Origin of the sequence: Streptomyces sp. NPDC101160, assembly GCF_044768205.1 — a bacterium.
In the GTDB taxonomy this organism is placed as follows: Bacteria; Actinomycetota; Actinomycetes; order Streptomycetales; family Streptomycetaceae; genus Streptomyces.
This window is the reverse complement of record NZ_JBIWPJ010000013.1, coordinates 114956-195980: the sequence shown is the minus strand read 5'-3', so window position 1 is coordinate 195980 and position 81025 is coordinate 114956. Positions and strand designations below refer to the sequence as shown.

General features: G+C 71.4%; 69 protein-coding genes, 4 tRNA genes, 1 pseudogene and 1 riboswitch (1 of these 75 only partly in view). Of the genes and pseudogenes, 27 read left to right on the top strand and 47 right to left on the bottom strand.

From position 1 onward, the window contains the following. Positions 1-364: 364 nt before the first annotated feature. From ACIRSU_RS34700 to ACIRSU_RS34690, 3 genes are all read left to right on the top strand, one after another. On the top strand, positions 365-721 hold the full coding sequence (locus ACIRSU_RS34700; RefSeq protein ID WP_403801009.1) for a hypothetical protein: 357 nt from the start codon (positions 365-367) through the stop codon (positions 719-721). 223 nt (positions 722-944) lie between these two features. Then, a complete protein-coding gene (locus ACIRSU_RS34695; protein WP_403801006.1) occupies positions 945-1559 on the top strand; it encodes a bifunctional DNA primase/polymerase in 615 nt (204 codons plus the stop codon). Then, positions 1550-1623, top strand: a tRNA-Lys gene (locus ACIRSU_RS34690). The genes ACIRSU_RS34695 and ACIRSU_RS34690 overlap by 10 nt, the downstream gene beginning before the upstream one ends. A gap of 68 nt (positions 1624-1691) precedes the next feature. On the opposite strand, the gene ACIRSU_RS34685 is transcribed toward ACIRSU_RS34690, so the two are convergent. Next, the gene (locus ACIRSU_RS34685) at positions 1692-2957 is read right to left on the bottom strand and encodes a M6 family metalloprotease domain-containing protein (protein ID WP_403801040.1); all 1266 of its coding nucleotides are present in this window, start codon (positions 2955-2957) and stop codon (positions 1692-1694) included. 367 nt (positions 2958-3324) lie between these two features. Here ACIRSU_RS34685 and ACIRSU_RS34680 point away from each other — a divergent pair, with 367 nt between their 5' ends. Further along, positions 3325-5277: a putative bifunctional diguanylate cyclase/phosphodiesterase gene (locus ACIRSU_RS34680; RefSeq protein ID WP_403801003.1), complete on the top strand. Its 1953-nt coding sequence runs from the start codon at positions 3325-3327 to the stop codon at positions 5275-5277. Positions 5278-5381: 104 nt separating this feature from the next. Here the strand turns inward: ACIRSU_RS34680 and ACIRSU_RS34675 are convergent, their stop codons facing one another. Then, positions 5382-7094 (bottom strand): glycosyl hydrolase family 18 protein, encoded by a 1713-nt coding sequence (locus tag ACIRSU_RS34675; RefSeq protein ID WP_403801000.1) that lies wholly within the window; start codon positions 7092-7094, stop codon positions 5382-5384. 241 nt (positions 7095-7335) lie between these two features. Continuing rightward, entirely contained in the window at positions 7336-8433 is a 1098-nt protein-coding gene (locus ACIRSU_RS34670) for an LLM class flavin-dependent oxidoreductase (RefSeq protein WP_403801037.1), read from the bottom strand. A 364-nt stretch (positions 8434-8797) separates the two neighbouring features. Between ACIRSU_RS34670 and ACIRSU_RS34665 the strand changes: the two genes are divergently transcribed. Together ACIRSU_RS34665 and ACIRSU_RS34660 are read left to right on the top strand one after the other, a co-directional pair. Beyond that, the gene (locus ACIRSU_RS34665; RefSeq protein WP_403800997.1) at positions 8798-9556 is read left to right on the top strand and encodes an IclR family transcriptional regulator; all 759 of its coding nucleotides are present in this window, start codon (positions 8798-8800) and stop codon (positions 9554-9556) included. Between the two features lie 116 nt (positions 9557-9672). Continuing rightward, a tRNA-Lys gene (locus ACIRSU_RS34660) sits at positions 9673-9746 on the top strand. A gap of 68 nt (positions 9747-9814) precedes the next feature. Here ACIRSU_RS34660 and ACIRSU_RS34655 read toward each other — a convergent pair. The 4 genes from ACIRSU_RS34655 to ACIRSU_RS34640 all read right to left on the bottom strand — a co-directional run bounded on the left by ACIRSU_RS34655 (position 9815) and on the right by ACIRSU_RS34640 (position 17443). Further along, positions 9815-11470: an AMP-binding protein gene (locus ACIRSU_RS34655; RefSeq protein WP_403800995.1), complete on the bottom strand. Its 1656-nt coding sequence runs from the start codon at positions 11468-11470 to the stop codon at positions 9815-9817. A gap of 112 nt (positions 11471-11582) precedes the next feature. Continuing rightward, positions 11583-12173, bottom strand: a complete 591-nt coding sequence (locus ACIRSU_RS34650) for a lytic polysaccharide monooxygenase (RefSeq protein WP_403800992.1) — start codon at positions 12171-12173, stop codon at positions 11583-11585. A 168-nt stretch (positions 12174-12341) separates the two neighbouring features. Further along, positions 12342-14063 (bottom strand): SPFH domain-containing protein, encoded by a 1722-nt coding sequence (locus ACIRSU_RS34645; RefSeq protein ID WP_403800990.1) that lies wholly within the window; start codon positions 14061-14063, stop codon positions 12342-12344. A gap of 1928 nt (positions 14064-15991) precedes the next feature. Next, positions 15992-17443, bottom strand: a complete 1452-nt coding sequence (locus ACIRSU_RS34640) for a peptidoglycan-binding protein (RefSeq protein WP_403800988.1) — start codon at positions 17441-17443, stop codon at positions 15992-15994. A 183-nt stretch (positions 17444-17626) separates the two neighbouring features. Here ACIRSU_RS34640 and ACIRSU_RS34635 point away from each other — a divergent pair. Continuing rightward, positions 17627-17700 (top strand) — tRNA-Lys (locus ACIRSU_RS34635). A 289-nt stretch (positions 17701-17989) separates the two neighbouring features. Here ACIRSU_RS34635 and ACIRSU_RS34630 read toward each other — a convergent pair. From ACIRSU_RS34630 to ACIRSU_RS34570, 13 genes and pseudogenes are all read right to left on the bottom strand, one after another. After that, a pseudogene (locus ACIRSU_RS34630) lies at positions 17990-18229 on the bottom strand (class F sortase); the annotation flags it as partial. Positions 18230-18330: 101 nt separating this feature from the next. Continuing rightward, a complete protein-coding gene (locus ACIRSU_RS34625; RefSeq protein ID WP_403800985.1) occupies positions 18331-19086 on the bottom strand; it encodes a hypothetical protein in 756 nt (251 codons plus the stop codon). 83 nt (positions 19087-19169) lie between these two features. Then, positions 19170-19949 carry an HAD-IIA family hydrolase gene (locus ACIRSU_RS34620; protein ID WP_403800982.1) on the bottom strand — a complete coding sequence of 260 codons (780 nt, stop codon included), beginning with the start codon at positions 19947-19949 and terminating at the stop codon, positions 19170-19172. Positions 19950-20029: 80 nt separating this feature from the next. After that, on the bottom strand, positions 20030-21568 hold the full coding sequence (locus tag ACIRSU_RS34615; RefSeq protein WP_403800979.1) for an alkaline phosphatase family protein: 1539 nt from the start codon (positions 21566-21568) through the stop codon (positions 20030-20032). Between the two features lie 217 nt (positions 21569-21785). Then, positions 21786-22847 (bottom strand): 2-aminoethylphosphonate ABC transporter substrate-binding protein, encoded by a 1062-nt coding sequence (locus tag ACIRSU_RS34610; protein ID WP_403800976.1) that lies wholly within the window; start codon positions 22845-22847, stop codon positions 21786-21788. A gap of 33 nt (positions 22848-22880) precedes the next feature. Then, positions 22881-23678 (bottom strand): ABC transporter permease, encoded by a 798-nt coding sequence (locus ACIRSU_RS34605; RefSeq protein WP_403800974.1) that lies wholly within the window; start codon positions 23676-23678, stop codon positions 22881-22883. Continuing rightward, positions 23665-24528, bottom strand: coding sequence for a 2-aminoethylphosphonate ABC transporter permease subunit (locus ACIRSU_RS34600; protein ID WP_403800971.1), 864 nt, complete (start codon positions 24526-24528; stop codon positions 23665-23667). The genes ACIRSU_RS34605 and ACIRSU_RS34600 overlap by 14 nt, the downstream gene beginning before the upstream one ends. After that, complete coding sequence (locus ACIRSU_RS34595) at positions 24521-25585, bottom strand: ABC transporter ATP-binding protein (protein WP_403800968.1); 1065 nt, start codon at positions 25583-25585, stop codon at positions 24521-24523. Before ACIRSU_RS34595 ends, ACIRSU_RS34600 begins: the two co-directional genes overlap by 8 nt. Then, positions 25582-26274, bottom strand: a complete 693-nt coding sequence (locus ACIRSU_RS34590) for a phosphonatase-like hydrolase (protein WP_403800966.1) — start codon at positions 26272-26274, stop codon at positions 25582-25584. The genes ACIRSU_RS34595 and ACIRSU_RS34590 overlap by 4 nt, the downstream gene beginning before the upstream one ends. Next, positions 26271-27392 carry a TIGR03364 family FAD-dependent oxidoreductase gene (locus tag ACIRSU_RS34585; RefSeq protein WP_403800963.1) on the bottom strand — a complete coding sequence of 374 codons (1122 nt, stop codon included), beginning with the start codon at positions 27390-27392 and terminating at the stop codon, positions 26271-26273. The genes ACIRSU_RS34590 and ACIRSU_RS34585 overlap by 4 nt, the downstream gene beginning before the upstream one ends. Positions 27393-27527: 135 nt before the next feature. Next, entirely contained in the window at positions 27528-28307 is a 780-nt protein-coding gene (locus ACIRSU_RS34580) for a GntR family transcriptional regulator (protein ID WP_403800961.1), read from the bottom strand. Between the two features lie 19 nt (positions 28308-28326). Continuing rightward, on the bottom strand, positions 28327-29268 hold the full coding sequence (locus ACIRSU_RS34575; protein ID WP_403800959.1) for a hypothetical protein: 942 nt from the start codon (positions 29266-29268) through the stop codon (positions 28327-28329). Between the two features lie 568 nt (positions 29269-29836). After that, a complete protein-coding gene (locus ACIRSU_RS34570; protein WP_403800956.1) occupies positions 29837-30952 on the bottom strand; it encodes an ROK family protein in 1116 nt (371 codons plus the stop codon). 56 nt (positions 30953-31008) lie between these two features. Here ACIRSU_RS34570 and ACIRSU_RS34565 point away from each other — a divergent pair, with 56 nt between their 5' ends. Further along, positions 31009-32079 (top strand): Gfo/Idh/MocA family oxidoreductase, encoded by a 1071-nt coding sequence (locus tag ACIRSU_RS34565; protein ID WP_403800953.1) that lies wholly within the window; start codon positions 31009-31011, stop codon positions 32077-32079. Continuing rightward, complete coding sequence (locus ACIRSU_RS34560) at positions 32076-32546, top strand: heme-degrading domain-containing protein (RefSeq protein WP_403800951.1); 471 nt, start codon at positions 32076-32078, stop codon at positions 32544-32546. Before ACIRSU_RS34565 ends, ACIRSU_RS34560 begins: the two co-directional genes overlap by 4 nt. A gap of 4 nt (positions 32547-32550) precedes the next feature. Here ACIRSU_RS34560 and ACIRSU_RS34555 read toward each other — a convergent pair whose 3' ends face one another. The 5 genes from ACIRSU_RS34555 to ACIRSU_RS34535 all read right to left on the bottom strand — a co-directional run bounded on the left by ACIRSU_RS34555 (position 32551) and on the right by ACIRSU_RS34535 (position 36839). After that, the gene (locus tag ACIRSU_RS34555) at positions 32551-33909 is read right to left on the bottom strand and encodes a choice-of-anchor A family protein (protein WP_403800948.1); all 1359 of its coding nucleotides are present in this window, start codon (positions 33907-33909) and stop codon (positions 32551-32553) included. A 158-nt stretch (positions 33910-34067) separates the two neighbouring features. Beyond that, entirely contained in the window at positions 34068-34925 is an 858-nt protein-coding gene (locus ACIRSU_RS34550; RefSeq protein ID WP_403800946.1) for a fumarylacetoacetate hydrolase family protein, read from the bottom strand. A gap of 157 nt (positions 34926-35082) precedes the next feature. After that, on the bottom strand, positions 35083-35826 hold the full coding sequence (locus ACIRSU_RS34545) for a YidC/Oxa1 family membrane protein insertase (protein ID WP_403800943.1): 744 nt from the start codon (positions 35824-35826) through the stop codon (positions 35083-35085). Between the two features lie 97 nt (positions 35827-35923). After that, positions 35924-36244 carry a DUF6412 domain-containing protein gene (locus ACIRSU_RS34540; protein ID WP_403800941.1) on the bottom strand — a complete coding sequence of 107 codons (321 nt, stop codon included), beginning with the start codon at positions 36242-36244 and terminating at the stop codon, positions 35924-35926. 40 nt (positions 36245-36284) lie between these two features. Next, positions 36285-36839, bottom strand: a complete 555-nt coding sequence (locus ACIRSU_RS34535) for a winged helix-turn-helix transcriptional regulator (RefSeq protein ID WP_403800938.1) — start codon at positions 36837-36839, stop codon at positions 36285-36287. 115 nt (positions 36840-36954) lie between these two features. Here ACIRSU_RS34535 and ACIRSU_RS34530 point away from each other — a divergent pair, with 115 nt between their 5' ends. Next, the gene (locus ACIRSU_RS34530) at positions 36955-38361 is read left to right on the top strand and encodes an MFS transporter (RefSeq protein WP_403800937.1); all 1407 of its coding nucleotides are present in this window, start codon (positions 36955-36957) and stop codon (positions 38359-38361) included. Here ACIRSU_RS34530 and ACIRSU_RS34525 read toward each other — a convergent pair. Beyond that, the gene (locus ACIRSU_RS34525) at positions 38306-39124 is read right to left on the bottom strand and encodes a class E sortase (RefSeq protein WP_403800935.1); all 819 of its coding nucleotides are present in this window, start codon (positions 39122-39124) and stop codon (positions 38306-38308) included. The genes ACIRSU_RS34530 and ACIRSU_RS34525 overlap by 56 nt on opposite strands. A gap of 63 nt (positions 39125-39187) precedes the next feature. Here ACIRSU_RS34525 and ACIRSU_RS34520 point away from each other — a divergent pair, with 63 nt between their 5' ends. The 4 genes from ACIRSU_RS34520 (at position 39188) to ACIRSU_RS34505 (ending at position 42931) form a co-directional block, all read left to right on the top strand. Next, positions 39188-40192 (top strand): SEC-C metal-binding domain-containing protein, encoded by a 1005-nt coding sequence (locus ACIRSU_RS34520; RefSeq protein ID WP_403800932.1) that lies wholly within the window; start codon positions 39188-39190, stop codon positions 40190-40192. A 70-nt stretch (positions 40193-40262) separates the two neighbouring features. Beyond that, entirely contained in the window at positions 40263-40673 is a 411-nt protein-coding gene (locus ACIRSU_RS34515) for a very short patch repair endonuclease (RefSeq protein ID WP_403801035.1), read from the top strand. After that, on the top strand, positions 40661-41632 hold the full coding sequence (locus ACIRSU_RS34510; protein WP_403801033.1) for a DNA cytosine methyltransferase: 972 nt from the start codon (positions 40661-40663) through the stop codon (positions 41630-41632). Before ACIRSU_RS34515 ends, ACIRSU_RS34510 begins: the two co-directional genes overlap by 13 nt. Positions 41633-41698: 66 nt before the next feature. Next, positions 41699-42931: a DNA cytosine methyltransferase gene (locus tag ACIRSU_RS34505; RefSeq protein WP_403800930.1), complete on the top strand. Its 1233-nt coding sequence runs from the start codon at positions 41699-41701 to the stop codon at positions 42929-42931. Between the two features lie 8 nt (positions 42932-42939). On the opposite strand, the gene ACIRSU_RS34500 is transcribed toward ACIRSU_RS34505, so the two are convergent. Genes ACIRSU_RS34500 through ACIRSU_RS34490 form a run of 3 tightly spaced genes read right to left on the bottom strand, consistent with a single transcriptional unit; the run spans position 42940 to position 46924 of the window. Next, the gene (locus ACIRSU_RS34500) at positions 42940-43815 is read right to left on the bottom strand and encodes a DUF6339 family protein (protein WP_403800928.1); all 876 of its coding nucleotides are present in this window, start codon (positions 43813-43815) and stop codon (positions 42940-42942) included. Continuing rightward, a complete protein-coding gene (locus ACIRSU_RS34495; RefSeq protein ID WP_403800926.1) occupies positions 43812-44804 on the bottom strand; it encodes a hypothetical protein in 993 nt (330 codons plus the stop codon). The genes ACIRSU_RS34500 and ACIRSU_RS34495 overlap by 4 nt, the downstream gene beginning before the upstream one ends. Beyond that, on the bottom strand, positions 44801-46924 hold the full coding sequence (locus ACIRSU_RS34490) for a helix-turn-helix transcriptional regulator (RefSeq protein ID WP_403801031.1): 2124 nt from the start codon (positions 46922-46924) through the stop codon (positions 44801-44803). Before ACIRSU_RS34490 ends, ACIRSU_RS34495 begins: the two co-directional genes overlap by 4 nt. A 532-nt stretch (positions 46925-47456) precedes the next feature. Between ACIRSU_RS34490 and ACIRSU_RS34485 the strand changes: the two genes are divergently transcribed. The 5 genes from ACIRSU_RS34485 to ACIRSU_RS34465 all read left to right on the top strand — a co-directional run bounded on the left by ACIRSU_RS34485 (position 47457) and on the right by ACIRSU_RS34465 (position 59678). Then, positions 47457-52211 carry a DEAD/DEAH box helicase gene (locus tag ACIRSU_RS34485; protein WP_403800923.1) on the top strand — a complete coding sequence of 1585 codons (4755 nt, stop codon included), beginning with the start codon at positions 47457-47459 and terminating at the stop codon, positions 52209-52211. Then, complete coding sequence (locus tag ACIRSU_RS34480; protein ID WP_403800922.1) at positions 52208-54115, top strand: UvrD-helicase domain-containing protein; 1908 nt, start codon at positions 52208-52210, stop codon at positions 54113-54115. Before ACIRSU_RS34485 ends, ACIRSU_RS34480 begins: the two co-directional genes overlap by 4 nt. Continuing rightward, positions 54112-57360, top strand: a complete 3249-nt coding sequence (locus ACIRSU_RS34475) for a helicase-related protein (protein WP_403800920.1) — start codon at positions 54112-54114, stop codon at positions 57358-57360. The genes ACIRSU_RS34480 and ACIRSU_RS34475 overlap by 4 nt, the downstream gene beginning before the upstream one ends. Beyond that, positions 57357-59210, top strand: a complete 1854-nt coding sequence (drmB, locus tag ACIRSU_RS34470; protein ID WP_403800918.1) for a DrmB family protein — start codon at positions 57357-57359, stop codon at positions 59208-59210. The genes ACIRSU_RS34475 and drmB overlap by 4 nt, the downstream gene beginning before the upstream one ends. A 159-nt stretch (positions 59211-59369) precedes the next feature. Then, positions 59370-59678, top strand: coding sequence for a hypothetical protein (locus ACIRSU_RS34465; protein ID WP_403800915.1), 309 nt, complete (start codon positions 59370-59372; stop codon positions 59676-59678). A 38-nt stretch (positions 59679-59716) separates the two neighbouring features. Here the strand turns inward: ACIRSU_RS34465 and ACIRSU_RS34460 are convergent, their stop codons facing one another. Next, positions 59717-60985 carry a DUF445 domain-containing protein gene (locus ACIRSU_RS34460; RefSeq protein WP_403800912.1) on the bottom strand — a complete coding sequence of 423 codons (1269 nt, stop codon included), beginning with the start codon at positions 60983-60985 and terminating at the stop codon, positions 59717-59719. Between the two features lie 138 nt (positions 60986-61123). Here ACIRSU_RS34460 and ACIRSU_RS34455 point away from each other — a divergent pair, with 138 nt between their 5' ends. Continuing rightward, positions 61124-63478: a transglycosylase domain-containing protein gene (locus ACIRSU_RS34455; protein ID WP_403800909.1), complete on the top strand. Its 2355-nt coding sequence runs from the start codon at positions 61124-61126 to the stop codon at positions 63476-63478. Here ACIRSU_RS34455 and ACIRSU_RS34450 read toward each other — a convergent pair. The 3 genes from ACIRSU_RS34450 to ACIRSU_RS34440 all read right to left on the bottom strand — a co-directional run bounded on the left by ACIRSU_RS34450 (position 63456) and on the right by ACIRSU_RS34440 (position 64684). Continuing rightward, positions 63456-63776, bottom strand: a complete 321-nt coding sequence (locus ACIRSU_RS34450; RefSeq protein WP_403800906.1) for a DMT family transporter — start codon at positions 63774-63776, stop codon at positions 63456-63458. The genes ACIRSU_RS34455 and ACIRSU_RS34450 overlap by 23 nt on opposite strands. 50 nt (positions 63777-63826) lie before the next feature. Continuing rightward, a riboswitch (guanidine-III (ykkC-III) riboswitch) is annotated at positions 63827-63897 on the bottom strand. Between the two features lie 94 nt (positions 63898-63991). Next, positions 63992-64330: a GroES family chaperonin gene (locus ACIRSU_RS34445; RefSeq protein WP_403800903.1), complete on the bottom strand. Its 339-nt coding sequence runs from the start codon at positions 64328-64330 to the stop codon at positions 63992-63994. Between the two features lie 36 nt (positions 64331-64366). Beyond that, on the bottom strand, positions 64367-64684 hold the full coding sequence (locus ACIRSU_RS34440) for a DUF3618 domain-containing protein (RefSeq protein ID WP_403800900.1): 318 nt from the start codon (positions 64682-64684) through the stop codon (positions 64367-64369). A 196-nt stretch (positions 64685-64880) separates the two neighbouring features. On the opposite strand from ACIRSU_RS34440, the gene bcp reads away from it, so the two are divergent. Together bcp and ACIRSU_RS34430 are read left to right on the top strand one after the other, a co-directional pair. Next, complete coding sequence (gene bcp, locus ACIRSU_RS34435) at positions 64881-65348, top strand: thioredoxin-dependent thiol peroxidase (RefSeq protein WP_403800898.1); 468 nt, start codon at positions 64881-64883, stop codon at positions 65346-65348. A 51-nt stretch (positions 65349-65399) separates the two neighbouring features. Then, positions 65400-65483: transfer RNA gene (locus ACIRSU_RS34430), tRNA-Leu, on the top strand. A gap of 47 nt (positions 65484-65530) precedes the next feature. Here ACIRSU_RS34430 and rdgB read toward each other — a convergent pair. The 4 genes from rdgB to ACIRSU_RS34410 all read right to left on the bottom strand — a co-directional run bounded on the left by rdgB (position 65531) and on the right by ACIRSU_RS34410 (position 67672). Continuing rightward, the gene (gene rdgB / locus ACIRSU_RS34425) at positions 65531-66133 is read right to left on the bottom strand and encodes an RdgB/HAM1 family non-canonical purine NTP pyrophosphatase (RefSeq protein ID WP_403800895.1); all 603 of its coding nucleotides are present in this window, start codon (positions 66131-66133) and stop codon (positions 65531-65533) included. A 12-nt stretch (positions 66134-66145) separates the two neighbouring features. Further along, a complete protein-coding gene (locus tag ACIRSU_RS34420; RefSeq protein WP_403800892.1) occupies positions 66146-66526 on the bottom strand; it encodes a hypothetical protein in 381 nt (126 codons plus the stop codon). A 79-nt stretch (positions 66527-66605) separates the two neighbouring features. Then, on the bottom strand, positions 66606-67337 hold the full coding sequence (gene rph / locus ACIRSU_RS34415) for a ribonuclease PH (RefSeq protein ID WP_403800889.1): 732 nt from the start codon (positions 67335-67337) through the stop codon (positions 66606-66608). Between the two features lie 101 nt (positions 67338-67438). Continuing rightward, positions 67439-67672: a glucose PTS transporter subunit EIIB gene (locus ACIRSU_RS34410; RefSeq protein ID WP_389206627.1), complete on the bottom strand. Its 234-nt coding sequence runs from the start codon at positions 67670-67672 to the stop codon at positions 67439-67441. A gap of 195 nt (positions 67673-67867) precedes the next feature. Between ACIRSU_RS34410 and ACIRSU_RS34405 the strand changes: the two genes are divergently transcribed. Both ACIRSU_RS34405 and ACIRSU_RS34400 read left to right on the top strand, forming a co-directional pair. Beyond that, complete coding sequence (locus ACIRSU_RS34405; RefSeq protein ID WP_403800886.1) at positions 67868-69172, top strand: PTS transporter subunit EIIC; 1305 nt, start codon at positions 67868-67870, stop codon at positions 69170-69172. Between the two features lie 236 nt (positions 69173-69408). Further along, entirely contained in the window at positions 69409-70674 is a 1266-nt protein-coding gene (locus ACIRSU_RS34400) for a PTS transporter subunit EIIC (protein WP_403800882.1), read from the top strand. A 114-nt stretch (positions 70675-70788) separates the two neighbouring features. Here the strand turns inward: ACIRSU_RS34400 and ACIRSU_RS34395 are convergent, their stop codons facing one another. Beyond that, a complete protein-coding gene (locus tag ACIRSU_RS34395; RefSeq protein ID WP_403800880.1) occupies positions 70789-71541 on the bottom strand; it encodes an MBL fold metallo-hydrolase in 753 nt (250 codons plus the stop codon). A 200-nt stretch (positions 71542-71741) separates the two neighbouring features. On the opposite strand from ACIRSU_RS34395, the gene ACIRSU_RS34390 reads away from it, so the two are divergent. Then, the gene (locus ACIRSU_RS34390) at positions 71742-72245 is read left to right on the top strand and encodes a type II toxin-antitoxin system PemK/MazF family toxin (protein WP_403800877.1); all 504 of its coding nucleotides are present in this window, start codon (positions 71742-71744) and stop codon (positions 72243-72245) included. A gap of 82 nt (positions 72246-72327) precedes the next feature. Here ACIRSU_RS34390 and ACIRSU_RS34385 read toward each other — a convergent pair whose 3' ends face one another. The 7 genes from ACIRSU_RS34385 to clpS all read right to left on the bottom strand — a co-directional run bounded on the left by ACIRSU_RS34385 (position 72328) and on the right by clpS (position 77123). Further along, positions 72328-73278 carry a PLP-dependent cysteine synthase family protein gene (locus ACIRSU_RS34385; RefSeq protein WP_403800876.1) on the bottom strand — a complete coding sequence of 317 codons (951 nt, stop codon included), beginning with the start codon at positions 73276-73278 and terminating at the stop codon, positions 72328-72330. A 14-nt stretch (positions 73279-73292) separates the two neighbouring features. Continuing rightward, on the bottom strand, positions 73293-73571 hold the full coding sequence (locus ACIRSU_RS34380) for a MoaD/ThiS family protein (RefSeq protein WP_403800873.1): 279 nt from the start codon (positions 73569-73571) through the stop codon (positions 73293-73295). 117 nt (positions 73572-73688) lie between these two features. Then, positions 73689-73805, bottom strand: a complete 117-nt coding sequence (locus tag ACIRSU_RS34375) for a putative leader peptide (protein WP_403800870.1) — start codon at positions 73803-73805, stop codon at positions 73689-73691. Positions 73806-73924: 119 nt separating this feature from the next. Continuing rightward, a complete protein-coding gene (locus ACIRSU_RS34370; RefSeq protein ID WP_403800867.1) occupies positions 73925-74350 on the bottom strand; it encodes a Mov34/MPN/PAD-1 family protein in 426 nt (141 codons plus the stop codon). A 76-nt stretch (positions 74351-74426) separates the two neighbouring features. Further along, positions 74427-75863 carry an amino acid permease gene (locus ACIRSU_RS34365; RefSeq protein WP_403800866.1) on the bottom strand — a complete coding sequence of 479 codons (1437 nt, stop codon included), beginning with the start codon at positions 75861-75863 and terminating at the stop codon, positions 74427-74429. A gap of 361 nt (positions 75864-76224) precedes the next feature. Continuing rightward, positions 76225-76818 (bottom strand): DUF2017 domain-containing protein, encoded by a 594-nt coding sequence (locus tag ACIRSU_RS34360; RefSeq protein WP_403800864.1) that lies wholly within the window; start codon positions 76816-76818, stop codon positions 76225-76227. After that, positions 76818-77123 (bottom strand): ATP-dependent Clp protease adapter ClpS, encoded by a 306-nt coding sequence (gene clpS / locus ACIRSU_RS34355; RefSeq protein WP_352080754.1) that lies wholly within the window; start codon positions 77121-77123, stop codon positions 76818-76820. The genes ACIRSU_RS34360 and clpS overlap by 1 nt, the downstream gene beginning before the upstream one ends. Before the next feature lie 110 nt (positions 77124-77233). Here clpS and ACIRSU_RS34350 point away from each other — a divergent pair, with 110 nt between their 5' ends. After that, positions 77234-78562: a nicotinate phosphoribosyltransferase gene (locus tag ACIRSU_RS34350; RefSeq protein ID WP_403800862.1), complete on the top strand. Its 1329-nt coding sequence runs from the start codon at positions 77234-77236 to the stop codon at positions 78560-78562. Between the two features lie 112 nt (positions 78563-78674). Next, a complete protein-coding gene (locus ACIRSU_RS34345; protein ID WP_403800860.1) occupies positions 78675-79271 on the top strand; it encodes an isochorismatase family protein in 597 nt (198 codons plus the stop codon). 76 nt (positions 79272-79347) lie between these two features. On the opposite strand, the gene ACIRSU_RS34340 is transcribed toward ACIRSU_RS34345, so the two are convergent. After that, on the bottom strand, positions 79348-79680 hold the full coding sequence (locus ACIRSU_RS34340; protein WP_403800857.1) for a hypothetical protein: 333 nt from the start codon (positions 79678-79680) through the stop codon (positions 79348-79350). A gap of 144 nt (positions 79681-79824) precedes the next feature. Next, positions 79825-81025: the end of an immune inhibitor A domain-containing protein gene (locus ACIRSU_RS34335; RefSeq protein ID WP_403800854.1), read on the bottom strand. Its footprint extends 1223 nt past the window's final position; only the last 1201 of its 2424 coding nucleotides appear in the window; its start codon lies off the right edge, out of view; its stop codon occupies positions 79825-79827.

The following is an 81025-nucleotide window of genomic DNA, read 5'->3' as shown; positions in this document are numbered from 1 at the left end:
AGCCACGGTGCCGCCGGACGGAGTCCGGCACGCCGCCGGAGGCGGCCGATGAATACAGCCCCGGACGGCTGGGAGGCGAACCACGCGGTGTTGTCACACCTCGCGGAGCACCGGGTGACCTGGACGCCATGAAGCCCTCGCCCCGAGCCGCGATGCCGCCGGACGGAGTCCGGCACGCCGCCGGAGGCGGCCGATGAATACAGCCCAGGACGGCTGGGAGGCGAACCACGCGGTGTTGTCACACCTCGCGGAGCACCGGGTGACCTGGGCCCCTTAGGCAGGCGCCTCCGGCCCTCTTGCCAGGCGCGGGAGAATGGAAGGTGGCCCGGGTGTCCGGGCCGCGTGTGTGAGGAGGAGAGGGATCATGGCGGAATCCGCGGAGCGGAGCGGGCAGCGGCGGGTCAGGCCGGCGCCGCTGATCTTCGAACCGGCCGAGGCTGCCGCCGACCCGGAGCACTTCTTCGACCTGGAGAAGATCGAGGACCCGCGAGAGCTGCTCGCCCGGGCGACCGAGCTGACGCTGGCGTTCCGCACGGCGACGGACCGGGCGATCGAGTACCAGGCGATCGCGGCGGCACAGCTCGCCGACCCGCGCCGGTTCGACCGGCTCACCGCGGCGGACGTGGCCGAGCGGGCGGAGTGGACCGAGGACTACGCCCGCAAGATGATCGAGTTCGGTCAGGACCTGATCCGCACGGGCGGCCGCGACCCGGAGGAGTGAGCCGCGGCCGGCCACCGGCGCCGGGCACCACGGGCAGGCGGCGTCGGCATCGGCATCGGCGTCGAGTGACCGACACCGCGCACCGCCGGCGGCCACCGGCACCGCGCATCCGGTCTGGCCGCGTGGCATATGCCGGGGCGCAAGATACTCCTCCGGCACCCGCCGTGTCCGGATTTCCGGCAACCCGCTGAGACGGCACCGTCACGGCCGGTAGACCTCTGGCATGACGACGTGGCTGAGCGACGAGACGACGGTTCTGTACGACATCTGCCGGCACCAGCCGGCGCGGGTCACCGAGGACGGCGCTGCCTGGCTCGCCTCCGCCACGTCTCGCCCGGGCCCCGCGCTCACGACCTGGGAACAGCACCCCGCCTCCCCCGCCGTACTCCCCTGCGGCACGGTCTTCGACGTGGTGAACGTCGAGCCGACCTTCGGGCGCCGGATGCTGGACCGGCTGTGGGCCGAGGGCCCGGGCTGCGGGCCCGTCGCGATGCACCGGGGCCGGATGCTGCTCTTCGCGGCCCCGGGCACCGCCCAGCGCTTACCGTCCCTGCTCGACTGGGAGGAGTGGGGGCCGGAGGTGCCCCGGCCGCTCTGCCACGGCACCGGCGACGCCGTGACCGTCCCGCCGCTCACCCCGCACGACTCCGCCGGCCCGCGCTGGCTCGTCGCCCCCGACACCCGCAAGCCGTGGCTGCCCGGGCCGGACGTGCTGCTGTGGGCCTGCGTGCGGGCGGTCAGGGCGGTCCGGACGGTTAGGGCGGCCGATCTGCGGGTATCGATTTTTGCTTCGCCGGATCCGGATGCTAATGTCTACGACGTCAGCAGGCGCCGCTAGCTCAGTTGGTTAGAGCAGCTGACTCTTAATCAGCGGGTCCGGGGTTCGAGTCCCTGGCGGCGCACAGACGGAAGAAGCCCCTCGCGGAAGCGAGGGGCTTCTTCGTTGTGGGATCGTGCGGCGGTGGCGCGGTCACCGCACCGGCTGCGGGCCGCTGATCCGTACCGTCCACATGCCCGCCTTCGTCCGCCCGTCCACCTCCACCCGGACGCCCGTGCCCGGCACCGTGTACGACTCGCCCTCGCGCAGCGGCGCGTCCGCGAGCGGCGGGTAGACCGAGCGCTCCCAGCACGCCTCGGTGTGCGGGTGGGTGTCGACGACCTCGACGGGTCCGTCGCCGGAGGCCGCCTGGTTGCGGACCCGGTAGAGCAGCACGCCCTCGGTGCAGGTGTCCTTGTCGTTGCCGGTCGCCGAGCGGGCCTCGATCGCGAGGGCGCTGTCCTCACCCGTACGGACCACGGCGAGCCGGGTGCCGACGGTGCCGCCGGCGACGGGGGCGGCGGCGACCGGCTCCAGGCCGACGACGTGCGTGCCCGGACCGCGTACGCACTTCACCTGGGAGCGGTCGAGCCAGCCCAGCTTCCACTTGTGCCAGGCGAAGAGGTCGGGCGCGAGCCCGAACTGGCTGCCCATGACGTCCCAGTCGCCGACGTAGGTGTCCCAGTCGCCCTTGCCGTCGGTCGGCCGGTGGTAGAGGTCGGGCAGGTCGAAGACGTGGCCGGTCTCGTGGGCGAGCACGTTGCGGTCCGGCGGATGGCGCTCGAAGACCGTGACGACCCGCTTGATCTCGGTGCCGTCGGCCTCCAGGGGGCGTTCGAGATTGACCACCTTGGTGGCGTCGGAGTCCACGCCAGGCGCGTCCGGGTCGGCGACCAGATAGACGATGTCGTAGCGCGAGAAGTCGACCGAGGCGTCGGCGGCCCGGATCGCGTCGCGCAGATAGGCCGCCCGGCGCTCGGCGCTCCAGTCCCGCCGTATCGCGTACGCGGCCGAGTCCTGCGGCATCCGGGTCCAGTTCTGCTGCGGGTGGACGCGCAGGCTGAAGCGGCCGTAGGAGGCTCGCTCGAAGAACTCGGAGGTGCCGGGGAAGTGGTCGGCGGCGAGTTGGGCGGGGGTGGTCATGGGGGCGGAGTCCGGGAAGGACAGGAAGATCATGACCGCGTCGAGGGCGCGGGTCGGGCGCGGGTAGGACCCGTTCCAGGTGTCGAGGCCGAGCGAGTGGTGCGCGGCGGTACGGGGCAGGGCGCAGGGGCCCGCCGAGGGCACGGCGACGGCCGGGCCGGCGACCAGGCCGATCGCGGCGAGCGCGGCGAGGGAGGTGAAGGCGGCCGCGCAGGCCCGCAGGCGCGAGCGGCGTACCGGCCCGTGCACTCGCCCGGGTGGCTGCTGACCCTTCACGTGACCCCTCACGTGGACCTCCCGCTCCGGAATGTGCGACACCTCACCCACCTTGTGGTGGTTTGCCGGGTTTCGCACCTTTCCGCTGCCCCGGTCGGGTGAGCGGGACCCGCCGGGTCGACGCGACACGTGCATGCGTCAGCTCACGGAAAGTCACATTCGGTCAGGCCCTCGCCGACCCGTGTCAGACCCGCGCAGAAACGATCGGGCGGAGGGTCCGGGTGGGCAGCCTCACAGCCTGCCGGAGGCCCGCGACGGGCCTTGGAGCTGGAACGGCGCCCCGGCCAGCCTCTATGATCGGCACACTTTCCTTGGCCGATCATTCCGACCACATCTGTACGGCCCGAACGCACTACGGGAGCGAGCGGTGAGCGGAACCCCCGAAGGACCAGTGCACCCGTCGGCTGAGCCGACGCTCACGGAGAGTCACCCCCCGGCAGCGGAATCCGAACTCCGGGACCCCCGCGACTCCCGACTCCGCGACCCCGACCCCGTCGACCCCGACCGCGACCGCGACCGCGACTCCGAACTCCGGGACTACCGCGCCGCGTTCAACGCCGCCCGGATCGCGATGGCCATGGTCGACCGGGACGGCATCGTCCTCGCCGCCAACGACTCCTTCGGCACCCTGCTCGGCACCGAGGCCGCCGCCCTGCGCGAGCAGGCCGCCGCCGACCTCGTCGACCTCGGCTCCGACGGCCGCACCTGGCACGCCTACCGCGAGGTGCTGAGCGGCCGGCGCTCCCGCTTCCGCTGCACCCGCCGGCTCAAGCACCCCGACGGACGCTCCCTGTGGGCCGAGGTGACCGTGGCGCCCGTGCCCGACAGCGGCCGCGTGCTGCTGTCGGTCGCGGACATCAGCGACCGGCGCGAGCTCCAGGCCCGGCTGCGCCACCTCCAGATGCACGACCCGGTCACCCGGCTGCCCAACCGCACCCTGTTCTTCGAGCGGTTGACCGCGGCCATCGAGAGCGCCGCCGTCGAGAGCGCCACGGCCGGCGGTCCGGAACCGGCTCCGGACCGGTCGTACGAGTCATACCAGTCGTACGGGCATGGCAGAACAGGGCGGATCGGCATCTGCTACCTGGACCTGGACGGCTTCAAGGCGGTCAACGACACCCTCGGCCACCGGGTCGGCGACCGGCTGCTCGCCGCCGTCGCCGGCCGGCTCACCGAGTGCGCGGACGGCTACGGATACACCCGCAACGGCGGCCATCTGGTGGCCCGGCTCGGTGGAGACGAGTTCGCGATCCTGGTCGAGGACTCCACCGGCACCGAGCAGTTGGCCGACCTCGCGCAGTCCGCGCTGACCGCGCTCCAGGAGCCCTTCGACCTGTCCGGGCAGCGGCTCTCGGTCTCCGCCTCCATCGGCGTCGTCGAGCGCCCGGCCCAGGGCTCCTCCGCCACCTGCCTGATGCAGGCCGCGGACACCACGCTCTACTGGGCCAAGGCCGACGGCAAGTCGCGCTGGACCCTCTTCGACCCCGAGCGCAACGCCCACCGGATGACCAGGCAGGCGCTCTCCTCCACCCTCCGACCGGCCATCGAACGCGACGAGTTCGCGCTCGAGTACCAGCCGCTCGTCGACCTCGCCGACGGCTCGGTGCAGGGCGTCGAGGCCCTGGTGCGCTGGCACCACCCGCAGTTCGGGGTGCTGACGCCGAATCGGTTCGTCGGCATCGCCGAGGAGGACGGCTCCATCGTCGAGCTCGGCCGCTGGGTGCTGCGGACCGCCTGCCGGCAGGCCCGGCAGTGGCAGAAGGACCACCCGGGCGACCGGCCGATCTTCGTCAGCGTCAACGTGGCGGTCCGCCAGGTCTGGGACTCCGACCTGGTGGCCGACGTCGCCGGCATCCTCGCCGAGACCGGGCTCGCGCCCCATCTGCTCCAGCTCGAACTCACCGAGTCCGCCGTCATGGGCTCGGCCGGCCGGCCGCTCCAGGCCCTCCAGGCGCTCAGCGACATGGGCGTGCGGATCGCCATCGACGACTTCGGCACCGGCTACTCCAACCTCGCCTACCTCAGCCGCCTCCCGGTCTCCGTCCTCAAGCTCGACGGCTCCTTCGTCCGCGGCTTCCAGGACGAGGCGCACGCCAACCCGGCCGACGAGCTGATCGTCGAGGCGCTCGTCCAGCTCGCCCACCGGCTCGGGCTCACGGTCACCGCCGAGTGCGTGGAGACCTCGGGCCAGGCCGCCCGGCTGCGCCGGATCGGCTGCGACACCGGACAGGGCTGGCTCTACTCGCGGGCGGTGGCCCCGGAGCGCATCGCCGACCTGATCGGCGTCGCGCCCCTGCCCGTGGAGCCGCTCCCGGCGTAGCCCGTACTCGTCCTACCCGTACCCGTACTGCAGGCATGGAACTGCCCCCGGCCGGAGGGACATTCCGGGCGAGGGCAGTGGTTCTCAGGGAGACGGTACGAGGGTCAGCAGGCGCCGAGGTCCTGCCAGACGCCCCACTCGCCGGTCGTGCCCGGCTCCTCGTTCTGCGTCCACCACTTGGCCTTCCAGTTGTGGCCCTTGTGGGAGACGGTCTGACCGCCGGTGTAGACCTGGCCGGCGACGTACGCCGGGGCGGTGCAGCTGCCACCGGTCGGCGTGGGGGTCGGGGTCGGCGTCGTGGTGGTCGGGGACGGCGTCGGCTGCGTGGTGGGCGGCGTCGTCGGCGGGGTCGTCGGGGTGGTCGGCGAGGAGCCGACGGCGTCGACGATCTGGTTGAAGAGCGTGGCGTTGGCGTCGAGGCCGAGCAGCGAGTACATCATCGCGCCGGCGAGGCCGCGCTGGTGGGCGTAGTCGGCGCGGGCCTGGATGGTGCGCTTGTCCAGACCGGTGAAGAACTCGCCGTCCTTGTAGAAGTAGGCGGACTTGGCCTGGTCGTCCCAGAAGGTGGTCGCCGGGTTGTCGACGATGCCGCCGAGCTCCTTGTAGTACGCGATGCCGGCCGCCTGGCTGAGCGGGCGGGCGGCGGAACCGCCGGTGGCGGTCTGGGCGAGGCCGTTGGTGGTGCCGGCCGGGACGCCCTTCCAGCCGCGGTAGTAGAACTCGTAGCCGAGGGTCAGCTTGTTGGCCGGGAAGCCGCCGGTGATGCCGTAGGCGGGCTTGCCGTCGAGCCAGGAGTCGATCGCGTTGTGGATCGAGTACTTCTCGGTGCCCGGCTTGATGACGTCGGTCGGGTCGTTGCTGCCGGAGTACAGCGGGGACTGGTGGTACGTCGGCCCGTCGCCGTCCCAGGCGCCGTGCATGTCGTACGTCATGATGTTCGCGTAGTCGAGGTACGCGCCGATCTTGTCCGTCTCGATGTTCCTGATCTTGTCCTGGCCGGCCGGCAGCGCGGCCGTCAGCAGGTACTTCTTGCCGCCGTGCGCGGCGCCGTACTCGTCGAGCTGCTTGCGGAACTCGGCGAGGAGCAGCGTGAAGTTCTGCTTGTCCTCGGGGGCGTAGTGGTTGCCGAGGTGGCCGTCGGGCGAGCCGGGGTACTCCCAGTCGATGTCGATGCCGTCGAAGATGCCGGCGGCGGTGCCGGGGCCGCCGAAGCCGCCCTCGACCGGCAGGTCGCCCTGGATGTACTGCTTGATGCAGGAGGCGACGAACTTCTTGCGGCTCGCGTCGGTCTTGGCCGCGTCCGAGAAGTACTTGGAGTAGGTCCAGCCGCCGATCGAGATGTTGATCTTCAGCTTGGGATGCTTCGCCTTCAGTTCCTTGAACTGGTTGAAGACGCCCACGATCGGCTGGTCCCACTTGTCGGCCACGCCGTCGACGCTGTCCGCGGCCGAGAAGGACTTCTGGTAGTCGGCGTACGAGTCGCCCGCACCGTCACCGGCGCTGGGGTTGGCGTCGTCACCCGCGGCCTTGTTGGCCTCGAAACAGGTGAGGTCGGTCGGGTGGATGTTCCCGAACGAGTAGTTGATGACGTCCAGCTTGGCCGCGATACCCCGCTCGTCGAGCTGCTTGGGGTAGAAGGCGTTCCCATACACGCTCCACTGGTCGTAGTACGCGATCTTGACGCCGCCGGTGGACGCGGCGGCGGTGGCGGCGGTGTCGGCGGCCTGCGCGGAGCCGAGGCCGGCGGTCGCGGCGAGGGCCCCGGCGGCGAGGGCCGAGCTGAGCAGGGCGGCGAGGAGTGGTTTGCGGGGGTGCACGTGCGGCCTCCGGGAGGGGTGGCGGTACGGAAGTTGGAGCAGTGATATCCGCCGCGTGAACAGCACGTCAATGGTCTGAACCAGATTGAGGACTAGACCAATTGCCGGAAGAAAGCCCTTGTCAGAGACGTGCAGCACAACGAAGAACCGCTCGCCACCGTGCGTGACGAGCGGTTTAAGGCTCCCTTAGGCTTCCCCGGCCCGTCGGTTCGAAGCGGAACCAACGGGCGGGAAATTCCGCTTACCCGAGCTCCGGCAGGCCGTACGCGTCGGCGATCAGCTCGTAGCTCCGCAGCCGCGCGTCCCCGCCGTGCGCGTTCGCCGTGAGCATCAGCTCGTCGGCGCCGGTGCGCTTCTGCAGGGCGTCGAGGCCCTCCCGCACCTCGTCCGCCGTGCCGTGCACGACGTTCCCCAGCCAGTCGCTGACGAACTCGCGCTCCGCGAGGCTGAATTCGTACGCCTCGGCCTCCTCCGGCATCGGAATGAGTCCGGGCCGGCCGGTGCGCAGCCGCAGCATCGACAGGGCGCCGGTGAGCACCTGCCGGCGGGCCTCCGCGGCCTCGTCGGCGGCGAGCGCGGAGACCCCGATCAGCGCGTACGGCGCGTCGAGCACCGCCGAGGGGCGGAAGGACTCCCGGTAGAGGTCGAGGGCCGGGACTGTGTTGCGGGCCGAGAAGTGGTGCGCGAAGGCGAAGGGCAGGCCGAGCAGGCCGGCGAGCCGGGCGCTGAAGCCGGAGGAGCCGAGCAGCCAGACCGGCGGGCGGCCCTTCGGGCCCTGCACCGGACCGGGCACGGCGTGGATCCGGGCGTACGGATGACCGTCCGGGAAGTCGTCGTCGAGGAAACGGGTCAGCTCGGCGAGCTGCTCCGGAAAGTCGTCACCCTCGTGGAGCGTCTGGGTCCGGCGCAGGGCGGCGGCGGTGGCGCCGTCGGTGCCGGGCGCGCGGCCGAGGCCCAGGTCGACCCGGCCCGGGGCGAGGGCCTCCAGGGTGCCGAACTGCTCGGCGATCACCAGCGGGGCGTGGTTCGGCAGCATCACGCCGCCGGAGCCGAGCCGGATGCGGCGGGTGTGGGCGGCGAGGTGGGCCAGGATCACGGCGGGCGAGGAGGAGGCGACGCCGGGCATGGAGTGGTGCTCGGCCACCCAGTGCCGGTGGAAGCCGCGGCGCTCGGCGAGCCGGCTGAGCTCGACGCTGGTGGCGAGCGCCTGGCTCGCGGTCCGTCCCTTGCCGACGGTGACCAGGTCCAGTACGGACAGCGGTACGGGCGCGGTGCCGCGCACCTCGCCTCGGATCGCGTCTCCGGGAATCGCGTCTCCTGGAATCGAGTCTCCGGGAATCGCGTCTCGCGTCGTGTCGTCGCTCACCGTGGGGCCTTTCAGACATCAGTGGACGGGGTGGGATCCAGCGGGGTCCGGTGAAGGGAGTTAACTGGAGGCGGGCTCCGCTTATTCCCTCCGAGCGGCTCCGCCGAAAAAATCTTCACGTCCGGAACAGCATCGAACGGCCATCCGGACGGCCTCCCGCACGGCCCTGACCTCAGCCTCTCCGGCAGGGCTGTGACCATGGCATATGCCAGAGTGGCGCGCCCCAGCCCAGGGCCCCTGAGCGCCGAATCATTCTCGCCAACAGCCGCCCCGTGGCGGGGCCTTGGCGGCTATCGTGGTACGGAAGCTTGCGGTCACAACCTGGTAGGGGGAAACCGTGGCGCTGAAGCCCGAGCCCACCGCGCCGTTCCACTCGGTGCAATACGCCCTGCGCGTGCTTGAGACGGTCTCACGGCACGGTGGCGGGGTGACGGACGTGCAGATCGCGCGGGAGACCGGTCTGCCCGTCGCCCATCTGTCGTCCATGCTCCTGATGCTCCGGCGCGAGGGATACGTGGAGCAGGTCTCCGACGGCGCCTATGTCATCGGCGACTCCCTGGTCCTCCTCGGTTCCGGCGTCACCCGCCGCGAGGCCCTGGAGCGCAAGCTCCAGGAGACGCTCACCGAGCTGCGCGACTCGGTCGGCGCCGCCGTCTACATCAGCCGGTACATCGACGGCGAGGTGAAGATCACCCAGTTCGCCGACGGCCCGCGCACCCCGAAGGTCAACGAGTGGGTGGACTTCCGCTCGGCCGCCCACGCCAGCGCGGTCGGCAAGTGCCTGCTCACCCAGCTCGACCAGAACGGGCGCCGCGACCACCTCGCCCGCCACAAGATCGCCCGGCTGACCTCCCGGACGATCACCAACGAGAAGATCCTCTTCTCCAAGCTGGACAGCCAGCCGCCGACCGTCCCGATGCTCGACCTCCAGGAGTACGCGGTGGGCACGGTCTGCGCGGCGGTGCCGCTGACGGCGGGCTCGACCGTGGGCTGCCTGGCCCTGTCGCTGCCGATCGAGCACGCACACCGGCTGCGCTCGGCGGCGGACACGCTGAACCGGCGGGCGGCGCCGGTGGTGCTGTCGCTGGCAATCTAGAGCGATCCAGGCCACTGCAGGGCGAGTACAGGGCGATCCGCTGGGCGATCCGGGGACTGACAGCGAGGTGGTCACGAGCACCCCTCGGGACCAGGTAGTATTTTCTCTGTCAGCAGGCGCCGCTAGCTCAGTTGGTTAGAGCAGCTGACTCTTAATCAGCGGGTCCGGGGTTCGAGTCCCTGGCGGCGCACAGACAGAGGAAGCCCTCTCGCGAAAGCGAGAGGGCTTCCTTGTTTTTCCGCCCAGTGGTCATGCGGGTCAGCCGGGGAAGGGCCGGCCCTGCTCCTCGTACGCCCGGCGGAGCGTGTCGCGAGCGGTATCGGTGAGGGGCTCGTACGGGGCGGAGGGCGCCGGGCGCCACCAGACCGGGTCGGGGCCGCCGAGCCCGGCGCGGCGCAGGGCGACCCGGTGGATCTTGTTGGTGGCGGTCAGGGGCAGCTCCGGGACGACCCGGACGTAGGTCGGGGGCATCTTGGTGCCCAGGTCGCTCTGGTCGGCCAGGAAGTCGGCGAAGGCGGCCGGGTCGAAGACGGCGCCGGGACGCAGAGCGAGCGCGGCCATGACCCGGTCGCCTGAGACGGGGTCGGGTAGCGCGTAGACGGCGACACCGGCCGCGCGTTCCCAGCGGGCCAGGATGTTCTCGATCATGGCGGCGGCGAGGTTCTCGCTGTCGACGCGCAGCCGGTCGTCGGTGCGGCCGGCGAAGTAGAGGAAGCCCTCGGCGTCCCGGTAGAAGAGGTCGCCGGTCCAGTACCAGCCGTCGCGCAGGCGCGCGGCCTGGGCCTCGGGGTTGCGCCAGTAGCCCTCGAAGGGGCTGCGACCACGGTTGACCAGCTCGCCGACGGCCTCGTCGGCGTTCAGCAGCAGGCCGGTGGCCGAGAACCGGGCCGGCGGGCACTCGCGCCGGGTGGCGGGGTCCACCACGGCCAGGTCGTCGCCGGGCGCGGCCCGCCCGATCGCACCGGCCGGTGTGCCGGGGCTCCGCTGGATCGCGGCCCCGCCCTCGGAGGAGCCGTACCCCTCGACGAGCCGCACCCCGAACCGCGCCTCGAAGCGGGCCGCGTCCACCGCGCCCGCCTCCGTGCCGAAGCCGAGCCGGAGGCGGTGGTCGCGGTCGTGGGCGCTCTCCGGGGTGGCGAGCAGGTACTGGACGGCGCGGCCCACGTAGGTGAAGTAGGTGGCACCGAAGCGGCGCACGTCGGGCAGGAAGCGCGAGGCCGAGAAGCGGGCGCGCAACGCGATCCCGGCGCCGGCGGCGAGCGCGGGCGCCCAGTCGGCGATCACGGCGTTGCCGTGGAACATCGGCATGCAGATGTAGTGGGTGTCCTCCGGCCGGATCGAGAAGTGCGCCACGAGCGAGTCGCCGGCGGCGGCGAGCCGGCCCTGGCTGCACACGGCGGCCTTGGGCGCGCCGGTGGAGCCGGAGGTGAAGGAGAGGAGGAAGCGGCTGTCGGGGCGGGCGGGCCGGAGGAAGCGGTCGTGCGGGGTGGCGGTTCCGTAGGGGGCGAGCAGGGCCTCGTACGCGTCGGTGTCGGTCACCAGGATCCGTACGCCGGGCAGCGGCAGCCCGTCGAGGAGCGGGAGGTGGGCACGCTGGGTGACCACGAGGCGGCAGTCGGTGTGCCGGATGTCCCGGGCCAGCTCGGCGCCGCGCCGGGTGGGGTTGATCCCGGCGACGGCGGCCCCGGCGAGGGCCGCCGCGCCGAGCCAGAGCGGGTACTCCGGAGTGTTGTCGAGCAGCAGACCGAGGTGCGGCTCGCGCCCCGGCCGGTCGGGCATCAGCTCCGTGAGCAGGGCGGCGCGGGCGGCGGCGCCGGCGGCGACCTGGTGGTGGGTGAGGGTGGTGCGCTCGTCCCTCAGTCCGGTCCGGTGGTCGTGCCACTGGCGTCGTACGAGTTCCGCGACGGTCCTCATGGGGCCGGATGCTAGCTGACGTCACGTCAGATGAGGAGGGTTCCCGCGGGCCCCGCGGACCCGGCGGGTTCTGCGGGTTCTGCGGGCCTCGGAACCGACCTCGGAACGGGCCTCAGAACTGGACGTCCGAGCACGCGTAGAAGGCGTTCCCGGTGTCCGCGATCGTCCACACGGCGAGGATCAGGTGGCGGCCGGTCTTGCCCGCCGGGACGGTCCCCGTGTGCGAGAGCGTCGAGGGTGGCTGCTGGCCGCCGTAGGGGACGACCAGGAAGGGCTGGGGGTCCAGGTCGGCCCTGGTCAGGGCCCTGGTGCCGGTCCAGCCGTTCCTGGTGATGTAGTAGCGGAAGTCCGTGGTCGCGTGGCGGGCCGTGAACTGCCAGCGGAAGGTGTAGCTCTGGCCCGCGGTGAGCCTGGTGGTGGGCCAGGCGCCGGCCCGGGCGTCGTCGAGCTGCGCGAAGCGGGAGTTCCCGCCGGCGCAGATCCTCCCGTCGGCGGGCCCGGCGGCCGGGAAGCCCTTGGGCCCCTCGACCGACTGCGGCTCCCACTGGATGTCGCCGCAGTTGGTCACGGTGCCGTTGGCGCAGAGCTTCTGCCGGCTGATCGGCGAGTCGGTGTAGCCGTGGCCGCTCGCGCTGGTGGTGGCGAGGAGGGAGGCGGCGGCGACGCCGAGCGCCACGGCCGCGATCCCTGTCTTCTTTCGCATGCTGTCGCTCCAGGAGAACGTGGGGAGTTCTGTTGGGCTGTGCTGCACGCGTGCGGGTGGGGGTTTCGAGCCGTCGGCTCTAGGTCTAGACCAAGCTCCAAGGTAGGGACGGAAGTTGGCCATGTCCATACCGACGGCGACGGTACGGGAGCGGGACGCGCCGCTGGGTCAGGCGCCCTCCCCGGGGGCGGTACGGCCCGTGTAGAACGCCACGGTCAGGTCCTTCACCAGCGCCTTCTTCTCGTAGTCGTCCAGCTCGACCAGACCACGGGAGGTCAGCCGGTGGACCACGTCGTCCACCGCGTCCACGACCGAGGTCAGCACGCTGTCCCGGTGCTTCGCGTCGAGCGCCGCGATCCGGCTGCGCCGCATCGCCGCGGCGACCTCGGGCGCGTACTCGATGCGCGTCGGCTGCGCCGAGAACACGTCGATCCCGACCGGCGCGCACTCCGCCGACAGCATCCGCGTCAGGGCCTCGCCGACCGCCTCCGAGTCCCGCAGCGTCGGCGCGTCCTCGTGGAACGCGTCCGCCGGCAGCTGCGAGAGGACCCGCGCCATCGCCGCCTCCACCTGCTCCCTCAGGTACTCCTCGTGCCGGTCCACGCCGAGCGCCGCCCGGACGGTGTCCCGGATCCGCCACACGACGAGGACGACGACGTTCAGCGCGGTGCCCTTCGCGTCCACGGCGGGCAGCGGCTCACTGCGCCAGTGCCGCAGCCGTACGTCGACCCGGCGGCGGAGCAGCAGCGGGCTCACCCAGAGCAGCCCCGTGCGGCGCACGGTGCCGCGGTAGTCGCCGAAGAGCGTCAGCACGAGCGCGTAACCGACCCGGCCGCGGCCGAGACCGCCCAGGAAGAACAGCGCCAGGACGACGCCGAGCGCGAGCAGCGCCCACTGTCCGAGCGGGATCCCGCTGTACGGCCGCACCGGCAGCCGCAGCATCCGCGCGAGCTCACCGGGCACGGCCCCGGTCCACCACACGATCGCGGCACACCCGAGCAGCGCGACCGCCCCACCCACCACCCCGACCCACCCGGCCAGCACCGGCCCCGGCCGCTCGACGAGCTTGGGATCGGCGGTGGGCGCGGGACGGTTGCCGGGGGCCGGGGTCGGCCGCGTGGGCGCGGGAATGCCAGGCTTCTTCGCCGCCGCCGTCGCCGCCGTTGTCTTCGGTACGGGCACGGTGGCCGGCCCCCCGTCGTCGCCGCCCCCGTCCGCCTCGTCCCGGAACAGCAGATGCACCGGGATCGAGCCCGTGACCTCAGTACCGATGACGGTACGGCGCCGGGACTGGGACTGGGGCTGGGGCTGGGGCCGTGGCTGGGACTGAGCAGTCGCGCTCGCGCGGGGCGGCACCTCGGTGGTCGCGGCGCCGGGAACACCGGCGATCCACCCGCGGTCGACGGCATCGTCGGCGACGGGGTCGGCGGCGGCCGCGCCTTCCGGGCCTGTGGCGATGGAGGCTGCGGGGTGGCTGGGGTCGGGGGCGGGAGCGTGGGCTGCGGTGACGGGGGCGGCCGAGTGGCCGGGGCCGGTTGCGAAGGCCTGTCCTGGGGTGGCGGACGCCGGGGGGCGGCCGGGGTCGGGGGCGGGAGCCTGGGCAGCGGCTGCGGACGCGGCCGGGCGGCCGGGGGCTGAGGCGGGAGCCTGGCCTGCGGCGGCGGACACCGCCGGGCGAGCCGGGGCAGAGGCGGACGCCTGGCCGGCGGTGACGGACGCCGCGGGGCCGCTGCGGTCGGGTGCGACGGCCTGGCCTGCGGCGACGGACGGCGCCGGGCGGCCGGGGTCGGAGGGGTGTGCGGGCGCGGGACCGGGGTCCTGCGGCGCCGGAGCGGCGGAAGCGGCGCCGGGCGTCGCCGAAGCGCGGGCCGGTGCCGGGTCGGTGGCCATCGGGGTGCGCCCTGGGGCGGCTGCTGTGCCTGCCGGGCGGGGCGCCTCGGGAGAACCGGGTGCGGCTCCATGGTCGCGGCCAGGGGTGACGCCGGTCGGCGAGCCCGCGGCGGACGGCGCACCAGTGGCGCGAGCCGGGGCTGCGGAAGCCGCAGCGGGAGCCGGATCGGTGGACGCCGACGGACGCCCCCCGCTGCCTGCGCCTGGCGGACGACGGTGCGCCTGCGTCGAACCGGAAGCAGCTCCGTGGTCGCGTCCAGGGCCCGAGGCGGTTGCGCCTGCCGGGTGGTGCGCCTGCGGCGAACCAGGAGCGGCTCCATGCTCGCGTGCCGGGCTGATACCGGTCGGCGAGCCCGCAGCGGACGGCGCCTCGGCCGCGCGAGACGGGGAAGCGGGAGCGGCACCGCGGCTCGGCGCCGGATCGGTGGACACCGGCGGACGGCCCGAGGCCGCTGCGCCTGCCGGGCGGTGAACCTGCGGCGAACCAGGAGCGGCTCCATGCTCGCGCGCCGGGCTGACACCGGTCGCCGAGCCCGCAGCGGACGGCGCCTCAGCGGCGCGAGCCGGACCCGCAGTGGGCGCCTGAGGCGCATCGGAACCGGCGGGCGGCGGCGCGGAGCGCCCGAAGTCGGTACCAGCGGAAGGAGCGCTCGCGGTGCGAGGGCCCTCCTGGGGCGGCTGCGGCGACCTTGCACCGTCCGCGCCGGCGCGCGTCAGGCCGGGGTTCTGCTGTTCCGGCCGAACGGCGGCGCCGGCAGGGGCGGGTGCGTTGCCGAAGCCCTCCCCGGCCGCCACCGGAGCGGTAGGCCCTGAGCCACTGCTGACCGCCGTGGCCGCACCGGACGGCCCGCTGACTGCCTGGGCCGCCGCGGGCCCGAGGCTGGACGGGCCGGGAACCGCCCCGCCGGATCCGGCGGTACTCCCCGGCCCGGCCGCCGAGCCCGCGCCGCCGACAGGGTGGGCGGCCGGACGCCCGGAGGCAACCGAACCGGAGTCCGCGCCCGCTGCGGGCACGGAAGTCTGCCCCGGGTGGGACGCGAGACCGGGGCCGCCCTGCCCGGCTCCGGCAGGTGCTGGGTGACCGACGTCGGGCGAGCCCGGCGACGTGCCGGACGCGGACGCAGGCCCTGGGTAGGGCGGGAGACCGGAGCCGCCCTGCCCGGGTGCGGCCGGAGCCGTGGGCCCGGCGCCACCGCCGGCCACCGATCCCGCGCCCAACGGCCCGCTGACGGTCCCGGCCGCCGAGGGCCCGAGGCCGGATGCCGGGCCAGGGTCCTGTCCGGCGCCGGCCGGCGCCGGGTGTCCGAGCCCGGACGAACCGAGCGGCTGCGCCGCCGAGCCGTCGGCCGCGCCGGCCTGCGACCCGCCGTCGTGCCCGACGGTGGGCCCGCCCGTACGGGAGGTTCCGCCGGGCGCGAGGCCGGGCCCCGTCGGTGCAGCCCCAGAACCGGCGACCGGAGCCGTCTGGTGTCCGCGGCCTGCCTCAACCACCCCTCCTCCAAGGGTCGCTGACGACACAGCAGACGACCTGCCCGGAACCTCCGGCGCACCGGCACCGCCCTGGAGGCTCGCCCCGCCCACAGGCGCACCCGACCACGCCTCGGCACCGGCACCGGGCTGAAGGCCCGCCCCAACCGCGCCCGCCGCAGCGAGCGGCGCCGCTCCCCCACCCTCAGGCGCGCCCGGGACCACACCCGTGCCCGCCAGCGCACCCGCGCCCGCCGGCGCGCCGGCACCGTCCACCGGGGTGGGCGCGCCCGGCGCAGCTCCCCCACTCGCCCCCGCACCCGGCGGCCCCGCAGGGCGTAGGCGGCCGTCGGTGAGGCGGCGGGCGGTGCGGGCTGCGTCGCGGGTGGCGGCGGGGCCGGAGTCGGAGGGGGTCGGGGGGGTCGATGGCGTCATTCGGTCGTCACCTCATGTTCTCGGGGTCATCGGAAAAGGCGCCGCCAGGTCTCCGGGCCCGGGTAGCCGTCGGCCGCGCCGCCGCGCCAGCCCTGGGCTCGCTGGAAGGACTCGACGTTGCGGCGGTCCGCCTCCGTCCACCGTGGACCGGGGCCCGACGTGTAGTGCTTGCCGTAGCCCCGCTTCACGAGTTGTTTGCCCAGCTTCTCCACATATGCGTTGGATTGCCCTGGACGGAAGTAGCCACGCCCGGGGAACCCGCTCGCAGATGCGCTCGATCCGCCCGAACCACTCGAACCGCCGATGCCCCTGCCCTGCCCCGTCACGAGCAGCGCCCAGGTCTGCGGCCCCGGCAGCCCGTCCGCCTCGACGCCCTGCCAGCCCTGAGCGAGCTGGAACGCCTGCGTGGCCCGCCGGTCCGCCTCGCCCCAGCGCGGCCCGGGGCCCTGGCTGTAGAACTTCGCGCCGCCGCGCGCGACGAGCAGCCGGCCGAGCTGGGTGACGTACGCGTTGTTCGCGCCCGGCCCGAACATCGCCGCCCCCGGGAACGGGGTCGACACCGCCCCGGACCCCGGCCCGGACTCGCCCCCGCCGCTCACCACGCCCTTGTAGCGGTACGCGAGGTAGCGGTCCGAGTTCTCCCAGTACGCGAGCGGCGTCGCCTGCTTCCGCGTGTGCGGCTTGGTCTGCTCGTACGCGATGTACGAGGCGTGCGTGTAGTCCGTCCACCCGCCGAAGATCGTCACGTGCGAGCCGCGCGTCGGGTTGTCCGGGTTGTGGAAGAGCAGGATGTCGCCGGGCTGCAGGTCGGCGCGGTCGATCCGGTCGGCGAAGCGGTCGAGGCTGCCGGTCCACTCGTTGGAGCGGAGGTTCCAGGCCATGGAGATGTAGCCGGAGCAGTCCTGGCGGTAGCCGTCCGTCCAGTACCGCTCCATCGAGTACGGGACCGCCGCCGTGACCCACGCCTTCGCGCGGTTGATGATCTCCGCCCGGGTGGTCTTCGGCAGGGACTGCGCGGAGATCTGACTGGTCGTCGGGTTCGCTCCCGGGGAGGGCGCCGATCCCGGGCCGGGTGATCCGTGGAGGGGGCCTCGACCGCCCTGCGGGGTCTCGGGCCCGGGCCCGGTGGCGCTCTCCGAGACGGCGCGGCCCACCCCGCCCTCGGTCGCCCCCGCCAGTTCCGCCGCCCCCACCGCTTCCGCGGCCCCTACCGCCCTCGCCGCTTCCGCCGCCCCCACCACCCTCGCCACTTCCGCCGCTCTCTCCCCCTCCGCCGCCCCCGCCGCTCCCGTACCACCGGCCCCCAGGGCCACCCCCGCCGCCGTCACCAGGACCAGCGCCCTGCGCGCGCCATGGGCCGCCGGGTGGCCGCCCGCGCGCACCGGCAGGCCCAGGGCGAGGTCGCGCCGCTGCCGGGCGCAGCCCGCGCAACCGCAGTCGGCCGCGGGTTCGATTTCTTCGAAGACCGGCACACTCATGCGTTCCCCTCCACACTCGTCAAGATCTTTTGGCGCTCCTGCACGGGCGTCAGTGTCTCAACTGTCTGGACAAATCGCATTTTGACGGATCGAAGGCCCAATACGACCATCCGACAGGCCGGGCGGGACCGGAAATGGTCAGGAGCACCGTCCGGGGTCCTGTAGAGTTATCTCTGTCAGCAGGCGCCGCTAGCTCAGTTGGTTAGAGCAGCTGACTCTTAATCAGCGGGTCCGGGGTTCGAGTCCCTGGCGGCGCACGCGAAGACTGAGGCCCTTCACCATCAGGTGAAGGGCCTCAGTCGTGTCCGGTCTTCCTTTACAGTGAGCGGAACCCGACCTCCCGCAGCGGCTCCGGGCTTCTCCCGCGGTCCGTGAGCCCGCGGTCGAGGACCGGACCCGGCCGGCGGCCGGTGGGTTCCACCCCCGCCTGCCGGGTCCGGGTCGCCAGCCCCGCCGCACGCCGCCGGACCCCCGCCCATCAGCCTCACCGCACGCCGCCGGACGCCCGCCGGCCAGCCCCGCCCGACGTCTCTCGACCCGCGCCGCTCACTTCCGTACGCCGGTCACACCGGTCGGATACGCCGACACCACCACGTTCGCGCCGTACGCGCCCGACTTCCGGTCGACGCTGCCGCCGCAGGTGACGAACCGCGGCTCGGCGCGCCCCGGCAGGCGCGGCCCGCACGCCCGGCGCGCGTCGAAGCCGTCCCGCGACAGGACCTGGACGTCGTCGGCCGTGAATTCCGCGACACGTCCGTCCGAACGGGTCACGGTCACAGTCGTGCCGGCGGTTCGCCCGCATCCCGGCCCCCACGCGCACAGGCCCAGGACCAGGCGCGCCCAGGCCGTCCCGGTCAGCGTCCGCCGGACCTCACGGGCCCGGTCCCTCAGTCCGAGCCGGGGCCGGATCCGGAGCCGGAGCCTGAGCCGCCACGGCGGCGGGCGCTGCGGAAGGCGACGGCCACCGCGGCGAGGGCGGCCATGCCGAAGCCCAGAAGGGTGTACGGGGTGCCCAGGCCCTCCTCGCTCGCCGTCTGCGCCATGCCGGGCGCGGCCGGAGCGGCGAAGGCAGCCGCCCCGCCGCCGCCCGCGCGGACCGGCGCGACCGAGGCGTGGCGGGTGGGCTGGTGCTCCATGGACTGGCGCTCCCCGGCCTGCTGCTGCGAGGGCTGCTGCCCCGCGGGCTGGTGGGCGGGCCGGTTCGTCGGCCGGCCGGTCGACTGGCCCTTCGACTGGCCCGCCGACTCCCCGGCCGGCCGTCCCGTCGGCCGACCCGTCGACTGCTCGTGGCTCCCGACCTTGATCGTGCCGGCGCCGGCGTGGTCGTCGCCGTCGCAGGTCACGCTGACCTCGTACGCCCCCTCCTCCACGCCCGACCGCACCCTCGCACCGCCGGACAGCGGGTTCTTGCCGCCACCCGCCCCGGAGAGTTCCGCGTCCGCGACGAACGCAGGGGACCTGGCGGCGCCTGTGGCGCCCTCGCAGCCGGTGACGCGGACGTCGATGGCGCCGCCGGGTGCCGCGGCGGACGGGGTGACCGTGACCTGGACCCCGTCGTGGGCGAGGGCGGTGCCCGCCGCGGGCGCGAGCACCAGCACCACGGCCGCCCCCGCGGCACGCAGAGCGATGGGACCTGAACGCATGGTGACCTCCTGGTACTGGCAGGTTCGCCCCGTTCAGGTCATTTCGCATCCGCAGCGCGCACGCCGGGCCCCCACCTGCGGTTTCAGATCCGCTCGACGAGGTCCGCGATCGACTTCACGATCTTCGACGGACGGAACGGGTACCGGTCCACCTCCGCCTCCGTCGTCAGGCCCGTGAGCACCAGGAACGTCTGCATGCCCGCCTCCAGACCGGCCAGGATGTCCGTGTCCATCCGGTCGCCGATCATCGCGCTGGACTCGGAGTGCGCGCCGATCGCGTTCAGGCCGGTGCGCATCATCAGCGGGTTCGGCTTGCCCGCGAAGTACGGTTCCTTGCCCGTCGCCTTGGTGATCAGCGCGGCGACCGAGCCGGTGGCCGGCAGCGGGCCCTCCAGGGAGGGGCCGGTCTCGTCCGGGTTGGTGCAGATGAAGCGGGCGCCGGCGTTGATGAGGCGGACCGCCTTGGTCATGGCCTCGAAGGAGTACGTACGGGTCTCGCCGAGGACGACGTAGTCGGGGTCGTGGTCGGTGAGCACGTAGCCGATGTCGTGCAGCGCGGTGGTCAGGCCCGCCTCGCCGATGACGTACGCCGTGCCGCCGGGGCGCTGGTCGTCGAGGAACTGGGCGGTGGCGAGCGCCGACGTCCAGATGTTCTCGACGGGCACGTGGAGGCCCATGCGGGCGAGCCGGGCGTGCAGGTCGCGGGCGGTGTAGATCGAGTTGTTGGTGAGGACCAGGAAGGGCTTCCCGGTGTCCCGCAGCTTCGTGATGAACGCGTCGGCACCGGGGATCGGCACGCCCTCGTGGATGAGGACGCCGTCCATGTCGGTGAGCCAGGATTCGATCGGCTTGCGCTCTGCCATGGGTGCGGGACTCCTGCCGTACAGACCTGCGGTGTACTGGGGGCGACGCGACGACGCTGTGGCGACGCCCCCAGCCTAGGTCAGGAAGCCGTGACCTTGACCCCGTCGATCACCCAGTACCAGTTGTTGGACCCCGTGTAGCGGAAGCGGAAGCTGACGTTCGACGCCCCGGCCGGTACGGCGAGCGTCAACGACTGGGGCTGCGAGACGACGTCGGCCGTGTAGCTCTTGACGACCGTCGGCGTGCCGCCGTTGAAGCTCGCCAGGATCTGCGCGGTCTGGGCGCCCTCCTGACGGTAGAAGGTCGTGAAGTCGAGGGTCACGCGGGCGGCGCCGGTGACCGCGTACGCCGGGCTGACCAGCGTGGAGTCGTACGTGCCCGAGAAGGTCTTGTCGGCCCACTCGTCGGAGTCGGCGACGGCGAACACGCCCCGGGCGCGCACGTTCAGCTCGCGCCACTGGTCGCGCTGGGCGCGGGACCAGAACTCGTCGGTCGCGAAGGACCAGCCGCGCCACTCGGTGACGCCGCCCGTGCCCATGACGTTGTTGACGACCGACCAGCCGGTGGGCGCCGTGTGGGTGAAGCCGAGGACGCCCGCCGGGATGCCGGTCTCGTCGACGCGGCCGGTCAGCGATCCGTACAGCGCGTCGAAGGGATCCGTGGACCGCTCCTGGATGGGCTTGCCGTCCAGGCCCCAGGCCGGGTCGGGGGTGATGCCGAGCTGGCGGAAGACGGTGGCGGCGACGTCGACGAGCCGGGTGTCGACCGGCCGTGCGCCCGCCGCGATGCCGGGGCCCTGGGCGAGCACGAAGGTGCGCCGCTCCTCGATGGTGGAGCCGCCGTGGCCGCCGGCGTCGAGGTGGCCGTGGTCGGTGGCGACGATGACGGTCCAGCGCTCGTCGGCGTAGGTCGGCCGGGCCTTGACGGCGGCGAGGAGGCGGCCGAGGTAGCCGTCCTGGACGTCGATGGCGTCGGTGTACTTGGGGCTGGCGGCCCCGTAGGTGTGGCCGATCTCGTCGGTCTCGCCGAAGTAGACGAAGAGGACGTCGGGGTTCTGGTTGCGCAGGACGTCCTCGGTGATGTCGGTGATCGCGAGGTCGTTGACCGCGTAGTTGTTGTCGTAGACGAGCTTGGCGTCGGCGCCGGGGGTGACCGTGCCGTACGTGTCGAGTTCGGGCCAGTCGACCGCGGCGAAGAGGGAGAGGTCCGGGCGCACCTGGTTCAGGCGGGCGAGGAAGCCGGGATAGGTGCCGTAGTTGCGGCCGGTGAAGGTGTTGTCCTTCACGCCGTGCTTGTCGGGCCAGACGCCGGTGGAGATGGTCGACCAGCCGGGACCGGAGAAGGTGCCGGCCATCGGGTTGGCGTAGAGGAGCGAGAGGCCGTAGGTCCCGTTCGCCATCAGGGACTTGAGGTGGGGGGCCTTGGCGGCGTCGATGCGGTCGTACCGCAGGCCGTCCATGCCGACGAAGAGCACCTTGTCCTGGCTGGTGCCGTCGGGGAGAAGGGGGCTGGTCACCGCGTGGGCCCGGGGGGCGGTGGCCAGACCGGTGGCGGCGAGGGCGGCGGTGGCACCGGCGGCGGCGAGCACGGTGCGGCGGGATATGCCGTTGACGGGCATGTCGAAGTCCTCCGTGATGCGTGGGCGAGGGAGCGGGCACGGCAACGCCCCTGAGTTCCAGGGGCGTTGAGCGAGGAGAGCTGTGGTCCGAGCGGTGCGAGCTCTGGTCCGAGCGGTGGTCCGAGCGGTGCGAGCTTTGGTCCGTACCCGTTATCTTTTCGCGACAATCAAGTGCGGGAAAAGGGTCGTGCGGTGAACTCTCGGGGGCAGGTGACGGTCAGCTGCCGGTCGCGGACTTCCACGCGTCCACGTACGACGTCAGGTTCTTGTCGACGTCCGCCCAGTCCGGCTCGAACACCTCGACGCCCGTCATCAGCTTCGCCAGCTCGATCGCGTTCGCGTCCGTCGGCTTCACGTCCTTGCGCGCCGGGAAGCCGCCGCCGATGGCGCTGACCTCGCGCTGGGCCTGCTCGCTCAGCATGAAGTCGAGGAGCTTCTTGCCGTTCTCGCTGTGCGGGGCGTTGTTCACCAGGCCGGCGGCGTACGGCAGTGCGAAGGTGCTGGGCTTGCCGCCCTCCTTGGCCGGGAACCAGATGCCGAGGTTCGGCATGGACTTGGCCTGCGCGAAGTTCATCTGGACGTCGCCGTTGGCGACCAGGATCTCGCCCTTGTCGACCTTCGGGGCGAGCTTGGAGGTGGAGGAGGACGGGCCGACGTTGTTGGCCTGGAGCTTCTTCAGGTACTCCATGGCCTGGTCCTTGCCACCGAAGTCGTGCATGGCCTTGATGACCACGGCGGTGCCGTCGCCCGCGACGCCCGGGGTGGAGTACTGGACCTTGTTCTTGAACTTCGCGTCGAGCAGCTGCTCCCAGGTGGTGGGCGCCGGGGTCAGCTCCTTCTTGTTGTGGACGAAGCCGAAGTAGTTGTTGACGACGGAGATCCACTTGCCGTCGCTCGCCTTGTCGGCGCCGTCGACCTGGTCGGAGCCCTGCGGCGCGTACGCCTGCAGCAGCCCCTTGGAGTCGGCCTGCTGGATGAACGGCGGCAGGGTGACGAGGATGTCGGCCTGTGTGTTGCTCTTCTCGCGGGCGGCGCGCTGCACCATCTCGCCGGAGCCGCCCTCGACGTACTCGACCTTGATGCCGGTCTGCTTCTCGAAGTCCTTGAAGACCTTGTCGTACCAGCCGTCGCCCGCCTCGCCCTTGAGGCCGTCGGCGCTGTAGACGGTGACGACCTTCTCGCCGGCGGTGGCGCCGGAGCCGCCGTCGCAGGCGGTGAGGGTGGCGGCGAGGGCGAGGCTGCCGGTGACGGCGGCGAGCGGCTTGATGTACGTACGCATAACGTCGTTCTCTCCTAGCGGTACGGGGGGGTGCTAGCGGTACGAGGCCTTGGTGCGGATACGGGAGACGGCGAGCAGGACGAGGAGCGTCGCCGCCATGAGGACCACCGCGAGCGCGGAGCCCGTGAAGAGCGAGCCGCGGTCGGTGGCGGTGAAGACGAGCACGGGCAGCGGCAGCCAGTCCGGCGGATAGAGCATCATCGTGGCGCTCAGCTCGCCCATGGACAGGGCGAAGCAGAGCCCAGCCGCCGCGTTCAGCGACGGCAGCAGGAGGGGCAGCCGGACCTTGAGCAGGACGTACGAGGGGCGGGCGCCGAGGCTGGCGGCCGCCTGCTCGTACATCGGGTCGAGACGCAGTATGGCGGCCGAGACCGACTGGTAGGCGAACGCCGTGACAAGAATGGTGTGCGCGAGGATCACGATCCAGCGCGTGCCGTTCAGGAGGAGCGGCGGCTGCGAGAAGGCGACCAGGACGGCGAGCCCGACGACCACGGACGGCACCGCGACCGGCAGCATGAACAGCGCGTCGAGGATCCTCCGGCCCCGCTTGCGCAGCGCGGCGGCGGCGAGCGCGGCCCAGGTGCCGACGGTCAGCGCGAGCAGGCTCGCGGTGAGGGCGGTGACCAGGCTGGTGGTGAGCGCCTGGAGCGACTCGCCGCGCACGGCGGCGGCGTAGTGGGCGGTGGTCGGGCCGGAGGGGAAGGCGCCGGACCAGTGGGTGGCGAACGAGGCGGCGAGGATGACGAGGAGGGGAAGGGCGAAGAGCGGCACGAAGAGGACCGCGAAGAGGGCCCAGACGGCCCACCTGCCCGTACGGCTATGCACCAGCACGTCGGCTCACCACCCGGTAGAGGGCGTAGAGCCCCACGGAGATCAGGACGTTGACGACGGCGACCACGCACGCGGCCGCGTAGTCGGACTCGAGGATGGCCTTGCCGTAGACGAGCATCGGCAGGGTCGTGACGCCCTTGGCGCCGGTGAAGAGCACGATGCCGAACTCGTTGAGGCACATGACGAGGACGAGGCTGCCGCCGGCGGCGAGGGCCGGGAGCGCCTCGGGCAGGATCACCCGGCGCACGATCCGCAGCGGGCGGGCGCCGAGCGAGGACGCCACCTCCAGCTGCGCGGTGTCGAGCTGCGAGAACGCGGCGAGCAGCGGCCGCATCACGAAGGGCGTGAAGTACGTGATCTCGGCGAGCAGCACGCCCCACGGCGTGGTCAGGAACTGGAACGGGCCGTCGGCGGCGCCGGTGGCGTCCGTCCACAGACCGTTGGCCATGCCGACCGTGCCGTAGAGGAAGAGCAGCGCGAGCGTGATCAGGAAGGACGGGAAGGAGAGGAAGACGTCGATGAACTTCGCGACCGCCCGCCCGCCGGGGAACGGCACGAAGGCGATGACGAGCGCGAGGACGAGACCGAGGACCAGGCAGCCGGCGGTCGCGGCCGCGGCCAGCCACACGGTGGTGACGAGCGCGTCCCGGAACGAGGCGGAGGCAAGGACCTGGGCGTACGCGCCGGGCGCGAGGGACTCGCGGACGACGAGCGCGAGGGGGTAGAGGAAGACGACGGCGAGGGCGAGGACGGGCGGGAGGGCCCACAGGACCGGTGCGGCGGCGGCCGCGCGTCGCCGTCCGCCGCTCACGGGCCGGGCGCCGGTGAGCGCGGGCACGGAGCTAGCCATCGGTCACCCCTGCGGCCAGCAGCACGGCGTCCTCCGGCGCGAAGTGCAGCGTCACCTCGTCGCCGAGCGCCGGCGTCTCGCGCAGCTCCCGCACGTCCGCCTTCACGCGGTGGCCGGATCCCACCTCGACGTACAGGCGGTGGGTGGCGCCCCGCCACTGCACCTCGGCGATGCGGCCGCTGAGGGCGTTGGGGCCGGGACCGAGGCCGACGAGGTGCGGGCGTACGCAGAGGGTGGCGGCGGCGCCCGGGGCCGCGTCGTCGACCGGGACCTTGAGGGCGACGCCGTCGGTGCCGTCGAGGGTGACGCCGTCCGGGCCGACGGTCACCGGCAGCAGGTTGGCGTTGCCGACGAAGGAGGCGGTGAACGCGGTGCGGGGCCTGCGGTACAGCTCCTGCGGGGTGCCGCAGTCCTGCAGCCGGGCGCGGTCCATGACGGCGATGCGGTCCGCGAGGGTGAGCGCCTCGACCTGGTCGTGGGTCACGTACAGGATGGAGACGTCGGGCAACTCGCGGTGCAGCCGCGCCAGTTCGGCGAGCATGCCGGAGCGGAGCTGGGCGTCGAGCGCGGACAGCGGCTCGTCGAGGAGCAGGACGTTCGGCCGGATCGCGAGGGCGCGGGCGATGGCCACACGCTGCTGCTGGCCGCCGGAGAGCTCGCGCGGGTAGCGCTTGGCGTAGGCCGCCATCCCGGTCATCTCCAGGGCCTCGGCGACCCGGCCGGGGATCTCGCCCTTGGGTGCCTTCCGGGCCTTGAGGCCGAAGGCGACGTTGTCGTCGACCCGCATGTGCGGGAAGAGCGCGTACTGCTGCACGACCATGCCGATCCCCCGCTTGTACGGCGGGAGTCCGGTGACGTCACGGTCGCCGATGAACACGCGCCCGGCGACCGGCCGGACGAATCCGGCGACGGCGCGCAGGGCGGTGGTCTTGCCGGAGCCGGAGGGGCCGAGCAGGGCCATGACCTCGCCGGGCTCGACGGTGAGGTCGAGGTGGTCGAGGACGGTGTGGCCGTTGTACGCGACGGAGACGCCGTCGAAGCGGATGCCGCTGGTCATGCTTCGTACTCCCCTATCAGCGCGGGGAGTTCGGCGACGGACGACAGGACGTGGGTGGCACCGTGCTCCTTGAGCGCCGGCTCGTCGTGGGCTCCGGTGAGGACGCCCGCGACGATCCCGGCGCCGGAACGGACGCCGCTGAGCATGTCGTACGAAGTGTCGCCGGCGACCACGACCTGGCGGACGTCGTCGACGGCGCCGGTGCGCAGGAACGCGGCGAGCACCATGTCCGGGTACGGGCGGCCGCGGCCGCCTGCGTCGGCCGGGCAGAGGGTGAGGTCGACGAGGTCGCGCCAGCCGAGGGCGTCGAGGATGGCGTCCTGGGTGACCCGGGCGAAGCCGGTGGTCAGGGCGACCGTCCGGCCCTGCTCCTTGAGCGCGGCGACGGCCTCGGCGGCGCCGGGGACGGGGGCGATGCGGCCTGCGGCGACCAGCTCTCCGTACGCCTCCTCGAAGGCCACGTTGGCCTGCTGGGCGCGCTGTTCGTCACCGCCGAAGAGGTGGCGGAAGACGGAGATCTTGGACTCGCCCATGGTGGCGCGGACGTAGTCGATCATCGTGGCCGGGTCCTCGCCGAGGCGCTCGGCGGCGGCGGTGAAGGCCTGCTCGACGAGGCCGCCGTCGGCGACGGTGGTGCCGGCCATGTCCAGGACGATCAGGTTCTTGTGGGTGTTCTGCACGGTCTTCACCAGGCCAGTTCGTTCGCGGTGGTCTCAGCGATGGCGGGCGAGCAGGTCATGCCCCGGCCGCCGGGTCCGGTCACCAGCCAGACGGCGTCGCGCACCTGCTGGCGGTGGACGACCCGGCTGGTGTCGGTGCACTGCGCGTACACGCCGGCCCAGCGGCGCCGGATGCGCGGCAGCGGGCGGCCGAGCAGGGACTCGACGACGCGGACGAGGTGCTCGTAGGGCTCTTCGACGGTGTCGAAGGCAAAGGGGTGCTCGTACTCGTGGGTGTCGCCGATGGTCAGCCCGCCGTCGAGGCGCTGCACCATGAGCAGCTGCATCTTGTGCGCGGCGGCGGTCGGGTCCTGCGCCTGGCCCGAGTTGAGCGCGTCCAGGGCGGGGGACGCGTAGGCCGGGTAGTAGCGGAACGAGTCGGCGTCGGCGACGGAGGTGGTGAGCGGCTCGCCGAGCGGGTCGGTCTGCATCATCTGGAGCCGGACCCGGCGGACCGGTATCTCGCCGGCGACCTCGCGGACCAGGCCGGAGAGCGAGGCGCCGGTGCACAGGACGACGGCGTCGCCGGTGTGGACGTCGCCGTGGTCGTCGCGGACCCCGTTCCGGCCGACGACCTCGCGCACCTCGCGGTTCGGGAGGAACGTGTAGCGTCCGGAGGCCAGGAGGGCCTGGCGCAGGGCGAGTTGGGCGGTGCGCGGTTCGACGGCGGCGTCCCGCTCGCACCACAGGGCGGCGTCGAACTCGCCGCGCAGGGCCGGGTTGACCGCCCGCGCCTCGGCCGGGGTGAGCAGCTTGTACCCGCGGGCGGCGGCGTCCTCGCGGGCCACGGCGGCCTCGGCGACGGCGAGTTCGAGCGCGCCGCGGACCGGGGTGAGCGAGCCGATCGCCCGGAAACCCAGGTCGGGCACGCGGGCCCCGATGCCCTCCCACAACTCCCGGGCGCGCAGGGCGGTGTCGAGCTCCTCGCCGCCCGCCCTGCCGCTGACCCAGATCTGGCCGAAGTTGCGGAGCGACGCGCCGCGCGCCTCCGCCTCGCGCTCGATGTGGACGACCTCATGGCCGCGTTCGACTGCCTGCCAGGCGTGCATGGTGCCCACGACGCCCGCTCCTACGACGATCACCTTCATGGCGAATACGGTCGGGGCGACGGATGACCCGGGCCGGACCGGTTGGCGACGGGACGGTGAACGGCCCGACAAGCTTGGACCAGACCCGTTATCCTCTCGTGACCTTTATAGCGGAACGAACAGGGACGTAACAGGTCAGTCCTGGCGGCCCAGGTGTGCGGTGAAGCTGAACCGGTCGCCGCGGTAGAGCGTGCGCACCCGTTCCAGCGGCCGGCCGTCGGTGTCGCGCGAGACGCGGTGGATGAGCAGCATCGGCAGCGCGGGCGGCGTGCCGATGAGCAGCGCCTCGCGCGGGGTCGCGAGCACCGTCTCGATCCGCTCGTCGGCGTCCCCGAAGGCCACGCCGAGGCGGTCGTGGAGATAGGCGTAGAAGGAGGAGTCCGGGTCGAACTCGGTGTCCAGGCGCGGGGCGCGGGCCTCGGAGACGTACGTGGACTCCAGGCCGACCCGCTCGTCGTCGGCGAGCAGCACCCGCTCCATTTGCCAGACGGCCGCACCGGGCGCCACGCCGACCTCGGGGGCCAGCGCCTCCGGGCACGGGAAGCGGTCGAGGGAGATCAGCGCACGGCCGGGGCGGCGGCCCTGGCGGCGCACGCCCTCGGTGTAGCTGGCGAGCGACAGCGGCTGCTCCAGCTTGGGCCCGGCGACCACGGTCCCGCGCCCCTGCCGCCGCAGCCGCCCCTCCAGGAGCAGTTCGCGCAGGGCCTGCCGGACGGTCTCCCGCGACACCTCGTACCGCACGGCGAGGTCCCGCTCGGTCGGCAGCAGTCCGCCCTCGCCCAACTCCGTGATGAGCGCGGCCACTTTGGCCTTGACCGCGTAGTACTTCGGGATGCGGCCGTGCTCGGGGATGCCGGAACGGACGGGCGCGCCAGGTGCGTTGCCGGGGTTCTTCTCGTTGTCCACGTTTTCCACGCGGTGATCGTCGCAGACGTCAATGAACGGGAGGGTGTACGGAGCGTGACCCGCGGGTGCGCCGGCGTCGGGCGAGCAGCATGAGCCCGGCGCCGGTCGCGAGGAGCGCGGCGGAGAAGGGGGCGAGCCGGAGGGCGTGCTGGCGTCCCGTGTGGGCGAGTTCGGGGAGCCCGGGGAGTCCGGTGAGGCCCGGGGTGATGCCGGTGCCCTTCCCCGTGCCGGGGTCGGCGGGGCTCGCGGGGCCGGCGGAGGACGAGGGGACCGGGGCCCTGGTCGGGGTCGGGGCCGAGGTCGGGGTCGGGGTCGGGTCGGCGCTCGGGACGGTCGGGAAGGTCTCGTCGTGCGGGTCGGCGGGGCCGATCGTCAGCCGGTAGTCGCCCGACTCGCCCACCCAGTCGCCGTCGTCGCCCCGCTTCTGCACGACGGCCGCGTTGACCACGACCTCGTCGGGCTCGGCGTCGGCGCTGAACGAGAGCCGGACGGGGACGGTGAGCGTACGGCCCGCGGGCACCTCGAAGCCGGGGAAGGCGGGCGTCCCGTCGAGGCCGGTCCGGCTCGCGTCGAACACGCCGACGCTCTCGGCCTGGTCGGTGCTCTCGAAGGCCACCGGCCGCCACACCCGGGCCTCCGCGTCGTAGAACTCGGCTCTGATCTGCGTCGGCAGCAGCGCCCGGTCGCGGTCGGTGAGGACGAGCACGGGGTGGATGTCCCGGCAGGCCTGGGCCGTGGTGTTCGTCAGGTCCAGGTTCCAGGTGCGGAAGGCGCCGCCCGCCGGGTAGGCGTCGGGGCCGCCGTGGATCCGGGTGGCCAGCGGAAAGTCCGGCGCGTTCACCGCCCCGCACGCGGGCGCCACGGCGACGGCCGCCGCCTGCGCCTGGTCGGCGGGCGCCACCAGCAGGGCGACGGCCGTGGTGGCGGCGGCCGTGGTGGCGGCGAGGGCCAGGGCGTTGCGCGGTCGCAAGGGGGCTCGCATGAGGGCTCGCATGGGGGGCCGGTGCCTTTGCTGCTCGCGGACGTGCCTGTCGCCCGCGACGCTGCCACGCGGGGCGGGGCGGGGCGGGGAGTGACGTGGCCGGGCCGTCCGTACGTGCTCCGGATTCCGCTCGATCAGCCTATTTTCCGATGAGAGGACTGCTCGGAGGGGCGCAGGGCCGGGGGCCGGGAGGACCCGGAGGGCCGGGGCCTGGGAGACCGGGGCGGGCCCGGAGGGCCGGGAGGACCCGGAGGGCCGGGGCCCGGGAGACCGGGGCGGGCCCGGAGGGCCGGGAGGACCCGGAGGGTCGGGGCCCGGGAGACCGGGGCGGGCCCCAGGGCCAAGGCCTGGGAGACCGGGGCGGGCCCCCAGGGCCGGGACCCGGGAGACCGGGGCCGGGGCCCGGGAGCCGGGGCCGGGAGCCGGGGCCGGGGCCGGGGCCCGGGAGACCCGGGGCCGGGCCGGGTGGCCCGGGGCGGGCCGGGTGGCCCGGGGCGGGCCCGCAGGGCCGGGAGAGCCAGAGACCTCGGAGGCCCGGCGGACCAGAGGCCCCGGGTCACTTGCCGAACAACGGCGCCAGGATCAGTTGCGCCGCACCCTCCGCGACCGCGTACGCGCCCGTCGCCACCGCCACGTCCGCCGGGAGGCCGAGGCCGGTCAGGACCGCGCGGGCGCCGTGTGCGTACGTCTCCGGGGCGGCGAGTACCGCGCGGCCGCCGAGGAGTACGCGCTCGATGTCGAGGAGGCGGACCAGGTTGGCGGCGCCGGTGCCCAGGACGCGGGCGGCCTCGGCGAGCTCGCCGCGGGCCAGGGCCGTCAGGCAGAGCACCTCCAGGCAGCCGCGCCCGCCGCAGTCGCAGGGCGGTCCGTCGAGCTGGACGGTCTGGTGGCCGAGCTCCCCGGCCCCGGTCCTGCCGCCGCGCAGCACCGCGCCGTCGAGGACGAGGCCCGCGCCCAGGCCCGTACCCAGGTGGACGTAGGCGAAGGAGTCCGGCGCGTCGGGGCGCAGGGCGAGGCCGAGGGCGGCGGCGTTGGTGTCCTTGTCGAGGGCGACGGGCAGTCCGAGCCGCCGGGCCAGTTCCTCGCGGAGCGGGAAACCGTCCCACTCGGGGAAGCCGGTGACGCGGCCGGGCGTGCCGGTCCGGTGGTCCAGCGGCCCCGGCATCGCGACCCCGACGCCGAGGATTCCGGCGCCGACGATTCCCGCGCCGAGGGTTCCGACGCCACCCGTGCCGGTGCCACCCGTGCCGGCGAGGGCGGTCACCTCGGTGTGGGCCGCCGCGAGGACCGCTTCGGCGCCGGCGCCCAGGTCGAGCGGGGCGTGGCGGGCGGCGACCCGCTCGCCCGCGAGGTCGAGCAGGACGGCGGTGAGCTCGTCGCGGTCGAGCTGGAGCCCGATCGCGTACGCCGCCTCCGGCACGAGCCGCAGCACGGTGGCCGGCTTGCCGCCGGTGGAGGCGCGGCGCCCGGCCTCGGCGGCCAGACCCTCGGCGCGCAGCCGCGCGGTGATCTTGCTGACGGCCTGCGGGGTGAGGCCGGTGCGGGCGGCGAGTTCGAGGCGGCTGATGCCGGCCTCCCCCGCCGTGCGCAGCAGATCGAGCACCAGCGCCGCGTTGTGGCTCCGCAGCGCCGGCAGGTTCGCGCCGCCTATTCCACCGTTGTCCCTCTTCATCAGGCCATTGTGCCGGTCGCTTGCACTTCGGCAACAGCGTTGCGAAAGTGGTGGGCATGACTTCCCCGCTCCGGGTCGGACTCGTCGGCTACGGCCTCGCCGGTTCCGTCTTCCACGCCCCGCTGATCGCCGCCTCCCCCGACCTCGTCCTCGACACGGTCACCACCGGCAACCCCGAGCGCGCCGCCCGGGCCCGCGCCGAGCACCCCGGCGTGCGGGTGGCCGCTTCGGCCGAGGAGCTGCTCGCGCGGCCGGACGAGCTCGACCTGGTCGTCGTCGCCTCCCCCAACAAGACCCATGTCCCGGTCGCCACCGCCGCCCTGCGGGCCGGCCTGCCCGTCGTCGTCGACAAGCCGCTCGCCGCCACCGCCGCCGAGGCCCGCGCCCTGGCCGCCCTCGCCGACGAGCGCGGCCTGCTGCTCTCCGTCTTCCAGAACCGCCGCTGGGACAACGACTTCCGTACGCTCCAGGCCCTGCTCGCCGACGGCGCCCTCGGCGAGGTCCAGCGCTTCGAGTCCCGCTTCGAGCGCTGGCGCCCGCAGCCCAAGGGCGGCTGGCGCGAGTCCGGCGCCCCGGAGGAGATCGGCGGACTGCTCTACGACCTCGGCAGCCACGTCGTCGACCAGGCGCTCGTGCTCTTCGGCCCGGCCGTCCGCGTGTACGCCGAGTCCGACGTGCGCCGCCCCGGCGCCGAGGCCGACGACGACACCTTCATCGCGATCACGCACTTCGGTGGCGTCCACTCCCACCTGTGGGTGTCCGCCACCACCGCCCAGCTCGGCCCCCGCTTCCGGGTCCTGGGCCGGAAGGCCGGCTACGTGAAGTACGGGCTCGACCCGCAGGAGGCCGCCCTGCGCGAGGGCCTGCGCCCCGAGCCCGGGGCCGCCTGGGGCATCGAATCCGAGGAGCTGTGGGGCCGCCTCGGCGCGGGAGAGTCCCCGCTCACCGGCGGCGGCACCCCCGTCGAGACCCGGCCCGGCGCCTATCCCGCCTTCTACGCCGCCGTCGCCGCCGCCCTGCGCGGCACCGGACCGAACCCGGTGACGGCGTACGAGGCCGCCGCCGCGCTCGACGTCCTGGAAGCGGCGCGTAAGTCAGCGCTCGAGGGCGAGACGGTGATCCTGTGAGTTCCTTCGAGCAGTCGGTCGAGGAGTTGGCGGCTCAGGAGGCGCGCCTGGTCCTGCCCCGCTTCACGTACGAGGACGCCTGGACGCTCGGCACGATCCTGGTCGACCTCGCGCGCGAGCGCCGGGCCCCCGTCGCGATCGACGTACGGCGCGGCGCCCAGCAGCTCTTCCACTGCGCGCTGCCCGGCTCCAGCGCCGACAACGACGCCTGGATCGACCGGAAGCGGCGGGTCGTGGAGCGGTACGGAGCGAGCTCGCTGCTCGTCGGCACCCGCTTCCGCGCCAAGGGCACGACCTTCGAGGAGTCCTCGCGCCTGGACCCCGACCGGTTCGCGGCGCACGGCGGCTCGTTCCCGATCGCGGTGGCCGGCGTCGGGGTCGTCGGCGCGGTCACGGTCTCGGGCCTGCCGCAGGTCGAGGACCATGCGCTGGTGGTCCTCGGCCTGGAGCGGCTGCTCGACGCGTAGGGCGTCAGCCAGCACGCCGTCGGCGGCGGGCGACGGACACGAGGACCACGCCGCTGACGGTGAGGGCGACGGCCATGGCGCCCATGACGACCTTGCCGGCGGCGGAACCGGAGCCGGCGTGGGGGAGTTGGCCGCTTCCGGTGGCGCCGTGGCCGGTGGCGCCGTGGCCGCCCATGGCCGCGGCACCGCCGCTGACCGGCCCCTTGCCGTCGTCCCTTGGTGTCGAAGCCGTGGTGGGAGCCGGGGTGGGGGTCGGAGTCGGAGTCTGAGTCGGCGCAGGTGGCGGCGTCGTCTCGGGCTCCGCGCAGTCGGGCAGTTCGCCGTCGAACGGGTACGCGTGCAGTTGCTGCCCGCCGCTTCCGCCGATCCGCGAGGTGTGGGTGAGCGAACCACTCGTGAAGAAGCGCCCGTTCATGCCGGGGACGGTCACCGTCGCCATGCTGTTCGTGTCGCCGATCAGCACGCTGCCGTCGAGCCGGCCGGTCCCCTCGAACGTCACCGCGGACGCGTCGGGGAAGTTCCACAGCAGCCGCTCGCGCAGCCCGCTCGGAAAGCCGCCGACGCCGGTGTCGGCACCGGTGCCGGTGCCGGTGCCGGTGCCGGTGCCGGTGTCGATGGTCCGGTTCGTGCCGCGGACGTTGACCAGGACGGTCGCGTCGGCCGGGATGCCGGTGAACCGGATGCCCTGCCGGCCACCGCTCTTCGACTCCAGGTCGAAGTCGACGTCGAAGACCTGGAGGGCGGACGTGCCGTCGCCGGTGAAGAGGGTCTCGCCGCCGCGGTTGACGGCGGTGCCGGTCGCGGTGCGCGGCTCGCCCGCCACGTACGCGTAGCAGCGGCTGGCGGTGGTCAGCTGGTCGCGCAGCTTCTTGTACGGGTCGGCCGCGCCGGGATCGGCCACCGCGGCGGGGCTGACCATGCCGGTGAGGCCGCCCCCGCTCCGTACGACTCCGTGCGCCGTGCCCTCCTCGGCGAGCAGGCGCTGCCCGGGGGCCACCGTGACGTCGCCGCCGGTGGTGAGGAAGGCGGTGCCGTTGTCGGGCGGGACGCGCGAACCGACGCCCGCGGCGCCGACGTTGTAGACCTGCGGGACGCCCGCCCGCTTGTCCATGTCGAAGCCGCCGAGGACCACGACCTTGCCCTCGGCCCCGGCCGCCGCCTCGCGGACGTGGAAGTCGCCGCCGACGAAGACGTTGATGTTGTCGTCGCGGCCGGCGACGGAGCCGTTGCCGGCGTCCGGATACGGCGAGGGGCAGCTGCCCGGCAGGCAGGGGCCGAGGCCGCCGGGGAGCGGGTCGGCGAAGGCGGGGAGGGCGAGCGGGCCGGTGAGTGCGGCGGGACCGGCGAGTGCGGCGGCTGCCACCCACACCAGAGGTGACCGATTCATTACATGTGCGCGCATATGCGGCAATATGCAGAACGCCACCGCCCGAGGCGACGCCCCACGCGCACCGCGCGCACGGCGTCGCCCGAACGACTCAGAACCGGACCTGGACCCGGACCCGGACCTGGACCCGGCCCTCAGGCGTCCTTCAGCTCCTGGCGCTGCCGGCCCAGGCCCTCGACCTCCAGCTCGACGACGTCGCCGGCGCGCAGGTACGGCTTGGGCTCGGGCTGCCCCATGGCGACGCCCGCCGGCGTGCCGGTGTTGATGATGTCGCCCGGGTAGAGGGTCATGAACCGGCTGACGTAGCGGACGACCTGCGCGACCGGGAAGATCTGGTCGGAGGTGTGGCCGTCCTGCTTGAGCTCGCCGTTGACCCACAGCTTGAGCCCGAGGGCCTGCGGGTCCGGGACCTCGTCGGCGGTGACGAGCCAGGGGCCGAGCGGGTTGAAGGTCTCGCAGTTCTTGCCCTTGTCCCAGGTGCCGCCGCGCTCCAGCTGGAACTCGCGCTCGGAGACGTCGTGGGCGACCGCGTAACCGGCGACAGAGGCGAGGGCCTCCTCGTCGGTCTCCAGGTAGCGGGCGGTGCGGCCGATGACGACCGCGAGCTCGACCTCCCAGTCGGTGCGGGTCGAGCCGCGCGGTACGAGCACGGTGTCGTCCGGGCCGACGACGGTGTCGGCGGCCTTGAGGAAGACGACGGGCTCGGCGGGGGTGGCCTGGCCGGTCTCGGCTGCGTGGCCGTGGTAGTTCAGCCCGATGCACACGACCTTGCCGATCCGGGCGACCGGCGCACCGATCCGCAGCCCGGCCGGGTCGAGCGCGGGCAGCACGCCCGCGCCGAGCGCGGCCCGGATCCGGTCGAGGGCGGCACCGTCGGAGAGCAGCCCGCCGTCGATGTCGTCCACGAGGGCGGACAGGTCGCGCAGCGTCCCGTCCTGGTCCAGGAGGGCGGGACGCTCGGCGCCCGCCGGACCGACACGCAGCAGCTTCATGGTCTTCTCCTCTGGTTCCTCTGGTCGAGGTGGCCCGTCGGCAGGTCGCCGCGCGGGCCGTGATGAGCCCCGGCCGATGGAGTGCGGCCATCGGAGGATTGGTCGATCCTCCAAGAGAACGGGTCAGTCTGCAAGACCCCGTTCACACCCTGGACCCTTACGCGGCGGTAACAAGGTTCTGCGCGGTGGGCATGTCCCGGTAGAGGAAGGCGCGCTCGACGGCGGTCCAGGTGGTGCTGGTGACGATGTAGAGCGCGGCGGCGAGCGGGACGACGGCGACCGAGATGAGGGTCGCGAAGGAGAGCAGCGGCAGGTACTTGGTCATGGCGGCGACGGCCCCGGCGCCCGGCTGGTCGGCGGCGGCGGGGGCGACCGGGTTGAGCGCCTGCTGCCGCTTCGTACGCAGGTAGGTGTACGTGGCGACGGCGGCGACGATCGCGAAGAGGGCGACGTAGACGAGGCCGGCGGAGCCGAGCAGGCCGCCCTTTCCGAGCGCGTCGGCGAAGTGGCCGCCGAGCGGGGCGCCGAGGAGGCTGTGGTCGGCCATCCGCCCGCTGGAGAAGACGTGGAACATCAGGAAGAACGCGGGCGCCTGGAGCAGGCTCGGCAGGCAGCCGGCGAACGGCGAGACCTTCTCCTCGGCGTGCAGCGCCATGACCGCCTTCTGCAGCTGCTCGGGGTTCTTGGCGTGCTTCTTGCGCAGCTCGGCGAGTTGCGGGGCGAGCCGGGTGCGGGCCTTCTGGCCGCGGGCGGCGGCGCGGGAGAGCGGGTGGACGGCGAGCCGTACGGCCATCGTGAACAGGACGATGGCGGCGGCGGTGGAGGCGCCGGCGAAGAGCGGGCTGAGGAGGTCGGCGAGGTGCTCGACCAGGTTGGCGAAGCCGTCGAAGAGTGCGGACATGGGGGAGCCCTCCGTGGGGTCTCGTCGTGCCGGGGAAAGGTGGTTTTCGGCAGGACGGAGCGCGTGGAGGGGCGGGACGGGCTAGGTCGGGGTGCCTCTACGCGGCCGTCGGGAGGGGACGGCCGGGTGCCCGGGGCCTGCGGCGGCCCGCGGCGTCGGGGTCGCGCTGCGGCAGGAAGGCGGTGCGCCGGGCGCGTTCGCGCAGGGCGGTGCGGACCCGGGTGGGCGGTACGGGCAGGGCCGTACGGGCACCGACGGTGAAGGCGCAGAGGAAGGCGGTGGCGGCGACGGCGAACGCGGCGGAGAGGCCGCCGCCCACGCCGGTCATGCCACCGGTGCTGTCGGAGAGCAGCAGGTCGGCGAGGGCGAGGAGGAAGAGGAGCGGCGCGAGTACGCGCAGCAGGGACCCGCGGGTCATGCCTTCCTCCTTCCTTGCCGCTCGAATGTCGTACAAGCCGTTATACAGGACGCCCCTGGGGCAGCGAGAGTTCCGCGGGGTCCAGGGGGACGAGGAGCCGGCGCGGCCTGAGGAGGGCGCGGCTGACCGGGTCGACGGGGTCCTGATCGACTCCGGCGCCGGGCCGCATCTCGATGTCGGCGGGGTGGACGGGGATCCGGCAGGCCGGGCACTCGCCGTACGGGCCGAGCTCGGCGCCGCAGTCGACGTGGTGGAAGTGGCGTACGGGCACGGCGCCGGGCAGTTCCTCGCGCCCCCACCGCCCGAGCGAGCGCAGGACGGGCCACAGGGCGATGCCGCGCTCGGTGAGCACGTACTCGTCGCGCGGCGGCGACTCCTGGTAGCGCCGCCTGTCCAGGATCCCGGCCTCGACGAGGGCCTGGAGGCGGGCGGCGAGGACGGCGCGGGGGGCGCCGAGGTGGGCGAGGAAGTCGTTGTAGCGACGGACGCCGTAGAAGGCGTCGCGCACGACGAGGAGGGTCCAGCGCTCGCCGATGACTTCGAGGGCGCGAGCGATGGAGCACTGCTGGGTCGCGTAGTCCTTGCCGAGGGCCATGGGGACGAGTGTAGCCGGGTGGGTTCAGTGATTGAACCTCTGCTGCTACGGTGGTGCTCTACGCAAGGTTCAGTGAACGAACCTAGGATGCTCTACGGAAGCCTGAGGTCCTGCCATGCCCGAGCTCGCCGCACGCACCACCGAGTCCGTGGCCTCCTCAGCGAGAGGCCCGGAAGCGCACCGCCCCGGCGCGACCCTGGCCGTGACCAGCGCCGCCACCGCGCTCACGTTGACGAACTACACGGCCCCGATGCTCACCCTGCCCAGCATGACCCGGGCCTTCGGCACCCCCGCCTCCGCGCAGGCATGGCTGCTCAACGGCACCCCGCTCGGCCTCGCCGTCCTCCTCCTGGTCGCCGGCAGCCTCGCCGACGACCACGGGAGGCGCCGGGTCTTCCTGCTCGGCACGCTCGCCCTCGGCCTCACCACCGCCCTCGGCGGCTTCGCCGGCTCCACGCTGACCTTCACGCTCGCCCGCGTCGCGCAGGGCGCGGCGAGCGCCGCCGTGCTCGCCGCGAGCCTGGGGCTGCTGGCGCACGCGTACCCGGCCGGCGCGGACCGGATCCGGGCGACCGGGGTGTGGGGCGCGTTCGTCAGCGCGGGCATCGCGCTGGGCCCGCTGCTCGCGGCCGGCCTGAGCAGCCTGGCCGACTGGCGGCTCACGTACGAGGTCCTGGCCGCGGGCACCCTGCTGGCCGCCGCACTCGGCACCCGTACCCTCGCCGAGTCCCGCGCCCCGCGCGCGGGCCGCCCGGACATCGCGGGCGCGCTCACGCTGGGCCTGGCCCTCGCCGCCGCGCTGACGGCGCTGACGCTGGGCAGGGACGGCTGGCTGCGGGTGCCGGTGGGTGCGCTCGGTGTCGCGGCCGTGCTGCTTACGGCTGTGTTCGTGGTGGTCGAGCGGCGGAGCCGGACCCCGATGATCGACCTGTCCCTCTTCCGGCGGCCGGCGTTCCGGGCGGCGACGGCGGGCGCGCTGTTCACCGGCCTGGCCGTGATCGGCTTCTTCAGCGTGCTGCCGGCGCTGCTCCAGCGGGGCGCCGGGCTCTCGCCGCTCACGACGGCGTGGCTGTTCCTGTTGTGGTCGGGCACGGCGTTCGTGGTGGCGCTGCAGACGCGACGGCTCGCGGGGCGGATCTCGGCGACGTACCAACTGGCGCTGGGGTTCGCGCTGTCGACGGCGGGTGTGCTGGGTCTGTTCGGCACCCTGGAAGGCGGCTCGATCGTCCGTCTGCTGCCCGGTCTGGTGGTGGCGGGGGCAGGCAGCGGCCTGCTGAACGCGGCGCTGCCGCGCCTCGCCGTCGACTCCGTGCCGCAGGAGCGCGCGGCGATGGGCTCGGGCGCCAACAACACCGCCCGCTACATCGGCTCCTCGGCGGGCGTGGCCCTCGCCCTGGCGCTGTCGACGACGGGCGCGGACACGGCACTGGTGGTGTCGGCTGTGCTCGGGGTGGCCGGGGCGGCGGTCACGCTCTGGGCGGGAGCAGCTTCGCCCACACGACGAGCCGGTAGCGGGAGGTGAACTCGGGCGTGCAGGTGGTGAGGGTGAGATAGACGCCCGCCTGGTCGTACCCGTAGGCGGGCCGGTAGAGGGACCGGGGCACGGGGGCGATGACGCCGGTGTCGCGGGGCGAGGTCTCCGGGAGGATCCGGTCGACGCGGTACTCGTACGTCCCGTCGCGGGTGCGGACGGAGACGGTGTCGCCGGGCCGGAGCCGGTCGAGATGGCGGAAGGGCTCGCCGTGGGTGTTGCGGTGCCCGGCGAGGGCGAAGTTCCCGGTACGGCCGGGGGCGCCGGTGCCGGGGTAGTGCCCGACGTAGCCGTGGTCGAGGACGGAGCGCTTGCCGACGCCAGGGGCGATGGGGACGGTGAGGGAGAGCCGGGGGATGCGGAGGACGGCGAAGGGCCCGGGGCCGGGGTCGGGTTCGTGAGCGCCGGAGGGCGTGGCCGACGGGCCAGGGGCCGAAGACGACACCGGCGCTGAAGACGGCACCGGATCCCGGGACGGGACCGGATCCTGGGACTGCGCCGGGTCCTGGGGCGGCACCGGGGGTGAGGAGTCCCACTCCCGCTCAAGGTTGCGCACCTGCTCCACGGCCTGGGCACGCGCCTGCTGATTGGTCCACCAGAGCTGCTGTACGACGAACAGCAGAAGCACGACACCGCAGGTCACGAGGGTTTCGGCGGAGGCGACGAGCACGCGGGCGACCGGCCCGCGCCGCCGGCGCAGCCCGCCGCGCACCTGGACGACGACCGGAGCCCGGCCCCGCACGTTCGCTCGCACGGCGGGCACGATAAGTGCTGACGCGCCAACTCTCCAGGGGAGTACAGCAGTACGGTAAAAGGCATGCGCCCCGACACGCCTGCCGATCACACCACCGAAGCCGAGCGCCTGCTCCGCACCGCGGGGCGGTACCCGGAGGACCGCGAACCGCTGCTGCTGCGTGCGGCGGCGCATCTGGAGCTGGCGGGCGACCGCGAGCGAGCGACGGGCCTGTACGACGAGCTGCTCTCCGCCGAGCCGGTGAACCCCCTCCTCATCCGATCCCTGAAGGCGTCGAACCTGTGGGAGTACGGCCACGAGGCGGAGGCGAGGGCGATCATCGACGGCGTGCGGAGCGCCCGCCCGGACCGGCCCGAGCCGTGGGCGATCGTGGCGGAGACGCTGGAGGCCCACGACGAGCTGGAGGAGGCGGAGGCGACGTTCACGGGGGCGGCGCGCCTGCTGGTGCCGTCCTCCGACACGGACGACATCTCGTACGCCCTCCAGTCCCTCCTGACCGGCCGCCACCGCGTCCGCCGCCTGCTGGGCCAGGCCCACGACGAGTACGACACCCTCGCCGACCGCCTCCACACGGCGGACGTCCCCCTGGACGAGCTCCACGACCCCAAGCGCCTGTGGTCCCTCGGCTCCTCCGACCCGGCCGAACTCCAGGCCGAGATCACCCGCCTCCGCTCCGAACTCGGCTCCTACCGCACCGCGCTCTCCCGCCCCTTCCCGGTCGCCGTCCTCCACTGGCCGGAAGCGGAACTCGACGAGCTCCTCGCCGCGTACCCCGAGCTGGAGTCCGAGTACCCCACCTACCGGGCCCACCTCACCGACATCGAAGCCTCCCTCCGCGAACTCGCCGCCTCGGGCACCCCCAACCTCGGCATCGTCCCCGCCACCGTCCCCTCCTACGAGGCCTTCGCCGCCTCCGAATCCTCGTCCCCGGCGAACGCGGACCTGCTACCGCAGTACGCGACGACGCTGGCGGCGAGGGGCCGGGCGACGGCGTGGCCGCCGGCACGGGGGGCGGAGTGCTGGTGCGGGTCGGGGAGGACGTATGGGGAGTGCCACGGGGCGGAGTGAAACCCGACCGGTCCGGCAGAATGCAGATGTGACCGAAGCAGTTCCGTCTTCCCCCGGCGTATCGGCCCGCATGAGCCGGCAGGTCAGCAAGGACACAGCCGCCGAGCTCGCGGTCCGGCGCCTGCTCCACGCGGCCGGACTGCGCTATCGCGTCGAGTACCCGGTGCCCGGGATGGCCCGCCGGAGGATCGACGTGGCTTTCACCTCGGTCAAGGTGGCTGTGCTGATCGACGGCTGCTTCTGGCACGGCTGTCCTGAGCACGCCACCCATCCGAAGGCGAATGCGGATTGGTGGCGACAGAAGCTCGACCGCAACATGGCACGCGACCGGGAGACGACCGAGCACCTCAAGGCGTCCGGTTGGGAGGTGCTCCGCTTCTGGGAGCACGAAGAGCCGAAGGACGTGGCCGTGCGCGTCGCCGCCGCGGTGAAGCGCCGGAGAACCTCAGCAGAAGGGGGAGGAAGACGATCAGCGGGCTGACGTTCATCGATGTCTGTGCAGGTGCGGGCGGGCTCGCCCTGGGGCTTGAGCGGGCCGGCTTCACGCCGACCCTGCTGCTCGACGAGGACGCGGACGCCTGCCGAACCCTGCGGGCCAACCGTCCGTATTGGAACGTCCTCCAGGCGGACCTTCGGGACTTCGACCCGAGCGAGCATCCGGAGAGCCACGACGTGGACCTGTTGTCCGCGGGGCTACCACGGGTGAAGTCCAACGCCACGACCACGCGAGCCGGATCGAGCGAGGAAGAACAGCTGCTGCGGGCCACCGTCTATCTCGCCCACGCGGTGCGGCCCCGGGCCTTGATTGTCGAGAACGTGCCGACGCTGATCGACCCGGACGGTTTCCGCGACTTCCACGAGTTCGCCCGTGCAGAGCTGCACCATCTCGGGTACGAGCTCAGCTGGTTCCTCCTCAACGCCGCCGACTTCGGCGTGCCCCAGGACCGAAAGCAAGGGGTCCTCGTGGCGATCGAGAAGAAGTCGTTCAAGGCGTTCCGGCCCCCGCCTCCTACTGTGGCGGACCACGTGTCCGTCGGCGAGGCGCTTGCCCCGTCCATGCGTTCGCGAGGGTGGAAGGACGCCGACCGCTGGGCGGCACAGGCGATCACGGTGGCTCCCACCCTGGTCGGCGGATCGAAGAACCGCGGTGGAGCGGACCTCGGACCGACCGGGTCCAAGCGAAAGTGGGAAAGGGTGGGGGTGAACGCCCACACGTTGGGCGACGAGCTTCCGGGGGCCGACTTCGTCTGGGACCCGAGCCTCGGCCGAGAGGGCCTGGTGAAGATCACCGTCGGCCAGGCAGCCCTTCTCCAGGGATTCCCGGAGTGCTGGCAGATCACCGGCAGGAAGACGGCCCGCTATCGGCAGGTCGGCCACGCCTCGCCGCCGCCGGTGGGCGAGGCCCTCGGTCGTGCCGTGGCCCACGCACTTCGTTCCTGAACATCGACGGCAGATCCTCGCAGCCCGGGCGATGATCACCCTCGGCCGGCTACACTGCCCCTCATCATGAGCTCAGCACCCCATCCGCGCAACAATCCAGACAAAGCGCCCTATATTGTCGACCTTTTCGCAGGTCCGGGCGGTCTGGATATCGCGGCCGAAATGCTCGACCTGCCCACGATCGGGGTGGAATGGGAGCAGTCAACCCGCGAGACCCGGCGAGCCGCCGGTCTCCGCACCACGACGATCCACGACGTGGCGAAGGTGAATCCGCTTGACCCCGAAGTGGCTTCGGCCCGCGTCCTCACCGGAGGACCGCCGTGCCAGACCTACTCCGTGGCCGGCAACCGCGAGGGCCACAAGGCTCTCGACGAGGTGAAGGACCTCGCCGAGCTGGTCGGGCTCAGCAAGACAGTCGGAGAACTGGAGAAGGCCTGGGCCATGGTCGAGGAGCGGGCACGCGTCCTCGAGTGGACCGATGAACGCACTGGACTCGTGCTGCAGCCGCTCCGATGGATCGTCGAGAAGCGGCTCAAGAGCGAGCCCTACGACGCTGTGGTGCTGGAACAGGTTCCGACGGTCCTGCCCGTGTGGGAGACGTACCGTGACATCCTCCGAGAGCTCGGCTACGACGCGGAGCGCGGCATCCTGCACACCGAGGAGTACGGCGTGCCGCAGACCCGACGGCGAGCGGTGCTGATCGCCCGCCATCGAGGCAGCACGGGGCAGAGCCTCGACTTCCCGGAAGCAACCCACCAGCGCTATCGCAAGGGAGCGCAGCGGCTTCCCATGCAGGACCGCGCGGATCAGAACCGCGAGGACCCACAGAACTCTCTCTTCGAGGTCGACGGACGAAGGCGCTCGAAACAGCCTTCGGGATGGGTCTCCATGGGTGACGCACTCCAGGAGTCTCGGACCACCGACTTCGTCGTCCGCTCCAACTACGGATCGGGGGGCGACCCCTCGAAACGGGGCATCCGCACATCGGAGATGCCGTCCGCCACCGTCACCGGCAAGGTGCGCCGCAACAAGGTGTTCACGCTCAAGCGTGTCCACAAGAACGGTGATGTCGAGCTGGGTTCCGAGCAGGAGCGTTTCACACCGCGCGAAGCCGGTCTGCTGCAGACTTTCCCAGCCGATTACCCGTGGCAGGGCACCGACATCGCGCAGCAGATCGGCAACGCGATTCCGCCGCGCCTGGCTGTCCATATCCTGTGCACGGCACTGCAGCTGGACGAGACCAGGAAGCAGCAGGCCATCGATGCCCTGAAGGCCTGGGTTCCTCCTCGCCTCCCGTAGGAGGAGGGTCAGGCGGTCTCCTCCTCGTGCTTTCTCCTGCCTCGGACCGGGGCGTCGGCGAACAGCTCTGCGAAGGTGTTCGCCAGGAGCTCCACCGCATGCTCGGGGGCGGGTTCTTCGGACGGACCCGCAGGAAGGGGGCGGTGATGAACGGTGAGCCCGGCCTCTCCCTCGTCGATCCACATTCGCACCGCGCCCTCGTCTCGTGGCACGTCCTGTGCGATCACGTCGTACATCACGGTCGCGGCCGCCGTGTTGACTACCTTCGCCAGGGCGTTCGCATCCCGCCCCGTCCGTACAACGCCCCTCTGCAACAGCCGGACCAGGGCCTGGGCCGTGGGGCGGTGGTCGATGACATCCAGCCTCAGCACCGTGTTGAGCATGTCCTGATTGCCGGCGGCGACGACGACCGGTTCATAGTCGGGCCCGTTCCGGAACAGTTCCGCGGACCACCAGAGTCGGGCGAATGCCTGCTTATAGTGAGGTCCCTTGAAGTACCGGGCGTTGACGACCTTGGACGTCTCGGACCGATGCCTCCAGACCACGAAATCGGGGGCGACCCCCAGAGCCAGATAGTTCCACAACGCAGGGTCCGCGGCCTCGGCGCGTGTCAGACGAAGGATCGCGTGCAGACGGGGAGCCAACCAGGCGTCAGCCTGCGTCGGCCGCTCGTCACAATGGATGTACATCGCGTCGTCGATCAGATCGCGGATGGCGCGGAGACGCCGGCGCGGACTCTCGGGCAGCGGCTCGCTCGCCTGGTTGAGGGCGATGGAGGGGACGTTGTCCTTCCCGGCGAGAAGGCCGTCAGTGATGAACCGGGCGGCCTCCTCGTCGGCGAGCCGAGCCAGATGCTCCGGCAGATGATCGGGCTTCTCCGTCATGCCTCGTCCTCACGATTGAGCTTGTCCAGGCCGCGCACGGTCTCCGACAGCACCCGTGGCACCTCCGCCCTGCGCATCGCCGCGTACTGGATCCGCGGTTGCAGCTCGGTCCATCCGGTGGCACCCACCCGTCGACGGTGCACCTCGCGCAACGCGTCCTCGACGGTCCGCTCGGGCACCACGTCCGGCAGCATCTCGCGCAGCACCTCGCCCTGCCAGCCATGTGGAAAGAGCGGGGTGCCGTCGTCCTCGATCTCCAGGTCACCGATGGCCGAGTGGAACACGGCCGTCCACACCTCGGCGGCCATCTGGGAAACCAGCATGGCATTGACCAGGCCTTCCGGCCTTCCCCCCTCGGCTCCAAGGACATCGACCATGCCTTCGAAGTCCGTGTTGATGTGAACGGTGGGCACCGCCCCCGAGGCGTTCACGATCCATGGTGCCTCGCTGAAGCTCTGAAGCCAGCGCGGTCCCTTGGCGAACCCGACCTCCCTGATATCGAAGCTCTGCTCCCGGGTCGGGACGTCGCTGTGCACATCGACGATCCAGTCCTCGGCGGCTTCCCCGATGATGCGTCCGGGCACCCCGTCGACCGTGGCGATCACCTGCACTGTCAACACAGCACGGTCGTGGAGGTCGCAGCGCAGCAGCGGCAGCTCACCGCGCCAGTCCCGACCGTCCTCCGTCTCCCGAGCCAACATCGACGTGACACGGGTGTTGGTCGTCCGGTCCGTCAGCACCGCCACCACCACGACCTCGGACCATGGCCCATCGGAATCAGTGGCTTTCGCGGGAATCGTCGCCGAGACGGTGAGCGTGGCCGTCTCCCAGTCCTCCGTTTCCGCGGCACCGAGCGCCACGACCCGTTCGATCACGGATCGCGCACGGGAGTCGAGCTGTTCACGAGGCTGGGCCGGGGCCTTCACCCGCGCGGAGTCGACCCGCAGGGAGACCGTGCCTCGCAGACGCGGGTAGGGGAACACCTTCACGACGACTCCCCTTCTCCGGTGCGCAGTTCGACGACAAGGCCACTCAGGCTCGTTCTGACGGCATGTGTGGCGGGGTCGGTCACGCCGCGGAACGTCGCCGAGCGGGCGCCGTCGGAGAAGCGCAAAGTACCGTCCACCATCTGGCAGTTGTCCACACCCACGACCTCGGCCCATTCGATCGCGGGGCGAGGGCCGGATCGCACGTCGAACTTGGCGACCGGGACGAGCCTCCATTCATGACCACCGGGAGGAATCCTGATCTCCCCTATGACCTGCCAGGCTCCACCTTCGACGACCTGCGCGTCGAGTTCCTCCAGGACCGGCATGCTCACCGCGGACAGGCGAGGCTTCTTCCTCCCCGAGCCGATGGTCAGCTTCGGGGCCAGCCGGCCGCCTCCCTGCTTGGTCCCCTGCCGGGGACGTACCACCAGCGACTTGATCGCCGCGTTGGTCTCCCGGGTGAGCCCGTTGATCCGCCGATAAGCCGAGGGCGAATAGGTGAGTGTCAGTTCCTCGGTCTGCCCCCACCTGTTGTGCTCAGGAGGTTCGGCAGCACGCAGGAACTCCTCGGCCTCGGCCGCGAACGGAGCCTGCGGACCGGCAGCGGTACCGGCGAGCAGCACGGCCTGGAAGGGGTTGGCTGGGGAGAGCCCGGGGACCACGGTGTCACGGACCGTCATGCGGTTGCCGCGCATCGTCACGATGCGATTGAGCTTGCCGTCCGCATCGTCGGCGTCCGTCACCAGGAGCACCGCACGATGCTCCCCGAGAGAGAAGCGTCCGCCGCCCTGCGTGGGCAGGTTGAGGGGCACGGTGACGGCGGCGACCTGCCCGGTCTCGGTGAGCCGCTCCACGGTCGTTCCGTCGAGGAACGCCTTCAGGGCCCGCGTCCGGGAGGGCTGGGCGACCGCGGGGTCGACACGCTCCTCCGGAATGACTACGGCACCGTTACGCAGGGTCCGCACGGATGCCTCCAGGAGCGGCAGTCGGTCCCCGCCCCCCGTCATCGCGGCCCAGAAGTTCGTGCCCAGTGCCCTTACAAGCCTGTGATGCATCCGCTGGATGCTGTCGTCGTCCTCGCCCTCATCTCCGTCGGGCGCGGCGGTGTCGTCCGCGAGACTCGCCACGTCATGGGCGCCCACGATGAGGAACGACGTCCCCGGCTCGCTGCTCTCACGCGTCAGGTGGAGGGAGTCGACCGTCTCCTCGTCCGCCCACCACGAGCGTGCCACTTCGGCGCCGGGCGAGTCGGGGTCGGGGCGCCCCAACCAGGCAGGCCCCGCCCATGCCTCGTCGTTCACCCGGCGCCACGGCAGATCGAGGCGCCCGACGAGGCGACGTTCGGTCCGCCCCTCGTGCGGTTCGGACAGGGTGGAGTTGATGAGGACGAGTCCGAGCCGGCTGGTCGCCCACAGGGTGGCCTTGCCCAGGCCGTACGAACCACCGGCGGTGCTACCCGACTTGAGGCTGTCAAGTTGGCGCCTCACGACGGCGGCGAACCGGCCGTCTTCGTAGTCGTCACCGGTGAGGCCGGCCGCATTGTAGTCGTCCACCCTCAGCAGGACGAGACGGTCGCGTTCGTACATGTCGCGCAGTCCGGCGTCGACGACCCTCCCGACCTTCTGCTTCTGCTCCCGAACCACCTCGTAGTGCGGGTATAGGTCGTCCCACTGAATTGCCTCGCGGAAGCGGGCGAGTTTCTCTCCGGTCAGTTCGTGCAGCGTGTAACGCACCCTCACGGGCTGCCCGTTGGCGGTGATCCGCTCGTCGAGACTGTTCTGACAGGTCTCACGGGCCAGGACCGAGACATCGGCATCGAACGCGAAAGCCGCCGCATTTCCCAACTCCCGGCCGCCGTCCGCGTGTCCGCGACGGTGGTACCAGACGACGGGCAGGCCGGCCTGGGTATCGGTGGTGCGAGTGTGCACCGTGACCAGATCCGTTTTCAGGGCGCGAGCGATGCGCTCGATCGCCTCTGGTCGCGGGGTTGCCCTGCCGGTGATCCAGGCCGAGACAGCCGCACGCGTCACATCCACGGCCAGGGCCAGCTCGGTCTGTGTCATGTCAGCGAGCTTCAACTGCCGTGCCAACCATGGACCGAAGTCCTCGCCTGCTTCCACGGTCACCTGCTCTCGGAACCTGATCCGCCTGTCGTGCCCAGCACCCCTCACCCTACTCGGCCCTTTGACAGCGCGCCTTGTGTCAAACAGTCTTTGACACTGCTCCGAGGTCGATACCTGGTGGACCGGAGGAACGATTCACCTGGTTTCACTCCGTTCGCCACGTTCCGCGACATCGGAACCTGCCGAAGTGACCAACTCCCTTGCTCACCCTCGACACAGGCGAGTAGGTTCGCCTCAGCGGCCCCACCCGCCTCGGAGGAAGCGCCTCTCCGACGCCCTGGTAGAAGTGTGCCGCCTCCCCATTCTGGCTCCTTTCGGCGGCAGCACATGCGATGACGCCCAGGAACATTCCTTGCGGTGCCACGATTTTCGCCCCTTTCACGACCTTCCGCTGCCCTTGCGAAGCACTCGGAACTTGGCCGGAACCGTCCCCGTCGGGACGCCGTCTACGCCACCATCCGTAGAACGCAGCTTTGCTGACGTTCCCTCACCACATGTTGCCAGGCCACCTCTCCTGGATCGGAGCCCTGTGTCCCTCGAACCGAACCCTGTGCTCAAAACCGTGATCGAGCAGTCCTCGCGCGTGCTCCAGACGTACGCCGTCGACCCCGGCCTCATTCCGGAGCACGCGAACGGAGAAAGGCGCATCACCCAGGGCGGATACGGCGACCGGCAACTCTTCGAACTCGTGCAGAACGCTGCGGACGAAATCGCCGCGGAACCGGGCGGTTCCGTCCATGTCGTTCTCACGGACACCCATCTTTATTGCGCGAACGAGGGCAGCCCTGTCACCCCCGAGGGTGCCGAGACGATTCTCCGGATGAGCATGTCGCGCAAGCGCGGAGGGCAGATCGGGCGCTTCGGAGTGGGAGTGAAATCCGTACTTGTCGTGACGGACGCCCCTCAGTTCTTCAGCAGCACGGGTTCCTTCGGTTTCGACCGGGAATGGGCTTACGCACAGATCCGTTCCGTCGCCGGGGTCACGGCCCGTCTGGGCGAGGAGTTCGAGGCTCCCGTACTCCGGATGGCCCGCCCGTTGGACGACGCCGCCGAGCGTGCCGCCGATCCCGTCCTCGACGAACTCCTCCACTGGGCCACCACCGTCGTACGTCTGCCGCTGCTCCGAGGGGCCGCAGAGCGTCTCGGGCAGGACATGCACGGCGGCTCCCCGGCCGGTGGTCGGGAAGAGTTCCCCGTCGGCTTCCAGCTCTTCTCCCCGCACGTCGCCAAGGTGGTCCTCGAAGACCGCCGTCCGCGCCCCGTCATTCGTCGGACCCTGCTCGTCAAGCGTGATCGTGAGCTGCACACCGTGCGGGAGGAGCGTCCCGGACAGCACTCCACTAACAACAAGTGGCGGGTGTTCACGCTCACGCACGAACCCACCGCCGCCGCCCGTTCCAGCGCGGGCGAGTTGCACGACCGGATCGCCCTCGACATCGCCTGGGCCGTGCCCGAGTACGAGAAGGACGCCACCGGTCTCCTCTCCGCCCCCAAGGGAAGAGGTCGCTTCTGGTCGTTCTTCCCGACCAAGTACGAGATGACGCTGAGCGGCATCCTCAACGGCGCCTGGAAGACCAACGAGGACCGACAGAACCTGCTGGACTCCTCGCCCTTCAACCAGGAGATGATCCGTATGGCGGCCCGACTTGTGGTCGAGTCGCTGCCCGAGCTGGCTCCCGCCGAGGATCCCGCCGCGTACCTCCCGCTCCTCCCCGGCCGACCGCGGGAGTCCGAGACGGTCAGCTGGGCGGACCGGTACCTGACCGAACAGATCTGGGAGGCCACCGCCCAGCGTCCCTCGCTGCCGGACCAGGACGGCCGCCTGCAGGTGCCGCGCGATCTGAACATCCACCCGTCTCTGGGCAAGGACAACAAGTCGACGGCCGGCTGGCTGACCCTGTGGAACTCCTACCCCGGCCGCCCCGCGAACTGGCTCCACCCGTCGGCGGACGTCGACACCCTCCGTGCCGGCAAGACCGATCACATCCTCAAGGCGGCCAGGCGCGAGCGCGCCTCGGTAAGGGAATGGCTGGAGGCCCTGGTCGCCGATGGCACCGCCGCGGCGTCCGCCACCGCCGTCCGTATCGTCGCGAGCATGATCCAGGCGTCCTCACCGTACGCAGCCGAGGCTCGAGAGGCGCGGATCGTACTGACCGAGGAGCACGGCATGGTCGCCCCGGTCGTCGGCAAGGTGTTCCGTCGCATCGACCAGGACGGCCTGCGCGAGTCCCTCGTCTACGTCGACGCTGCGCTGTCCGACGACCTTTCGCTCACGAGCGCCCTCACCACCCTGGGTATCCGTGAAGCCGACGTCCGTGGGCGCTTCGTCAGCGTCCTGGAGAGCGGTTTCGACGCGTACGGACCGCAGGAGTGGACCCGGTTCTGGGAGCTGTTCCACCAGGCCGGCAGCAGCCACATGTCTCACGAGGTGCTCCAGCGGATACCGGACCCACGTGCCATCCTGCACGTGCGTACTGCGGACGGACGCTTCCGGCCGATGCGGAACTGCCTGCTGCCCGGTCCGGTCGTGACCTCAGAATCGGACCCCACCATCGCCGTGGACACCGGCTTCCACTCCGACGACATGGCCTTCTTCCGCGAGGTGGGGCTGCGCGACCGGCCCACGGGGGGACACCGCCCCGAGGAGGAGGCGTGGTTCGAGCAGTACCGGGAGTCCCTGCACAAGTCGTACTGCGCGGGTCTGCCCGACCAGGCTGCACGCCCGACCCTCACCAGGATCAAGCTGGAGGGCGCGGCGGTCGGCGGGCCCCTGCATCTGCTCCCTGAGCTCTCCGACGAGGCCCGTGCCCGCTATCTGCAGGCGCTGCCCGATGACGCCCTCGTCGACAACTGGACCCTTCAGGTCGGGGCCCAGGTCAGCACCCGACAGGCTGCGGCATCCCCGATCCGCTGGATGCTCATGCGGCACGGTCTCGTCCCGACTTCTCAGGGCCTGCGCCGCGTCGGTGAGGCGGTCGGCCCCCAGCTCTCCGCGTACGGCGATGTCCTGCCGGTGGCGGAGATCAGCTCCGAGAAGGCCCGCAAACTGCGGCTTCCCGCCAGTGTCGAGAAGGTGCCCGATTCTTTCTGGGACCAGCTCCAGGAGAAGCTCCGGCAGAGCGAGGACGACGCCTTCGTTGGCAATACGTACGCTCTGCTGACCCGGCTGGAGGTGTCCTTCGGCGACGAGCTCACCCGATGCCGCATCGGCGACGAGTGGGGAACGCGCCCCGACGGCGAGATCGCTGTGGCCTCCTCCCAGGAGGAGTACAAGGCCCTGCGGGCCGAACACCTGCCCGCCCTGCTGGCCGCCTCGGCCGAGGACGCCACCCTGCTCGTCAACCAGTGGGGCATGCTGCCTTACGCAGACGTGATCAGCCGTGAGACGCGGAGCGAGGACGTCGGCGACCCGGTCCCTCTCAAGGAGCTGTACCCAACACTGCGCCAGATGCACGGCTCGCAGGTGGATCAGTACAGCCTGCAGCGGTGCAAGGTCCTGGAGGAGGTGACCCGCACCCCCAACGGCATGCGCCCCCGCACCCTGAACAGCAGCCTGCGAGGGTCCACGATCCTCGTGCTGGAGCCCTCCGACGCACTCGAGACCCTCATGGCCGTGGACCGTGAACTGCGCTGGCACATGGGCGAATCCGGTTGCCGACAGATCCTGGAGGCACAGCGGCGTCAGGAGCAGGACCAGAAGGTCAAGGACGCGTTGAAGGCCGTGCGCGAGGCCACCGACGTGGAGACGAAGCTGCTGCTCCTCCTGGGCGCCGAAGCCCTGCGGGACCGTCTTCCCCCCGGCCTCATGGAGAGCGAGCGGGAGGAGAACGGCGGAGCCGAGCCCGACGGCCACCGCATCGCGCGGATGGCGTTCAACGCCCACGAGGACGGCGTCCTCCAGGTCCACGTCCGCGACCTGCAGAACCTCTACCCGAGCAACGCCCCGTCGTCATTCACCGGTGCCTCCACCGCGGTGTCCTTTGTGTCGGAGCTCGGCTTCCCCGGCTCCTTCGCCGGCTTCCGGACGCCCTCCCTTGACCCGCGGATCGAGGTCGACGGCCCGCGGCACTTCCCGCGCCTGCACGACTACCAGGAGCGACTGGCCGCCAACGTCTTCACCATGCTGGACCGGATCGTTCCCCAGCGCGGCATGCTGTCCCTGCCGACCGGCGCGGGCAAGACCCGGGTCACGGCGGAGGCGGTGATCCGTTGGGTGAAGCAGGTAGGCGATCTCGACGGGCCGATCCTTTGGATCGCCCAGACCGAGGAGCTGTGCGAGCAGGCCGTGCAGAGCTGGAGGTTTGTCTGGGAGAAGGTCGGCGCCGACAAGCCCCTCGTCATCAACAGGCTGTGGGCGTCGCACGAGGCGGGGCCGGTCACCGACCGACCCCATCTGGTCGTCGCCACGGACGCCAAGCTCCAGCAGTCGAACTGCCTCGAAGCCGACTCCTACGCATGGCTGCGGAACGCCGCCCTCGTCATCATCGACGAGGCGCACACCGCCATCACCCCTCGGTACACCAAGATTCTTTCGCATCTGGGTCTGACGGCGTCTCGCACCGACCGTCACCTCCTGGGGCTCACGGCGACGCCGTTCCGCAACACCAACAAGGAGGAGACCAGTCGTCTGGTCAACCGCTTCGGGGGCCGGCGCCTGGACGAAGGCGTCTTCACGAACGACGACCCGTATGCCGAGCTGCAGGAGCTCGGTGTGCTCGCCCGGGTCGAGCATCGTCTTCTCCGGGGCGGCACGATCACGCTGGACCGTGACGAGAAGCAACACGCCGAACAGATGCGTGTCCTGTCCCGGACGGCCGAGCAGCGACTCGCCGACGACCACGACCGGAACGCCCGCATCCTGGACGAGATCTCGGACATGCCGGACGACTGGCCGGTGCTGGTGTTCGCCACCTCGGTCGACCACGCAAAGTTCCTGGCGGCCAGGCTCCGTGACCGGAACATCACCGCCTCCTCCGTCGACTCGTCCACCTCACCCGGCGACCGTCGCCTGCGTATCGATGCCTTCCGCGAGCGGCGCACCCGGGTGCTGACCAACTACGGCGTCCTCACCCAGGGCTTCGACGCCCCCGCCACTCGTGCCGTCATCGTCGCCCGGCCGGTGTACAGCCCCAACGTGTACCAGCAGATGATCGGGCGCGGCCTGCGCGGACCGCTCAACGGCGGCAAGGAGACCTGTCTGATCTTGAATGTCCGCGACACCGTCGACAACTTCGACACCGCACTCGCCTTCACCCAGTTCGAGCACCTGTGGAGCAGCAAGTGACCGACCCTTACGGCGACAGCCCTCCGCTCACCGACGAGCAGCGGGCCGTCGTCGACCTCCCCTGGGACACCCGCCTCCTGGTCACTGCCGGTGCCGGCTCGGGCAAGACGCACACGGTCGTGCGACGTCTCGACGCCCTCGTCGGGCACGACGACCCCGAGGAGGCTCTGGAGGCCGGGGAGATCCTCGTACTGAGCTTCTCCCGAGCCGCCGTACGGGAGTTGCGGGACCGGATCGCCCGGTACGGCGACCGAGCCACGCGGGTCCGTGTCCAGACCTTCGACTCGTGGGCATACCAGCTGCTCGTCGGGGCGTACCCGAACGAGGACTGGATGGCCTGCAGTTTCGACGAACGCCTACGAGCCGCCACCACCGCGATCGAGAAGGGCGCGGTGGAGGCCGGAGAGCTCGGGACGCCCGCGCATGTGATGATCGACGAGGCACAGGATCTGGTGGGCGACCGCCGCGATCTGGTGGAGACCCTGCTCGACCGCTTTCAGCGTTCGTGCGGCTTCACCGTGGTCGGCGACTCGGCACAGGGCATCTACGGGTTCCAGGTCGAGGACCCGAAGGAGCGCGCCGGGGAGACCGACCGGTTCTTCACCTGGCTCCGGACCTCGTACGACGACCTGGTCGAACTCCACCTGACGGAGAACTTCCGGGCGACGACCCCCGAGGCCCGCACCGCGCTGGCCCTCGGGCCCCACCTGCAGAACCTGGCTGCCTCGTCGGACGGTGCGGAGAGTGCGGCCGCCGCGCTCCACGCGGAACTGCGCGAGCGTCTCCTCGACCTGCCGGGCCTCGGGAGCCTGTCCGATGACTTCACGCTGGGCACGTTGAAGGCGTTCCCGGGCCGGTGCGCGATCCTGACCCGCGACAACCGCGCGGCGCTCGCCGTGTCGGAACTTCTGCACGAGCACAGGGTGGAGCACGCGCTCAAGCGGTCTCTGCAGGACCGCCCCGTGCCGTACTGGGTGGCCGAGCTCCTGCGCCGTGCGGAGTCCCTGACGCTCGTCGAGGCTCGCTTCCTGGAGCTGCTCACGGGAATACCGCTCCCGGTCGGGGTCGAGCCCGACCGCTGCTGGCGCCTCTCGCGGGCTGCGACCCGGCGCACCGGCCGCGGTCAGGTCGACGTAGCGGCCCTGGGGCGTCTGGTGGCCGAGGGCCGCTTCCCCGACGACATGGCGGATCCGGAGACGGCCCAACTGATCGTCTCGACTGTGCACCGGGCCAAAGGCCTGGAATACGACCGGGTGCTGCTGCTGTCCCCGCCGTCTCTCGACGAGCTGCGCAAGGCCCACGAAAGCCTCGACGTGCCCGCGGAGGCGAGGGCCCTCTACGTCGCCATGACCCGGGCCCGCGAGGACCTCTACCACGTCATCGGTCCCGACACCTCCCGCATACGGCGACACCCTCGCACCGGACGCTGGTACCTGGGCGGTTGGAAGAAGCACGAGCGGTATGGCATCCAGGTCGGGGCGGGGGACGTGCACCGGGATACACCCCCTGTCTCCGCCGACATGGACGCGGCCGCGATACAGACCTATCTACTGGAGGACGTTCGCGCCGGGGAAGCGGTGACGCTTCGGATGCGGCACCCTGTGCCCGCGGGGCCCGAGCAGAGCCCGCCGTACGACCTGCTCCACCACGATCGGGTCGTCGGCGAGGTCTCCGAGCGATTCCGCCAGGACCTGTACGCCGTGGAGAAGATCTCGCAGTCCTGGGACATCGCCTGGCCGCGCGAGATCGTCGGCCTGCGGGTGGATGCCCTGGAGACGGTCGCGGGCAGAACGGCCGCCGGCGCCAATGCGGGGCTCGGCAGGAGCGGGGTGTGGATCGCCCCTCGCATCACCGGGATCGGAAAGCATCGCCGCCGCGAAGGCGCCGGAAAGGAACAGGAATGACGCACGGGACCAGCAGGCACACCGAGCACTACCGGGTCCGCGAGGAACTGGTGGCCCGACTGCGTCGAGAGCTCCTCGGGCCGGACGTCGATGCCGGGGACGCCCCGGACGAGACCCTCACCCAGGACGCCCCGATCACCCGTTACCCGATCGGCGTGCTGTTCCCCCGCGCCGCCGGCCGCGAGGCACGGGAGGAACAGCTGGAGGACATCGCCGAGGAGGACGGCCTGGACGAGTCCCCACTGCTCGGCAGCAACCGCCCCGACGACACCGACACGTCCGTCGACCCGCCGACGTCGGGCGACCGTCGCCCTTCGACGATGGGTCTTACCTTCGCCGTCGCCCCCGAGATCTCCTCCGAGATCGTGATCCGCGCACGAGCCGCCGTCTACGACCCCGTCGACGCGGAAGGACGGCCGCTGTCCGCTCGGCGGGCGGAGGCCAGGACCACGAGCGACCAGCGCGAGCACTGGCGGCGGCGGGAGCTGGAGCTTGCGGAGAAGACGATCGACGTCACGCGCCCCGGGACAGTGACGGAGGATCTCGTGCCGGGCGAGGTCCAGCTGCACGTCCTCGTACGGCCGATCACTTCCCCCTCCGGCACTGTCACCGTCACCGTCACTCTGATCAACGCCCAGGTCGTGGGCGAGAAGGAACTCCAGGACGCCTTCGCCCTCTTCCAGCCGAGCCTGAGGGTGCGGGCCGCCAACGGAGCGTCCGCCTTCGTCGAGCGCCCCGCCGCACTGGCCGCCGTCGACTCCGAGACGGCCACCAGCCGCCTGCTCCATCGTCATGCCCCCACCTTCGCCATGGGCCACGGCTGCTCCGCCCACTGGGACTGGACGCCGCCCGCAGTCGGTCTGATCGACGTCGTGCGCGACGCCGCGATCGACGAAATCCGTTCCGAGTTCGTGCCCACGCACGAGGTGCTGCTCACCGATTCCAACCCGGAGATCGACAGCTCAGCGCTCGACATGCTCGGGCTCGCCGAGCGCCCCGACGTCAAGGTCCTCGAAACGCTGCACGGACTGGCCGACGGCTATGAGCATTGGATCGAGGCCAAGACCGTGGAGGCCACGGCTCTTGCCGGCACCCCGTACGAAGACGCCGCGCGGGAAAGACTCGAAGCCTGTCGCGAGGCCCTCGGACGGATCCGCGAGGGCATCGGGCTGCTGGCGATCAAGCCGGATGTCATGGAGGCGTTCCGGCTCGCCAACCGGGCCATGGCCGAGCAGCGCGCCCGGAGCGCCTGGGTGAAGGGAGGCCGCCAGGGCGAGCCCGACCTGGCGGCTCAGCGCTGGTACCCGTTCCAGATCGCGTTCATGCTGCTGTGCCTGCGGGGCATCGACGACCCCGACCACCCTGACCGCAGGTTCTCGGACTTGCTGTGGTTCCCCACCGGCGGCGGCAAGACCGAGGCCTACCTAGGGTTGATCGCGTTCACCACCTTCCTCCGCCGGCTGCGTCGCGGGGGCGACGGCGCAGGCGTCACCGTTCTGATGCGGTACACCCTGCGCCTCCTCACCCTCCAGCAGTTCGAGCGTGCCACCATCCTCATCTGCGCGATGGAGCGGATGCGCGCGGCGGATCCCGGCCGTCTGGGCGACGAAACCGTCTCGATCGGCATGTGGGTGGGGAAGTCGGCCACTCCGAACGACCTGGACGCGGCCGACAAGCAGCTGGACAGGCTTCGGGGCGGGCAGAGTCTCCAGAAGGAGAACCCGGTGCAGCTCCACGCCTGCCCGTGGTGCGGAACCGTGCTGGATGCCCACCACTACTCGGTGGACAAGGACGCCGTCCGCATGGACGTGCGCTGCCCCGGCCCCGACTGCGAGTTCGCCTCCGGGCTGCCGGTCCACCTGGTGGACGAGACCGTTTACAAGGCCCGCCCCACCCTGGTCATCGCCACGGTCGACAAGTTCGCCTCCATGCCGTGGCGCGAGAAGACGGCTGCTCTGTTCAACAGGGATCGCCCTGGCGACAAGACCCCGCCCCCCGAGCTGATCGTCCAGGACGAGCTCCACCTCATCTCAGGCCCCCTCGGCACCCTGACCGGTCTGTACGAGACGGCCGTCGACACCCTCGCCGACGAGCCGAAGGTGATCGCCTCCACGGCGACCATCCGTCGCGCGGCGGACCAGGGGCGGAACCTCTTCGATCGGGAGGTGCGCCAGTTCCCGCCGGCCGGCCTTGACGCCCGGGACTCCTGGTTCGCCGTCGAGACCGACCGCAGGAGCAAGGCCAGCCGTCGCTATGTCGGTCTGCTCGCTCCCGGCACCAGCCAGTCGACGCTGCTGATCCGCACCTATGCGGCTCTTCTCCACCAGGCCATGCGCGCTGCGACGAGCGACGAGGTCCGGGACGCCTACTGGACGTTGGTGGGCTACTTCAACAGCCTGCGCCTGTTGTCCGCCGCCGAACTCCAGGTGAACGACGACGTCGAGGACTATCTGCGGCTCCTCGCCGACCGCGACGGAGCCGACGTACGGGTCTCCAACCGCTACTCGGAGCTGACGAGCCGGGTCGACGCGAGCCTGATCCCCGCCCGACTCAAGGAGATCGAGAAGAGCTACCCGGATCCCGACGTCCGTGACGTCCTCCTGGCGACCAACATGATCGCCGTCGGCGTCGACGTCAACCGCCTCGGTCTGATGGCGGTGATGGGCCAGCCCCAGACCACGGCCGAGTACATCCAGGCCACCAGTCGCGTGGGCCGCGCCCACCCCGGCCTGGTGGCCGTGATGCTCAACTCGGGCCGCTCCCGCGACCGTTCGCACTACGAGAACTTCCTCCACTTTCACTCGGCGCTCTACCGTGAGGTCGAGTCGACGTCGGTCACGCCGTTCTCGGCTCGAGCGCGTGACCGCGGTCTGCACGCCGTGATCGTGGCCCTGGCCCGCATCCTCATCCCGGAGGCCCGCGAAAACACCGACGCCGGCCGGATCGACACGTATATGGACCGACTGCGCTCAGAGATCAAGACGCTGATCACAAGCCGCGTCCACCAGATCGCACCAGAGGAACTGCAGGACACCTCGGACGCGTTCGATGAGTTCGTCGACTGGTGGCAACAGAAAGCCGCGGCGCACGGTGGACTTCTGTACGAGCCTCGTCGCGGCCATGCCACCCCTGCTCTGCTCCGACCGTTCGACGACGAATCGGAGGGCGCCGACGCCTGGTCCACGCTGTGGAGCCTGCGCGACGTCGACGCCGAGTCCGCACTCTTCATGGAGGCTTCCCGATGACCCCGCCCCGCGAGCGACGCCGTCGTCGTACCGACGGCAGCCCGGCAACTCCCCGTCTCGACCTGCCGCGCCGAGGGTCCGTCCGCCGGGCACAGATGATCACCACGTATGGCGTAGGGGCGCTGATCGCCGTCGACAACGAGTCCTTCATCGTCTCCGGCATCGACAAGGCCCACGAGAGCTGGCATCTTGACGAGGCACCGATGCTCCACGAGCACCGACTGGCCCGGGTCCTGGGGGTGCGCCACTTCCGGCAACCACCGGCTTCCGGCGACGAGAGCAAGGACGGTGTGCGGGTCCGGCGCTTCCCCCTGTGGCACTCGTGTCCGCAGTGCAGGTCCCTGCAGCACATTCGAGGCTTCAATCCGCCTCCGGGCAAGAACGTCTGCACGACATGCGACGAGGAACCGCTCGTGCCGTCCCGATTCGTCGTGGCGTGCGAGGACGGGCACCTCGACGACTTCCCTTACTGGAAGTGGTTGCACCGCGGCAATCGTGAGGAAGGAACGACCGGACACTGCGGCGGAAGGATGAGCCTGCGTTTCTCCGGTCGAAGCGCCTCGCTGCGCTCCATCGTCGTCTCGTGCACCTGCGGTGTGCCCGAGGTCTCCATGGAAGGTGCATTCCGCCGCGCCGCCCTGGGAGAACTCAAGGTCCGTTGCGAGGGCAGGCGCCCCTGGCTCGAAGGCGCTCCCGCGGAGTTCTGCTCAAAGGCACCCCGTACCCTGCAGCGTGGTTCGTCGGCGGTATGGCAGCCGGTGCTGAAGTCTGCCCTGTCCATCCCTCCATGGAGCAACGGTCTCGCCGACAAGCTCACGGAACACTGGGAGGAGCTGCGCGGCTTCTCCTCGCGCATGGAGATCGAGATCTACCTCAAGGGGGCGTTCCGCGGCGACGACTCGGTCTCGGTCGATGCCGTCATGGATCTGTTGGCGGCCGAGCAGGAGCAGGATCCGACCCCGGAGAGCGTCGCCGGTGATAGTCATCAGACGTTGCGCCGACAGGAGTACGAACAGCTGTCGGCCGGCAACGCCCTGCGGGACAAGGGGCGGGAGGAGCAGTTCGTCTGCGAGCCGCCCGTCTCCGACGCATCGGTCCTCTCCCCCTTCGGTGTCGAGCGGACGATGCTGGTGAAGCGCCTTCGCGAGGTGCGAGCGCTCAAGGCGTTCACCCGTCTCGCGGACCCTGAGACAAGTTCCGAGGGACGTCAGGCCGCCCTGTCGCTGGCACCGACAGACTGGCTCCCGGCGATGGAGGTGCACGGCGAAGGCGTCTTCGTACGCCTCGATGAGCACCGCCTGGACGCCTGGGCCGAGCAGGATGCGGTGGCCCGCCGGGTGAAGCACATGCGCGACAACCACGGCCGGCTCCTGAGAGAGCGAGTCACCGAGCCCGCCGAGGTTCCCGCCTCTCCCGCCACACCCCGCATGGTGCTGCTGCACACTCTTGCGCACGTGTTGATCAACGAGTGGAGCCTGGAGGCTGGCTACCCGGCCGGGGCGCTGCGGGAACGCCTCTACGCCGATCCCCACATGGCAGGCCTTCTCATCTACACGGCGACCAGCGATTCCGCCGGCAGTCTCGGAGGCGTGGTCGCCCAAGGTGAGCCCGTTCGGCTCGCCGGAGCGCTCAACTCGGCACTGCAGCGCGCCCACTGGTGTTCGGCGGACCCCCTGTGCATCGAATCCCGTTCCTCCGGCGCGGGCGGTGCCAATCTCGCGGCATGCCACGCCTGCGCGATGCTGCCCGAGACGAGCTGCGAGTACAACAACATCCTGCTCGACCGTGCCCTGCTGATCGGCACACCGGAAGATCCAGGACTCGGCTTCTTCTCGCCCGCGCAGGCCTGATTCTCGCCTCTGGGGCGGGTCTGGGATGGGCACCGGCACCACGCAACAGCTGACCATTACTTCCCGTATCGGTGCCCTGAAGTGGCCTGCTCGAGCGAGCCACGGCTGCTGCTCGTTAGGCTCGGTCTCAGACCGTTGTCGTATGAAAGGACCGTTGCCATGCCCAGCACCCGCAACCTCTCCCCCGCCATCGCCGCCGCCGGGCTCGTCGGTGGATACGCCGTAGCCCGCTGGACCAAGAAGCGGCCGCTGGGTGGGGTCGTACTGGCCGTGGCCGGTGGGGTGGCGGCGCGGGAGTGGCAGCAGGCCGCGGGGGCGAAGGCGGCCGCCGCGCTGACCGGGGCCTACGTGGCCGCGTTCGCCGGGTCGCACCCGCTCGCCAAGAAGATCGGGGCGTGGCCCGCGGTGTTCTCCGTGGCCGGTGCCATGGCCGGCGCCGCGTATGCCGTCACCCGCAACGCGGAGTGACCCGCACCGCGCGCTGACTCGCGGCACCAAGCAGGGGCTCACCCGCCCAGCACGTGGCTCACCGTGTAAATCAGCAGTCCCGCCAGCGCTCCCACCACCGTGCCGTTGATCCTGATGAACTGAAGGTCCCGTCCGATGTTGGCCTCGATCTTCTTCGAGGTCTGGGTGGCGTCCCAGCCGGCGACCGTGTCGGTGATCAGGGAGGTGATCTCGGTGCGGTAGGTGGTGACGACGTAGGCCGCCGCGTCTTCCGACCAGCCTTCGACCTTGGACTGGAGGCGGGTGTCGGTGGAGAGGCGGGTGCCCAGGGAGACGAGGGAGGCGCGGGCGCGGCGGCGGAGTTGGCTCTGGGGGTCGTCGGCGGCGGCGAGGAGGAGGTCGCGGACGGAGGACCAGGCGGAGGCGATGATGTCCTGCACCTCGGGGCGGGCCAGGATGTCGGACTTCAGGCGCTCGACCCGCGCGCGGGTGTCCGTGTCGGACTGGAGGTCGGCGGCGAAGTCCCGCAGGAAGCGGTCGACGGCGCCGCGGGCCGGGTGGGACGGCATGTCGCGCATCTCGGTCACGAAGCGGAGGAGTTCGCGGTAGACGCGGTCGCCCACCCTGCGGTCCACGAAGCGGGGGGTCCAGCCCGGGGCTCCGCCCTCGATCGCCGCCATCACGGACTCACGGTGCGTCACCAGCCAGTCGTGGCCGCGGACGCAGATCAGGTCCACCGCCCGGTGATGGGCTCCTTCGGACACCATGCGTTCCAGGGTTTTGCCGAGGCCCGGGGCGATCTCGGCCGCCTCGGCCCGACGGGTGATCGCCTCGCCGACGACCGCCTTGACGTCGGAGTCGCGCAGCACCGTCAGGGCGCCGCGTAGCGCCACCGCGAGTTCCGACGTCACCCGGTCCGCGTGTTCCGGGTCGGCCAGCCAGGCGCCGAGGCGGCGGGCGATGGCGAAGCCGCGCAGTCGGCCGCGTACGACGTCGGCGGAGAGGAAGTTCTCGCCGACGAAGGCGCCGAGCGAGGCGCCCAGCTGGTCCTTCTTCGTCGGGATGATCGCGGTGTGCGGGATCGGCAGGCCCAGCGGGCGCCGGAACAGGGCCGTCACCGCGAACCAGTCGGCCAGCGCGCCGACCATGCCGGCCTCGGCCGCCGCCGCGACATAGCCCGCCCAGCCCCCGGCTCCGGACGACTTCGCCCAGGTCGCCAGGGCGTACACCACCGCCACCAGCGCCAGCAGGCCCGTCGCCATCGCCTTCATCCGGCGGACGCCCCTGCTCTTCTCCTCGTCCGCCGCCGTGTACGTGAAGCTGACCATCACCTCACCTCCCTACATGACTGACTCCTCCGTCGCACGCGGAGTTCCCCCCGATACCTCCGTCTTGGAAGGTGTCGAGCGGATTTCCCGTGTCGCCGCGAACGGTTTTCCCGTCCGATACATGCAAGATGGGATGCTATGTCCCATACATCCGGTGCAAGCTCATCCGGTACGAGCGAGGTACTGCCGCCCGAGGCCGCGGCCTGGGAGCCCCGGGACCCCACCGTCCCCGCGCCCCGGCCGCCCGGACGGCGCCCCCGCCTCGTCCTGCGGATCCTCAAGCGCCTCCTCGGCCTCGCCGTCCTCGGCACCCTCCTCCTCCTCGGCGGCCTCGTCGCCGGCTACCTCCTCGTGGACATCCCGGCCGCCAACGCCACCGCGGTCGCCCAGTCCAACCTGTTCCTCTACCGCGACGGCTCCCAGATCGCCCGCGCCGGCGAGGTCGACCGCGAGAACGTGAGCCTCGCGCGCGTCCCGCTCCCCGTGCAGCACGCCGTGCTCGCCGCCGAGGACCGGGACTTCCACACCTCACCGGCCGTCGACCCGCGCGCCATGCTCCGGGCCACCTGGAACACCCTCACCGGCAAGGGCCGCCAGTCCGGCTCCACGATCACCCAGCAGTACGTCAAGAACTACTACCTGGGCCAGGAACAGACCCTCACCCGCAAGGCCAAGGAGTTCTTCATCGCGCTCAGACTCGGCCGCGAGAAGTCCAAGGACGAGATCCTGGAGGGGTATCTGAACACCAGTTACTTCGGGCGCAACGCTTACGGCATCCAGGCCGCCGCCCGCGCCTACTACGGCAAGGACGCCAAGGACCTCGACACCGCCGAGGGCGCGTACCTCGCCTCCCTCCTCAACGCGCCCAACGCCTACGACGTCGCCAGCCACCCCGAGAACCGCGACCGGGCCCTCGCCCGCTGGCGCTACGTCCTCGACGGCATGGTCAAGGAGGGCTGGCTCGGCCGCGCGGACCGCGCCGCCGCCGTCTTCCCGGCCCCGCACCCGATGCGCCCCTCCGCCGGGCTCTCCGGACAGCGCGGCTACCTCGTCCAGGCCGTCGAGCAGTACCTCACCGAGCACGGCATCATCGACGACAAGACCCTGGCCGCCGGCGGCTTCCGCATCACCACCACCCTGGAGCCGGACAAGCAGGAGGCCCTCGTCCAGGCCGTCGAGGACCGCGTGACGTCGAAGCTCGACCCGGAGCGCCACCCCGCCGACAGGTGGGTACGGATCGGGGGTGCCTCGATCGACCCGGCGAGCGGGCGGGTCGTCGCCCTCTACGGCGGCATCGACTACACCCGGCAGTACGTCAACAACGCCACCCGGCGCGACTACCAGGTCGGCTCCACCTTCAAGCCCTTCGTGCTCGCCGCCGCGTTCCAGCACGGCGCGCAGACCCAGGAAGGCGAGCGGATCACCCCCAACACCGTCTACGACGGCGACAACCGGCGCCCGGTGCAGGGCTGGACCGGCGCCGCCTACGACCCGGCCAACGAGGACGACATCAACTACGGCGAGATCACCGTCCGCACCGCCACCGACCAGTCGGTGAACGCCGTGTACGCCCAGATGGCCGTCGACGTCGGCCCGGCCCGGGTCCGGCAGACCGCGGTCGCCCTCGGTCTGCCGCCCCGCACGCCCGACCTCAACGCCTCCCCGTCCATCGCGCTCGGCCCGGCCACCGCCAGCGTCCTGGACCTCACGCAGGCGTACGCGACGCTCGCGAACCACGGCCGGCACGCCACGTACACACTTGTCGACAAGGTCTCCCGGGACGGCGAGGAGCTCGAACTCCCGTCCGGCCAGGGCGCCCAGGGCGTCCAGGCCGTCGACCGCGAGGCCGCCGACACCACCACCGCCGTGCTGCGCGGCGTCGTCGAGGGCGGCAGCGGCACCACCGCCCTCTCCGCCGGGCGGCCCGCGGCGGGCAAGACCGGCACGGCGGAGGACGACAAGGCGGCCTGGTTCGCCGGCTACACGCCCGAGCTGGCCACCGTCGTCGCGATGATGGGCCAGGACCCGCAGACGGGCCGCCAGCTGCCGCTGTACGGGGCGCTCGGCCAGACCCGCGTCAACGGCGGCGGGGCGCCCGCCGAGATCTGGGCGCAGTTCACCCGCGACGCGCTGGCCGGGGTGCCGGCGAAGGACTTCGACCTGCGGCTGATGGCGGGCGCGGAGGAACCGCCGGCGCCGGACCTCCCGTACGGGCCTGGCGGGCCGGGCGGGGGATACGAGGGGCCGCAGCGCGGTCGCGGGGCGAACGGCGCGGGCGGTACGGCTCCCCGGGCGGGGGTACGGGACGGGGCACGCGAGTGGAACCCGTCGGCGCCCGCGAGGCAGGAGCCGCCCCGGGAGGCGGTGCGGCCGCCGGCACCGGACGCGCCCGCGCCCATGCCCGTGCCCGTACCGCCTCCCCCGCCCGTACCGCCTTCCGTGCCGGTCCCCGCCCCCGCTCCGGCTTCCGTCAGTGGCCGGACGTCGCCTTGAGGCCGACGACGGCCACGAGCAGCAGGCACACGAAGAAGATCCGGGCGGCGGTCGCCGGCTCGCCGAGCACGACCATGCCGAGCACCGCCGCACCGGCCGCGCCGATGCCGACCCAGACTCCGTAGGCGGTGCCGATGGGCAGGGTCCTGGTGGCCTGGGCGAGGAGCGCCATCGAGGCGACGATCCCGGCCACGGTGAGGACGCTGGGCCACAGCCGGGTGAAGCCCTCGGTGTACTTCATGCCGATGGACCAGCCGACTTCGAGCACACCGGCGAGAACGAGAAGAACCCAGGCCATGACGACGAACCTCCGCGAGACGGATCAGAGCGATCGGAGTGATCAACAGGGGTGCGTCGTCTTGTCGTGAACCCGGTACGGCGCGTCTCGTCGGGGTCCTTCCAGGCTAGCAAAGAGCAGGCAAAGACAAAGGCAAGGTGAAGGGCCTGGTGACCACTGTCACCAGGCCCTTCGTGGTCCTACTGCTACAGATGGAGCCGCTACAGATGGAGCTGCTACAGGTACAGCCCGGTCGAGTCGGAGGCGCCCAGGAAGCGGTCCGCGGCGACCGCGTGCAGATCACGCTCGCGCATCAGGACGTACGCCGTGCCCCGCACCTCGACCTCGGCGCGGTCCTCGGGGTCGTACAGGACCCGGTCGCCGATCTCGACGGTGCGGACGTTCTGCCCGACCGCGACGACCTCGGCCCAGGCCAGCCGGCGGCCGACGGCGGCCGTCGCGGGGATCAGGATGCCGCCGCCGGAGCGCCGCTCACCCTCGGGGGTGTCGGTCCGGACCAGGACGCGGTCGTGCAGCATCCGGATGGGCAGCTTGTCGTGGGTGTTGTCGCTCACGGTCCGAACCTACCTGGTCCGCTCTCTCCGCCCGTGTCAGCCCTTGCGCTTGCGGGAGGTCGCGATCAGCCCGATGACGGCGACGGCGACGAGCGCCGCCGGCACCACACGCTCCAGGCGCGGCGCGCCCTCCTCGTCGGTGAAGCGGGCCTTCACGTCCGAGACGACCCGGTTCACGGAGACGAAGGCGCGTCCCACGGTGTGGTCGATCTGGGCCGCGACCTTGGCCTTGGCGTCGCCGACGATCGTCTTCGGGTGCAGCCGGACGCCGATCTCGTCGAGCGTGACGGCGAGCTGGTCGCGCCGGCGGACGATGTCCGCCTCGATCTCCGCAGGGGTCCTGACGTCCGACACCGCGCTGCCTCCGTCGTAGTCGTGTGTCCGGTCTTCCGGTCTTCCGGTGACCCAGTATTTCGGTCTGGTATTACGGTCTGCGTTCCGGTCGTTTCCGACCGTTGGTGAACAGTCTGTCAGCTCAGCCGCCCGCGGGTCGTCCCCGACCCCCGTTAGGCTCGGATCGCGTACGTGAACTTCCCGAGGAGAGCCAGCCATGAGCGAGCGACTGCAGCCCGGCGACACCGCCCCCGCCTTCACCCTGCCCGACGCGGACGGCAACGACGTCTCCCTCGCGGACCACAAGGGCCGCAAGGTCATCGTCTACTTCTACCCCGCCGCCCTCACCCCGGGCTGCACCAAGCAGGCGTGCGACTTCACCGACAACCTCGACCTGCTGGCCGGCGCGGGCTACGACGTCATCGGCGTCTCCCCCGACAAGCCGGAGAAGCTGGCGAAGTTCCGCGAGAAGGAGCACCTCAGGGTCACCCTGGTCGGCGACCCGGAGAAGAAGGTCCTGGAGGCGTACGGCGCCTTCGGCGAGAAGAAGCTCTACGGCAAGGTGGTGACGGGCGTGATCCGCTCGACCGTCGTCGTCGACGAGGAGGGCAAGGTCGAGCGCGCCCTCTACAACGTCAAGGCGACCGGCCATGTCGCCAAGATCATCAAGGACCTCGGGATCTGATCCCTGGTCTGTGAGCGGGGCCGCCCGGCCAGTAGCATGACCGGGCAGCGAGCGGCCGTGGTGGAATTGGCAGTCACGCTGGGTTTAGGTCCCAGTGGGTTAACACCCGTGGGGGTTCGAGTCCCCCCGGCCGCACTCGGAACACGTACGGCAGTCTGATGCCCGCCCGCGTCGACGAAGCCCTACGACAGCAGTTCCCGTACGACGGGCGCCAGCGCCCGGAACGCCTTGCCGCGGTGGCTGATCGCGTTCTTCTGCTCGGGCGTCAGCTCGGCGCACGTCACGTCGTACCCCTCCGGCTGCAGGATCGGGTCGTAGCCGAAGCCGTTCGTGCCGACCGGCTCGTGGCGGAGGGTGCCGGGCAGGCGGCCCTCGACGACCCGCTCCGTGCCGTCCGGGAGGGCGAGCGCCGCCGCGCAGGCGAAGTGGGCGCCCCGGTGCGCGTCGTCGATGTCGGAGAGCTGGGCCAGCAGCAGGTCGAGGTTGGCCTTGTCGTCGCCGTGGGTGCCGGACCAGCGGGCGGAGAAGATGCCGGGGGCGCCGTTCAGGACGTCGACGCAGAGGCCGGAGTCGTCGGCGACGGCGGGCAGGCCGGTAGCCCGGGCCAGGGCGTGGGCCTTGAGGAGGGCGTTCTCGGCGAAGGTGACGCCGGTTTCCTTGACGTCGGGGATCTCGGGGTACGCGTCCGCGCCGACGAGTTCGAGGTCGAGGCCGGCGTCGGCGAGGATCGCGTGGAGTTCGGTGATCTTGCCCGCGTTGCGGGTGGCGAGGATCAGACGGGTCATGGCACCCAGTATCTACGGGGTGCAGACCTTGCCGATCTCGGTGGCCGCGGACGTGATCGGCGTGAGGTCGGGGGTCGTGTCGCCGTTCTTGACGGCGGTGCGGACGGAGTCGACGCCCTTGTTCAGGTCGTCGACGGCCTTGGAGAGGTCGGCGTTGTCCGTCGTGTTCTTGATCTTGCCCAGCTCGGTGTCGATGCTGTTCAGGGCCTCGTCGATCTGGGTCGGGTCGTTGGAGGCGTTGCTGACGGCCTGCTGGAGGTTGCTGACGGAGGTCGCTATGGCGTCGGCGGTGTTGACGCAGTCCATCGCCTTGTCGAGCGCGCCGCAGCCGACGAGCGTGCCGAGTGCGGCTGCCGTGGAGACGGCGAGGGCAAGGGTGCGGCGGTGCTTCATATGAACAGGTCCCCCCGGGGTGTGGACGGGGCGCACGGTTCGGCCCGTGCGCCCGTATCAGTGCAGATGCGCCGCGGTGCTACAGAGTTCCTTCGAGCGCCTTGCGCTGGATCTCGGCGAGTTCGGCGCAGCCGCCGGACGCCAGGTCGAGGAGCGCGTTGAGCTCCTTGCGGTCGAAGGGCTCGGCCTCGGCGGTGCCCTGGACCTCGACGAAGCGGCCGTCGCCGGTGCAGACGACGTTCATGTCGGTGTCGGCGCGGACGTCCTCCTCGTAGCAGAGGTCGAGGAGCGGGGTGCCGTCGACGATGCCGACGGAGACGGCGGCGACGGTGCCAGTGAGGGGCTTGCGGCCGGCGCGGACGAGCTTCTTGTTCTGGGCCCAGGCGACGGCGTCGGCGAGGGCGACGTACGCGCCGGTGATGGCGGCGGTGCGGGTGCCGCCGTCGGCCTGGAGGACGTCGCAGTCGAGGACGATGGTGTTCTCGCCGAGCGCCTTGTAGTCGATGACGGCGCGCAGCGAGCGGCCGATGAGACGGGAGATCTCGTGGGTGCGGCCGCCGATCTTGCCGCGGACGGATTCGCGGTCGCCGCGGGTGTTGGTGGAGCGCGGGAGCATGGAGTACTCGCCGGTGACCCAGCCCTCCCCGCTGCCCTTGCGCCAGCGCGGCACGCCTTCGGTGACGGAGGCGGTGCAGAAGACCTTGGTGTCGCCGAAGGAGATGAGGACGGAGCCCTCGGCGTGCTTGCTCCAGCCGCGTTCGATGGTGACGGGGCGGAGCTGTTCGGGGGTACGGCCGTCGATGCGAGACATACGACGAGCGTAGCCGCATGAGCGAAGGGCCCGTTCCCCTGCCGGAACGGGCCCTTCCGCAGCTGGTGTCAGCTGCTCGGATCAAGACTGATCAGGGTGCGTCACATCATGTCTTCGATGTCGGCGGCGATCGGGTCCGCGTCGGTGCCGATGACGACCTGGATGGCGGTGCCCATCTTCACGACGCCGTGGGCGCCGGCGGCCTTGAGCGCGGCGTCGTCGACCTTGGACGGGTCGATGACCTCGGTGCGGAGGCGGGTGATGCAGCCCTCGACCTCTTCGATGTTCTCGATGCCGCCGAGGCCGGCGACGATCTTCTCAGCCTTGCTGGCCATGTGCTTCTCCCTGTCCGTTCTGCGCACCGGTGGTCCGCTTTGTCACGGTAACCCACGGTTGGCCCAACCTCGCGAGCGCATACCGCCGTTCTGCCGAATGATGACGATCACCGGCGGCCTGCCCTCTGGCACCTCCGGAGCCTACCCCAACTGGTCTACACCAGTATGCAACCGCAGCGCCGAGGGAGGACGCCGATGAGTAGCGACAGCGCGCCGGCCGCACGGCAGAGGAAGGTGTCGTGGGGCGGCTTCTTCCAGGGGCTGCAGAAGATGGGCCGCAGCCTCCAGCTGCCCATCGCGGTGCTCCCGGCGGCCGGCATCATCGGCCGGCTCGGCCAGCCGGACGTCTTCGGCTCCGAGGGCCTGGGCTGGGACGACGTCGCCAAGGTGATGGCAGGAGCCGGCGGCGCGCTGCTCGACTCGGACCTCGGTCTGCCGCTGCTCTTCTGCATCGGCGTCGCCATCGGCATGGCGAAGAAGGCGGACGGCTCGACGGCCCTCGCGGCGGTGGCCGGCTTCCTCGTCTACCGGGGCGTGCTGCACGCCTTCCCGAAGGCCTGCCCGGCGGGTACGAGGGACATCGGCGGCGGCTGCCTCGGCCCGAACGACACCTTCGCCGGGTACACGTACCAGAACCCGGGCGTCTTCGGCGGCATCGTCATGGGCCTGCTCGCGGCCTTCTTCTGGCAGCGCTACCACCGGGTGAAGCTGGTCGACTGGCTGGGCTTCTTCAACGGGCGCCGGCTCGTGCCGATCATCATGGCCTTCGTCGGCATCCTCTTCGCCGCGCTCTGCCTGTGGATCTGGCCGCCGATCGGCGACGGCCTGGAGAACTTCAGCGACTGGCTGGTCGGGCTCGGGGCCTGGGGCTCGGGCATCTTCGGCATCGCGAACCGCGCGCTGCTCGTGATCGGCCTGCACCAGTTCCTGAACGTGCCGATCTGGTTCCAGTTCGGTTCCTACACCAAGCCGGACGGCACGGTGGTGCACGGCGACATCACCATGTTCCTGGCGGGCGACCCGGACGCCGGGCAGTTCCTCTCCGGCTTCTTCCCGATCATGATGTTCGCGCTGCCGGCCGCCGCCCTCGCCATCACACACTGCGCCAGGCCGCACCGGCGCAAGGAGGTCGGCGGCATGATGCTGTCGGTCGCCCTGACCTCGTTCGTCACCGGCATCACAGAGCCGATCGAGTACTCGTTCCTCTTCATCGCGCCGGCGCTCTACGTGATCCACGCACTCCTGACCGGCGTGTCGATGGCGGTGACCTGGGGCCTCGGCGTGCACGACGGTTTCAGCTTCTCGGCCGGCCTCATCGACTACGTGATCAACTGGGGGCTCGCGACCAAGCCGTGGCTGATCATCCCGATCGGCCTGTGCTTCGCCGTCGTCTACTACGCGATCTTCCGGATCGCGATCATCAAGTTCGACCTGCCGACGCCGGGCCGCGAGCCGGAGGAGCTGGCGGAGGAGATCGAGCGGGACGTCACCAAGGCGTAAGCCCTGCTCGGACAGGCCCTCGGACCTCGTGGTCCGGGGGCCTTTCGTCGTCCCGTGACCGGCTATGGCTCAGTGCACAGAATTCACAGGTTCCTTATCTAAGTCACACGTGCTACAACAGGTCTACACCAGTTAATGGTGTAGACCACGCGGTCCAGACCACCGCGTTCCACGAGACGCCGCCGTCACCCCCTTTCACTGTCCTCTGGCGGCGCCTTGCCTACTGGAGGAAGTTGATGAGTACGGCCACCGCCCAGGCCGCCGCTCCCGCGAAGAAGCGCGGATCCGGCCTGTTCCAGGGCCTGCAGAAGGTCGGTCGCAGCCTGCAGCTGCCGATCGCCGTGCTGCCGGCCGCGGGTATCTTGCTCCGTCTCGGCCAGCCCGACGTGTTCGGTGCCGACGGCCTCGGGTGGGGCAAGGTCGCCTCCGTCTTCGCCACCGCCGGCGGCGCGGTCTTCGACAACCTGCCGCTGCTCTTCTGCATCGGCGTCGCCATCGGCTTCGCCAAGAAGGCCGACGGCTCCACCGCCCTCGCCGCGCTGGTCGGCTTCCTGGTCTACAGCAACGTGCTGAAGGCGTTCCCGGTCACCGAGGCCGTCGTCAACACGACCGCCAACAAGGGCGTCGACGTCGCCGCGACGTACAACAACCCGGGTGTCCTCGGCGGCATCGTCATGGGTCTGATCGCGGCCGTGCTGTGGCAGCGGTTCCACCGCACCAAGCTCGTCGACTGGCTCGGCTTCTTCAACGGCCGCCGGCTCGTCCCGATCATCATGGCCTTCGTCGGCACCGCCGTCGGTGTCTTCTTCGGCCTGGTCTGGGAGCCGATCGGCGAGGGCATCTCCAGCTTCGGCGAGTGGATGACCGGCCTGGGCGCCGGTGGCGCGGGCCTGTTCGGTCTGATCAACCGCGCGCTGATCCCGGTCGGCATGCACCAGTTCGTGAACACCGTCTCCTGGTTCCAGATCGGCGACTTCACCAACGCCTCCGGCGACGTCGTGCACGGCGACCTGAACCGCTTCTTCGCCGGTGACCCGAGCGCCGGACTCTTCATGTCGGGCTTCTTCCCGATCATGATGTTCGGCCTGCCGGCCGCCGCGCTCGCCATCGCGCACTCCGCCCGCCCGGAGCGCCGCAAGGCCGTCCTCGGCATGATGATCTCGCTCGCCCTGACCTCGTTCGTCACCGGCGTGACCGAGCCGATCGAGTTCTCGTTCATGTTCATCGCGCCGCTGCTGTACGCGATCCACGCGGTCCTCACCGCGCTCTCGATGGCCGTGACCTGGGCGCTCGGCGTCCACGCGGGCTTCACGTTCTCGGCCGGCCTCATCGACTACGGCCTGAACTGGAACCTCGCGACGAAGCCGTGGCTGATCATCCCGATCGGTCTGGTCTTCGGGGCGATCTACTACGTGGTGTTCCGCTTCGCGATCACCAAGTTCAACCTGCCGACGCCGGGCCGCGAGCCCGACGAGGAGGTCGAGGACCTCACCAAGGCGTGAGCCTCACGTCGTACGACCCCGTGCGACCTCGTACGACGGGAAGTCCCCCGGAACCACCTGGTTCCGGGGGACTTCCCGCTTTTTCAGATCTCGTACCGCCGGATCTCGTACGGCTCAGATCTCGTACGTGGCGCCCGTGTACGCCAGCTCCGCCGGCCCCCCGTACACCTCGCGCGCGTCCGCCAGGTTCCGCTCGCCGTCCGTCCACGGCGGGATGTGAGTGAGGACCAGGCGGCGCACCCCGGCGCGGGCGGCGTGCGCGCCGGCCTCGCGGCCGTTGAGGTGGAGGGCCGGGATGTCCTCCTTGCCATGGGTGAAGGACGCCTCGCAGAGGAAGAGGTCCGCACCCTCGGCCAGCTCGTGCAGCGCGTCGCAGACGCCGGTGTCGCCGGAGTACGTGAGCGCGCGGCCGCCGTGCTCGACGCGGATGCCGAACGCCTCGACCGGATGGCACACCTTCTCCGTGCGCACGGAGAACGGGCCGATCTCGAACGAGCCCGACTTCAGCGTGTGGAAGTCGAAGACCTCGCGCATCGAGGTGGGCGACGGCGTGTCCGCGTACGCCGTGGTCAGCCGCTGCTCCGCGCCCTCGGGGGCGTAGACGGGGATCGCGTCGCATCGGCCGCCCTCGTGGCGGTAGTAGCGGGCGACGAAATAGCCGCACATGTCGATGCAGTGGTCGGCGTGCAGATGGCTGAGGAAGATCGCGTCGAGGTCGTACAGACCGATGTGGCGCTGCAGCTCGCCGAGGGCGCCGTTGCCCATGTCGAGGAGCAGCCGGAAGCCGTCGGCCTCGACGAGGTAGCTCGAGCAGGCCGAATCCGCGGACGGGAACGACCCTGAGCAGCCGACGACGGTGAGCTTCATGGAGCGTGAACCTCCGTGTACGGGAGCGGAAAGCGCGCTGAGAGGGGAGGTCGTGCGGTCTGTCGAGCGTACGGCGCGTGGCGGCCGGTCGCTCCTCCGTGGCGGCCCGTTGTGGGCGAACTCACGGGCTCTGTCACCGGTTCGGATGGATGGCGGGGCGACGCGGCCGGGTGAGCGGCGCGCCGGTACCTTCTTGAGGTATGGACATGTCGTGGTGGCCCGCGCTCGTCGCGGCCGTGGTGGTCGCGCTCGTCGCGGTGCTCGCCGGGGGCCGGCGGCGCTCGGCCGGGACCCGTCGCCCCGCGGGGCGCGGCCGCCCGCCGGGCCGCCCGGCCCGCCCCGCCCGGCCGGCCCGCGCGGCCCCGCCCGCCCGGCGCGCGCAGGCGCCGGCGCGGCTGCCGCGCGCGGGTGAGATCTGGTGGGCGGAGGTCCCGTACGAGGACGGACCCGGCGCCAAGGACCGCCCCTGTCTGGTCCTGGCCCTGCGCCACGACACCGCGCTCGTCGTCAAGATCACCAGCAAGTACCACGACGAACGCCCGGGCGTCATCGCCCTGCCGCCGGGCTCGGTGGGCGACGCCCAGGGCCGCCCGAGCTTCCTGGAGACGGACGAGCTGCGCGACGTCCCGGTGTGGGGTTTCCGCCGGCGGGTGGGGACGGCTGACCCGGTGGTGTGGGACCAGGTGCGGCATCTGGCGCGGTGAGCACGACGGCAGGCACGCGGGGCCGGACACCACGAAGCCCGGGGGCTCCGGCCCCCGGGCTTCGTACGTGTGCGGGCTCGGGCTACGCCCAGAGCTGGTCCTGCACCGCGGCGATCGCCTCTTCGGTCGTCGCGGCGGTGTAGAGGCCCGTCGAGAGGTACTTCCAGCCGCCGTCGGCGACGACGAAGACGATGTCGGCGCTCTCGCCGGCCTTGACGGCCTTCTTCCCGACACCGATGGCCGCGTGCAGGGCGGCGCCGGTGGAGACGCCGGCGAAGATGCCCTCCTGCTGGAGGAGTTCGCGGGTGCGGGTGACGGCGTCGGCGGAGCCGACGGAGAAGCGGGTGGTGAGGACGGAGGCGTCGTAGAGCTCGGGGACGAAGCCCTCGTCGAGGTTGCGCAGGCCGTAGACGAGGTCGTCGTAGCGCGGCTCGGCGGCGACGATCCTGACGTCGGGCTTGTGCTCGCGCAGGTAGCGGCCGACGCCCATGAGCGTGCCCGTGGTGCCGAGGCCCGCCACGAAGTGCGTGACGGAGGGCAGGTCGGCGAGGATCTCGGGGCCGGTGGTGGCGTAGTGGGCGCCCGCGTTGTCCGGGTTTCCGTACTGGTAGAGCATCACCCAGTCGGGGTGCTCCGCCGCCAGCTCCTTGGCGACGCGGACGGCGGTGTTGGAGCCTCCCGCGGCCGGCGAGGAGATGATCTGGGCGCCCCACATGGCGAGCAGCTGACGGCGCTCCTCGCTGGTGTTCTCCGGCATGACGCACACGATGCGGTAGCCCTTGAGCTTGGCCGCCATGGCGAGCGAGATGCCGGTGTTGCCGCTGGTGGGCTCCAGGATCGTGCAGCCGGGAGTGAGCCGGCCGTCCTTCTCCGCCTGCTCGATCATGTGGAGCGCGGGGCGGTCCTTGACCGAGCCGGTGGGGTTGCGGTCCTCCAGCTTGGCCCAGATGCGGACGTCGTCCGACAGGGAGAGCCGGGGCAGTCGGACCAGCGGCGTGTTGCCGACCGCCGCCAGCGGAGAGTCGTAACGCATCGGGATCAGGCCGCTCAGACCATGCCGCCGGCGACGGCCGGCAGGATCGTCACGCTGTCGCCGTCGGCGAGCTTGGTCTCGATGCCGTCGAGGAAGCGGACGTCCTCGTCGTTCAGGTAGACGTTGACGAAGCGGCGCAGCTTGCCGCCGTCGACGATGCGGGCCTCGATCCCGGGGTGGCGGGACTCCAGGTCGGCGAAGAGCTTGCCGAGGGTGTCACCGCTGCCCTCGACGGCCTTGGCGCCGTCGGTGTAGGTGCGGAGGATGGTCGGGATGCGGACCTCGATGGCCATGTCGTGGGCTCCTGTCGGAAGGGGCGGCGGTAGGGCGCGCGGCTCTGGCCCCCGCGCGGGGGGTCGTACTCGGACGTACTCGGCGTTCGGGTGCGCTCGGGCCTGACGGCAGGTGGTTCAGAGCGCAGCGCGCGGCGGACACATCGCGCTGGCGAGGCGGCACAGGTCGACGTGCAGCCGCGCCACGAGCAGGGGTGCGCCCGGCGTCTCTTCGCTCACGTCGTGGGAAACCATGCGCTCATCGTATCGATTCCCGGTCCGGGTTCCGGAATGTGATCTCACATCACGGACGGATCGCGTTCGCCTGACGGACGGGCCCGGCAGGGTCCGGGCCCGCGCTCAGTGCCGTGCGATCACTCGTACGCCTCGACGACCTTGACCTCTTCCTCCTCGACGACGCCGTCGACGATCGTGTACGAGCGGAACTGGAAGGGGCCCGCGCCGTCGGTGTCGGCGGTGGAGACGAGGACGTAGTGGGCGCCCGGCTCGTTGGCGTACGAGATGTCCGTACGGGACGGGTACGCCTCGGTCGCGGTGTGCGAGTGGTAGATGATCACGGGCTCCTCGTCCCGGTCGTCCATCTCGCGGTACAGCTTGAGCAGGTCGGCGGAGTCGAACTCGTAGAACGTGGGCGAGCGCGCCGCGTTCAGCATCGGGATGAAGCGCTCCGGGCGGCCCTCGCCGACCGGCCCCGCGACCACGCCGCATGCCTCGTCGGGGTGGTCCGCGCGGGAGTGTTCCACGATCTGGTCGTACAGGGCTCGGGTGATGGTCAGCATGCCGACAGGATAAGCAGACGGGCCGCCCCGTACCGAGGTTTGGTACGAGACGGCCCGAATACTGAGAAAGTGCAGGTCAGGACCGCTTGGCGAAGGCGGCGCCCTCGGGGTTGCGGGCCTTCAGCGCCAGGTACGAGACCGCGAGGATCAGGCCCCACACCGGCGCGCCGTACAGGGCGACCCGGTTGTCCTTGTCCATGCCCATCGTCACGATGACCATGCCGATGAAGGCGAGCGAGAAGACGCTGAACCAGATGCCGCCCGGGGCCTTGAAGGAGGACTGGGGCAGCTCGCCGCGGTCGGCCTTGAGGCGGTAGCGGATCTGGCAGACGAGGATGACGATCCAGGCCCACATGCCGGAGATGGTGGCGAAGGAGACGACGTAGTTGAACGCCTCGCCGGGCCACTGGTAGTTGATCCCGACGCCGACCAGCATGAGCGCGGCCGAGACGGTGGTGCCGACCAGCGGGGTGCCGGACTTCGTCAGCTTGGTGAAGACCTTCGGGCCCTGGCCGTTGAGCGCGAGGTCGCGCAGCATGCGGCCGGTGGAGTACATGCCCGAGTTGCAGGAGGAGAGCGCGGCCGTCAGGACGACGAAGTTGACGATCGCGGCGCCGATGCCGAGGCCCATCCGCTCGAAGGCCTCGACGAACGGGGAGACGCCCGGCTTGAAGGCGGTCCACGGGACGACCGACAGGATCATGATCAGCGCGCCGACGTAGAAGACGGCGATGCGCCACGGCACGGTGTTGATGGCCTTCGGCAGGACGGTCTTCGGGTCCTTGGACTCGCCCGCGGTGACGCCGACCAGCTCGACGGCGAGGAAGGCGAACATGACCATCTGCAGGGTCATCAGGGTCGAGAAGATGCCGTTCTTGCCGGCGAAGAAGCCGCCCAGGTCCCACAGGTGGGTGAGGGACGCGGTGTCACCGGCGTCCGAGAAGCCCAGGGTGAGGATGCCGGCACAGATCAGGATCATGCCGACGATCGCGGTGACCTTGACCATCGAGAACCAGAACTCCAGCTCGCCGAAGAGCTTCACGGAGATCAGGTTGGCGGCGTAGAGGATGACGGTGAAGACGAGGGCGGACAGCCACTGCGGGATGTCCCACCAGTACGTCATGTAGGTGGCCGCGGCGGTGACCTCGGTGATGCCGGTGACGACCCAGAAGAGCCAGTACGTCCAGCCGGTCACGAAGCCCGCGAAGGGGCCGATGAACTCGCGTGCGTACTCCGAGAAGGAGCCGGACACGGGGCGGTACATGAGGAGCTCGCCGAGCGCCCGCATGATGAAGAAGATGACGAGGCCCGCGGTGGCGTACGCGAGGATCAGGCTCGGTCCCGCGATGGAGATGCCCTTGCCCGCGCCCAGGAAGAGACCGGTGCCGATGGCGCCGCCGATCGCGATCATCTGGATCTGACGGGCGCCGAGTGCCCGGTGATAACCCTCGGCCGGAGCGGAGTCCGCGGCCTCATTGCCGTCGTGCTGCTGATCGACCTGCACTGAGGTCATGGTGGTGCGCCTTTCTCCATGCTGATCCGCGCACCGGCCGGCTCGGCCGTCTGTGCTGCGGATCAGGTCCTGATCCCCCCGGATGTGGAATGGAGTGCCACCGGCGGTCAGCCGGTCAAAGCGCCTCCGGGGACAGGGGTGGCGTCCCCGGGCGGTCGTGAAGATTTATCACGCGCTTAACCGTGATCGGTGGGTATGCGCGTGACGCGCACCACAAAAAAATCCGGACAAAGGTGATTCAAGACGCCAGAAGAGGCACTTGGATAACGTATTCGTTATCCGGATTTGAGCGTCCGCTGAGCGAACACACTCCGAACGCCCGACCCCAGTACCGGAACAACCGGATCCACTACGCCGCCGGCTACGGCATCAGCGTCTCGACGAGCGTCTCCTGCAGCCCGCCCAGCCACAGGTACGCCATCACCATCGGCTTGCGCGGATCCTCGTCCGGCAGCCGGTACAGCTGCTCGCTCTCGTCGTCCTCCGTGACCTCCAGCCGGGTGCCGATGGTCAGCCGCAGGTCGTTGAGCGCGCCGAGCCAGGCGCGGGACTCGTCGACGGTGAGCTTGAGAATCCCGCCGCCGCCCTCGCCGGCCGCCGCCGAGTCGGAGGCGAGCGAGTCGAGGCTGCGGACCATGGTCAGGGCGTCGTCGCGCTTGCGGGCCCGCAGGTCGTTCTCGGTGAACCGGCGGAAGTCCGCGGCGGCCTGGCGCAGCTCGTCCGTGTCGTCCCCGTACGCGTCGGGGAAGAGCCGGCGCAGGGCCGGGTCGGACGGCGGCTCGCTCGGACCCTCGGCGAACAGCGCGGCCAGCGGGTCCTCGCCCGCGACCGGCTCGTCGCCCGGGCCGATCAGCTCCATGAGCTGGACCGCGAGCGAGCGCAGGATGGAGACCTCGACCTCGTCGAGCGCGACGGCCGCGCCGCCGCCGGGCAGGCTCTCGAAGCGCCCCGCCATCAGCCGCGGTCCTGCGAGAGGGTCGCCCACAGGCCGTAGCCGTGCATCGCCTGCACGTCCCGTTCCATCTCCTCGCGGGTGCCGCTGGAGACCACCGCGCGGCCCTTGTTGTGCACGTCGAGCATCAGCTTGTGCGCCTTGTCCTTGGAGTAGCCGAAGTACGCCTGGAAGACGTAGGTGACATAGCTCATCAGGTTGACCGGGTCGTTGTGGACGAGGGTCACCCAGGGCACGTCGGGTTCGACGACGGCGGAGACCTCCTCGGCCGATTCGGTCCGTTCGATCTCGATAGGCGCAACGCTCACTTACCCCATGCTGCCACCTGACAGGGGGCGTCGCACCAACCGACCCCCCGCTCGGCCGCCGCTCGGCGCAGTATTCGTCAAACTGACGAATACTGCGCTAGCATCATCACATGAACGCTGCGGACCTTGGGCTGCCGGTGGACGTGCCGTCGACCGCGCTCTTCACCGACCAGTACGAGCTGACCATGCTGCAGGCGGCCCTCAGGGCCGGCACCGCGGACCGCAGGTCCGTCTTCGAGGTCTTCACCCGCCGGCTGCCCGAGGGGCGGCGCTACGGCGTGGTGGCGGGCATCGGGCGGGTCCTGGACGCCGTCGAGAACTTCCGCTTCGACGCGGGCGTGCTCGGCTTCCTGCGCGAGCGCGACATCGTCGACGAGCCGACCCTCGAATGGCTCTCCCGCTACCGCTTCTCCGGCGACATCTGGGGCTACCCCGAGGGCGAGGTGTACTTCCCCGGCTCGCCGCTCCTGCGCGTCGAGGGCACCTTCGCCGAGTGCGTGCTCCTGGAGACCGTGATCCTCTCGATCCTCAACCACGACTCCGCCATCGCGGCCGCCGCCTCGCGCATGTCGGTCGCCGCCGGCGGCCGGCGGCTCATCGAGATGGGCGCCCGCCGCACCCACGAGCTGGCCGCCGTGGCCTCCTCGCGCGCCGCCTACGTGGGCGGCTTCGACTCCACCTCCGACCTCGCCGCCGGCTTCCGCTACGGCATCCCGACCGTGGGCACCTCCGCGCACGCCTTCACCCTGCTGCACGACACCGAGCGCGACGCCTTCCGCGCCCAGATCGACTCGCTCGGCAGCGGTACGACCCTGCTCGTCGACACCTACGACGTCACCGAGGCCGTCCGTACCGCCGTCGAGGTGGCCGGCACCGGGCTCGGCGCCGTCCGGATCGACTCCGGCGACCTGCTGCTCGTCGCGCACCGGGTGCGGGCGCAGCTGGACGAGCTGGGCGCGCGGGACACCAAGATCGTGGTCACCTCCGACCTCGACGAGTACGCCATCGCCTCGCTCGCGGCCGCGCCGGTCGACGCGTACGGGGTCGGCACCCAGCTCGTCACCGGCAGCGGCCACCCCACCTGCTCGATGGTCTACAAGCTGGTCGCCCGGGCCTCCTCGGCCGACCCGAAGGCCCCGCTGGTCCCGGTCGCGAAGAAGTCGCTGGGCGGCAAGGCGTCGGTCGGCGGCCGCAAGTGGGCCGCGCGCCGCACGGACGCCGAGGGCGTCGCCGAGGCCGAGGTGATCGGCACCGGACCGGTCCCGCCGGAGCTCGTCGACCGCCAGCTCCTGGTCGAGCTGGTCAAGGGCGGCGACGTGGTGGCCCGCGAGCCCCTGGAGGCGGCCCGCGCCCGCCACATCGCGGCGCGGGCGGCACTGCCGCTGTCGGCGATGCAGCTGTCGCGCGGCGAGCCGGTGCTGCCGACCGAGTACGCCTGAGCAAGGCGCACGCAATGCCTCAGAGCGCCCCCTCCCTAAGGGAGGGGGAAGTCTCTAGGCTCGACCCCATTCCCAGGACCACCCCGCCGACGCCTCGCTAAGGACACCCGCCATGCACCGCGCATTGATCGTTGTGGACGTTCAGAACGACTTCTGCGAGGGCGGCAGCCTCGCGGTGGCCGGCGGCGCGGACGTCGCCGCCGCCATCACCGAGCTGGTCGGGGAGACGGCGGGGGCCGCGTACCAGCACGTCGTCGCCACCCGCGACCACCACGTCGAGCCGGGCGCCCACTTCTCCGACGAGCCGGACTACCTCACCTCGTGGCCGCGGCACTGCGTGGCCGGCACCGAGGGCGTCGGCTTCCACCCGAACTTCGCGCCCGCCGTCGCCAGCGGCGCGATCGCCGCGGTCTTCGACAAGGGCGCCTACGAGGCCGCGTACAGCGGCTTCGAGGGGCGCGACGAGAACGGCAGCACGCTCGCCGACTGGCTGCGTGCCCGCAACGTGACCGAGGTCGACGTCGTCGGCATCGCCACCGACCACTGCGTGCGCGCCACGGCCCTGGACGCGGCCCGTGAGGGCTTCCACACCCGGGTGCTGCTCGACCTGACGGCCGCGGTGGCGCAGGAGACCACGGACCGGGCCATGGAGGAGCTGCGGCAGGCGGGCGTGGCGCTGACCGGCAACCCGGTCGTCGCCCGGTCGTAGCGGGCGCTCACAGGCGCTCGCAGGCGCTCGCAGCGCCTGAGGCGGCGGGCTCAGGCAGCGGGCTCGGGCGGCGGGCTCAGGCGGCGGGGCTCAGGCCACCGGGCTCTTCCACCGTGGGGGCCTTGGGCAGCGACCGTACCGGGTGCCACAGCTCCCGGGCGTCTATCCGCCAGAGCAGGCCGTCCGGGTGGTGCAGCACGGCCGTTATCTCGTCCGGTGTGGGCGGCTCGGCGTTGCCGCGGAGGTAGACGGCGCGCAGGCCCAGGTTCCGCAGCCGGGTCAGGGCGCGGGCGCGGTTCGCCGCGTGCACCAGGAAGCGGACGGTGGCGCCGTCGCCGGCCGGGCTGGGCAGTCCGATGGCGACGACGACACTGCCTCCAGGCAGTCTGCAGAACCCTCCGCTGGGCATGCGGAACCACTCCCCCGTGGAACTACTGTCAATAAGGTCGGGCGGCCATGAGCCGTAGACGCACCTAAACACGATCGGCCGCCGCCCGCTAGAGGGCGACGGCCGATCATGCTCTGACCTGCGGTGATGCAGGAGAATTCGTTGTTACTTCACCGACGGGCCAACCTGGACCGTGACCGTGGAGCCGTCCTTGGCCTCCTTGAGAACACGGATCTGGGTGTTGGTGTCAGTTACCTGGACACCGGCGAGCGGGGTCTCGGCGTACCAGTAGACACCCTTGTGGTCGTCGAAGACCGGGTTACCGGCCTGGGAGGGGACCCAGGTCGCCTTGTCCAGCTTGTGCAGCTGGAAGCCGTCCGTGCCGGAGATGCTGAACGGGGAGTCGTACGACTGCATGCGGGCGCGCATCAGGGTGCCGTCGCTCCACTTCAGCGGGCTCGGGTGCGAGTCGATCGGGAGGACGAGGCCCTTGCCCGGGTGCTGGGAGGTGTTGTTGTCCTTCTGGGACAGGTCCCACTTCCAGATCAGCAGACCGTTCTGGTACGGGTAGTGCTCGACCCAGCTCGCCTTGTCACCGGTGAAGCCGAAGTTGTACGGGCCGACCTTGAGGGTCTGGTCGTACGAGGTGTACTGGCGGTTCTCCGCGATGTAGTACTGCTCGTACTCCTTCGTGAAGCCCTTGCCGATGCGCGAGAAGCCCTTGGCGACCCAGCCGTTGTCACCGTTCTCGGCGTTGTCCGAGAAGACGGCGGCACCGTCGGCGGTCAGCGTGATGGCGTCGGCGGTGAAGCCCTTGCCGCCCGCGCCGCCGTCCGTCTGGTAGCGGAAGCGGAGCTTGACCTTCTGGCCCGCGTAGGCGTCCAGGTTGTACGAGAGCTTCTGGTACGCGCCGGAGGCACCGGTCAGCGCCGGGGCGCCGGAGGAGTCCTTCTGCAGCGGCTTGCCGTCGGCGGTGCCGTCGAGGGCGTGCCAGTTGGCGCCGCCGTCGGTGGAGACCTCGGCGTACAGGAAGTCGTAGTCCTGCTCGATGTCGTACCAGCCCTGCAGGTCCAGCTGGGCCTTCGACTTGCCGGTCAGGTCGACGTCACGGGTGAGGGTGTTCTTGAGGTCGTCACCCATGTTGCTCCACCACTGGGTGGCGCCCTCGGCGGGGGCCACGACCTCGGTGGAGACCTTGCTCTTCGGCAGCTCGACGAGGAGCGCCTGCGGGTTCTTGGTGTTGTACTCCGAGACACCCAGCTTGAACTTGGTCTTGGTGGCGCGCTGCCAGTCGTTGACCTTGGCGTAGTTCAGCCAGCCGAGCTGCAGCTTGTCCCAGGCGCTCATGTCGCCGGGCATGTCACCG

Bases quoted from the DNA above. Each gene is read 5' to 3' on its own strand.
- ACIRSU_RS34700 (WP_403801009.1), top strand. From the start codon at position 365: ATGGCGGAATCCGCGGAGCGGAGCGGGCAGCGGCGGGTCAGGCCGGCG.
- ACIRSU_RS34695 (WP_403801006.1), top strand. From the start codon at position 945: ATGACGACGTGGCTGAGCGACGAGACGACGGTTCTGTACGACATCTGC.
- ACIRSU_RS34655 (WP_403800995.1), bottom strand. From the start codon at position 11,470: ATGAGGACCGTCGCGGAACTCGTACGACGCCAGTGGCACGACCACCGG.
- ACIRSU_RS34650 (WP_403800992.1), bottom strand. From the start codon at position 12,173: ATGCGAAAGAAGACAGGGATCGCGGCCGTGGCGCTCGGCGTCGCCGCC.
- ACIRSU_RS34645 (WP_403800990.1), bottom strand. From the start codon at position 14,063: ATGGCCACCGACCCGGCACCGGCCCGCGCTTCGGCGACGCCCGGCGCC.
- ACIRSU_RS34640 (WP_403800988.1), bottom strand. From the start codon at position 17,443: ATGAGTGTGCCGGTCTTCGAAGAAATCGAACCCGCGGCCGACTGCGGT.
- ACIRSU_RS34625 (WP_403800985.1), bottom strand. From the start codon at position 19,086: ATGCGTTCAGGTCCCATCGCTCTGCGTGCCGCGGGGGCGGCCGTGGTG.
- ACIRSU_RS34620 (WP_403800982.1), bottom strand. From the start codon at position 19,949: ATGGCAGAGCGCAAGCCGATCGAATCCTGGCTCACCGACATGGACGGC.
- ACIRSU_RS34615 (WP_403800979.1), bottom strand. From the start codon at position 21,568: ATGCCCGTCAACGGCATATCCCGCCGCACCGTGCTCGCCGCCGCCGGT.
- ACIRSU_RS34610 (WP_403800976.1), bottom strand. From the start codon at position 22,847: ATGCGTACGTACATCAAGCCGCTCGCCGCCGTCACCGGCAGCCTCGCC.
- ACIRSU_RS34600 (WP_403800971.1), bottom strand. From the start codon at position 24,528: ATGGCTAGCTCCGTGCCCGCGCTCACCGGCGCCCGGCCCGTGAGCGGC.
- ACIRSU_RS34595 (WP_403800968.1), bottom strand. From the start codon at position 25,585: ATGACCAGCGGCATCCGCTTCGACGGCGTCTCCGTCGCGTACAACGGC.
- ACIRSU_RS34585 (WP_403800963.1), bottom strand. From the start codon at position 27,392: ATGAAGGTGATCGTCGTAGGAGCGGGCGTCGTGGGCACCATGCACGCC.
- ACIRSU_RS34570 (WP_403800956.1), bottom strand. From the start codon at position 30,952: ATGAAGAGGGACAACGGTGGAATAGGCGGCGCGAACCTGCCGGCGCTG.
- ACIRSU_RS34565 (WP_403800953.1), top strand. From the start codon at position 31,009: ATGACTTCCCCGCTCCGGGTCGGACTCGTCGGCTACGGCCTCGCCGGT.
- ACIRSU_RS34550 (WP_403800946.1), bottom strand. From the start codon at position 34,925: ATGAAGCTGCTGCGTGTCGGTCCGGCGGGCGCCGAGCGTCCCGCCCTC.
- ACIRSU_RS34545 (WP_403800943.1), bottom strand. From the start codon at position 35,826: ATGTCCGCACTCTTCGACGGCTTCGCCAACCTGGTCGAGCACCTCGCC.
- ACIRSU_RS34540 (WP_403800941.1), bottom strand. From the start codon at position 36,244: ATGACCCGCGGGTCCCTGCTGCGCGTACTCGCGCCGCTCCTCTTCCTC.
- ACIRSU_RS34535 (WP_403800938.1), bottom strand. From the start codon at position 36,839: ATGGCCCTCGGCAAGGACTACGCGACCCAGCAGTGCTCCATCGCTCGC.
- ACIRSU_RS34530 (WP_403800937.1), top strand. From the start codon at position 36,955: ATGCCCGAGCTCGCCGCACGCACCACCGAGTCCGTGGCCTCCTCAGCG.
- ACIRSU_RS34520 (WP_403800932.1), top strand. From the start codon at position 39,188: ATGCGCCCCGACACGCCTGCCGATCACACCACCGAAGCCGAGCGCCTG.
- ACIRSU_RS34515 (WP_403801035.1), top strand. From the start codon at position 40,263: ATGAGCCGGCAGGTCAGCAAGGACACAGCCGCCGAGCTCGCGGTCCGG.
- ACIRSU_RS34505 (WP_403800930.1), top strand. From the start codon at position 41,699: ATGAGCTCAGCACCCCATCCGCGCAACAATCCAGACAAAGCGCCCTAT.
- ACIRSU_RS34500 (WP_403800928.1), bottom strand. From the start codon at position 43,815: ATGACGGAGAAGCCCGATCATCTGCCGGAGCATCTGGCTCGGCTCGCC.
- ACIRSU_RS34475 (WP_403800920.1), top strand. From the start codon at position 54,112: ATGACGCACGGGACCAGCAGGCACACCGAGCACTACCGGGTCCGCGAG.
- drmB (WP_403800918.1), top strand. From the start codon at position 57,357: ATGACCCCGCCCCGCGAGCGACGCCGTCGTCGTACCGACGGCAGCCCG.
- ACIRSU_RS34465 (WP_403800915.1), top strand. From the start codon at position 59,370: ATGCCCAGCACCCGCAACCTCTCCCCCGCCATCGCCGCCGCCGGGCTC.
- ACIRSU_RS34460 (WP_403800912.1), bottom strand. From the start codon at position 60,985: ATGGTCAGCTTCACGTACACGGCGGCGGACGAGGAGAAGAGCAGGGGC.
- ACIRSU_RS34455 (WP_403800909.1), top strand. From the start codon at position 61,124: ATGTCCCATACATCCGGTGCAAGCTCATCCGGTACGAGCGAGGTACTG.
- ACIRSU_RS34450 (WP_403800906.1), bottom strand. From the start codon at position 63,776: ATGGCCTGGGTTCTTCTCGTTCTCGCCGGTGTGCTCGAAGTCGGCTGG.
- bcp (WP_403800898.1), top strand. From the start codon at position 64,881: ATGAGCGAGCGACTGCAGCCCGGCGACACCGCCCCCGCCTTCACCCTG.
- rdgB (WP_403800895.1), bottom strand. From the start codon at position 66,133: ATGACCCGTCTGATCCTCGCCACCCGCAACGCGGGCAAGATCACCGAA.
- ACIRSU_RS34420 (WP_403800892.1), bottom strand. From the start codon at position 66,526: ATGAAGCACCGCCGCACCCTTGCCCTCGCCGTCTCCACGGCAGCCGCA.
- rph (WP_403800889.1), bottom strand. From the start codon at position 67,337: ATGTCTCGCATCGACGGCCGTACCCCCGAACAGCTCCGCCCCGTCACC.
- ACIRSU_RS34410 (WP_389206627.1), bottom strand. From the start codon at position 67,672: ATGGCCAGCAAGGCTGAGAAGATCGTCGCCGGCCTCGGCGGCATCGAG.
- ACIRSU_RS34405 (WP_403800886.1), top strand. From the start codon at position 67,868: ATGAGTAGCGACAGCGCGCCGGCCGCACGGCAGAGGAAGGTGTCGTGG.
- ACIRSU_RS34400 (WP_403800882.1), top strand. From the start codon at position 69,409: ATGAGTACGGCCACCGCCCAGGCCGCCGCTCCCGCGAAGAAGCGCGGA.
- ACIRSU_RS34395 (WP_403800880.1), bottom strand. From the start codon at position 71,541: ATGAAGCTCACCGTCGTCGGCTGCTCAGGGTCGTTCCCGTCCGCGGAT.
- ACIRSU_RS34390 (WP_403800877.1), top strand. From the start codon at position 71,742: ATGGACATGTCGTGGTGGCCCGCGCTCGTCGCGGCCGTGGTGGTCGCG.
- ACIRSU_RS34385 (WP_403800876.1), bottom strand. From the start codon at position 73,278: ATGCGTTACGACTCTCCGCTGGCGGCGGTCGGCAACACGCCGCTGGTC.
- ACIRSU_RS34380 (WP_403800873.1), bottom strand. From the start codon at position 73,571: ATGGCCATCGAGGTCCGCATCCCGACCATCCTCCGCACCTACACCGAC.
- ACIRSU_RS34375 (WP_403800870.1), bottom strand. From the start codon at position 73,805: ATGGTTTCCCACGACGTGAGCGAAGAGACGCCGGGCGCACCCCTGCTC.
- ACIRSU_RS34370 (WP_403800867.1), bottom strand. From the start codon at position 74,350: ATGCTGACCATCACCCGAGCCCTGTACGACCAGATCGTGGAACACTCC.
- ACIRSU_RS34365 (WP_403800866.1), bottom strand. From the start codon at position 75,863: ATGACCTCAGTGCAGGTCGATCAGCAGCACGACGGCAATGAGGCCGCG.
- ACIRSU_RS34360 (WP_403800864.1), bottom strand. From the start codon at position 76,818: ATGGCGGGGCGCTTCGAGAGCCTGCCCGGCGGCGGCGCGGCCGTCGCG.
- ACIRSU_RS34350 (WP_403800862.1), top strand. From the start codon at position 77,234: ATGAACGCTGCGGACCTTGGGCTGCCGGTGGACGTGCCGTCGACCGCG.
- ACIRSU_RS34345 (WP_403800860.1), top strand. From the start codon at position 78,675: ATGCACCGCGCATTGATCGTTGTGGACGTTCAGAACGACTTCTGCGAG.
- ACIRSU_RS34340 (WP_403800857.1), bottom strand. From the start codon at position 79,680: ATGCCCAGCGGAGGGTTCTGCAGACTGCCTGGAGGCAGTGTCGTCGTC.